General features: G+C 57.4%; 100 protein-coding genes (1 of these 100 running past the window's edge). 44 read left to right on the top strand and 56 right to left on the bottom strand.

The genetic code is table 11. The annotated features are described in order from the left end of the window. Both FWJ25_RS13325 and FWJ25_RS13320 read left to right on the top strand, forming a co-directional pair. Positions 1 to 32, top strand: the 3' end of a protein-coding gene (locus FWJ25_RS13325) for a LysR family transcriptional regulator (RefSeq protein WP_149600751.1). Its footprint begins 934 nt before the window's first position; 32 of the gene's 966 nt are visible here — the last part of the coding sequence; its start codon lies beyond the left edge, outside the window; its stop codon occupies positions 30 to 32. Positions 33 to 116: 84 nt separating this feature from the next. Next, complete coding sequence (locus FWJ25_RS13320) at positions 117 to 428, top strand: hypothetical protein (protein WP_149600750.1); 312 nt, start codon at positions 117 to 119, stop codon at positions 426 to 428. On the opposite strand, the gene FWJ25_RS13315 is transcribed toward FWJ25_RS13320, so the two are convergent. Beyond that, positions 422 to 1,438: a lipase secretion chaperone gene (locus tag FWJ25_RS13315; RefSeq protein WP_149600749.1), complete on the bottom strand. Its 1,017-nt coding sequence runs from the start codon at positions 1,436 to 1,438 to the stop codon at positions 422 to 424. The genes FWJ25_RS13320 and FWJ25_RS13315 overlap by 7 nt on opposite strands. 56 nt (positions 1,439 to 1,494) lie before the next feature. Beyond that, positions 1,495 to 2,460, bottom strand: coding sequence for a lipase family alpha/beta hydrolase (locus FWJ25_RS13310; RefSeq protein ID WP_149600748.1), 966 nt, complete (start codon positions 2,458 to 2,460; stop codon positions 1,495 to 1,497). A gap of 254 nt (positions 2,461 to 2,714) precedes the next feature. On the opposite strand from FWJ25_RS13310, the gene FWJ25_RS13305 reads away from it, so the two are divergent. Then, entirely contained in the window at positions 2,715 to 3,548 is an 834-nt protein-coding gene (locus tag FWJ25_RS13305; RefSeq protein WP_188093629.1) for a helix-turn-helix domain-containing protein, read from the top strand. Positions 3,549 to 3,556: 8 nt separating this feature from the next. Here the strand turns inward: FWJ25_RS13305 and FWJ25_RS13300 are convergent, their stop codons facing one another. Both FWJ25_RS13300 and FWJ25_RS13295 read right to left on the bottom strand, forming a co-directional pair. Continuing rightward, positions 3,557 to 6,058 (bottom strand): acyl-CoA dehydrogenase, encoded by a 2,502-nt coding sequence (locus FWJ25_RS13300; RefSeq protein WP_149600746.1) that lies wholly within the window; start codon positions 6,056 to 6,058, stop codon positions 3,557 to 3,559. Positions 6,059 to 6,176: 118 nt separating this feature from the next. Beyond that, complete coding sequence (locus tag FWJ25_RS13295; RefSeq protein WP_149600745.1) at positions 6,177 to 7,067, bottom strand: prenyltransferase; 891 nt, start codon at positions 7,065 to 7,067, stop codon at positions 6,177 to 6,179. Positions 7,068 to 7,177: 110 nt separating this feature from the next. Between FWJ25_RS13295 and FWJ25_RS13290 the strand changes: the two genes are divergently transcribed. After that, positions 7,178 to 8,368, top strand: coding sequence for a MalY/PatB family protein (locus FWJ25_RS13290; RefSeq protein WP_149600744.1), 1,191 nt, complete (start codon positions 7,178 to 7,180; stop codon positions 8,366 to 8,368). A gap of 2 nt (positions 8,369 to 8,370) precedes the next feature. Here FWJ25_RS13290 and FWJ25_RS13285 read toward each other — a convergent pair whose 3' ends face one another. From FWJ25_RS13285 to FWJ25_RS13265, 5 genes are all read right to left on the bottom strand, one after another. Continuing rightward, positions 8,371 to 9,315, bottom strand: coding sequence for a DMT family transporter (locus FWJ25_RS13285; protein ID WP_149600743.1), 945 nt, complete (start codon positions 9,313 to 9,315; stop codon positions 8,371 to 8,373). A 45-nt stretch (positions 9,316 to 9,360) separates the two neighbouring features. Next, positions 9,361 to 10,803 (bottom strand): succinylglutamate desuccinylase/aspartoacylase family protein, encoded by a 1,443-nt coding sequence (locus FWJ25_RS13280; protein ID WP_438616568.1) that lies wholly within the window; start codon positions 10,801 to 10,803, stop codon positions 9,361 to 9,363. 148 nt (positions 10,804 to 10,951) lie between these two features. Continuing rightward, complete coding sequence (locus FWJ25_RS13275) at positions 10,952 to 12,379, bottom strand: efflux transporter outer membrane subunit (protein WP_149600742.1); 1,428 nt, start codon at positions 12,377 to 12,379, stop codon at positions 10,952 to 10,954. Next, positions 12,376 to 15,531, bottom strand: coding sequence for an efflux RND transporter permease subunit (locus FWJ25_RS13270; protein WP_149600741.1), 3,156 nt, complete (start codon positions 15,529 to 15,531; stop codon positions 12,376 to 12,378). Before FWJ25_RS13270 ends, FWJ25_RS13275 begins: the two co-directional genes overlap by 4 nt. A gap of 5 nt (positions 15,532 to 15,536) precedes the next feature. Then, positions 15,537 to 16,721 carry an efflux RND transporter periplasmic adaptor subunit gene (locus tag FWJ25_RS13265; RefSeq protein WP_149600740.1) on the bottom strand — a complete coding sequence of 395 codons (1,185 nt, stop codon included), beginning with the start codon at positions 16,719 to 16,721 and terminating at the stop codon, positions 15,537 to 15,539. A 156-nt stretch (positions 16,722 to 16,877) separates the two neighbouring features. Here FWJ25_RS13265 and FWJ25_RS13260 point away from each other — a divergent pair, with 156 nt between their 5' ends. Continuing rightward, the gene (locus FWJ25_RS13260; RefSeq protein WP_149600739.1) at positions 16,878 to 17,525 is read left to right on the top strand and encodes a TetR family transcriptional regulator; all 648 of its coding nucleotides are present in this window, start codon (positions 16,878 to 16,880) and stop codon (positions 17,523 to 17,525) included. Here the strand turns inward: FWJ25_RS13260 and FWJ25_RS13255 are convergent. After that, on the bottom strand, positions 17,522 to 19,159 hold the full coding sequence (locus tag FWJ25_RS13255) for an MBL fold metallo-hydrolase (RefSeq protein WP_149600738.1): 1,638 nt from the start codon (positions 19,157 to 19,159) through the stop codon (positions 17,522 to 17,524). The two genes, FWJ25_RS13260 and FWJ25_RS13255, sit on opposite strands and share 4 nt — an antisense overlap. A gap of 288 nt (positions 19,160 to 19,447) precedes the next feature. Here FWJ25_RS13255 and FWJ25_RS13250 point away from each other — a divergent pair, with 288 nt between their 5' ends. Beyond that, positions 19,448 to 19,873 carry a thioesterase family protein gene (locus FWJ25_RS13250; protein WP_149600737.1) on the top strand — a complete coding sequence of 142 codons (426 nt, stop codon included), beginning with the start codon at positions 19,448 to 19,450 and terminating at the stop codon, positions 19,871 to 19,873. Here the strand turns inward: FWJ25_RS13250 and FWJ25_RS13245 are convergent. The 5 genes from FWJ25_RS13245 to FWJ25_RS13225 form a co-directional block, all read right to left on the bottom strand. Next, positions 19,859 to 21,148 carry an MATE family efflux transporter gene (locus tag FWJ25_RS13245; protein WP_188093632.1) on the bottom strand — a complete coding sequence of 430 codons (1,290 nt, stop codon included), beginning with the start codon at positions 21,146 to 21,148 and terminating at the stop codon, positions 19,859 to 19,861. The two genes, FWJ25_RS13250 and FWJ25_RS13245, sit on opposite strands and share 15 nt — an antisense overlap. Before the next feature lie 212 nt (positions 21,149 to 21,360). Next, entirely contained in the window at positions 21,361 to 21,858 is a 498-nt protein-coding gene (gene tpx / locus FWJ25_RS13240) for a thiol peroxidase (protein ID WP_149600736.1), read from the bottom strand. 121 nt (positions 21,859 to 21,979) lie between these two features. After that, positions 21,980 to 23,200: a Bcr/CflA family multidrug efflux MFS transporter gene (locus FWJ25_RS13235; protein WP_149600857.1), complete on the bottom strand. Its 1,221-nt coding sequence runs from the start codon at positions 23,198 to 23,200 to the stop codon at positions 21,980 to 21,982. A gap of 228 nt (positions 23,201 to 23,428) precedes the next feature. Then, positions 23,429 to 24,340 carry a LysR family transcriptional regulator gene (locus FWJ25_RS13230; RefSeq protein WP_149600735.1) on the bottom strand — a complete coding sequence of 304 codons (912 nt, stop codon included), beginning with the start codon at positions 24,338 to 24,340 and terminating at the stop codon, positions 23,429 to 23,431. A 207-nt stretch (positions 24,341 to 24,547) separates the two neighbouring features. Beyond that, on the bottom strand, positions 24,548 to 25,699 hold the full coding sequence (locus tag FWJ25_RS13225) for an alpha/beta fold hydrolase (protein ID WP_149600734.1): 1,152 nt from the start codon (positions 25,697 to 25,699) through the stop codon (positions 24,548 to 24,550). Positions 25,700 to 25,895: 196 nt separating this feature from the next. Between FWJ25_RS13225 and yihG the strand changes: the two genes are divergently transcribed. After that, positions 25,896 to 26,798: a 1-acylglycerol-3-phosphate O-acyltransferase, YihG family gene (yihG, locus tag FWJ25_RS13220; protein WP_149600733.1), complete on the top strand. Its 903-nt coding sequence runs from the start codon at positions 25,896 to 25,898 to the stop codon at positions 26,796 to 26,798. Positions 26,799 to 26,803: 5 nt separating this feature from the next. Here yihG and FWJ25_RS13215 read toward each other — a convergent pair whose 3' ends face one another. From FWJ25_RS13215 to folE, 15 genes are all read right to left on the bottom strand, one after another. Next, positions 26,804 to 27,901 (bottom strand): S41 family peptidase, encoded by a 1,098-nt coding sequence (locus tag FWJ25_RS13215; RefSeq protein ID WP_149600732.1) that lies wholly within the window; start codon positions 27,899 to 27,901, stop codon positions 26,804 to 26,806. 44 nt (positions 27,902 to 27,945) lie between these two features. Then, positions 27,946 to 28,764 (bottom strand): hypothetical protein, encoded by an 819-nt coding sequence (locus tag FWJ25_RS13210; protein ID WP_149600731.1) that lies wholly within the window; start codon positions 28,762 to 28,764, stop codon positions 27,946 to 27,948. After that, positions 28,764 to 29,222, bottom strand: a complete 459-nt coding sequence (locus FWJ25_RS13205; RefSeq protein WP_149600730.1) for a YcfL family putative periplasmic lipoprotein — start codon at positions 29,220 to 29,222, stop codon at positions 28,764 to 28,766. The genes FWJ25_RS13210 and FWJ25_RS13205 overlap by 1 nt, the downstream gene beginning before the upstream one ends. Continuing rightward, entirely contained in the window at positions 29,219 to 30,463 is a 1,245-nt protein-coding gene (locus FWJ25_RS13200; protein ID WP_149600856.1) for a COG3014 family protein, read from the bottom strand. The genes FWJ25_RS13205 and FWJ25_RS13200 overlap by 4 nt, the downstream gene beginning before the upstream one ends. Beyond that, positions 30,447 to 31,088 (bottom strand): LpoB-related protein, encoded by a 642-nt coding sequence (locus tag FWJ25_RS13195; RefSeq protein ID WP_149600729.1) that lies wholly within the window; start codon positions 31,086 to 31,088, stop codon positions 30,447 to 30,449. Before FWJ25_RS13195 ends, FWJ25_RS13200 begins: the two co-directional genes overlap by 17 nt. A 20-nt stretch (positions 31,089 to 31,108) precedes the next feature. Continuing rightward, positions 31,109 to 32,710 (bottom strand): carboxyl-terminal protease-like protein, encoded by a 1,602-nt coding sequence (locus tag FWJ25_RS13190; RefSeq protein ID WP_149600728.1) that lies wholly within the window; start codon positions 32,708 to 32,710, stop codon positions 31,109 to 31,111. Positions 32,711 to 32,981: 271 nt separating this feature from the next. After that, positions 32,982 to 34,940, bottom strand: coding sequence for a ribonuclease R family protein (locus tag FWJ25_RS13185; protein WP_149600727.1), 1,959 nt, complete (start codon positions 34,938 to 34,940; stop codon positions 32,982 to 32,984). 71 nt (positions 34,941 to 35,011) lie between these two features. Further along, entirely contained in the window at positions 35,012 to 36,727 is a 1,716-nt protein-coding gene (locus FWJ25_RS13180; RefSeq protein WP_149600726.1) for a sensor domain-containing diguanylate cyclase, read from the bottom strand. A gap of 160 nt (positions 36,728 to 36,887) precedes the next feature. Continuing rightward, positions 36,888 to 37,337 carry a DUF411 domain-containing protein gene (locus tag FWJ25_RS13175; RefSeq protein WP_149600725.1) on the bottom strand — a complete coding sequence of 150 codons (450 nt, stop codon included), beginning with the start codon at positions 37,335 to 37,337 and terminating at the stop codon, positions 36,888 to 36,890. Positions 37,338 to 37,457: 120 nt separating this feature from the next. Beyond that, positions 37,458 to 40,055: a heavy metal translocating P-type ATPase gene (locus FWJ25_RS13170; RefSeq protein WP_149600724.1), complete on the bottom strand. Its 2,598-nt coding sequence runs from the start codon at positions 40,053 to 40,055 to the stop codon at positions 37,458 to 37,460. A gap of 3 nt (positions 40,056 to 40,058) precedes the next feature. After that, positions 40,059 to 40,493 (bottom strand): MerR family transcriptional regulator, encoded by a 435-nt coding sequence (locus tag FWJ25_RS13165; RefSeq protein WP_149600723.1) that lies wholly within the window; start codon positions 40,491 to 40,493, stop codon positions 40,059 to 40,061. Between the two features lie 289 nt (positions 40,494 to 40,782). Beyond that, positions 40,783 to 41,097 carry a hypothetical protein gene (locus tag FWJ25_RS13160; protein ID WP_149600722.1) on the bottom strand — a complete coding sequence of 105 codons (315 nt, stop codon included), beginning with the start codon at positions 41,095 to 41,097 and terminating at the stop codon, positions 40,783 to 40,785. A gap of 60 nt (positions 41,098 to 41,157) precedes the next feature. Next, positions 41,158 to 43,419 (bottom strand): putative bifunctional diguanylate cyclase/phosphodiesterase, encoded by a 2,262-nt coding sequence (locus FWJ25_RS13155; protein ID WP_149600721.1) that lies wholly within the window; start codon positions 43,417 to 43,419, stop codon positions 41,158 to 41,160. A gap of 96 nt (positions 43,420 to 43,515) precedes the next feature. After that, a complete protein-coding gene (locus tag FWJ25_RS13150) occupies positions 43,516 to 43,953 on the bottom strand; it encodes a CoA-binding protein (protein WP_149600720.1) in 438 nt (145 codons plus the stop codon). Between the two features lie 20 nt (positions 43,954 to 43,973). Further along, positions 43,974 to 44,543 carry a GTP cyclohydrolase I FolE gene (gene folE, locus FWJ25_RS13145; RefSeq protein ID WP_149600719.1) on the bottom strand — a complete coding sequence of 190 codons (570 nt, stop codon included), beginning with the start codon at positions 44,541 to 44,543 and terminating at the stop codon, positions 43,974 to 43,976. A 194-nt stretch (positions 44,544 to 44,737) separates the two neighbouring features. Between folE and FWJ25_RS13140 the strand changes: the two genes are divergently transcribed. After that, complete coding sequence (locus FWJ25_RS13140) at positions 44,738 to 45,661, top strand: alpha/beta fold hydrolase (protein ID WP_149600718.1); 924 nt, start codon at positions 44,738 to 44,740, stop codon at positions 45,659 to 45,661. Between the two features lie 46 nt (positions 45,662 to 45,707). On the opposite strand, the gene FWJ25_RS13135 is transcribed toward FWJ25_RS13140, so the two are convergent. Next, positions 45,708 to 46,769 (bottom strand): GGDEF domain-containing protein, encoded by a 1,062-nt coding sequence (locus FWJ25_RS13135; RefSeq protein WP_149600717.1) that lies wholly within the window; start codon positions 46,767 to 46,769, stop codon positions 45,708 to 45,710. 206 nt (positions 46,770 to 46,975) lie between these two features. Here FWJ25_RS13135 and FWJ25_RS13130 point away from each other — a divergent pair, with 206 nt between their 5' ends. Beyond that, positions 46,976 to 48,058: a patatin-like phospholipase family protein gene (locus FWJ25_RS13130; RefSeq protein WP_149600716.1), complete on the top strand. Its 1,083-nt coding sequence runs from the start codon at positions 46,976 to 46,978 to the stop codon at positions 48,056 to 48,058. Positions 48,059 to 48,099: 41 nt separating this feature from the next. On the opposite strand, the gene FWJ25_RS13125 is transcribed toward FWJ25_RS13130, so the two are convergent. The 12 genes from FWJ25_RS13125 to pilG all read right to left on the bottom strand — a co-directional run bounded on the left by FWJ25_RS13125 (position 48,100) and on the right by pilG (position 64,897). Continuing rightward, positions 48,100 to 49,092, bottom strand: a complete 993-nt coding sequence (locus FWJ25_RS13125) for a PAS domain-containing protein (protein WP_149600715.1) — start codon at positions 49,090 to 49,092, stop codon at positions 48,100 to 48,102. Positions 49,093 to 49,167: 75 nt separating this feature from the next. After that, positions 49,168 to 49,980, bottom strand: coding sequence for a zinc ABC transporter permease subunit ZnuB (gene znuB / locus FWJ25_RS13120; RefSeq protein WP_149600714.1), 813 nt, complete (start codon positions 49,978 to 49,980; stop codon positions 49,168 to 49,170). Next, positions 49,967 to 50,743: a zinc ABC transporter ATP-binding protein ZnuC gene (znuC, locus tag FWJ25_RS13115; RefSeq protein ID WP_149600713.1), complete on the bottom strand. Its 777-nt coding sequence runs from the start codon at positions 50,741 to 50,743 to the stop codon at positions 49,967 to 49,969. The genes znuB and znuC overlap by 14 nt, the downstream gene beginning before the upstream one ends. Continuing rightward, the gene (locus FWJ25_RS13110) at positions 50,736 to 51,227 is read right to left on the bottom strand and encodes a Fur family transcriptional regulator (protein WP_149600712.1); all 492 of its coding nucleotides are present in this window, start codon (positions 51,225 to 51,227) and stop codon (positions 50,736 to 50,738) included. The genes znuC and FWJ25_RS13110 overlap by 8 nt, the downstream gene beginning before the upstream one ends. Before the next feature lie 69 nt (positions 51,228 to 51,296). Next, positions 51,297 to 51,758: a chemotaxis protein CheW gene (locus tag FWJ25_RS13105; RefSeq protein ID WP_149600711.1), complete on the bottom strand. Its 462-nt coding sequence runs from the start codon at positions 51,756 to 51,758 to the stop codon at positions 51,297 to 51,299. A gap of 11 nt (positions 51,759 to 51,769) precedes the next feature. Beyond that, a complete protein-coding gene (locus FWJ25_RS13100) occupies positions 51,770 to 52,822 on the bottom strand; it encodes a chemotaxis protein CheB (protein WP_149600710.1) in 1,053 nt (350 codons plus the stop codon). Further along, entirely contained in the window at positions 52,822 to 60,435 is a 7,614-nt protein-coding gene (locus FWJ25_RS13095) for an Hpt domain-containing protein (protein WP_149600709.1), read from the bottom strand. Before FWJ25_RS13095 ends, FWJ25_RS13100 begins: the two co-directional genes overlap by 1 nt. Positions 60,436 to 60,446: 11 nt before the next feature. Beyond that, positions 60,447 to 61,346, bottom strand: a complete 900-nt coding sequence (locus FWJ25_RS13090; RefSeq protein WP_149600708.1) for a CheR family methyltransferase — start codon at positions 61,344 to 61,346, stop codon at positions 60,447 to 60,449. 27 nt (positions 61,347 to 61,373) lie between these two features. Further along, a complete protein-coding gene (locus FWJ25_RS13085) occupies positions 61,374 to 63,449 on the bottom strand; it encodes a methyl-accepting chemotaxis protein (protein WP_149600707.1) in 2,076 nt (691 codons plus the stop codon). 94 nt (positions 63,450 to 63,543) lie between these two features. Next, positions 63,544 to 64,089, bottom strand: a complete 546-nt coding sequence (locus tag FWJ25_RS13080) for a chemotaxis protein CheW (RefSeq protein ID WP_149600706.1) — start codon at positions 64,087 to 64,089, stop codon at positions 63,544 to 63,546. 20 nt (positions 64,090 to 64,109) lie between these two features. Continuing rightward, complete coding sequence (pilH, locus tag FWJ25_RS13075; protein ID WP_104321266.1) at positions 64,110 to 64,472, bottom strand: twitching motility response regulator PilH; 363 nt, start codon at positions 64,470 to 64,472, stop codon at positions 64,110 to 64,112. Between the two features lie 32 nt (positions 64,473 to 64,504). After that, positions 64,505 to 64,897 carry a twitching motility response regulator PilG gene (gene pilG, locus FWJ25_RS13070; protein WP_008175635.1) on the bottom strand — a complete coding sequence of 131 codons (393 nt, stop codon included), beginning with the start codon at positions 64,895 to 64,897 and terminating at the stop codon, positions 64,505 to 64,507. 295 nt (positions 64,898 to 65,192) lie between these two features. On the opposite strand from pilG, the gene gshB reads away from it, so the two are divergent. The 8 genes from gshB (at position 65,193) to FWJ25_RS13030 (ending at position 72,191) form a co-directional block, all read left to right on the top strand. Beyond that, complete coding sequence (gene gshB / locus FWJ25_RS13065) at positions 65,193 to 66,167, top strand: glutathione synthase (RefSeq protein ID WP_149600705.1); 975 nt, start codon at positions 65,193 to 65,195, stop codon at positions 66,165 to 66,167. A 19-nt stretch (positions 66,168 to 66,186) separates the two neighbouring features. Further along, positions 66,187 to 67,053, top strand: a complete 867-nt coding sequence (locus FWJ25_RS13060; RefSeq protein ID WP_149600704.1) for an energy transducer TonB — start codon at positions 66,187 to 66,189, stop codon at positions 67,051 to 67,053. Further along, positions 67,050 to 67,616, top strand: a complete 567-nt coding sequence (locus FWJ25_RS13055) for a YqgE/AlgH family protein (RefSeq protein ID WP_149600703.1) — start codon at positions 67,050 to 67,052, stop codon at positions 67,614 to 67,616. Before FWJ25_RS13060 ends, FWJ25_RS13055 begins: the two co-directional genes overlap by 4 nt. Continuing rightward, positions 67,609 to 68,031: a Holliday junction resolvase RuvX gene (gene ruvX, locus FWJ25_RS13050; RefSeq protein ID WP_149600702.1), complete on the top strand. Its 423-nt coding sequence runs from the start codon at positions 67,609 to 67,611 to the stop codon at positions 68,029 to 68,031. Before FWJ25_RS13055 ends, ruvX begins: the two co-directional genes overlap by 8 nt. A 45-nt stretch (positions 68,032 to 68,076) precedes the next feature. Continuing rightward, entirely contained in the window at positions 68,077 to 68,583 is a 507-nt protein-coding gene (gene pyrR / locus FWJ25_RS13045; RefSeq protein WP_149600701.1) for a bifunctional pyr operon transcriptional regulator/uracil phosphoribosyltransferase PyrR, read from the top strand. A 54-nt stretch (positions 68,584 to 68,637) separates the two neighbouring features. Beyond that, a complete protein-coding gene (locus FWJ25_RS13040; RefSeq protein WP_149600700.1) occupies positions 68,638 to 69,651 on the top strand; it encodes an aspartate carbamoyltransferase catalytic subunit in 1,014 nt (337 codons plus the stop codon). Beyond that, a complete protein-coding gene (locus FWJ25_RS13035; RefSeq protein WP_149600699.1) occupies positions 69,648 to 70,955 on the top strand; it encodes a dihydroorotase in 1,308 nt (435 codons plus the stop codon). The genes FWJ25_RS13040 and FWJ25_RS13035 overlap by 4 nt, the downstream gene beginning before the upstream one ends. A 210-nt stretch (positions 70,956 to 71,165) precedes the next feature. Then, entirely contained in the window at positions 71,166 to 72,191 is a 1,026-nt protein-coding gene (locus tag FWJ25_RS13030; RefSeq protein ID WP_149600698.1) for a putative solute-binding protein, read from the top strand. 52 nt (positions 72,192 to 72,243) lie between these two features. Here FWJ25_RS13030 and FWJ25_RS13025 read toward each other — a convergent pair whose 3' ends face one another. Continuing rightward, complete coding sequence (locus FWJ25_RS13025; protein WP_149600697.1) at positions 72,244 to 72,516, bottom strand: HU family DNA-binding protein; 273 nt, start codon at positions 72,514 to 72,516, stop codon at positions 72,244 to 72,246. 249 nt (positions 72,517 to 72,765) lie between these two features. On the opposite strand from FWJ25_RS13025, the gene FWJ25_RS13020 reads away from it, so the two are divergent. Together FWJ25_RS13020 and FWJ25_RS13015 are read left to right on the top strand one after the other, a co-directional pair. Further along, positions 72,766 to 73,830, top strand: a complete 1,065-nt coding sequence (locus FWJ25_RS13020) for a hypothetical protein (RefSeq protein WP_149600696.1) — start codon at positions 72,766 to 72,768, stop codon at positions 73,828 to 73,830. Between the two features lie 26 nt (positions 73,831 to 73,856). Further along, entirely contained in the window at positions 73,857 to 75,920 is a 2,064-nt protein-coding gene (locus FWJ25_RS13015; RefSeq protein WP_149600695.1) for a TRAP transporter large permease subunit, read from the top strand. Between the two features lie 10 nt (positions 75,921 to 75,930). On the opposite strand, the gene FWJ25_RS13010 is transcribed toward FWJ25_RS13015, so the two are convergent. From FWJ25_RS13010 to mutM, 7 genes are all read right to left on the bottom strand, one after another. After that, the gene (locus tag FWJ25_RS13010; protein ID WP_149600694.1) at positions 75,931 to 76,209 is read right to left on the bottom strand and encodes a hypothetical protein; all 279 of its coding nucleotides are present in this window, start codon (positions 76,207 to 76,209) and stop codon (positions 75,931 to 75,933) included. A 118-nt stretch (positions 76,210 to 76,327) separates the two neighbouring features. After that, entirely contained in the window at positions 76,328 to 77,863 is a 1,536-nt protein-coding gene (locus FWJ25_RS13005; protein WP_149600693.1) for a phosphoenolpyruvate carboxykinase, read from the bottom strand. Between the two features lie 170 nt (positions 77,864 to 78,033). Next, positions 78,034 to 78,888, bottom strand: a complete 855-nt coding sequence (hslO, locus tag FWJ25_RS13000; RefSeq protein ID WP_149600692.1) for an Hsp33 family molecular chaperone HslO — start codon at positions 78,886 to 78,888, stop codon at positions 78,034 to 78,036. A gap of 71 nt (positions 78,889 to 78,959) precedes the next feature. Continuing rightward, on the bottom strand, positions 78,960 to 79,367 hold the full coding sequence (gene hslR, locus FWJ25_RS12995; protein ID WP_149600691.1) for a ribosome-associated heat shock protein Hsp15: 408 nt from the start codon (positions 79,365 to 79,367) through the stop codon (positions 78,960 to 78,962). A gap of 41 nt (positions 79,368 to 79,408) precedes the next feature. Then, complete coding sequence (gene yrfG / locus FWJ25_RS12990; protein WP_149600690.1) at positions 79,409 to 80,098, bottom strand: GMP/IMP nucleotidase; 690 nt, start codon at positions 80,096 to 80,098, stop codon at positions 79,409 to 79,411. A gap of 89 nt (positions 80,099 to 80,187) precedes the next feature. Beyond that, on the bottom strand, positions 80,188 to 80,520 hold the full coding sequence (locus tag FWJ25_RS12985; RefSeq protein WP_149600689.1) for a hypothetical protein: 333 nt from the start codon (positions 80,518 to 80,520) through the stop codon (positions 80,188 to 80,190). A 130-nt stretch (positions 80,521 to 80,650) separates the two neighbouring features. After that, a complete protein-coding gene (gene mutM / locus FWJ25_RS12980) occupies positions 80,651 to 81,463 on the bottom strand; it encodes a bifunctional DNA-formamidopyrimidine glycosylase/DNA-(apurinic or apyrimidinic site) lyase (protein ID WP_149600688.1) in 813 nt (270 codons plus the stop codon). 206 nt (positions 81,464 to 81,669) lie between these two features. Here mutM and FWJ25_RS12975 point away from each other — a divergent pair, with 206 nt between their 5' ends. Beyond that, the gene (locus tag FWJ25_RS12975; protein ID WP_149600687.1) at positions 81,670 to 82,848 is read left to right on the top strand and encodes a DesA family fatty acid desaturase; all 1,179 of its coding nucleotides are present in this window, start codon (positions 81,670 to 81,672) and stop codon (positions 82,846 to 82,848) included. Between the two features lie 65 nt (positions 82,849 to 82,913). On the opposite strand, the gene rsmD is transcribed toward FWJ25_RS12975, so the two are convergent. After that, positions 82,914 to 83,540: a 16S rRNA (guanine(966)-N(2))-methyltransferase RsmD gene (gene rsmD, locus FWJ25_RS12970; protein WP_149600686.1), complete on the bottom strand. Its 627-nt coding sequence runs from the start codon at positions 83,538 to 83,540 to the stop codon at positions 82,914 to 82,916. A gap of 159 nt (positions 83,541 to 83,699) precedes the next feature. Between rsmD and ftsY the strand changes: the two genes are divergently transcribed. The 8 genes from ftsY to FWJ25_RS12930 all read left to right on the top strand — a co-directional run bounded on the left by ftsY (position 83,700) and on the right by FWJ25_RS12930 (position 91,775). Next, a complete protein-coding gene (gene ftsY, locus FWJ25_RS12965) occupies positions 83,700 to 84,938 on the top strand; it encodes a signal recognition particle-docking protein FtsY (protein ID WP_149600685.1) in 1,239 nt (412 codons plus the stop codon). A gap of 30 nt (positions 84,939 to 84,968) precedes the next feature. Beyond that, entirely contained in the window at positions 84,969 to 85,646 is a 678-nt protein-coding gene (ftsE, locus tag FWJ25_RS12960) for a cell division ATP-binding protein FtsE (RefSeq protein WP_149600684.1), read from the top strand. Beyond that, positions 85,647 to 86,669: a permease-like cell division protein FtsX gene (ftsX, locus tag FWJ25_RS12955; protein WP_149600683.1), complete on the top strand. Its 1,023-nt coding sequence runs from the start codon at positions 85,647 to 85,649 to the stop codon at positions 86,667 to 86,669. Positions 86,670 to 86,869: 200 nt separating this feature from the next. Beyond that, positions 86,870 to 87,730 (top strand): RNA polymerase sigma factor RpoH, encoded by an 861-nt coding sequence (gene rpoH / locus FWJ25_RS12950; protein ID WP_149600682.1) that lies wholly within the window; start codon positions 86,870 to 86,872, stop codon positions 87,728 to 87,730. Between the two features lie 99 nt (positions 87,731 to 87,829). Beyond that, positions 87,830 to 88,741 carry an NAD(P)-dependent oxidoreductase gene (locus FWJ25_RS12945; RefSeq protein WP_149600681.1) on the top strand — a complete coding sequence of 304 codons (912 nt, stop codon included), beginning with the start codon at positions 87,830 to 87,832 and terminating at the stop codon, positions 88,739 to 88,741. A 3-nt stretch (positions 88,742 to 88,744) separates the two neighbouring features. Continuing rightward, complete coding sequence (gene hyi / locus FWJ25_RS12940; protein ID WP_149600680.1) at positions 88,745 to 89,524, top strand: hydroxypyruvate isomerase; 780 nt, start codon at positions 88,745 to 88,747, stop codon at positions 89,522 to 89,524. 102 nt (positions 89,525 to 89,626) lie between these two features. Further along, positions 89,627 to 90,307, top strand: coding sequence for a winged helix-turn-helix domain-containing protein (locus FWJ25_RS12935; protein WP_149600679.1), 681 nt, complete (start codon positions 89,627 to 89,629; stop codon positions 90,305 to 90,307). Continuing rightward, a complete protein-coding gene (locus FWJ25_RS12930; protein WP_149600678.1) occupies positions 90,294 to 91,775 on the top strand; it encodes a sensor histidine kinase in 1,482 nt (493 codons plus the stop codon). The genes FWJ25_RS12935 and FWJ25_RS12930 overlap by 14 nt, the downstream gene beginning before the upstream one ends. Positions 91,776 to 91,780: 5 nt before the next feature. Here FWJ25_RS12930 and FWJ25_RS12925 read toward each other — a convergent pair whose 3' ends face one another. Further along, entirely contained in the window at positions 91,781 to 92,062 is a 282-nt protein-coding gene (locus FWJ25_RS12925; RefSeq protein WP_149600677.1) for a hypothetical protein, read from the bottom strand. A gap of 279 nt (positions 92,063 to 92,341) precedes the next feature. After that, positions 92,342 to 92,821, bottom strand: a complete 480-nt coding sequence (gene greB, locus FWJ25_RS12920) for a transcription elongation factor GreB (protein WP_149600676.1) — start codon at positions 92,819 to 92,821, stop codon at positions 92,342 to 92,344. A 233-nt stretch (positions 92,822 to 93,054) separates the two neighbouring features. Between greB and FWJ25_RS12915 the strand changes: the two genes are divergently transcribed. After that, a complete protein-coding gene (locus tag FWJ25_RS12915) occupies positions 93,055 to 93,522 on the top strand; it encodes a hypothetical protein (RefSeq protein ID WP_246166823.1) in 468 nt (155 codons plus the stop codon). Between the two features lie 13 nt (positions 93,523 to 93,535). Here the strand turns inward: FWJ25_RS12915 and FWJ25_RS12910 are convergent, their stop codons facing one another. Together FWJ25_RS12910 and FWJ25_RS12905 are read right to left on the bottom strand one after the other, a co-directional pair. Further along, positions 93,536 to 93,847, bottom strand: a complete 312-nt coding sequence (locus tag FWJ25_RS12910) for a site-specific integrase (protein ID WP_149600675.1) — start codon at positions 93,845 to 93,847, stop codon at positions 93,536 to 93,538. A gap of 131 nt (positions 93,848 to 93,978) precedes the next feature. Continuing rightward, positions 93,979 to 94,239, bottom strand: coding sequence for an acyl-CoA-binding protein (locus tag FWJ25_RS12905; RefSeq protein WP_149600674.1), 261 nt, complete (start codon positions 94,237 to 94,239; stop codon positions 93,979 to 93,981). Positions 94,240 to 94,532: 293 nt separating this feature from the next. Between FWJ25_RS12905 and tssB the strand changes: the two genes are divergently transcribed. The 15 genes from tssB to tssI form a co-directional block, all read left to right on the top strand. Further along, entirely contained in the window at positions 94,533 to 95,027 is a 495-nt protein-coding gene (tssB, locus tag FWJ25_RS12900; RefSeq protein WP_149600673.1) for a type VI secretion system contractile sheath small subunit, read from the top strand. A 66-nt stretch (positions 95,028 to 95,093) separates the two neighbouring features. Continuing rightward, positions 95,094 to 96,596: a type VI secretion system contractile sheath large subunit gene (gene tssC / locus FWJ25_RS12895; protein ID WP_149600672.1), complete on the top strand. Its 1,503-nt coding sequence runs from the start codon at positions 95,094 to 95,096 to the stop codon at positions 96,594 to 96,596. Positions 96,597 to 96,599: 3 nt separating this feature from the next. After that, positions 96,600 to 97,028 (top strand): type VI secretion system baseplate subunit TssE, encoded by a 429-nt coding sequence (gene tssE, locus FWJ25_RS12890; protein WP_149600671.1) that lies wholly within the window; start codon positions 96,600 to 96,602, stop codon positions 97,026 to 97,028. Positions 97,029 to 97,283: 255 nt separating this feature from the next. Beyond that, positions 97,284 to 99,056: a type VI secretion system baseplate subunit TssF gene (gene tssF / locus FWJ25_RS12885; RefSeq protein WP_149600670.1), complete on the top strand. Its 1,773-nt coding sequence runs from the start codon at positions 97,284 to 97,286 to the stop codon at positions 99,054 to 99,056. After that, positions 99,020 to 100,036, top strand: a complete 1,017-nt coding sequence (tssG, locus tag FWJ25_RS12880) for a type VI secretion system baseplate subunit TssG (RefSeq protein ID WP_149600669.1) — start codon at positions 99,020 to 99,022, stop codon at positions 100,034 to 100,036. The genes tssF and tssG overlap by 37 nt, the downstream gene beginning before the upstream one ends. Positions 100,037 to 100,063: 27 nt before the next feature. Beyond that, complete coding sequence (gene tagH / locus FWJ25_RS12875; protein ID WP_149600668.1) at positions 100,064 to 101,233, top strand: type VI secretion system-associated FHA domain protein TagH; 1,170 nt, start codon at positions 100,064 to 100,066, stop codon at positions 101,231 to 101,233. Beyond that, entirely contained in the window at positions 101,230 to 101,763 is a 534-nt protein-coding gene (tssJ, locus tag FWJ25_RS12870; RefSeq protein WP_149600667.1) for a type VI secretion system lipoprotein TssJ, read from the top strand. The genes tagH and tssJ overlap by 4 nt, the downstream gene beginning before the upstream one ends. Then, complete coding sequence (tssK, locus tag FWJ25_RS12865; protein ID WP_149600666.1) at positions 101,763 to 103,097, top strand: type VI secretion system baseplate subunit TssK; 1,335 nt, start codon at positions 101,763 to 101,765, stop codon at positions 103,095 to 103,097. The genes tssJ and tssK overlap by 1 nt, the downstream gene beginning before the upstream one ends. 3 nt (positions 103,098 to 103,100) lie before the next feature. Continuing rightward, complete coding sequence (gene icmH, locus FWJ25_RS12860) at positions 103,101 to 103,910, top strand: type IVB secretion system protein IcmH/DotU (protein WP_149600665.1); 810 nt, start codon at positions 103,101 to 103,103, stop codon at positions 103,908 to 103,910. Positions 103,911 to 103,921: 11 nt separating this feature from the next. Beyond that, the gene (tssH, locus tag FWJ25_RS12855) at positions 103,922 to 106,510 is read left to right on the top strand and encodes a type VI secretion system ATPase TssH (RefSeq protein ID WP_149600664.1); all 2,589 of its coding nucleotides are present in this window, start codon (positions 103,922 to 103,924) and stop codon (positions 106,508 to 106,510) included. 54 nt (positions 106,511 to 106,564) lie between these two features. After that, complete coding sequence (locus FWJ25_RS12850) at positions 106,565 to 108,130, top strand: sigma-54 interaction domain-containing protein (RefSeq protein WP_149600854.1); 1,566 nt, start codon at positions 106,565 to 106,567, stop codon at positions 108,128 to 108,130. 38 nt (positions 108,131 to 108,168) lie between these two features. Beyond that, positions 108,169 to 108,750 (top strand): type VI secretion system-associated protein VasI, encoded by a 582-nt coding sequence (vasI, locus tag FWJ25_RS12845; protein ID WP_246166821.1) that lies wholly within the window; start codon positions 108,169 to 108,171, stop codon positions 108,748 to 108,750. Between the two features lie 25 nt (positions 108,751 to 108,775). After that, positions 108,776 to 110,209, top strand: a complete 1,434-nt coding sequence (gene tssA, locus FWJ25_RS12840; RefSeq protein WP_149600663.1) for a type VI secretion system protein TssA — start codon at positions 108,776 to 108,778, stop codon at positions 110,207 to 110,209. Positions 110,210 to 110,237: 28 nt separating this feature from the next. Continuing rightward, positions 110,238 to 113,834 (top strand): type VI secretion system membrane subunit TssM, encoded by a 3,597-nt coding sequence (gene tssM, locus FWJ25_RS12835; RefSeq protein WP_149600662.1) that lies wholly within the window; start codon positions 110,238 to 110,240, stop codon positions 113,832 to 113,834. A gap of 74 nt (positions 113,835 to 113,908) precedes the next feature. Further along, positions 113,909 to 115,343 (top strand): type VI secretion system tip protein TssI/VgrG (gene tssI / locus FWJ25_RS12830; protein WP_149600661.1); only part of this gene is annotated, 1,435 nt, incomplete at its 3' end.

The raw sequence follows: 115,343 nt of genomic DNA, 5'->3' as shown, positions 1-115,343 counted from the left end.
CGGGTGACCCGGCAGGCACGGACGGTGTCTGACGGAATGGTAAGGAACGGTTCAGGCCCGGTGAGCGTGAGAATGGTAATCTGATCATACATTCTGAACGTTCTGAAGGGTTCGATATGAAGCTGTTGTTGAAATCCATTCTTCTTGTCGTCGCCATTGCGCCGGTGTCTGTGCTGGCCTCTCCGCCTCATAGTAATGGGTTGCCGCCGGGGCTACAGAAAAAAGTGGAGCGTGGTGAGTCATTACCACCAGGCTGGCAAAAAAAGCTCGACTACCGTCGTGGTGACTATCTGGACCGCGACCTTTACCGTTACGGTCGGGTTTACGATATTGATGATCGTCGCCAGCGCATCGAAATCGAAGACAAGGTGTACACGGTGATCAAGGATACCCGTGAGATTGTGGATATTCTTAACGGCCGCTACTGATCCAGTGTTTCCAGTGCCCGGACTCTGAGTTGCTCCGGGCCGTTGAATAGCCGGTTGCGCAGTGACTCTGTTGCCTTGTCACGGTCCGTCGGACTGAGCCCGGATTGCTGAATGCGGGCTTTGTCGTGGTTGTATTGGCTCAGCCGGTCCTGCCAGAGCTTCTGTTGCTCATCCAGAACGGCCAGGCGGGTAGCGGCGGTTTCACCCAGAGCACCGGCTCTGAGTTGGTAGAGTTCAGTCTTTGATGCGCCAGTCCTTTTCAGTACGTCGGTTTGCTGATACAGGTCTGCGTTAATGGTTGCGCGCGTTCTTGCGCGTTGCACGTTCTCCGGCAGTTGCTGCTCCAGAATCTGCAGTTGGCGTTTTTTCTCGTCCGGATCAAACAACGTATTCTGTTCGATTTCCAGTCGGGCCAGCGTGAAATCGTCCAGCTGTTGGTCTCTGCCAAAAAAAGCCGCACTTTCTGCCGCCCCGAAGTAGTCCTGTCGCAGGGCATCAAGCCCGGCCTGCCTCTGCCGGAGCGCGGCCACATCAAAACCATCCATGGTGACGCCACCTGGCAGGCGTTCCTGTAATTCTCCCACGGCCATGCGGTAATCCACATAGCGCTCCAGAAGCGCCAGTGCCTGTGCTTCTGCCGGTTCAGCAAGTCGGGTGTTGAGGGCCGACTGTATGCGCTGGAGAACCAGACCCAGCGGCTCCCTGTCCAGGTTTGCCAAGTGGAAGTCAAACAGTCTCCGAAGTTCCGGAGTGGGTAGCAGATTGCCGTATTCGTCGGTAGCGAGGCGTGAGTCAGGCTCCAGTCCCTGCAGTTCGGAAGGCAGTGGTGGCAGGGGAGCAGATAAGGCTATGGGGGCGGTTGCCGGTGTGCCGGAACCGGATGTTGTGGCTGGCTGGCCTGGTTGTTCGTTTTTCACACCGGTGGTTGTAGGTGTTGTCTGCGTTGAGTGAATGATCAGGCCGCTGGCCAGGATCAGGATGGTGATGAGAAACCCGGTATTTCGGACCATGTCTGGCTCCGTAGCTACTCCGGCTGATGCATGGGCACCAGCCGGAATGGGGTGAATCAGAGCCCCGCGTTTTTCAGGCGGTTCGCATGGTTGCGCATCAGGGTCAGGGGAGAGGTTTCGAACAGGGAAACCAGACCAAGGACCTGATTGTTCACATCCAGATGATTCATGAAGTAATCGTCGCGAATAACCCTGCCGAAGTGGCTGGAACAGCGACCGGTCACGCCGTCATTGGCGCCGGGAATCGCAAGGCTTGTGATGCCGAAGAGCGCATCGGAAATGTCGACGCCCGTAGTGAACTGGGCGGTGCCGCTCCAGGAGTAGAGTCGGATGGTGTTGCCATCGATGGTGATCTGGGATGGACCCTCGCCGCAGTGCGTGGCTGGCATGCCAGCAGGGAAAAGAGCGTTGAAGGCGGCGGAGCCGGGAGCGTTGAACTCAGCCAGCATGGCGTTGATGTCGGATGAATCCGCCGTGTTGTCAGACAGCAGGTTCACCAGATTCCCCACCGCATTCGCCAGTGCCTCGAAGCCGACTCCGGTCAGGCTGCCTTCCGGGGCAACGCCGGTCACGATGTCGGCCAGTTGCGAGCCTCTGTGAGGTGTATGAAGTGTGGTGACCGAGGCAACAAGATCCGGGCGAACATTCATGACATAGCGGGAGGTTATACCGCCCTGGCTGTGTCCGATCAGGTTGAACCTGGTGATGCTGCCTCCGGAGGCAGCGCGGATGGCATCCAACTGCTCGATCAGCCGTTCACCCCGTCGGGCAGAGCTATCGAAGGCGTTGATTTTAGGAATGAAAACCCGCGCCCCTTCGTCTTCCAGAGCGCCGGGAATCCGGTACCAGTAATCCACACCCGCAATGGTGTCGAAGGCAAAAATCCCGGGTACGAGAACGATGGGATAGCGGGTTGCGGCTTCATCGCTGGAGCCCCAGAGCCAGTCAAAAAGCCCGGCATGGGCAGGGAAGGTAAAACTGCAGGCGAGCGCTACCAGTGCGCCCTTGAGCCACGATTTCATAGGTTTGTCCTTTTATCTTTGTTATGGGAATGACGTCGTCAGAACGGCAGGCTCAATCTACGCCGGGAATCCACCATGGCGCTTGTAAGAACTGACGAGAAGTGGGGAAAGGATCAAAATTCCATAAACTGATCACGAAACGGACAATTGGTCGGGGTGGTTCGGACCGGATTTACCTAGAATCAGCTCAACCAGTCAAAAAATAAGAAGCCGGCGGGCGGGATTGCCCAGCCAGGCAAGGAATGCGTGTACCGATGGAAGCTGAGCGATCAAATCTCCTGTACCTGTGGCCACGGCGAACCCTGTTTGTAGGCTGTGTTGCACAGCCAATACAGTTCAGTCAGGCCGCAGCCTCTTTGGTGTTTGGTGTGCATGCGCCGCTCACTGTCCGGGTACCGGGCCATGATGCCAGGCAGTGGCATTCGTTGTTACTTGCTCCCGGCGCAAAGGTCGCCATAGAACCCTCCGGCCAGTTAGTGGCCGCGTGTTATCTGGATGCGCTGGGTCAGGATTACCGCCTGCTTTCGGCACGGATGCGTCCGCTGATTCCAGGTGTTCACGGCGCCGTACCCGGGGAACACGGGTTCCGACAATGGCTGGCGGATTTACATCAGTCTCCACTACGTCCGGCTGACGTCTACAGTGAACTGGAAGCCCATATCAACCCGGCGGCAGACGATTATCCAATGGCGGATCCGCGAATCGAAAAGGTCGTGGAGAGGATTCGGCAGGAGGTCTCACGCAATGTGTCTGTGGAGACTCTGGCCGGGGAGGTGAACCTGTCGGTGTCACGGCTGGTGGAGCTGTTTCGTGGGCAGGTAGGGGTACCCATCCGTCGTTACCGGCAATGGCATCGCCTGTTTGTCACGTTTACCGGTGTAAACAAAGGCGAGACGCTGACAGAAGCGGCTATTGCGGCCGGTTTCACCGATTCGGCGCATTTCTCTCATACCTTCCGGATGACGCTGGGTATGAAGCCTTCGGATATCCTCGCCATGCTGTCTGGACGCCTGTTTGTGGACATCCACCAAAGCCATACCCCGGCGAGGTCGGGGTATGGCCCTGCTGGTATCCCGTGCGCTTTCTAGCGAGTGTTTCAGTCCCTCGGAGGGCGCTCGACCACTTTGCGTTTTCCTTTGGCACAGCGGGACAGAGCCTTCAGGCCTTCACCCTCGAAAGCATCCACCCGAATCACGTCGTACAGCGCTGTCAGAGCCTCCAGTAGCTTGTCGCACTCATCGGCTTTTACGATGCCTTGTGCGCAGGCCCAGTCCACCAGTTCCTTGCGCTGATGCCCCATCAGCAGGGCAATGCCGTCGAGTTCGTCCTCATCCCGGTTTCGGATGGCTTCGTGCAGCCGGCTTCGCATGTCTGCGGTTTCGTTAGCCAGTTTGTAGGCGTTCAGTACCCTGCCCAGCGGATCGTCCGGATCCATGGTGCTGAAGGCGCCACGGCTTATGCGGTGGCGCAACGGGGTGTCCTTGACGATGGTGCTGGCCACCTCGGCTCCCAGCCGATCGTCCGGGCCGTTCAGGCCGATGGCTCCCAGCGGGAAGGCCAATAACCGCAGAGGCCAGCGGAGGGCGGGTACCGGGAAATTGATGATGGCTTCTCGCATGGAATCCTGAAGATCCCGCAGGCAGGTTTGCAGGGACCATTCCACCAGTGGACGTTGATCATCCGGATAGCCCTCTTCATGCCATTGCTTGATCACCGCTGTAGCGTAGTAGAGCTGGGTGAGACAGTCGGCCATCCGGCCAGAGAGCCGCTGCCGGGCCTTGAGGCCGCCTCCAACGGAGAGCAGGGTAACGTCGGTCATCAGGGCGAAGGCTGCCGAGAAACGGGCGAGCTGGCGGTAGTGACGCTTTATGTTGCCTTGCCTGGGAACGGATTCAATAACACCGCCGCTGAGCGCCAGCAGGAAAGCGCGCAAGGCGTTGCGGGTGGTGTGGGCCAGGTGGCTGTAGAAAATGCCATCGAACTTCCGCACCGCCTGGCTCTCATCCTCCATACCGGCGGCTTCGATTTCCTCAACGATGAACGGATGGCAGCGGATGGCGCCCTGTCCGAAGATCATCAGGCTTCGGGTCAGGATGTTGGCGCCTTCGACGGTGATACCGATAGGGACTGCCTGATAAGCCCGCGCCAGGAAGTTGCGTGGGCCGGTTATGACACCTCGTCCGGCAACTACGTCCATGGCGTGGTTGATCACTTCCCGCATCAGATCGGTGTTGCGGTACTTGAGCACCGCAGACGGTACCGAGGGCCGTACGCCCCGATCCAGCATTCCCGAGGTCAGCAGGCGTGCGGCATCCATCATGTAGGTATAGCCGGCGATAGGTTCGAGGGCTTCCTGGACGCCTTCGAACTGGCTGATGGAACGGCCAAACTGTTCTCGGGTGTAGGCATAGGAACCGGTGGCCAGGCTTGCCACTTTACCCGCACCGGTGCCCAGTGCCGGAAGGGAGATGGAACGGCCGATAGACAGGCATTCTAGAAGCATGGTCCAGCCCTTACCCAGCATATCCTGGCCGCCGATGACCTGATCCATCGGAATGAACACCTCGGTACCCCAGGTCGGGCCATTCATGAACACGGTATTCATTGGCAGGTGCCGGGCTCCGGCGTTCACGCCCTCGGTTTCACGCGGAACCAGTACACAGGTCACTCCGACGTCGTCCTGCCCACCGAGAAGCTTGTCAGGGTCGTAAACCTTGATGGCCAGACCGATCAAGGTAGCAACCGGGGCCAGCGTGATGTAGCGTTTGTTCCAGGTAACCTTGAGGCCAAGGACTTCCTTGCCTTCCCATTCGCCCTTGCAGACGATGCCTTTATCCGGGATGGCGCCGGCGTCTGAGCCGGCGACTGGCGAGGTCAGGGCGAAGCAGGGGATTTCTTCGCCATTGGCGAGTCGCGGCAGGTAATGCTGTTTCTGTTCAACGCTACCGTAGTGCATCAGCAGTTCGCCCGGGCCAAGGGAATTGGGCACCATGACGGTCACGGCTGCGGATACGCTGCGGGTGGAAATCTTCATCACAATTTCGGAGTGGGCGGTGTTTGAGAAGCCCATACCGCCATTCTCTTTCGGGATCACCAGTCCGAAAAAGCCGTTTTCCCGAATGAATTTCCAGACTTTATCCGGAAGATCATAGTGCTCATGGGTGATTTTCCAGTCGTCCAGCATCTTGCAAAGCTTTTCCACCGGGCCATCAAGGAAGGCCTGCTCCTCGCTGCTCAGGTGGGCGGGCCGGGCGTCCAGCAATTTGTTCCACTTTGGCTTGCCGGAGAAGAGTTCGCCGTCCCAGTCCACCGAGCCGGATTTCAGCGCTTCGGACTCTGTATCTGACAGCTTGGGTAGTCTGCTGCGAACCCAGCCAAGCAGTGGCCGGCTCAGCTTATTAAGGCGGAGATCGCCGGGGAGAACCAGAATCAGTGCGAGGGCCAGCAGGATGCCGCCAAACAGAATGCTGGCGAGGTGCCATTCATCCTGAAATAGCCCCACAACCGTGGCTATGGCCATGATCGCGGCAGCAGTGGAGCCTCCAATACCTAGATAGATCAGCACAAGGGCGCTGATCACCAAGAGCAGAACACTCATGGGCAGACCTCCATATCGTGAATGAAATCAACCAGATTCGTTTTTAACCATCGGTCAAATTTCGTTCAGTTGCAAGGGCGCAGGAGGTGATGTTCACGGCATTGTGGGCCCCATGAGACTAAAGGCTGATGCCGGTCACCAATAACGCCAGGGTGCTCAGCAGAACCGCTACGTTGGTGCCGAGTATCGGGTTCAGGCATTCTGGTTGCTCAAGCACCGACGGCAGTTTTCTGCTTATCCACAGTGCGGCGGGCAACGGGATCAGCGCCAGTGCAGACCAGGCTGGCAGCCACTGTGCGAGGGCACCCATTCCGATCAGGGCGAAACTTCCCAACAGCATAGCCGCTACCAGTCGAGCGGCAGCCGGTTTACCCCGGGTAATAACCAGATGTCGCCGGCCAACCTCCCGGTCTGCTTCGGCATCCGGGATCTGGTTGATCAACAGCAGTTCGCTCACCAGCAGCAGGCTGATCACTGATGCGGTGATGGCGCTGGCATCCAGGCTCGCCCCGAGAGCGACCAGAGTACCCAGCACCATCACCGGCCCAAACCCCATGCCGGGAGCCAGCAGGCAGAGTAGCGGAGAGCGGGTGATCCAGCGTGTATAGGTCAACACGAGCAATACGCCCGCCACGCCAAGAACCAGCATGGGAAGGCCCCGTTGCCAGAGAAAGTAGATGCCAATGGCAACCACGAGCCCGAGGGTACTGATGGCGGCCATCAACACGCCACGGGCTGCACTAGGCGCCTCTGGCAGAGCTCCGCTGCCACCTGAAAAGGGCGTGCGCCGGGTGATCATATCCAAGCCGGAAACGAAATCTTCGTACTCGTTGAACAGATTGACCGCGGCATGGGCCAGCAGTGCACCAATAAGTGCCAGTAGCGTGTCGAGAATGGCAGGGGCTACGCCCTGTCGCCAGGCCAGGGCGACGCCCAGCCCTGCACATAATGGCGCGAGGATCAGAAAGTTAGGGCGGAAGGCCCGTACTACGGCGGCTGTTTCAGGCATCGGGTTCCCTTCACATTCCTTGGCGGGGAGATAACAGGTAAGAAGATCAACTGGATAGCATTTATAATAGCCGAACCGATTTTATCCAGGCAGTTATTCCGGGGTGTTTTGTGTCTGTGCCATTTGATGAATCTGTTAATCGCATCAATACCTGTTCCGTGAAGTATGACGTACGCAAGGCGGTCTTCGGACGCGACGATGTGATCCCCGTATGGGTCGCTGATATGGACTTCCCGGCGCCGGAAGCCGTCACTCAGGCGCTGATGGAGCGGGCCGCTCACCCGGTGTACGGTTACACGATTTTTCCCGACAGCCTCTATCAGGCGATGATCGACTGGTATCGAAGCCGTCATGGCTGGACCATCGAGCGGGATTGGATACTGATGGCGCCGGGTGTTGTGCCTTCATTACATGCCGCTTGTATGGCCTACGCCGAGGCGGGTGAAGGCGTGATTATCCAACCACCGGTCTACCCTCCGTTTTTCAGTTCTGTGAATCTGAGTGGACGCAAGGTGATCGAAACCCCCCTGATCCGGGAAGACGACGGTGGTTCCGGGCGTTATCGGATGGATCTTGAACATCTGGAAGCCTGTGCTGCCAGGCCGGATGCCCGAATCCTGATGCTGTGCTCTCCCCACAACCCCGTTGGACGTGTATGGAGCAGCGAGGAACTGCAGTCGGTTCTGGATATCGCCCGACGTCACGGGCTGGTAGTGATTTCAGACGAAATTCATTGCGACCTCGGGTATGCCGATAGCCACCGTCATTCGGTGCTGGCGACACTGGCTGACGCGGATGACGCCCTGGTAACGGCTGTAGCGCCGAGCAAGACCTTCAACATGCCCGGGCTTGGGCTCTCAGCGTTGGTCATTCCTGATCCGGCCCGCCGTAAAGCGATGAAATCTGTGTTTGAGTCCATGCACCTTCCCCAGTGCAACCCATTCAGCATTGCCGGGTTTGAAGCGGGGTACCGCCATGGTGCTCCCTGGCTGGACGAGTTGATGATTTACCTGCAGAACAACCGGGATTTCGTTGTCGACTGGATAACTCGGCGGATCCCCGGCATCCGGACCACTGCCCCGGAGGGAACCTACCTGATGTGGCTCGACTGCCGGGGTCTGGGGCTGGACGATACTGAGCTCAAACGGTTTTTCGTCCATGATGCCGGAGTTGGCATGAACCCCGGCGTATCGTTCGGGGCGGAGGGCCGGGGGTTCATGCGCCTGAATATCGGTTGCCCGCGAAGCCGCCTGGAGGAGGTACTCGAACGCATCGAAGCTGCGGTCAAAGCCCGGGGCTGAACTCAGTCAGTTTGGAGATAGCCCGGCGTGGGGCGACCAGCCCGGGTGGCGAGCAACAAACCGGTGAGAATGAGCAATCCGCCGATCACATGGAACAGTCCGATCCTTTCTCCCAGGAAGGCCCAGGCCAGAACTGATGCAAACACTGGTGTCAGATAGATAAAGATGGCTGCTTTTGACGGGCCGACCTTGAGCACACCGTGGTTCCAGAAGGCGTAGGCGAGCAGTCCCGGGAACAAACCGAAATAGATCAGTGGTATTGCTGTACTCCGGGACAGTTCAAAACCGCCACTGAAGAACAGGAAGTCCGTCAGGTAGAACGGCAGTACGACCACCGTGCCGAGCAGGATCTGGGCGGTCAGGAAGGTCAAGGGCGGCAGAGGAACGGCCTGCCTTCGCAGCAGTACCGAGAACAGTCCCCAGCTGAACACCGCCGCCACCATGATCAGGTCCCCCGGCTGGGCCTGCAACCCCGTAATAACTGAAAGGTCTCCCCTCGCGACAACGGTGACGATGCCAAGCAGGGCCAGCCCAATGCCGATGATCTGTAGCGGCCGGGTACGATCACCCAGCAGCAGCCAGGCAAGCAACGCCACAAAGATGGGAATGGTCGAGTTAATCAGTGCGATGTTGGTGGCGGTGGTTGTGGTTGCGGCGATGTAGAGCAGCGAGTTGAACGCACCGACGCTTAGAGTCGCCAGGGCCAGCATGGATCCCAGATGTTGGCGAATGGTATGGCGATGGCGCCAGACACCGGGCAACCCGAAAGGCAGTATAACGGCCAGGGCTATGATCCAACGCCAGAAAGACATGGCTAGCGGCGGAATGCTGTCCACGGTTCCCCGGGCGACAACGGCATTACCGGCCCAGAACAGTGGGGTCAGGACCAGACCAATGTAAGCCAGGCCCGGAATTTTAGCGAGGAAACCAGAGTTTTCGGAAGACACGCATACTCCTGTGGCGCTGCAGCCCCATGGGAAATGCGTAGCATACTACTCTCCGGGCACTTCTGCCTCTGTACCAATGTGGTAGGCTGCAAAGCCTGCCATGACAACCTGGTCCACCGCCATTCCGATGATCCTGCCGTCGCTGCTGGAGCGGATCGGGTATTGGGCGTTGGTAATGGGGTCCGCTACGTAGCCGAGGATTTCCCCTTTCGACACCCGGTCGCCCAGATCAATCGAACTGAACAGGATGCCGCCGTATTCTGCCCGCACCCAGGCTGAATCGTAGTACACGGGTTCCGGGTCGCCCCAGACAAACATGCGCGAAATCATCCCCTGTTTTTCCATCAGGCTGTTGAGGCTGTTTACCCCGGCGTCGATCTGGTGTTCCTGAATCCGGTGCGACTCACCGGCTTCCAGCGTGACCGTGGTGATCCCGGCATCCACTGCAGCGTTGCGCAACATGCCGGGCGAGCCGGTACTGTGAACAACGGCCATGCGGTCAAAGCCACGGGTGAATTCGGCTACCGCGGGGTTATTCATGTCGGCGCGTAACTGGGGTAGGTTGGTACGTTTGAGTGAGCCGGTATGGATATCCACCAGCATGTCGCAGTGTTTAATGATGTTTTCAAACAGTGAGTAGGCAATTCGATCCGCCAGGCTGCCGTTCTCGCTGCCCGGGAAGTGGCGGTTCAGGTCCCTGCGATCTGGCAGGTAGCGGCTTGCCTGCTGGAAGCCCGGCAGGTTAACGATGGGAATGCCGACAACGCGGCCGGAAAGCTTTTCGGGATCCAGGTCATACATGGTCCGGCGGATGATTTCGATGCCATTGAGTTCGTCACCGTGGACAGCGCCTGTCAGGCACAGAGTCGGGCCGGCGTTGGCGCCATTCACCACCAGCACGGGGGTCGGCTGGGACAGGCCGGCAATCTGGATGCCGGGCGACCAGGCCAGCCTCGTCGAGGTGCCGGGGAGCACTTCATTGCCCAGCAGGGTCAGGCTGGTGGCCGGTTCCTGCACCGCTTCCTCTGGCGCTTCGGGATCAACTTCAGGAACGGGTTCCAGTTCTGACTGACCAGTGAGGTCTTCCCCGGTCACCATGTCGGGTGTGGCTGGCGCAGCAACCTGGGGTTCCGGAGCCGGAGGTGGTGCAACTTCCTTCAGATCAATATTGGGGGCAACTTTCTTGGCGGGATTGTCTGGTGTATCCGTACCACGGCTGCTCGCTGGTCGTTCGAGCTCTGGCTCAGGTTCGGCGGTGCTGCCGGCTGACGGGGCCTTGCGGGGCTCAGATTGCTCGATGTCTTCTACGCTTTCATCTTCGGCGAGTTCGGCAACGATCACGCTTCCGGTTTTGCTTTTTGCAACTGGGGCAGGTTCCTGGCTTTCGGTTGTTTGTGCCATTCCTGGCAGGCTGAAGAACAGCGCGCCGGAAATCAGGCAGTAAAACAGAGGGAAGGGGATCGATTTTCGAATCCGTAGGGAAAGCATAAGGCCTCGCGGTTGGTCAGACTGCGCTCAAGGATAGTGGCCCCGGGGCTGTCATGAATACCGCTGTGACAAAGTTTTAATGCCATTTTCATAATGGCGCGCACGGTACCTGGCATTTGCCAGGCACCGTGCGGCCAGAACAGGCAGATTATGTAGAAGAGGCGGACGGCTCTTCCGGGGAGGTCTGCGGTGCTTTTTCCCCGCCACCGAGGGAGCGGTACAACGTGATCCGGTTGGTCAGTTTCAACCGTTTCACTTCCACCAGAGACTGTCGAGCGGTAAGTAGCTCACGGCGGGCATCCAAAACAGCGAGGTAATCGTCGGCACCGTTTTCGTACCGCACTTCAGCCAGGGTCAGGCTGCGCTCCGCGGCCTTGACCAGAGCTGCCTGGGCATCTTCCTGCTCTTTCAGGTAGGAGCGTGCAGCGAGGGCATCGGCGACCTCCTGGAATGCGGTCTGAACGGTTTTCTCGTAGCTGACCACGGATTTTTCCGTGCGGATTTCAGCAACATCCAGATTGGCGCGCAAACGTCCGGCGTTGAAGATCGGAATATTCACGCTTGGTGCAAACGACCAGGCTCCGGAGCCACCCTCAAACAGGCCGGAAAGGTCCGAGCTGGCTGTTCCGGCGGAGCCGGTAAGGGTAATGGACGGGAAGAACGCCGCCCGAGCTGCCCCGATATTGGCGTTGGCCGCCTTCAGTGTGTGTTCGGCCTGGCGGATATCCGGGCGCAGGGTCAGCACCGATGCGTCCAGGCTTTCCGGCACATCGGCGAGGAAAGCTATCGCAGGGTCAATGACATTGCTCTCACCCAGTTCGGGCACCGGGCCGCCGACCAGTACTGACAGGGCATTGAGGTCCTGGGATACCTGTTGGCGGAATTGTGCGCGGTTGGCCCGTGCCGATTCCAGAGCAATTTCTGCCTGCCGGACAGACAGCTCTGCGCTGAGTCCGGCGTCGTAGCGGCGTTGCACCAGATCCACGGAGGATTGCTGAGAGGCAACCGTCTCTTCGCTGATTTTCAGCTTCTGCCGGTCAGACAGTAAAGTCAGGTAGGCATTGGCCACTTCTGAAATCAGGGTAATGCGGGTGCTGCGGACAGCTTCTTCGGTCCCCAGGTAGGTCTCCAGTGCGGATTCGCTAAGGCTGCGAACCCGGCCGAAGAGGTCCAGTTCATACGCTGCGACACCCAGCCCTACGCTGTACTGGCCGCTGACGTTGCTGCTGCCGGTACTGCTCAGGTCTGCAGGCAGTCGCTGGCGTGTGCCGTCAGCACTGGCACTGATCTCCGGGTAGAGGCCGGAGCGTTCAATGCCGTAGAGCGCCTGAGCTTCTTTCACATCAAGCAGAGCAAGCTCGAGATCCCGGTTATTGTCCAGGGCCTGCTCCACCAGTGCTTTCAGTTGTGGGTCGGTGAACAGGCTTTGCCAGTCCGGTAGCGCCAGTTCTCCGGTTGCTGTATCGGCTGAGCCGATGACCGCAGGCACCGGGCTTTCCGGTGCCTCGTATTCAGGAATCATGGAGCAGCCGCCCAGGGTCAGGGCGACGGCCAGCGATGTAATCAGTGGCTTCACGAATTTGCCTCCCGGGTTTCCAGAACCGATTCGGATTCCGCTTTTGAGCCAGTCAGCGGAACACCGGAGATCCGGCGCACCAGTACGTAGAACAATGGGATAAAGAAGATGGCCAGCGCTGTTGCTGCGACCACGCCACCGAACACCCCGGTACCGATGGCATTGCGGGCACCAGAGCCTGCGCCGGTGCTGAGCATCAGCGGTGTGACACCAAGGCCGAAGGCCAGTGATGTCATCAGGATCGGGCGCAGTCGCATGCGTGTTGCTTCCAGAGTTGCCCGCAGCAGGCCGCGGCCTTTCTCTTCGAGTTCCTTGGCGAATTCCGCAATCAGGATGGCGTTCTTGGCCGAAAGACCGATGGTCGTCAGCAGGCCGACCTGGAAGAACACGTCGTTGGACAGTTCCCGGAACGTGGCCGCCAACACGGCACCAATGATGCCCAGTGGTACAACCATCATCACCGCAAACGGAATCGACCAGCTCTCGTACAGTGCCGCCAGACACAGGAACACCACGATCAGTGACAGGGCATAGAGGGCCGGAGCCTGGCTACCAGCCTGCTTCTCCTGATAGGACAGGCCTGTCCATTCAAAGCCGAAGCCTCCGGGCAGCTCACTGGCCAGTTGCTCCATGGCGGCCATGGCATCACCGGTGCTGTAACCCGGGGCGGCGTTGCCCTGGATGTTCATGGAAGACACCCCGTTGTAGCGCTGCAACTGCTGCGGTCCGTGGCTCCACTCGCCCTCGGAAAAACTGGCAAAGGGAACCATTTCGCTGGCACCGTTGCGGACATACCAGTTGTTGATGTCGTCCGGCAGCATCCGGAAGGGCGCATCGGCCTGCACATAGACCCGCTTGATCCGGCCATTGTCGGTGAAGTCGTTGACGTAGCTGGAGCCCCAGGCTACCGACATGGTGGTGTTGATGTCGGCCAGCGATACACCCATGGCCCGGGCTTTCTGACGATCCACATCCAGATGATACTGAGGCGCGTCTGGCAGGCCGCTGAATCGGACCTGGCTCAGGGCTGGATGCTGGTTGGCCTGGGCGATCAGCGTATTCAGGGCCTCTACTGTGGCTTCATGGCCCATGCCTCCACGATCCTGAAGCTGGAAGTTGAAGCCGCTGGCGACACCCAGCGCTGGAATCGACGGCGGGTTCAGTGCAAAGATCACCGCTTCACGCACCTGGGAGAATGTTCCCATGGCGCGGCCGATAATGGCATTGACGCCGTTGCGCTCAAGATCCCGTTCGCTCCAGTCCTTCAGGCGAACAAACGCGATGCCGGAGTTTTGGCCTCGCCCCGAGAAGCTGAAACCTGCGACCGAGAACATGGATTCAACCGCTTCGGCTTCATCCACCAGGAAGTGGTGTTCCATCTTTTTCAGCACTTCAATGGTCTGTGCCTGGGTGGAACCTACCGGCAACTGGACCTGTGCCAGCAGGATGCCCTGGTCCTCATCCGGAAGGAAAGCAGACGGCAAACGCATGAAGCTGAAGGCCAGTGCGCCAACGACGGCGACGTAGATCAGCATGTAGCGTCCCCAGCGGCCGATGATTTTTTCGACGCGGCCGGTATAGCGCCCCGTGGCCTTCTCGAAACTGCGGTTGAACCAGCCGAAGAAACCGCCTTTGGTATGGTGATCCCCTTTGTGGGGCTTCAGCATGGTGGCACACAGGGCCGGGGTCAGGATCAGCGCCACCAGCACGGACAGCACCATAGCGGAGACGATGGTGATAGAGAACTGGCGGTAGATAGCGCCGGTTGAGCCGGGGAAGAAGGCCATCGGTACGAATACAGCGGATAGAACCAGGGCGATACCTACCAGCGCCCCGGTGATCTGCCCCATGGATTTGCGAGTGGCTTCCACGGGCCCCAGCCCCTCTTCGGCCATCACCCGCTCGACGTTTTCTACCACCACGATGGCATCATCTACCAAAAGACCGATGGCGAGCACCATGCCGAACATGGTCAGCGTGTTCACTGAAAATCCGAACGCGAACAGCACTCCGAAAGTACCCAAAAGAACCACTGGTACGGCAATGGTCGGGATCAGTGTTGCCCGGAAGTTCTGCAGGAACAGGTACATCACCAGGAAGACCAGGACGATACCTTCAAACAGCGTTTTGACCACCTCCATGATGGAAATTTCCACAAACGGCGTGGTGTCGTATGGATAATCGACTTCCATGCTTTCCGGGAAATAAGCGCTCAGTTCAGCAATGCGAGCCCGTACCCGTTCTGCGGTATCCAGAGCGTTGGCTCCGGACGCCAGGTTGATCCCCAGACCGGCCGCAACCTGGCCGTTGAAACGACCCTGGATGGCATACTGTTCAGAACCCAGCTCGATGCGGGCGACGTCGCTAAGCTGGACCTCGGAGCCGTCCGCAGTGACCTTAAGCAGGATTTCGCCAAACTCTTCCGGTGTCTCGAGTAGGGTTTGGACCACGATAGAGGCCGTCAACTGCTGTTCTTCGATCGATGGCGTGCCACCGAGTTGCCCGCCGGCAACCTGGTTGTTCTGGACTTCGATCGCTGAGGTGACATCGGCAGGTGTCAGGCTGAACTCGTTAAGCTTGTTGGGGTCCAGCCAGACCCGCATGGAGTACTGGGAGCCAAACAACTGAACCTGGCCCACGCCCTGAACCCGGGCAATCGGGTCCTTGATGTTGGCGCCCACGTAATCCGCAATATCCGCGCGGGTCATGCTGTCATCGTTGGATGTGAAGGCCAGTACCATCAGGAAGGTGTCTGAGGATTTGGTGACCTGAACACCCTGCTGTTGCACCACCTGCGGCAAGCGGGGGGTGGCCAGCTGAAGCTTGTTCTGCACCTGAACCTGGGCGATGTCCGGATCGGTCTCCGCCGCAAAGGTCAGGGTAATCTGTACGTTCCCGGAGGAATCGCTGGTTGATCCCATATACAGCAGGTTGTCGATGCCGTTCATTTCCTGCTCGATAACCTGAGTGACCGAGTCCTCAACGGCTTCTGCCGATGCACCGGGATAGGTCGCAGAAATAGTGACCTCCGGGGGCGCAACGGTTGGATATTGCTCTACAGGCAGGCTGTAGATCGCGAGCCCACCGGCCATCATCATGATGATGGCGATGACCCACGCAAAAATTGGTCGATCAATAAAGAAACGTGCCATGGGTATCAGCCCCGGGAGTCAGTGTCTTGGGTGTTGGTGTTAGCGGTTTCGCTGGCGATATCCACAGGAGTGACCAGCGCGCCGGGGCGTATCTTCTGCAGTCCGTCTACGATCAGTCGGTCACCTGCGTCCAGGCCAGAGCGGATCAGCCACTGGTTACCAATGGCCTTCTCGGTTTCCACCTGGCGTTTCTCCACGGTGTTACCTTCACCAATCACCATAGCCACTGCCTGACCATTCGGTTCGCGGCTGACAGCCTTCTGGGGAACCAGAACCGCGTTGCTGCGCTCAGCCTGCGGAAGTTGAGCGCGCACGAACATGCCCGGTAGAAGTGCCTGCTCCGGGTTCGGGAACAAGGCTCTCAGGGTGACCGAGCCAGTGGTTTCATCAACTGCGTACTCTGAGAACTGAAGTGTGCCTTCGTGGGGATAATCGCTGTTGTTTTCCCGCACCAGTCGCACCGGAGCCTTGTCATCTCCCAGGGTTTCCAGCTGTCCGCTGGCAAGGGCATCGCGAAGCTGCTGCAGCTCGCCGTAGGACTGGGTCAGGTCAACGTAGATTGGGTCCAGCTGACGAATGGTAACCAGAGCAGAGGACTGATTTGCGGTAACCAGTGCACCGGCGGTGACACTTGAACGGCTGATGCGACCGCTGATCGGAGCCTCAATGCGGGTGTAGTCAAGATTGATCCGTGCGGTATCGAGCGCAGCTTCAGCGGCAGCTACCTGGGCGCTGGAGGCGTTGAAAGTGGCTCGGGCCTGATCCAGCTCCTGCTGGCTGACTGCGCCGGTCTTGATCAGTTTCTCATAACGATTGGCGGTAAGTTCAGCCGATTCCCGGTTTGCCTTGGCATTCGCCAGGTCGGCCCTGGCACTGGCAAGTGCTGCCCGGTAAAGCTTGTCGTCGATCTGATACAGGGCCTGGCCGGCTTCAACGGTTTCGCCTTCGTCAAACAGGCGTTCTTTGATGAGCCCCGTGATCTGGGGCCGTACTTCGGCAATCTGGTAAGGGGTGGTGCGGCCGGGCAACTCATTCACCAGGGTAAATGGCTTCTCCTCAACCACAACATAGCCGACGTGTGTTGGCGGAGGTGTTGCTGCTGCCTGGGCAGAAGCCTGCTGTTCACCGCACGCGGACAGCAGAAACGATGTGATCAGCAATAAAAGTACGGATTGCGTAGAATGGCGCATGTTTACCTCAACGGAACTGAGTGACCGGGCATGAGAATTGAGAGGCCTCAACCGGACGGATACAGGGCATGTCAGTGAAACTACGATGATACATACATACACGAATGTATGTATAGTGACAAATACTATGTTTGCAGAACTTTTACAGGAGCGGTCATGGCTCGGCGTACGAAAGAAGATGCCCAGAAGACCCGGGAGCTGTTGATTGAAGCAGCGGAAAACGTGTTCTTCGAGAAGGGGGTTTCCAAAGCCTCGTTGAACGACATTGCGGTTGCCGCAGGCGTTACCCGGGGTGCAATTTACTGGCACTTCAAAAACAAACACGATGTGTTTGAAGCCATGATTGAACGCCTGAAAACGCCACTGGAAATGTTACATGACGCGATCGAGCACCCGGACGAGCCTGATCCGCTCGGGCGTTTCCGGGAGCTGATTATCTATCTGACCCAACAGATCTCCCGGGACCCCAGGCGCCGCCGGGTTTATGAAATCATGTTCCTGAAATGTGAACTGACGGAGCAGAATGAACCGCTGGGTAGCAAACACCGTCAGGCCTTTCTGGATGGAACGGTACGGATTCGGAAGGCGCTGGAAAGCGCACTGAAACGAGGTCAGTTGCCTGCTGATATCAATATCGAGCAGGCTATCGTACAACTGCATGTACAACTGACAGGCTTGATTTATATGTGGCTGCTGCTTCCCGGCTCCTTTGATTTTGAGCGGGAAGCGGAGCACATCATCGACACCTATTTCTACGCCCTGCAACACTGCTTTGGCGCGGATGGACTGACCTGCGGCGGCTAACCGGCATCGGTGATACTCCAGACTTCATCCCCGAGCCGGGCCCTGCCATCCTGTTCCAGCTTCAGCAGGTGCGCCAGAGCAGACCGGGCGGCCAGGCCATGCAGCGCGGGCGGTACGTCATCATAGGCTGCTGCCGTAACCTCCTTCAGAGTGCCCGGTGAGCATTTCTTCAGGGCTTTAACGACCTTGTGTTCCCGCGCGAGCCGGTGCGTGATCAGATGATCAATGGCAGATTCCGGCCGGCCCATCAGGAAGCCGTGGGCTGGGGCAATATAGCGCATTGGTTCGGCGAGCAGCCCGTAAAGAGACTCCAGGTATGCCTTCATATCACCGTCTGGCGGGTTAATGACAACGGTTGACCCCTGCATGACGTGATCCCCGGAAAACAGCAGTGCCTGATCGGTCAGCAGGAAGCAGATGTGGTTGCTTGCATGACCGGGCGTGTGGATCGCCTTGAGCTCTCCAGCCTCCGTATTGATGACCTCTCCATCCGACGGCTGATGATCCGGGGTAAAGCCTGAATCCTGCGAAGGTCCCTCGGGCGCAGGCAAACCAACCAGCTTGCAGGCTGTCTCACGCTGCAGAGGCTTGGCGCCGGGAGAGTGATCCCGGTGAGTATGGGTGACCAGAACCTGATCAATTTTCCCGCCAGTTATTTCAAGAATCCGCTGGATATGCGCCGGGTCATCCGGGCCTGGGTCAATAACCGTAAACCGTTCGTGGCCGAGGATATAGGTATTGGTGCCGGGCCCGGTCATAACGCCCGGATTGGGGGCAGTGAGCCGGATAACCCTGGCTGCAACTTCCACCGCTGTTCCGGCAACGATCTCGGCATGGGCCAGCCCTTCACCCTCAGGGTCCAGCTTGGCGACTTCGTCATAGGCTGGAGAGCCGGGTTCCAGCATGACCGGTTTGCCTTTCCTGAGCGCTGGCCACTCCTTGTCGGGTACTGCCTCCGGCGGATTGGCATGGGCATAGCGCATGAGTTCATCCGTGCTGGAGAAACTGCTCAGAACCCGGAGAGTCTTGATCGTTGGCCGCCCGAACAACCGTCGCCCGGAACGATGATCCTCCAGCGCCTGAGCGGGATTGATCCAGACATGATCGATGGTCTCGTTGCCATCATGGCTGGCAACCTGGCCTTCCGGTGCTGTGGCGACAAAGAATCGTGTATCAAACCGGCGTGGAGGCCCCGGAGGGGTGGTCCAGTGGCTCAGATAGGCCAGCCGGTCGAGAGGAATCGACAACCCGTGTCGCTGGCACACCTGGGCTAAAGATAACTCGCCCCGAAACACAGAGTCCCGATCAGTATGGACGCCATGGCTGGCACCAACAGCCTTTCCCTGCGCATCAACAGCCAGAAGAATGCCGGCTTCCTCAAAGCATTCCCGAACGGCAGCCAACATAAAATCAGCCCCGCCCTCATCCAGGCTCATGGTCCGACTGATCTGTTGTTCATCCAGCCCCAGAACGTGCTCCCGCGCCGCCGATTCACTCTGATCCACCGCGCCACCGGGAAACACAAAATAACCAGGCATGAACACCGCCTCCCAGGTGCGTTGCAGCAACAACACCTCGATTCCAGCGTTGGTATCCCGGACTAATATCAGAGTGGCAGCAGGGCGAATATCCATAGTGTTCCCGATCTTTTAATTATGTTTGGTCTGTCAGGTGCGCGAAAAAAGCCGGATCGGGGCCGCTGAACAGGTTATTCAAAACTGTGCGGAGCCATGGATGGCGGAGCGCAAGCGCCACAGGGACGTGCTTGAGCGGGTTTTGAATAACCTGTTCAGTGGCCCAAACGCCAGAAGTTGTTGCGCAAGGGTCCAATAAGCAAGATAACTTAATTCACCGCAGGATGAACAGCAAAACCCAAAAGCGTATGATTCAACCCTAATCAGAACCTCACACAGGACTCCCAAGTGGCCAGAATCAAACTCGCCTTCCCTGACGACGCCTTCAGCTTTACCACAGACATGCCTGTCCGAATCACCGATATCAACGGTGCCAACCACTTGGGCAACGATGCTCTGATCTCTATGTTGTCCGAGGCCAGAGCCCAGTTTCTGGTGCACTTCGGCGTTCAGGAAGCCGATGAAGATCACGTGGGAATTATCGTCACTGACCTGGCAACCATGTACCAGTCGGAATCCTTCTTTCCGGAAATGCTGCGCTTCGAAGTAGGTTTGATGGATTTCAATAAATACGGCGGTGACTTTGTGTTCCGGGTAACCAAAGCAACAAGTGGACAGCCAGTCGCATTGGCCAAATACGGATTTGTGTTCTTCAACTACCAGCGTAAAGAAGTCGTGCCCATGTCGGAAGCCTTCCGTTCACGCTTCAGCTGAAACCGAATCGTTGCGCAGTTTGGCCATACCGGCGCGGTAGAAACTGTAAGCCATCATACCGGCCAGCAGATTCCCGATCAGAGCGCCGGTCATCAGCCCGGTCAATTCACCAAACTGGGAGCCCAACCAGAGCAGGGGCAGGTAGCAGGCAAACAGCCGCAAGGTTGATACAAGCAGAGCCCGCATGGCCAGCCCGAGTGCGTTACAGATAGATACCATCAGCATGCACACGCCCAGGCCGCTGTAGCTCAGGGGCACGCGGACCAGATAATCTCCGAGTACTTCCTGAACATACTGATCGCTGGAAAACAGATCGGAAACCATACCGGACGCGGCGAGCCATATAATCCCGATAGCCAGCTGCCAGCCCACCACGAAACGCACGGCAATCCGCACCAGTTGGCGAATCTGCTCAATCTCTCCCGCGCCCCGTAACCGTCCGATCATCGGTGGCATCGACATGGTGAGCGCCAGCACGACAACAATCGAGAAGAACTCAAGACGGGTTCCAAGTCCCCAGGCCGCAACCGCGGCTGAGCCGAACCCTGCTACCAGAGCCGTTGCCAGCATCGCAGAAAGCGGTGGCATCAACTGACTGACCATCGCCGGGGCCATAATGCCGCCAAGCTGTCGCAGGGTCTGGAACAGCTGGAGATTGCCCAGATCGAAACGCAACCAATGGCGGCGAAGGAGAGTGGGGTAAACCACCAGGGCTCCAATGCTGAAGGCGGTTAACGTGGCCCAGGCAGCACCGGGAAGGCCCCAGTCGAACACGAAGATGTAGAGAGGATCCAGGGCGATATTGAGCAGACTGGTAGCGATCATCATGTAGCCGGGGACTTTGGTGTCGCCATTTGAACGGCAAATACTGTACCCGAAATACACCATCGCCCCGGCCCAGGCGGATAACAGCCAGACCCCCCAGTAACCATGGATGGTCGGCCGCAGCGCCTCGCTGGCCCCGAGCAGATCAAGAATCAGATCCTGAAGTAGCCAGACGGACAGGCAGAGCAGGGCTGCCAGAGAAGCGCCGGTCGTGATGACCAACCCTCCAAGACGGCGTGCGCGCATCTCGTCGTTCTGCCCCAGTGTGCGGGAAATGATGGCGGTAGTGGCGATACCAAGGCCAACGTACATCCCGCTGACCAGTTGCTGTATGGGTACGGTAAAGCCCAGTGCAGCCAGAGGATCCCGGCCCAGTTGACCAACAAAGACGGAATCGGTCAGTTGGAAGGTCATCAGTGAGAGCACACCGAACAGCATAGGCCAGGTCATAGAGTAGAGCTGGCGGGGGAGGCTGGTGGCGTTTGTAGGGGGGCTCACGGGGTGATGTCCGGTTCCGGTTGAATCTGGGTTGGGAAGTCTAACACCCATTCGTGCGGGGCTGGCATTGCCATCCATGGCAATGCACAGTCTGTGAGGGCTGATTCGTACGGCTGACACCGGGCATCGGGATTGTCTGCCCGGGAAAGCGGGTAGTCGTCTACTTAGAGAGCCTTCAGCGCAGCGTCGTAATCCGGCTCTTCTTTGATCTCGCTGACCAACTGGCTGTATAGAACCTTGTTGTCTTCGTCCAGAACCACGACTGCACGGGCGCAGAGTCCGGCCAGCGGACCGTCCTGAATGGCGACGCCGTAGTCCTGCTGGAAGCTGTAGTTACGGAAGGTGGACAGTGTTTCCACGTTTTCCAGACCTTCTGCACCACAGAAACGGGAGGATGCGAATGGCAGATCCGCGGAGACCACCAGAACAACGGTGTTATCCAGGCTGCTGGCCTTTTCGTTGAACTTTCGGGTAGAGGCCGCACACACGCCGGTGTCGATGCTGGGGATGATGTTCAGGATCTTGCGCTTGCCTGCCCAGTTGTCGAGTTTGACTTCTTCCAGACCGCTGCTGGTCAGGGTGAAGGGCGCGGCGTTGTCGCCAGCTTCAGGAAAGTTGCCACTCAGTTCAATGGGTTCGCCGCCGAGGGTTACCTTGCTCATATCAATACTCCTTGGTGTTGGGTAGGTTGGGCCCGGGTATTGGGATCTACTCTGTTTAGTCCAATTTGGACTATCTTGCATCCTAACCACCACTCAAGGAAAGCCCACCAACGGCCAATATCTACTGGGCCGAAGCGCTTTCAGGCTCAAAGCCCGGAGCCGGATTGCTCTGGACCACCAGCAGATAAGCGGCGAGGGCCAGCCCTGCGCTGCCGCAGATCACGAGGGCCATCACCAGCGAGGTACCATCGTGAAGGTGCCCGACGAGCGCGCCAGCAATCGCGGCAATGGCCATTTGTGCAAACCCGAACAGGGCAGAGGCAGAGCCAGCCATGCGAGGGAAGTTGGCCAGCGCGCCAGCCATGGTCTGGGGTAACACCATCCCGGTGCCCGCCATGAAAATGGCTTGCGGAATGATGACCGCCCATGGGCTGTAGACGTTAGCCATCGCCAGTCCGGCCATGATCACGCCACCCGCAACCGCAACCAGAAGACCTCTGACGAGAATCTGATCCGGCAGTAACTTGCTGCTTAGACGCACGGCCGTCATATTTCCGGAAACATAGCCAACCACGATACCAGCGAAATACAGTCCGAAGTGTTCGGGTTTTACCTCAAGAAAGTCGATCAGAACAAACGATGAGCCGGACAGGAAAGCAAACAGGCCGGAGAAAATCAGGGCGTTGGTCAGGGTATAGCCGAGGAACGTCACGTCGGTGGCTATGTGCCGGTAATTCCGCATGAGGTTGCATAGCTTAAGGGGCTGACGATATTCCGGGCGCATGGGTTCCGGCATGCCGATCGCTACAACAACTGCCATCAACAGTGCATACACGGCCAGTGTTGTGAAAATGGAAGACCAACCGAAACTGGTAACCAGAAAGCCGCCAATAGTTGGTGCAACTGCTGGTGCAAGGGCCATCATGCTTGCAAGGATAGCCAGGATTTTTGCCGCTTCCCGTGGGGTATAGATATCCCGGATAGCGGCCCGGCCAAGCACGGGGCCGGCAGATCCACCCAATGCTTGCAGGAACCGGCAGGCCATAAGGGTTTCGATATTCGTGGCAAGTGCGCAGCCAACACTGGCGATGGCGAAGAGGATCATGCCGCAGATCATGATGGGCTTACGCCCAAAGCGATCTGCCAATGGGCCATAGGCCAGCTGGGCAATGGCAAAGCCTGCCATGTACAGGCTAAGCGTCAGTTGTACCTTGTCTGTTCCTGTGCCGAATTCAGAACCAATCTGGGGCAACGCTGGCAGGTACATATCCGTCGCAAGCGGACCCAAAGCCACGGCGGCGGCGAGTAGAACGGTTGTCCAGATGCTGGTGAGTGCGAGCATTCGATGTCCATACCTTACATTGGGGGTAGGCGGGAGTGGGGTGCGCTTTCCAAAACCCGCTCCTGGCGGCACATCCATGTGGCGCTTGAGCTCCGCCATCCATGGCTCCGCACAGTTTTGGAAAGCGCACCCCACTCCCGCCTTCTGGCTGAAGGAGTGAGTCTAGGGAGTGTTCAGGAAGAAAATAACGGTGCTTCGCTAATACAACGTATGAATGAAACTAATTGATTAGCCGGGAAGCTTATTCATCGTGGCCGCAACGGCATTAACCTGATTGCGAAGCCAGCGATGCGCGGGGTCATTCTGATTGCGGCGGTGCCACAGCATCAGCAGGGTAAAAGGCTTGTAGTCGAACGGCAGCGGCACCGACGGAAAGTCTCGAAGTAAGTGCTTGCTCATCAGTTGCGGTGCCGTCGCCAGCATGTCCGTGCCGCGAAGAAATTCAGGAATACCGGAAAAGTTCGAGACCGTAACAGCACTTCGGCGAGAGACGCCACGCGCAGAAAGAGACGTCTCGAAAGCGGGCTTCTCGCCCGAGGCAAACAAAACGGAAATGTGATCTGCCTGCAGGTACTCTGCGAGATCACGGGGTGGTCCCCGCCGTTCTGGATCGTAAAACACGGCCATATGATCGGCCATCAAACCCCGTTGCATGATATCCGTGGCTTCCGGTGCGTGGGGCGAAATAATCAGGTCGCAGGCATCCTTCCTCAGCATGTCGGCCGTTGGAATTCCTGATGGCATAACCTGAAGGCTTATCCCCGGTGCTTCCCGACGCAGGGTTTTAGACAGACCCGGGAGCAGCAAGTCCCGCTGGTAATCATTCGCTGCGATGGTAAACGAGAACTCGGCAGACGAAGGGCTGAATGGCGGGCCCTTCGAGAGGGATTGAAGGTCATCCAGAATCTGCCGGATATGAGGCCCCGCCTGAACAGCATACTGTGTGGGGACGATCCCCCTGCCGGACTTCACAAACAGAGGATCACCAAGGCTCTTCCGCAGCCGCTCCAGTGTATGGCTCACGGCAGACTGGGTAACACCGAGGCGCTCTGCAGCGCGGGAAACACTGCCTTCGTCCAGTACGGCGAGGAAGGTGCTCAGAGCACGAAAGTCCAGATTCAATATATCAACGGGGTTCATGGGTTGCAGTGTAACTGGACTGTCTGGGTGTAGCCAGAACCGGGATTTGTTAGGTCGAAGGCTGTGGCGAGGTTATCGGAGGCGAGTGTGGGGAATGGCGTGCCAAAACTGTGCGGAGCCAGGGATGGCGGAGCTCAAGCGTCACATGGACGTGCTTGAGCGGGTTTTGGCACGCCATTCCCCACACTTGCCGGCATACACCAATAACTAGTCAGACCGCTCAGCCAGCCACTCCGCCATCTCCAGCCAGCTTTCCTTCGGCGCCTTGCTGCCCGCCAGAATCCCCATGTGGCCGCCGGGAATTACCCGGAACGTTTTATCGCTGGAGCTGACATGATCCATCACCCGCTTGGCGGCACCTGGTGTGACCATGGTGTCCTCCTTGCCGGCCACTGCCAGTAAGTTGGCACTTACATTCTCAAGGCGGGCAACGTCATCACCAATCTGGATCTCGCCTTGGGAAAGCTGATTATCGATCCACACACGAACCACCGTATCCTGAATGATACCGCCGGGGTAGGCGACCATCCGGTCAAGGAACGCCGACGTTGTGGCATGGTTGGTGACAAACTCCCGATCACCCAGGCGCACAATCAGTTCCCAGTAGCCCATCACACTGCCGATAGGATTAGTGAGCTTGAAACCGATGGTATTGGCCCAGCCCGGGGTATGGAACCACTGGGGTTTTACGTTGTGGATACGAAAGCCCGTCCGGTTGCGCACCACCTCGGCTGCTCCCGAAATACGCCGGTACATCCAGCCCATAAACCCGGAGGCATGACTGTCGATGGGCGAACCCAGAACGATGGCATTGCGGACATGCTGATCCTGACTGAGGGCCGAATAAAACAGGGTGAACATCCCGCCCATGCTCCATCCATGCAGAGACAACTCCTGCTCGCCACTGTGCTCTCGCACCCGGTTCAGGTAAGCCGGCAATAATTCAGCGGCGTAGGTGTGCATGTTGTAGTGGGTGTGCTCGCGCCCCGGTACGCCCCAGTCAATCAGATAGACCTCGAAACCCTTGGCCCGCAGGAAACGCACCAGGCTGCGTTGCGGAAACAGGTCATAGATCAGCATGTTCACTGCCAAGGGCGGGATGATGACGACCGGTGTCCGGTGAGTTTGGCGTTCTACAGCGATAACCTCGTCACCCAGCTGGATGGAGTCCTCTCCCAGCGGCGGGTAGTAGCGGAGGCTGACCAGACCGTCGCTGTGCAGCGTTTCGAATGGTGTCTGACCTGCCTGAACAAGGCTGGCCGCGCGGAATACCCGGTCGAACGCATTGCCTGCATAACGTGCCGTTTGACGGGTCAGGCCAGAGGCTTTGCTGGCGGCTGTTTTGATTAGATTTGGCATCGGGCGGCCCTTGGTGCGTTATCCCAGAGTGTGAGCATGATCAGTCGGTGCAACACTAACCTACGGGGCCAGGCAGGCCTATGGCAAAACCGTCCAGGGAGGCAGGCATAATAGTCATATCCGGCCACTGCCCATTGTCGAAAACGGCTGTTATTATGGCTCGCCTCAGGAGTAAACAACCAACAACAGGAATATCATGCTCAGCTTCCTTCCAGCTCCCGTTATCGGCGTCCTAAATTCGGTTCTGCTGGGTATCAACACCCTTTTCTGGTGTCTGCTTCTCTACATTCCGGCGGTGTTGAAGCTGATTATTCCGGTTAAGGGATTCCGGGTGCTGTGCACCCGCCTGATTATCTGGATTGCCGAAGCCTGGGTGGCAGGAAACGTTGGCTGGATGACACTGACACACGGCACCCGCTGGCAGGTGGATGGTGCCGACCAGCTCAAGCGTGAAAGCTGGTACCTGGTGTTAAGCAACCACCAGAGCTGGGTGGATATTGTGGCGATGCAGCGGGTGTTCAACCGTAGGGCGCCGTTCCTGAAGTTTTTCCTGAAACAGCAACTGATCTGGGTGCCGGTCATTGGGCTGGCGTGGTGGGGGCTGGATTTTCCATTCATGAAACGCTACACCCGGGAATACCTGATCAAACACCCGGAAAAGCGTGGCGAGGACCTGAAATCCACCCAGAAAGCCTGCGAAAAGTTCCGCTACACGCCTGTGAGCGTGATGAACTTTGTAGAAGGTACACGCTTTACCCAGAGCAAGCACGACAAGCAGAAATCACCTTATCAGCATCTTCTGCTGCCAAAGGCGGGCGGCGTTGGCTTTGTGCTGGATGCGATGAGTGATTCCATCGAAACTCTGGTAGATGTCACCATAGCCTATCCGAATGGCGCACCGACCTTCTGGGATTTCCTCTGTGGCCGGGTGCTGGAGATTCACCTGGATATTCGCACTTCCAAAATCCCCGCCCACCTCAAAGGCCATGACTATTCCAGCGATGGAGAACATCGCAGGAACGTAAAGGACTGGCTGGCGGGGTTGTGGCAGGACAAGGACGCGCGGCTGGAGCAGATGCTGGACAGCCGCGACGAGTGACCGACCTATCGCGCTGCAGCGAAGGCCGCAGCGAATTCGGGATAGATCTGGCTGGTGGCGTTTACCACATCACCGAAGTTCGGATCGGTACCGTGCTCGGCTTTCAGATACTGGGCCATGTCTGCCAGGGAGCGAAAACTCATGTCAGAGGTTGAGCGTACGTAGTCCCAACCGCCGATGCTTTCGATGGCGGTACTGCGACCGATATCTTTTCCGACAGACGAACCAACGAAACCACCCAGCAGGCTCCCGAAGGGCACAGATTCCAGAGCCTTGTTAGCCGCGTAGGCACCTGCCGCTGCGCCAACCACGCTGCCGGCGGTCGCGCCAATGTTGGCATTCAGGGCCTTGTTGACCCACTCGGCTGTAACCCGATCGCTGGTATAGGGGCTCATGTACTGCCCGGAGTTGTCCCGGATCACCAGGCTTTTGCGGGCTTCTTGCTCTGCTTTCTGCTGACGCTCCTGCATCACGGCGGTTAGCAATTCCATGTCGCTCTGTTTGCCCAGAGATCGGGTAAGAGTAATCGTCTTTGGCGTCGCGCTGTCAGGACTTTGAACGGTAAGCTGAACCTCGGTTCCAGGTTCACCCCGGATAAGCCATGTTGCCTGATTCAGGTTGAGAGTGCTTAAGCTGACATCCTGGCTATCGGGCGTTGGTTTCACTGACAGTACCTGGTCGCCGATGGTTAATTCCCCGTTCTCATTGGCACTGCCACCGGGAGCAATCCAGAAGATAAAGATCCCGGAGTCAGTTTGTTCCATAGACGCGCCAATGAGCCCGTTTCCGGGGTGATCGGCTTTCGGGATCGGATGACTGGATACGCTGCTCGGGTAGGACGAGCCGTCGATGTCCGCACACCACCAGGTGTAGTTGAAGGTTTCTGGTTCTCGGGTCACTGCAGACGATTGTGGATAAATCCGGATGATTTCGCCGTTACGATCCTGTCTGGCGCAGTCGGTGTATCCGGCATAAAACCTCTGGCCGGCATTCATCTGAGCTGGATCTGAAGGTATGGGTATGGATGATGAACTGGCGCAGCCGACGAGTGACGCAGCCAAGGGGGCCAGGATCAGGATAGATCTGGGGTTCAGTGCCTTCAAAACAGAATTCTCCTCAAAATGGGCTGCGAAAAAAGGCCGCTGTGTCAGCGGCCCAGTTTCGCGATAGTCTGCAGTGCCAGTTCCTGGCCGATTTCGTCCAGGGTGACCGTCTGCTCAACCTTCTGAAATCCGTGATCGGTGGCTTTCCACTGGTGGGACTTGTCCTTTTCCGGTGGTACGCCGTTGGAACTCAGCATGGCTCGGATAGCGCCATCGCGGACGTCCAGCACTTCAATTTCGAACTTGTCGTGGGCCAGCTTGCGGAAGACCAGTAGCATGTCTGCGTGTTCGCCCAGGGCTCTCATTTCCAGGCGACGCTGGTCCGGTGACAGGCGGGAGAAGTCTCCGGTTTCCAGTGCGTTGTCGGTAATCCGCATAATGGCGTCTCGATCTACCACGGTCACACCGGCATCGTTCAACTGACTGACCAGACCACTTTGCAGCTCAAACGCAGGGCCTGCCGGAGCAGAGCGACGGTTTGAGCGATATTCACCTTGGGCAGCGACCTGTCCCTGACCATCAAGGTTAACCTTGCCATCTGGCACTTCGCCCTTCAGGGAGCCCCGGGCAGAGACAACACCTCGGGTGTTGCTGCTCCAGTCGCTGACCTGATCGTCAAAGCTGCGGTTCCAGAACACGGCAACCCTTGGTGTTTCACTGCCAAAGGCAGCGCGGAATCGCTTGATGATGCTGTCCGCACTTTCCTGACGCTGTGGAGCGTTACGATCGTTGATCAGATCATCGTCGGTCAGCGGCTTCTGGGCGGGTGCCATCATGGGAGCAGCTTCGTGAGTCTGGCTGGCTGCCAGGCTCAGGCCGGGTGCCAGCAGCGGCACGCAGAGTGCCAGGGCCAGTCGTTTCATCAGTTCAGCTCCCGGATTTCCACTCTGTACTGCAGAGGCTGCGTGGAGGTGGACAGTTCACGGTAGGTCGATATGCTGTTTGCCGGTATCGTGCTGCGCTGCCACGTAGGTTTGACGTCGGCCGGGACACCGTCCTGATCGAAGAACTGCGTTCGTGCCTCGATTCGATAGTCGTAATCGGTGTGGTTGCGCAGAACCGCATAAACTTCGGTTGTACCTGTCGCGGTGGGCCGTTGGCCGTGCTGAACCAGTGACAGACGGTAGCGCTCCTTATCACCGAAGATGCCTCCGTCCCAGGAACGACTGAGGTTGTAGTCGGTGAAAACCACGGAATTCATGGTGACCGGTGCAGTGCGTTCTGTCAGTTTTGTGCTGTCCGCCGACCGGTAGGGGGCGCAGCCTGCAACAAGGCTGGCTCCAATGGCCAGGGCAGTCAGGGATTTCAGAATACGGGTCATTGGCTTCCTCCTGGAGTCGGGCGACGGGAAGTGGCAAATGCCAGGCCGGCGCCGCGACCATCAAATTTGAACTCGGTACTGTCCGTGAGACCGGGCACCGGCCGGCCGTTTTCGTCGAGGAACCGGATGGTGACCGGGTCCCCTGCAGTGGCCGTCACCGGCATCAGATGGATAGTGTCTGGCAGGCCGTGCCAGTAGCGGATATCGGCACGGGTGTTGGCAGAAGCCGACATGCCGTCTGCCGCTACGCTGATCAGGCTGATGGCGGCAAAGCCAGCGGCGGCGGCACCACCGGCAGCTGCACTGAACCCGGCCAGGGTACTGTTCTGACTGACGTTGCTCAGGGTCGAGCCGACGGCGCGGGTGTTTTCCTTGTACTGGATCTGGCCCTCAACAATGCGATCGATTGCCCGGCCGCCACGAGTAGACGCCTGGAAGAAGATGTCTTCCATTGGATAGACCGGGGACCATTCTTCACCGTTGCGGTACTCGGCTCCGACATCCCGGAAATTCTTGCCCCGGCGATAGACCAGTTGGTAGTGGCCAACACCATCGCCAAGCTTGCGGGGTGAGTTACCGGTTTCGACCAGGAGCAGAGCATTGTCGCTGGCGTCCGGGATGGGGGCATCCGGGCGGTAGAGTTTCAGCTCTTCGAAGTGCTCTTTGGCGAGCTGGTCGCTACCCATCTGCATGGCGGACCAGCCGGCGAGGTAAAGTAACAACGCGAAATCGGTGCTGTTCTGTTCTTCTTCGGCGAAAGCATCCTGAAGCAGTCCTGCCAGGAAGCTGGCCCGGGCATTGCCGTAGTCGCCTTCTTCAAGGTAGATCAGCCCGAGGTAGAGATAGACCATCGAGCGCTCGTAGGGTTCGCCCTTGAAGTCCTTCTCGGCTTCTTCGTACCAGATACTGCGGGCCTTGCGGGCCGCATCGTTATCGGCGTAGACGTTCTCGATCTCCAGCCTTGCCTGAGTCAGGGTATTCTTGGCTTCCTGGTGATAACCGGCGCGATAGGCCTTTACCCCGATCTCCATGAGGTTCAGAACCTTGTTACGCTGGCCTTCCTCGAACAGGTTCTGGAAATCGGTTTTCAGAACGTCGGGTTTACCGCTGACCAGCGACTGTTCTGCCGGTGCCAGGTCGGCCCGGTCATAGACCTTCGGGCCGGTGGCACAACCAGCCAGGGTGCCGGCGATCAGCGTCGCCAGCACCGGCTTCATCATTCCCTTATCGGTAGACCACATTATCACGGGCTGCTTTCCTCATTTCGTAAAGTCCGCTCCACACGATGGTGCCCAGCTCGAGATCTACCATTTCGAAGGTTATCTGGCTGTAACGGGACTGGGTGCCGGTATTGCGGTCGATGGCATCGAGAGAGGAAATGCGGCCGCCAAGACGGAAGTCTGCGCCAGCCTGGGCAGCCGTCTGGCGGATCGTACCGCCGTCAACTGCGCCATCACGTTTCAGGTCACGTTCTTTCTGGACCATGTCGGAGAAATGGCGACCGACGAAAATCATGCGGCCATTGGCGGCACGGTTCAGTTCGATTCGCAGACGGTCGGTGAGCATGTTGGTGTTGATCACTGACGTGCTTTCGTTCTTGATGTATTCGTTGTCGATAATGATGCGAGGCGACGTCGAACGGCCAGTCAGCATAGGATTGGCCAGCATGTCTCGCATCATCTGATCGGTCATTGCCACCACGTCCTGGCTTTCGATGCCCACGCCGCCCACAGCACCCGTTGTGGAGACGTCTTCATAGACGCTGGGCTTGCCTTTGATGTTCTCGTTTGGGGTGGCACAGCCAGACAGTACCAGGGCGGTCGCAGCCGCAGCGCAGACTGATGTTAGTGCATTCTTCTTGAACATGTGTTTCTCCGTTATTCGTCTCAGTAGGCTTGCGCGAGGGCGTCGGCCAGCTCAGGGTAAATTTGAGAGGCGGCATTCATCGCATCCGTGAAATTCTGGGTATCGCTGTACTTGAAGCGCAGGTAGCGAACCATGGACTGCAAGTCATCAAAGCTACGGTCAGAACTGCCTTCGATCGCTTCCCAGCCACCAGAGGCGCTGATAGCGGTCTGGCGACCAACCTGGTTGCCGATTTCTGAACCGATGGCACCGCCAAGGAAACTGCCTACGAACGGTACTTGTTCAAGGGCTTTCTGCCCTACATAAGCACCCGCTGCTGCGCCGAGGCCGGAGCCGGCGGTCGCACCAATGTTGGCGTTGATAGCAGAGTTGACCCATTCGGCCAGAACGTCATCGCTGGTATACGGGCTCATGTATTGCCCACGGTTGTCCTTACGCACCAGCTGCTCGATCAGCTCTTCCTCGGTAGGAATGTAGATATTGCCATTCTCGTCCCTCAGAGTGCCAGTTTTTGCGGCAATAAGAAGTTCCCGGGACGGTTTGCGGTTGTCCATCTGGCGAACAATGTTCTCAGGCAGGCCTCCAGCTCTGAGCTGCTCGCGATGAGCGTCGGTAAACTCCGGGTAGTAAGGCACCCAACCACGATTTTCTTCGTAGTAGGACATCGTATGTACCTCACCCCGTGCCAGGTCCGCACTGTAGGTAGCGATCTTGGCTTGTTCCAGTTCATCGTCAGACGGGTAGGCGTTGAGCATGTCCACCAGCAGTTCGTCTTCGGTGGAGCCGCTGTCGAGCGCCTGCTTGAGATCCAGACCAGTCAGACCAGAAGGCCCGATCAGCCAGGCCTGATGCTGCTCGGCAAGGAGGTCTACATAGCCAGGGATACCCGTGTTTCTCAGGTGGTAGGCGAGGGCGTCGGTTTCCGGGGCCAGTTCCACGAGCTGCAGGGTGGCGTAGGGTCGATAGACGGACAGGGAGTCCGAGCCTCGCAAATACTGGGCGATCTGTTCCGGAGATGACAGATCAAGCTGATCAAAACGGGATTTCTGGGCAAGTACGGTATTGATCACCTGGGCATGATGGGCATCGTTCGCTGCGATGCGGGCTTTCTCGATTTCATCACTGCCGCTTTGAGGTGCTGTCATATTCATATTCCCCATGGTGCCGAGAAACAGCAGGGGGGTTGGGAAATACAGGGAAAAATAGCCGTCTACGGTGTAGTCGACGGTGGATTCCAGCAGAACCTGATCGTTCCAGGTCAGGCTCATGGTGTCTTCGTAGATCCATTCATCGTGGCCCGGAATGAGGCTCAGGGTCACAATGTAGCCAATAAGGCTGAGCGCATTCATGTTGGTGTCAACATGCTCTACGGTGTGTCGGACCTCAATCTTGGGAAGGTCACCCGAATCCGCGTTCAGCCACTGGGCAACGTCTTTGTCATCGACCTGGAAGGGGACAACGATCTGGTCGGCCTGTGCTGTTTCGTAAGCTGCGATACTGGAGGTATCAAATCTGTGCACCTGGCAACCGGAAAGAATCAGCGCACTGGTGATGGCAGCGGCTGAAAGCTTTGCCCGGGATCCAAGGCAGCGGGTGGCGGCGTTCTGAGCTGGTGAGCGCATAGACTACTCCGAAAATTGAAGACCGTGATGCAGTCCCCAAAACCGGAGACCCATTTGTTAATGGGCGAATATATAAATAATTATTAATAAAAGAGATACACCCCATTTGGGGGTGTGTCTCTGAAACGCCTTGATTAAAGGCAGGAAATTCGGATTTGTTACAAATTAACCGAATGAAATCTAAGAACAAAAAGTTAGAAAACGCACTTATGTAACCGCATGAAAAACATTGCAAAATATTGTTGGCCCAGCATAGCTGGGCCCGAATTGACTAGTCCGTGGTTTCCACTAGCTGGAAGTTGATCTGCCGGCGTTCTTCATCCACACCGGCAAAAGTGACCTTTACTGGCTGATCCAGCTGGAAGATACGGCCATTTTTGTTGTGGATAAGGCGCAGGGTGACCGGATCAAAGCTGTACTTGCCTTCCAGCCCCTTACAGCTGACAAAACCCTCCAGACCGTTGATATCCAGACGCACAAAAAAGCCTGATGGTACGGTGCGGCTGATAAATCCGGCCATGGGCTCCTCGCCCAGAGTTTTTGCAAAGTCACTCTTGAGCCATGCTTCGAGGCTGGCGGCGGCCTGCCGGGCACGAATCTGGGCATTCTGGAGTGCTTCCAGTTGCTCGCTGTTCAGGGCCTTCATGGGAACGTCCCAGAGCGCAGCCTTGATCAACCGGTGCACGTAGAAATCCGAGAACTTGCGCAGCGGAGAAGTGAATGTGGTGTAGGCATCCAGTCCCATACCCTGGTGTGGCGCCGCTTCAAAGCCCAGTTCGGCCCGGGCCAGCTGGCGGGAGATGATGGATTTGACCGGCACTTCGGCGTCCAGCTCATCAGCCTGTTTCATCAGCTGTTTGAAACCTTCGGCACTGTTTGCATCCACCTCGGACAGGTGCGGTGCATGGCTGGCCAGCAGAGCGCGGATGTTGTCCACACGATCATCGCGCAGGCCGGGGTGTTGAATGAACAGCCCGGAATCCACCTTGCTTCTGAGGAAATCGGCAGCGCAACGGTTGGCCGCGACCATGCATTCTTCTACCAGACGATGGGCCTCATTCTGGGCGGCAGGCTCAATGGCCCGAATGCGTTTGTTTTCGTCCAGCCGCAACCGGAATTCCGGCCGGTCCATGCTGAGCAGAGCGTGTTCAGCACGCCATTTACGCAGCGCGGTTGCTGCCTGGTGGAGCTGGTCCAGGCTGTTGGCGACGACTTCCGGAAGGGCACCGGTTTCTTCGTCTTCCCGGCCTTCAATCAGGTTGGAGACCAGCTCATAGCTGAGCTTGCCCTGGGAACGGATAACCGCCTGATGGAAACTGTAGTCGCCAAGGCTGCCATCGTTGTTGACCTGAAGGTCACATACCAGCGCGAGTCGCTTTACGTCCGGCATCAGTGAACACAGGCGTGTGCTGATGCTATCCGGCAACATGGGCAGCGGCTCGCCCGGGAAGTAGATAGCAGTAGCCCGATTGAAAGCTTCCTGTTCGGCAGCACTGCCCGGCTCAATCACCGAGGCCGGGTCAGCGATGGCAATCGACAGGGTCCAGCCAGTGGCATTCGGCTCGGCGAACAGGGCATCATCCATGTCCTGAGTGCCCGGGCTGTCGATGGTAACGAAGGGCTGTGAGGTCCGGTCTTCCCGATCTGTCGATCGTGCCTCGATGTCACTCTCGCCCAGAGAGTCCGCCTGCTTCTGCACGGCATCCGGCCAGCTGTCTGCCAGGTCGAACGTTGCGAGGGTCATAGCGCGTTCAATGCCTGGCTCCCCGGTTTTGCCGAGTACCCTAAGCACTTTCGCCTGGCCTTTGCCGTCCTTGAACGGATGGCGGTGAATCTGGCAGTAGATATAGTCATCCTGCCCGGCGCCCAGACGTTCTTTGGGAGGAATGAAAATCCAGCGGTTGATGCCCGGAGTCTCGGGTACCACAAAGTGACCTTTACCCTTGATCAGATACCGGCCGACAAAGGTTGTCAGGTGCGTTTCCAGGAGCTCGTCCACGATGCCCTGGGTCTTGCCCTTGTCCACCTCTTGTTCGGTAACGTTGACCCGGTCGCCCGGGAGCACTTTCTGCATCTCCTCGGGGGGCAGGAATACATCCCTTCCCTCATCGAGGGCGACGAACCCGAAGCGGCCATTGGTGGCTTTAACGGTGCCGGGGAAAACCACTTTGTTATCTTTGATATCGGATTTCAGCTGGCGCAACTGGCTGAGAGCGTCGGCGTTGAGCATGAAGTAACCTGGTTGGTAAAAATGGATGTTGGGGCGGAGTATAGCGGTTATGGCTGTGTGAGTCAGACCCGTTACAGTGGGTTAATCTCTTCGCCTTCCGTCGTGTTTATACACACCCGGTTGCGGCCATTGCGCTTAGCGTCATACAGAGCACTGTCTGCATGGTGGAGTATGGAGTCACTGGTTTCGCCAGCTTCCGCCAGATAGGCTCCGACGCTGACGGTGACCGGAGTTCCACTGCGCTCGCTTTCTCTTTCCACCATTTGGCGGATGCGATGGGCAATATCCGCCAGGGTGTCCGGATCACAGGGGGACAGAATAACGACGAATTCATCGCCTCCCCATCGTCCGGGGTGATCGTAGGGGCGTACTCCCGCCTTTAGCCAGAGCGCGACCCGGCAGAGAATCTGGTCACCAATCTGGTGGCCCTGTTGATCGTTGATTGACTTGAAGTGATCGACATCGATCCAGATCACGCCAAACCGGCTTCCCTGACGTCGCGCCCGCTGGATTTCCTCTTCCATGGTTTCATCCAGGCCACGGCGGTTTTTCAGGCTGGTCAGGGGGTCGATACGTGCCAGGCGGTTGAGCTCATCGGTACGTTGGGCCACCTTGTCTTCCAGCTCGCGTGTGGTGTTGCCCAGTGCATCTACCATCTGTTCGAAGTGGTGTGAAAGCCGGCCAATTTCATTATCGGGCTTATCTAGGCGTGGCAATTCAAAACTGCCGCCCCGGACCTCCTCCACAGCCTTCTCAAGCGTGGTGATCGGTTTGAGTATCTTGGACTGGATGATGGTGTGGAACAGCACGAGCGTGAGAATCAGTGCGGCCAGGAACACGCCCAGCAAAGGCCAGAGATAGCTGTTGGGCAGTAGTGTGTTGAGATCCAGCAGGGTGATCTCGAACCAGCCAATGGTGGGCAGGTAGGCAACGCCAGCGAGTTGTTTCTGGCCATCGACCATGACAAAACCACTTTCCACCTCGCCGGCCTGATCGCGCTTTTTCAGCAGTTGCAGCATGCCCAGTATTTTCTGTTTGTCTTCAGTTTCGTCAAACAGCAGGTCGACGGTATTCTTCTGGCCTTCAGGTTTAACTAAGCTGGCGAAATCGATGTAGTTGCGATCACGATAGAGCTGGATGGCGCCATTGTAGTCAACGAACAGGGTTGTGATGCCGTCCTGGCCGATGTCTACAATGTCCTGGAGGAAACTGTCGAGGTTCAGACCTGTACCTACGAGTCCGACAGCCTCGCCGTTGGCATTTCTCATCACGACGTCGATCCACAGTTTGGTGACGCCAAGCTCAACGTCTGGATTGACGTTCAGGTGAAAGTCGCGGTTTTCCTCGATCAGTTGGTAGAACCAGGCGTTGTCCGGGTTATCGGGCTCGAGGACATAACGGAACTGATTGTCGGCAAACTCGTTAGCGGCGTTGTTGTAGTAGTAATGGCCATTCTTGCGGAGCGCGACAAAGTAGCTGTTGTCCCGGAAGTTATCCCGGAAACTCTCCATTTGCCTGATCGCTTCGGCCGCCAAGGTGTCGTTGTCCGGGGTCTGGGCCCAACTGATGAGGGCCTGGGAGTTGGCCATCTGCTTGGCGAGACCGATCTCCCGTTCAAGAGATTGCAGCAGCCGGGCGCTGTCATAGCGGACCTGTATCTCGGCGACCTGCTGGCCCCAGCGTTCGATAATGTCTTCGGACAGTGCCTGATAGGCCAGCCATGACGCCAGGGATGCGACGATCATCAGCGTGGCGGCAAGGCCGATGATGCGGGTTTTCAAACTCAAGGGGCGGTCCTGTCAGGTATTTGCATTAACTAATGACAATGATAGAACAGGACAGAGGTGGATTGTAGAGAAAATGGACAGTCTGACTAAAAGTTGGCACTGCCTGGAAAGCGGGCATCAACGGATGGAGGACGGTCGTTGATGCCGCAAACACAGAGTCTCAGTTGTATTCTGAGAACACCCGGGTTTGTCCCTGGTGGTTAAACATCAGAACCTGATAATGATCCTTTCGGTTACCGATCTCCATGCCCGGTGACCCCATCGGCATCCCCGGAACAGACAGTCCCCGTGCATCGGGAGCCTCGGCTACCAGCCGCTGGATATCGGCTGCCGGTACGTGACCCTCAATCACATAGTCGCCAATGAACGCTGTATGGCAGCTGGCGAGCGCGGGTGTCAGTCCGGCATCCATCTTGATCGGATTGAGGTTCTGGGTTTCGGTGACTTCCACGTCAAAACCGTTGTCTTCCAGGTGCTTGACCCAGTCTTTACAACACCCGCAGGTTGGTGATTTGTAGACATGAATGCTCTGGGCAGCGGTTGCCGCCATCAGCGGCGTGGTGAATCCGATAGCACCGGTCAGGGCCATGGCCAGCGTGACTTTTCTCATGGTTGATACCTCAGTGATGATGTTCATGTGAATCGTTGTTGCCAGAGCCGGATAACCAGAACCACCAGACGATGGCTGCAATCAGGGCGATACCTCCAGCGTTGACCAGTAATGTTTCCATCAGTTCCGCTCCTGTCGTGGGGTGTTTGTTTCAGGTTGGCTGGTCCTGAACAACCGTAGCCGGTTGGCGTTGGTAACGACGGTGACCGATGACAGTGACATGGCTGCTCCAGCCAGTATCGGACTCATCAGAATGCCCCATAAAGGGTAAAGCACGCCGGCTGCCACTGGTATACCCAGGGAGTTGTATATGAAGGCACCGAACAGGTTCTGGTGAATGTTTTTTACCGTGGCCCGGGAAATCTCTATGGCATCCGGAACCCCGTGAAGGGAGCCGCGCATCAGGGTAATAGCGGCGCTCTCTATGGCAATGTCTGTACCGGTTCCGATGGCAAAGCCCACGTCGGAGGCTGCCAGAGCCGGGGCATCGTTAATGCCATCACCGACCATGGCGACGGTGTATCCCTTGCGGCGCATGTCGCTGACCACCTCGGCTTTATCCTCAGGCAGTACTTCGGCCCGGTAATCGTCGATGCCAGCTTTGGTGGCAATGGCCCTGGCGGTAGCGTCGACGTCGCCGGTTACCATCATCACCTTGATCCCGGCTTTGTGCAGGCGCTCAATCGCTGCCTTGGAGTCGGGCTTGATCGCATCGGCGACGCCGATCACCCCGATTACCTCGTTATCTGCAGCGAGAAACAAAGGAGTCCCGGCTTCGTCGGTAATCGTTGTTGCGGCATTCGACAGAGACGCCAGGTCTAACCCCTCATGTTCCAGCCAGCGCCGGTTGCCCAGGCGAATCGTCCGACCCTCATGTGCACCGGTTACCCCCTTGCCATTGAGCACTTCGAACCCGGTTACCTTTTCAGGTGCGACTTTGATGTCTTTCGCTTTGGCCAGTATGGCTTCTGCCAATGGGTGTTCGGAATGTTGTTCCAGACCGGCGGCGAGAGCGAGTAGTTGGCGTTCGTCACCGTTGACAGCGTGCATCCGGGTGACCGCTGGATGGCCCTCGGTGATGGTTCCGGTCTTGTCGAGAATGACCAGATCCAGCTTTCCGGCCGTCTGCAGAGCATCCCCTTGACGGATCAGGGCACCATATTCCGCCGCCTTACCAACACCGACCATGACGGACATGGGCGTAGCCAGGCCAAGGGCACAGGGGCAGGCAATAATCAGAACGGTGGTCGCTGCGACCATCATGTGAACGATCGCGGGATCCGGCCCGACGTTGTACCAGACCAGGGCTGAAATCACCGCAATGATCATGACCGTGGGTACAAAGACCGATGAAATTTTGTCCGCAAGGCGTCCGATGGCCGGTTTGGAGCCCTGGGCTTTTTTCACCAACCTGATAATCTGGGCGAGGGCGGTTTCACTGCCCACCCGGGTAGCCCTGTAGATAATCGAACCGTGAGCATTCAGAGTACCGGCAGAGACTTCATCGCCTTCTTTTTTGCTGACTGGCATGGGTTCGCCGGTCAACATGCTCTCATCGATCCGGGTATTGCCCTCGCTGATGACGCCGTCCACAGGAATCTTCTCACCGGGCCGGACGCGAACCTGATCCCCTTTGCGAACATCCTCTACCGGAATGTCGTATTCCTCGCCATCCCGGATCACCCGGGCAGTCTTGGCCCGAAGATCCAACAGACGGCGAACCGCTTCCGATGTCTTGCCCTTGGCGCGCAACTCAAGCGCCTGGCCCAGGTTAATCAGGCCGATGATCATCGCCGAGGCCTCAAAATACACGTGTCGGGCCATCTCGGGCAGTAGCTCTGGCACACTGGCAACCACGATGGAGTACAACCAGGCCGTGCCGGTGCCCAGGGCAATCAGGGTATCCATGTTGGCATTGTGGTGCCGGAACGCCTTGGCAGCACCAATATAGAAATGACCGCCGGTCAGGGCCATCACCAGGAATGTGATACCCCCCAGCGTCAGCCATGTTCCCTGATTTGCCTCGGTCACCATCATCGAGCTGGACAACAGACCCCAGGCCATCAGACCCACCCCCAGAGACAGGCTCACCGCCATCTTGATCAGCAGGGATTTATAGAGTTTCCGATCCTCCGCTTGCTTGCGCTCATCTGCCTCATCGGCATTCTCGATCACAGTGGCGCCGTAGCCGGAGCTTTCGATGGCCCTGACCACTGCCGCGGGATCCACATTCCCGGACGCTGTAGCCGTGTTGTCGGCCAGGTTCATGTGAGCGTGGGTGACACCAGCGACTGACAGGATCGCTTTTTCAATGGTATTTACACAGGACGCACAGGTAGCACCGGTCACTGAAAGATTGATCTGGTCTCCCTCTGGCGAGCTGGGTACGGCCTCGGGCTCAGGGTTGCTTCCGTGCTCGTGGATTGCGTCGCTTTGATGCGGTTTACTGGCCGAATCTTTGGAGGAACAGCAGCCCGACGGTTTTTCGGTAAATTCCTCCAGGCGCTCAGCAGGATAACCCGCCTCAGTGACACGGCGAGCCGCGTCCTCAAGATCAAGACCTTCCGGGAGGGCAACGGTCTGCTTCTCGAGGTCTACCGCAACCAGTTCGGTATCGCCGGTCAGCGGCTCCAGTGCATGACGAATCTTCTTTGCACACCCCTGGCAACTCGCTCCGGAAATGGAGAGGGCCGGGTGCAATTCGGCAACTTCAGTCATCGGTTATTCCCCTTTCCCATTAGTGGGTGTTGTGGGTTCGTCCCAGTGTTCGATCAACCGGCAGATTGTGTGTCCGTCCGGAGTACCGTCTGGCATGTCTTGCCAGGCACTCAGGGCGTTCTTCATTCGTTCTCGAAGTTGCTGCAACTCGGAAATCTCCCGCTCTACCTCGGCCAGCCGCGTCTCGAAGACCTCCCGAACCATCGGGCAAGGTGAGTGGTGCTCATCGGCTTCGCCCAGAATGTTCCGGATCTCCGGTAGCGAAAAACCAAGCTGACGGGCCTTGCGGGCAAAGCGCAAGCGCCGCAGATCGTCCGCACCGTATTGCTGGTAGTTGTTGTCAGGATTGCGCGTTGGCTTTAAAAGCCCCTCACGGGTGTAGAACCGGACCGTATCCGGGTTGACCCCCGCGGCGTTGGCAATGTCTTTTACTTTCATCAGACAACCCTCTTGCAGATAACATTCATACAGATCATCGCCTTCGCCCTTGAAACACGACCAGACATAGCAGGCAACGCCGGTGTTTCGCAGCGTTGGTCATATCAGTGCTTTCGAAAATGCTCGGAGCCATGGATGGCGTAGAGCAAGCGTACAGGGACGTATTCACAGCGGTTTTCGAAAGAACTGATATGACCAATGCGACCTGCACCGGATGCTTATCAGATAGGAGTTAGACTAAAACCTGTGAGCAACTCACAGGTCAAAGGTTTTTTTCAGGAAGGAAAAATCAGCGTTGTCTGGCGCGAAGAAACGTACCGCAGGTTTTGCACTGATCCGGGGCCATCAGCTTTGCCTGCCAGCCGATCTTGTGCCCGCAGGCCGGGCACTTGAGCCGGAGTTGCAGAACAATGATCGGTGCCACCAGGGCCGCGATCAGAATGCCCAATGAGCTCCAACTGTCTCCGCTGGAGAGTCCCAGCTGGCTGCTGAACACCAGAACAACCACCATGGCGGGGAAAGCAAACAAAAAATAATTGCGATTCCAGCGCTCCCAGCGCCGAAGTTGAGCATCCTGTTCCGGAGTCAGGTATTTACTTGCCATGGCAAAACGTTTCCAGGAGAAGTGTTCCGATGATGGAGTTAGCGTGGCGCATGGGCATATTCAGTTCACCGCATTGGCTGGCAGCAGCAGGCCCTTTTCCAGGGCCATTTCCAGATCTTCCGATGGCAGCGGACGGCTGATCAGATAACCCTGGATCAGATTGCAGCCATGGCTCTTCAGGAAGCGGAGCTGGTCTTCAGTTTCAACGCCCTCTGCCACCACATGAATGCCGAGGTTATGGGCCAGATTGATGACGGCACGGGTAATCACAGCGTCATCGTGGCGCTCCGTGACATCAGTAATGAATGAACGGTCGATCTTCAGGAGATCAACGGGAAAGTCTCTCAGGTAACCGAGGGAAGAATAACCCACTCCGAAATCGTCTATGGCCAGATGAACACCCAGCTGACGGAGCCGGGACAGCTGATTCAGGTTGTGCTCAATGTTCTGGATGAAAATCTCCTCGGTCAGCTCCACCTCCAGACGGTTTGCCGGCACGCCCTCCGCCTTCAGTGTGTCACGGATATGATCCACCAGATTTTCGTCGTCCAGCTCGCGGCCAGACAGGTTTACCGCAATGCGCAGGTTTTCATAGGGAGTGTCTTTCCAGCGGGCCAGTTGCTGGCATGCGGCCATCACTACCCAGCGACCAATGTCGTTAATGCGGCCGCTTTCTTCTGCGAGGGGGATGAATTCTGCGGGAGACAGCAGGCCCCTGCGTGGGTGTTGCCAGCGAATCAGTGCCTCAACACTATTGATTTCCGAACTCTGCAGATCCAGCTGAGGCTGGAAGAACAGGACGAATTCATCGTTGGCCAGAGCCTGGCTGAGGTCCTTATCCAGCTCCAGGCGCATCATCTCGCGATCCTGCATACCCTCCGTGTAGAACTGATAGCTGTTACGACCCTGCTCCTTGGCGCGGTAAAGGGCGACATCGGCATTCCGGAGCAGGGTGTCGGCGTCCAGGCCGCTTTGGGGGTACACCGCGACACCTATTGATGCCGTTACCTGATGCTCGTCCCCCTGAATCCGGAAGGGCGGTTCAAAGCACTGTTTGATCTGGCCCAGTAAATGAATGACATCATCAATTTCATCTACCTGCTGCTGGCAGATCATGAATTCATCGCCGCCGGAGTAGGCTACCAGGGCCTGTTCACTGCTCAGGCGATTCAGGCGATCCGCCACCTTGATCAGGAGTTCATCGCCAAACTGGTGCCCGAGAGAATCGTTAAGCATCTGGAACCGATCCAGATCCAGCAGGATAAGCGCCACCTGCCGCATCTGACGGTCTGCAATGTTGAGGGTGTGGGACAGGTCTTCCATGAAAAAACGTCGATTGGCGAGGCCGGTAAGAGTGTCTGTGGACTCAAGGCGTGCCAGATCCTGCTGGACCGCGTGACGCTGATCAATTTCCCTATCCAGCTGCCGGCGGGTTTTGAGCAGGGCGCGGTTACGTTTCAGAATGAGCTGGACCAACAGGGTTGTCAGGCTGGTGAGAAGCCCGATAAAGACCAGGGAGGCGAATGTGATACTGGGCCAGTAGCTGCGTTGTTTATCGAGCCATTCCTGGGTAGGCTGCAGAGCGATGGACCAGTTCAGGGTCGGTAGCTCAACGGACTCCGTGTGGGAAAACCCGGTATTGGTAGCACCAGAGTTATGAAGCTGGTAACTGAGGCTGCCGTTATTGAGAATATTGATCTGAAAATGCTGCTGAACCCGCTCTGTCAGCAGCAAGTGGGCCAGGGTCTCCATCCTGAACACGCCGGCTATAAAACCGTTGTTGGCAACCCCTGTACCCACCGGAGCATAGATGACCAGCCCCTTACCACCCTGTTTTAAATCAATAACCCCGGAAATGTCGTAGCTGCCGGACGCCCTGGCCTGTTCGAGAGCCTGGCGGCGTCGTTCCGAGAAGGCGACGTTAAACCCGATGACGTTTTCGTTGCCATGGGACAGCGGTTCCAGCCAGCGGATGATGAAATTGCGATCCACCCATTCAATAGCCTGATAAACCCCGAAATCCTCCAGATAGTGGCGGGCATCCCGGCGCCAGGTGGCTTCGGCTGTATCCGGTGAGACATCCAGGCGGTGGGCCATGCGGGCGATGGCGGTGGCATGAACGGTGAATTCGCGCTCCAGAATGTTGGCCATGGCCACCGTCTCGTTGACGAGGTTGGCCTGAATCAGTTGATTGTCACGTTGGATAAGGCCGTGACGGAGGCCTACTGCAAACGCGAGGAAAAGCAGGAAAATAATCGCCGGGAACGCCGGATTAAGGAGTCCTTTTTCTATAATTCTTGTGGACGTTTGTGGTTTTCCCACGATCTACCCCGGGGTCGGTTGCGCATGAAATGGCTGTCTACAAATCCGCACTGATTATGAAGCATGTTTGCCGGTAGTGACCATACCGGTACCAGTTCATCCCTTACCAGTGGGAGACTGAATGCCCAGTCTCGGGATTTCCTGCTTCGGGCACCGATCCATTACCACGGAAAGCCCTGCCGCTTCGGCTCTTGCGGCTCCGGCTTCATTGATGACGCCGATCTGCATCCAGACAACGGGAATGGCCATTTCAATAGCCTCGTTGATAATGTCGTCTGTGCGTTCCGGAGCCACGAAAAGCTCTGCCATATCCACCGCTTCGGGCAGTTCCTTCAGGCTGCTGTAGACGGTTTCGCCCAGCAACTCTTTACCAGCAAGGCGGGGATTGACCGGGATAACCCGGTAACCCCGGTGCTGCATGTATTCCATGACCTCATGAGACGGCCGGTTGGGCTTCTCGCTGGCGCCGACGAGGGCGATGGTCCGGATGCGTTCGAGAACGCTGCGAATCTGATCGGGTGAGTTGCTAACCATGGTGCGCTTTTCCCGTTGCGTTAACGGTTGCTGCCGATGAGGTTCAAGAACTCGGACCTCGTGGCCTGGGATTTGCGGAACTGGCCGAGCATCATGGAGGTCTTCATGCGGGAATTCTGTTTCTCCACACCTCGCATCATCATGCACATGTGCTGGGCTTCGATCACCACGGCCACACCCTTGGCGTTAGTGACACTTTCGACGGCTTCGGCAATCTGTCGGGTCAGATTTTCCTGGATCTGCAGCCGGCGGGCATACATATCAACGATGCGGGCAAACTTTGAGAGGCCGAGGACCTTGCCTTGCGGCAGGTAGGCTATGTGGCATTTGCCGATGAATGGCAGCATATGATGCTCGCACATGCTGTATAACTCGATGTCCTGCACCACAACCATCTCGTCCATGGCAGATTCAAACACTGCGTTGTTGACCAGATCGTTAAGGTTCTGCTGGTAGCCTCTGGTGAGGAACTGCATGGCTTTGGCCGCGCGCTTGGGCGTGTCCTGAAGACCTTCACGGCTGGTGTCTTCTCCAAGCCCGTTTATGATTGCCTTAAAGTGGCTTGCCAGGTCGTCGAGGGGGGTGGTCATAGTCTGTCCCGATTGAAAGTGTTTCTCAAAGGCCAAAGCTTAAGGCAATTTGCCCGTCATCTCTATGCCTTAGGGTGGTAAAGCTGGAAAACAGCGCCAGTATTCTCGTGTCGGTTTACCCAGTCGTGGTGGCTATGGAAGGCAGCCCGTTATTGTTTTACAGTCTGGTAAGTGAAAATCGCCGGGGAAACAACATGGAACAGGTGATTGCCAATGCCGGGAGCATAGCTTCTGGCGCACGGGAATCGGATACCCTTGAAGGCTGGCAGCATGGAGGCAAGTGGTTCTGCTATGGTGACCATGCCATTTTCAGTCGCATGGCCGGGCAGGGCGAACCACTGGTTCTGATTCACGGCTTCCCGACGGCAAGTTGGGACTGGAGCCGTGTCTGGCCAATGCTGACCCAACAGCACAACGTGCTAACGCTGGATATGTTGGGATTCGGGTTTTCTGACAAGCCCACCGACTACGTCTATAGCATTGAAGATCAGGCCGACCTGTTTCAGGGATGGCTCGAAGGGCTGGGGCTGTCGTCGGTGCATTTTCTGGTTCATGATTACGGCTGCAGCGTCGTCCAGGAGCTGCTGGCTCGGGAGCAGGAAGGCGCGCTTCCGTTTCGTATAGGCAGCGTCTGCTTCCTTAACGGCGCCCTGTTTCCCGAAGTCCACAGCCCATTGCTGATCCAGAAGCTTCTGAGCAGTCCCATGGGGGGATTGATCAGCCGAGGGCTGACCCGCCGCTCTTTCGAACGCAATTTCCGTCGCCTGTTCGGTAGCCAGAACCCGCCAGACCGCAAGGATCTGGACGACTTCTGGTACCTGCTGACCTACAACAACGGCCGGGGGATCCTGCACCGGCTGATTCATTTCATGGAAGAACGTCGATGTCATCGCCATCGCTGGGTTGGCGCCGTGCAGCGGGCCCGACAACCGATGCGGTTGATCTCCGGGACCGCAGATCCGGTATCCGGGGCGGCCATGAGCAGGCGTTATCGGGAATTGGTGGAAAACGCTGATGTGGTCAGCCTCAGGAATGTGGGGCATTACCCCCACTTTGAATGTCCGTGGGATGTGTTCAGCGCCTATCGGGATTTCCGCAAGCGAATAATCCGGCCATAGCCGCAGGCGGCAGCGATGGCAGAAAGCCCCATGTCCCCTGTGGTGCCTAGCCTGCAGCAGGGTCCGCGATGGGGCCCTGATTGCTGATTGTGCGTGGCTTCATGGCGTTGACTACCTGATTGCGGCCGCGGGACTTGGCTTCGTAGAGGGCGTGATCTGCCCGGTTGAGCCAGACTGACCAGGTTTCTCCCTGGCTGACCTCGGCAACGCTGGCGCTGGCGGTGAGCTTGATATTGTTCAGGAAGGGCCGTGAGCTGATGCTGGTAAGCAACTGGTCGGCCAGTGTATCCGCATCTTTCTGACGGGTTTCAGGCAATACGATCATGAACTCCTCTCCGCCAATGCGGAAGAGCTGGTCACTTTCCCGCAGGCGTTTACGAATCCGGTTGGTCATCTCTTTGAGCACCTTGTCGCCAGCCAGGTGCCCCCACTGATCGTTGATGGCCTTGAAGAAATCCAGATCCAGGAGGATCAGGCTGGAAACCCGTTCGTAGCGTTCACGCATCTGGATCTGACTGTTCAGGATATCGGCCAGTTGGGAGCGGTTCAGACAGCCGGTGAGTGGATCCGTTGTCGCCAGCCGTGTCAGCTCCCCCTGGAGCCTGCCAACCAGCCAGGCGAAGATCATGGCGAACAGGCAGGTGAGTCCCAAAGAGAAGGTTATGCGCCAGAAGTCCGGCTCGGGGAACTTGAAAAACGACACGGCAGACATCGTGGCGACGAAAATAATGTTGCTCGCAATGGCTTCTCGTAACGGCAGCAGAAAGAAAACGGCCGCTGCCGCCGGATAAGACCAGTAAAGGCCGACATGTCCGTTGATTGCGGTGGAATACACGGCGGAGATCGCTGCCAGCAGGGGAAATAGCCGGCCGCGCAGAAAATAGGTGTTGCGATAGCGCAGAAATGCGATGACCAATAGCGCATTGACGCAGAAAAGAATCAGGAAGGACGAGAGCAACAGATGGTCCTGACGCCACTGCACCAGAATCAGGGGGGCAACGGCGATGAACGCCCAGAAGTGCAAGTGGTAAACCAACTGCCGTTTGAAACCAAGAACGGCGAGGGTTGGCGTGGTGGCCAGGGAATCTGGTGAAGGAAAAACAGTCACAGCGAACTCCTGCTGCCTTAGGGGTCTCAGTCGTTGTTTCCGTTCCGACTTTTCGGTTCTAGTATGGCACGCACAGTAATGAAGCGCACCGATTTACTAATAACCTCGATTAGTTTTGTGCAGTTGGTTGTCCTGGCGCGCTTGGTTACACTCCTGCGGGGTTTGTGACAGGGAATCACACCAGAATCTGAAACAGGAAACGCACTATGACCGCAATCCATACCCGAGCACCGGCATTGACCATCCGCGCTGGCCGACGGGCCATGCAGAGACTCAGAGACAAAGCACTGACAGCGGGTGATGTGCACGTAATCCCCGGCGCTGCGGGTGGCCCCAAGGCATTGGGGATCAGCGGTCTCGACAAGGCGATTTTCGGTGACTGGTTGCCGACGACTCCACAGGCACGAGCTTTGATCGGGTCATCCATCGGCAGCTGGCGGTTTGCCGCGATAAGCTCTTCCGATGATCCGAAGTCGCAACTGTCCAAGCTGGCAGAGCTCTACACCTCCCAGCGTTTCTCGAAAGGCGTGAGCCCGGCAGAAGTGTCTCGAAAAAGTGTGCTGTTTCTGGAAGAGCTGCTTGGTGGGCGGGAAGATTATCTGCTCAATCACCCCTGGTACCGCCTGAATATTGTCGTGGTTCGCAGCCTGGGTTTGCTGGAGCATGATACCCGTGGGCGCCTGGGATTGGGCTTGATGAATGCCATCAGTGCCAACATGGTTAGTCGCCGGCATCTGGGGCGCTTCATGGAGCGCGGTATCATCCACGACAGTCGTCTGAAAGCTCCGGTATCCAGCCTGCTTGATTTTCCCAGCCACGAAGTCGCGTTGACGCGGGAAAACCTCCTGCCGGCATTGCTCGCTTCCGCTTCCATTCCGTTGGTGATGTCTGGTGTGCGAAATATTCCTGGGGCTCCGGAGGGTGTCTACCGGGATGGCGGCCTGCTGGATTACCACCTGGACTTGCCTTATGAGCAGCCCGGTATTGTGCTTTATCCTCACTTTACTGACCGTGTCGTCCCCGGCTGGTTCGATAAAACCCTGCCATGGCGTCGAGGCGATGCAACACGGTTGCAGGATGTGCTTCTGATCGCACCCTCGAAGGAGTATCTCCAGAGCCTGCCGGATCAGAAACTGCCTGACCGGAAAGACTTTGAAAAGTACGTGGGTGATGACGACGGGCGTGAACGCAGCTGGCGAAAGGCCATTGCCGAGAGCGACCGACTGGGTGACGAGTTTATGGAGCTGGTGGGAACCGGGCGCCTGGCCGACGTTATCCAGCCACTTTAAGATGGTTGGCGATTTCCTGCCTCAGGACTTTTCAGGGCTCTTCAGGATAAGGGCAGAGCACTGAGGCGGTAGCCGATCAGACCGTGGAGGGGGTCCTGGCGGGCGAGGATCCGGAGAATAACGGGAGTCGTTCGGTCTTCATGGTCATGTTTCAGGGACAGGTCAATCCGTGCCATGGTTCCGTCCGTTCTGGCGGAGTCCAGAGCTCTCAGGTAGTTCTCCCGGTATTCCGTTCCAATCAGTTCCAGGAAGGCCTGCCCCGACAGATCCGATGGTGCGCGACCAATCAGGTTGGCTACCTGAGCTGAGATGTAGCCAATACACCCGTCCTTATCAAGCTCACAGGTGATGGCTCCGGACAAAGCGACAAGATCGCGGCTGCGTTCCTCGCTGTCATTCAGTGCCTGGCGCAGGACGGCTTTCTCGACCTGCAGATTGGTTACCTGGGCGCGGGCACTGGATTCCTTCCCGGCCAGGGTGGCCAGAACGATGGATTGGCGATGAAGCCGTCGGCACAGCAGGACGGCCAGCAGAGTAGCGAAGCCGGAGATGATCAGTCCGCCTGTCCAGACCATGGCTTTCGCCTGGGTGGCTTTCCGGTCCAGTATGGCGGGGTCTGGAACGGTAGTCAGCATCCAGTTGAGTGTGCCACCGGGGCTGATCTCGGTGCGCAAGGCGCGAGTGGGGTCGATATGGCCATTGGTCCTGACCTGGAACAGTGGCTGTTTGCTGTGGCGTTCCAGCGTGTCAATCCGTAATCCAAGGCTCGGAGGCAGCACCTCTGAAAAAAGAGCCTGAAGCCATTCGGTAGTATTTGCTGGTGGCATCTGAGCCGGTGTGCGTGCCAGGAGCAGGTTGACCAGGGTCTGGTGCTGGTAGTGGTACCTGGCCTCGGCGAGGTCCCTGGCCTTTTTCGATTCAACAGAGGCCATCAAAACCGTGGCAATCAGGCCGGCCAGCAGAATAGTAGCCGGTATCCAGAGGCCGGGCCAAAGCCTCGGCCTCCTGGTCAGTCGAAGTAGCGAGCTGTCCATACGCGGTGTCCCGGGAAGTGGCGTAATTACACTGTAGCCCAGGCTGAGAGGTGTGGGAAATGGCGGTCTTGCTTCTCAGGTCTGCTGCTGAGGGGTGCCGCCGTATATCAGCAGGAAGGTTGCAAAGGCCGTAACCACCACCGATGGGCCCGCCGGCGTATCCAGATACCAGGACAGACTGAGCCCGCCTGTTACAGCGATGAAGCCGAAAATGACCGCAAGGCCTGCCATCTGTTCCGGATTTCTGGCCAGGCGACGGGCGGTGGCTGCCGGGATGATCAGCAGAGCGGTGATCAGCAGGACTCCGACGATTTTCATTGCAACGGCGATCACCAGCGAAAACATCAACACCAGAACCAGGCGCAGACGCTCCACCTGAACTCCTTCAACCCTTGCCAGCTCGGAGTGGATGGTGCTCATTAGCAGACCTCTCCAGAGGGAAACAAGCAGTAACAGGATCAGTGCTGCTCCTCCATAGATCCACAGCAGGTCAGCCCGGCTCATCGCCAGCAAATCCCCGAACAGCAAGCCAGTCAGGTCAACCCGTACATCCGGCATGAAGCTCAGGGTCACCAGACCAATGGCGAGGGCGCTGTGGGCGAGAATCCCAAGAAGGGTATCCGTGGCCAGGGTTCGGGTTCTCGAGAAAAAGACGAGGACCACCGCCAGAACAACGCAGGTGAGAATCACGCCTACGTTCAGAGGTACTTGAATGAGGAAGCTCAGGGCGATACCCAGCAGGGCGGAATGTGCCAGCGTGTCTCCGAAGTAGGCCATGCGCCGCCACACCACAAAACAGCCCAGCGGGCCTGCGACCAGAGCAACTCCGAGACCACCGATCAGCGCCCGCCAGAAAAAGTCATCGAGAAGGCTGTCAATGATGGGCATGATCGCACTCCCCGTGGCTTCCTGCGGTGCCGCTGACCACATCGCCGTGCAGATCGTGGCGGTGGTTGTGGTGGTGATGGTACACAGCTACCGACTCGGCCACCTGATGGCCGAAGGTTTCAATAAACGCAGGGTCGTGAGAAATATCCGCCGGATGGCCACTGCAGCAGATGTGCTGGTTCAGGCAGATCACCTTGTCTGTTGCTGCCATCACCAGGTGCAGATCGTGGGAGATCATGATAACACCGCAATTGAGCTCGTCCCGCAGTTGCCGGATCAGCTCATAGAGTGAAGCCTGGCCATTGATATCCACGCCCTGGGCGGGCTCGTCCAGTACCAGCAGGTCGGGCTTGCGGGCCAGAGCGCGGGCCAGCAGCAACCGCTGTTTTTCGCCCCCGGACAGGTGATGCACCGATGCCTTTAGCAGGTGCTTGACGCCTGTCCGATCCAGCGCAGCTTCGCATTCTCCTGCCGATCGGCCACTGAGTTGCATAAATCGCTCGACGCTGAGGGGCAGTGTGGATTCCAGGGTCAGATGTTGCGGAACATAGCCAATCACCAGGCTCCGATTCAGGCTGACTTTGCCGGACGTCGGCTTCTGAATACCCAGGACCGCTTTGATCAGGGTCGTCTTGCCCGCACCGTTTGGTCCGATAATGGTAATGATATCGCCCCGATGAACGCTCAGATTCACATGATCGACCGCAGGCCGGTCGTCAAAGGCAACGGTCAGGTTTTCCAGTGATACCAGCGGTTCACTCATCGACGTGCTCCAGCTGGCAGCTTGGGCACAAACCGGCTATTTCCAGCGTTACATCGCTGACCTTGAAATTCTCGGCCCCGGCGGCTTGCCGAACGGACTCCGATACAGCCGGTGCCGTCATTTCCAGCACATTTCCACAGGCCCGGCAGATCAGGAACATACCGGTATGATGCTCGCCAGCATGGGTACAGCCGATAAAAGCGTTGAGTGATGCGATCCGATGGACCAGCCCGTGTTGCTGCAGAAAATCAAGCGCACGGTACACCGTTGGAGGGGCCGCGTTGTGCCCGTCTTCGGTGAGCTGGGCCAGAACATCGTAGGCACCAAGAGGCTTGTGAGATTGCCAGATCAGTTCGAGCACCCGTTCTCGGGTGGGAGTCAGACGGGCGTTCTGCCGTTGGCAGATCTCTCTGGCATCGGCCAGGGCCTGGTTGACGCAGGCTTCATGGTTATGAGGGCGATAGGGTAGAGCGCTGGCAGACATGATAAGGACCCCGCAAGTTTTGCAACATTATAACAGTTGCGGGAGCCCATACCAGATCCGAATGCAGAATCAGTGGCGGGATTGCAGCGCGAGGCCTTCGAGATATTCGAGGTTGGGAATCCAGGCCTGTTCGCCGTCGACTTCAACCTGCATCAGGTCCGCCGGACCGGTGCTGCCTTCCAACTGGCGGATCTGTTCCTTGCTCAGGCGGGTCTGGCTGGGAATGCCCTGAGTAACCAGGGCCATGAACGGAACGCTCTGGTGATGTTCGCCAATGGTGTTCAGCACCACAATTCTGCCCCGGTTATCACCGGGGACTGTCAGCATGTCACCGTTGGCTGCGTCGTAGGAAATGACCGGAAGCTCCAGCCCCCGCCAGTTCAGGTAGCCAACAAGCCAGTCAGGGGTATTGGTACCGGCATCCGAGCCGGCATAATCCACCACCTCCGCGAGGGTAACGTTGGGTAGCAGCAGTTGCCGTCCGCTCATGGGAATGAGTACACAGGAGAGGGTTTGGCTGTTGTCATTCATCGCTTGTTTCCTCAGGCGGAATCCCGTTTCTGCCTGCCTTTCAGCAAGCAGGATGCTTCAATGGTTTTAATCAGTTCCCGGGCGAGCTCCTCGGGAGTGCCGGTAAAGGTGCTGCAACCGGTTGCAGCAACGGAATCAGGCATTGAGCTGTTGCCACAGCTTTTGCTTTCCTGAACCCAGATCCGGCTGCCATAGGCTCTCAGCATCGGGGCAGCGATGGCGCCGTCGTTGCCCATACCGGAGAACAGGATAGCATGGCAGTGCGAGCCATAATGATCAGCCACATTGAGCAGAACCTGATCAATAGATGGTCCGTAGGGGCCAGGCCAGGGTGTATCCAGTTCCATCAGCTTTCCGGTGCTGTCAAAGCGCCATTCGTGATCGACCGGAATCAGCACAACGTCGCCATTGCGGATTCGATCGCCTTCCTCGGCCTGCTTCAGCTTGTAGTGCGCATGCCGGCCGAGCACTCGCGTCAGGACATCGGTAAAGTTGTCGTCAATGTGCTGGGCATAGACAAAGCCCACCGGAAGATCGGGTGGCAAGTGATCCAGGAACGCCTTGACGGCTGCCGGGCCGCCCAGAGAGGCGCCAAGAATCCAGATTTCATCAGCCACCGAGCCCGCGCTGGCCGGAGTAATCCACTGCGGCAGGCTGGGTGGACTGGCGCTCTCGGGGAGCTGTGTTTCAAGTTGCTCAAGGGTGTCCCGTGAGTCCAGTTGTTCCAGTTCACCGAGTTCCTGTTCGAGCTTGTCCTGAAGACGTCTTTCCCACCGTACATAGGCCTTACTGCCAGGCTTGGGCGCCTGATCAAGGCCAAAAAGTACAGGTGCTTCAGTGTTGTCCAGCAGGTGATCGAACAGGGTCGGATGATCAGCCTCGTCTTCCAGAGTTACCAGCCAGAGTCCCGCATCGGGAAAGGTCGGGTAATCGAGCAGGCGTTCCGGGTCTCCGGCGAAAGAGACTTCCAGGCCCAGCCTGACGGTTGCTTCCTGCAGCCGATGACGCTGCAGGATGACATCCGAGATAATTCCGACTCCGGGCCGGCCCTGCTGGCCGGCCACTAGCGGTTCCTGGTCAGCCGTTCGATGGTCTCAAGCAGCTCGGTTTCCTGGAACGGTTTGCCGAGATACTCGTTGACCCCGATCGCCATGGCGCGTTCCCGGTGTTTTTCCCCGGTCCGCGAGGTGATCATGCAGATCGGGGTATCCCGCAGGTTGTCGTCGTGGCGCACGAAACTTGCCACCTCGAAACCGTCCATCCTCGGCATTTCGATATCCAGAAGAATGATATCCGGCTTGTGATCCTGAAGCTGCGCGACAGCGTCGAGACCATCTTTCGCTGTGATAACCTCCATGCCGTTCCGCTCGAGCAGACGGGAGGTTACCTTGCGAACCGTTACCGAATCGTCCACCACCATGACGGTAGTGATCTGTTCCTCGTAGCGGGCGGCCTCTCTGGACTTCTCGAGGTCTGCGGCGCGCTGGCGCTCGGACAGAATATCGGAACGAATCATCGCCGGGAGGTCGAGAATCACCACTACGTTACCGTCACCGAGGATGGTTGCCCCGGACACGCCCCGGACCGAGTTGAACTGGGGTCCAAGGGATTTTACGACGATTTCCCGGCTGCCCATCAGGTTGTCCACCTGCAGTGCCATGGGCTGCTCGGCGCCGCGAACCAGAATAACTGGCAGAGGCAGAGCCTGGCCTTGCAGTTTCGGCTGATGGTCGCTGTTCAGCAGGCTGCCCAGATACTGCAGGCGATATTCCTGGCCAGCGTATTCATACAGCGGAGCCTCTGGCTTGTAATACTCCTCCAGCTCAAAGGTACTGACCCGCACGATACCCTCGATGGTATTCAGAGGAATGGCGTAGAAATCTTCGCCAGTGGACACCATCAAGGCCCGGTTGACCGACACGGTAAACGGCAGGCGCACGGTGAAGGTGGACCCACGGCCCGGGGCAGAATCGATATCCAGGCTGCCGCCGAGCTGTTTGATTTCGCTGGCTACGACATCCATGCCTACACCACGGCCGGAAATCTGGGTGACTTGCTGGGCGGTGGAGAAGCCCGGCTGGAGGATGAACTGAAGAACTTCCCGTTCGGTCAGATCCTCGTTTTCGCCCATCAGGCCCTGACGAACAGCTTTGTCACGGATGACCTGGGCAGGGATGCCCTTTCCGTCATCCATCATCCGCAGTACCACATCGCCACCTTCGCGGGTCAGCGACAGGACGACTTCGCCAGTCTCGGGCTTGCCAGCATTGCGGCGGGCTTCAGGTGTCTCGATACCGTGATCGAGGGCGTTGCGAAGCATGTGTTCCAGTGGCGCAATCATCCGCTCAAGGATGTTGCGGTCCATTTCGCCTTCCGCGTTACGGACGTCGAAATCGACCTTTTTGCCCAGTTCCCCGCTGATCTGGCGCACGATACGGCGTAGTCGCGGCACCATGGAGGCAAATGGAATCATGCGGGTCTTCATCAGACCCTCTTGCAGTTCGGTATTGATCCGGGACTGCTGGACCAGCAAGGTCTCTGTATCCCGTACCCGGTCTGCCAAGGTTTCGCGCAGATCTGCAAGGTCAGAAGACGATTCGGTCAGAGCTCGGGACAGCTGCTGGATCGACGAGTAACGGTCCATTTCCAGCGGATCGAAGTCCTCGGTGTAGTCTGGCCCGTGTTCTTTCTCGGCACTGAACAGGATCTGGGCTTCGGTTTCGATGTCCATGCGCCGCAGCTGTTCCCGCAGACGCTCAATGGTTGCGGCCATTTCGTCCAGGGTGTGGCCGAAGTCACTTGTCTGCTGTTCAAGGCGGCCACGGGTGATACTGGTTTCACCGGCCAGGTTAACCAGCTCGTCTAGCAGTGGTGCGGATACCCGGATGGTTTCCTGCGGGCCGCGCTGGTTCTCTGTGGCTTTACGGGCCTTTGGCGGAGTTTTACCCGGTGCTGGTTTAGTCTCTGCCGTCTTGGGTTGTTCTGCCGGTTGAGCAGGTACCTGCGGTGTAATGGCCGGGGCTCCCGATACTTCCGGTTCTCTGGTCCCAGGCGCAGGAACAACGTTCGTTGCCGGCGTGGGCTCAACGGCGGGAGAGTCGGCTTCAGCGCTTTGGCGGATGCCAGCGACCAGGGCGATGATGGCGTCGTGGTCGCTGGTAATCTGCTGCCACTGCTCTTCGCCCGGCGCGTTGCCGCCCAGATCGATCAGGCAGGTCTCGAAGGCGTGGGCCTTATCGCCAAGCTCTGACAGCTGTGCCAGCCGGGCACCGCCTTTAAGGGTATGCAGGGCCCGTTGAGCTTCCTGGTTGAAACCGTGGTTGGTCGGTTCCTTGCGCCAGTCATCAAGAAGCTGCTCAAGCTGGTCCATAATTTCACCAGCTTCTTCGAGGAAGATCTCGAGAACTTCCGGATCAACGGGTTCCGCTATGATTTCCTCGGCGGTGCTCTCAACAGTTTCTGCTTCTGTTGAATCAGCGGTGTCGTGTGCCTGATTAAGCGCGCCGATCAGTTCTGGCGCGCCGGAAGGTTTCTGGCCAGCTTCCAGGCTGGTCAGCATTCCGTTGAGTGTCGAGTGTGCCTGTTCACTGAGCGCCAGCAATGTCTGCTGGTTATTGCCACCACTAATCAGGGAATCCAGAGCATCAGACCAGGCTTCCGCCAGGTCGGCGATGGGGTCGACGTCGGAGAGACGAGCGCCACCCTTGAGCGTATGCAGTTCCTGCTGCAGCTGGGTGATTCCGGTAAGTGCTGACGGTTCTTCTTTCCACTGGGTCAGGTTTTCTCCAATGGCATCGTGAATCTCCATGGCTTCATCGAGGAAGATTCCGATCAGGTCGTCGTCGGCGGCAGACAGCGATTCATCCGCGGCTGTCAGATCCGCTTCCGGTAGCGATAGCGGTTCCGAAATCGGCGGTTCCGGAGGCAGTTCCTCCGGTTCCTGAACATTCATGTCCACCGATACTGGTGCAGGGGATTCTCCGCGGAGAATGGCCTCTACCCGGGTGACCAGTTCGTCTGCAGGTGGGCAGGGTTTCTGGGTTGCAACCTGTTCCACCATAATGGCCAGGCGGTCGTGGCAGGCGAACAGGAGGTCGTTCATGTCGTCGGTGGCCTCAAGCTGCCCTTCAGCGACTTTCTCGAACAGATCCTCCAGTACGTGAGTCAGGTCACCAATAGCCTCGACACCCGCCATGCGCGCACCACCCTTGAGGGTGTGCACTTCGCGCTGTAGTTCTGCGGCCACGCTACGATTCGTCGGGTCTTCGCTCCAGGTATGCAGGGCGCTGCCCGTGGAGTTGACCAGATCGTAGGCCTCTTCTAGGAAAATGCCGACCAGCTCCGGATCCAGGTGCGACAGGTCCGTGGCGGCCAGTTGCCCTGATGTCTGCATTTCTTCGCTGTCGTCGACCTCGGCCGTCTCGGGCAGTGGCGGTAGCTCGTCACTATCCGGTTCTTCCGGCTGGCTTGGGCTGACGTCGGTGACGGGGCGGGTACCCGTCGCGTTCGCGATATAGGAGCGGATTTCAACAATCAGATCCGGTGCCGGGCGAGGTGTTTCCGAGGTTTCCAGCGCCTCGACCATGCCGGATAGTCGATCATGGCAGCGGAACAGCAGATCAGACAGTTCCTCGTTGATGGACAGTCGTTGTTCGGTGAGCCCTTCAAACAGGTTTTCCAGTTCGTGGGACAGATCGCCGATTGCCGGGATATCCGCCAGGCGGGCACCACCTTTCAGAGTATGGAGATCCCGTTGCAGCAGCCGAAGAATGTCGAGGTTTTGAGTATTGTCACTCCAGCTTTGCAATGCTTCAGCGCTGCTGTCGATCAGGTCACGGGCTTCTTCCAGGAAGATCTCCGCCAGTTCCTGATCAAGCTCCTCATCGGACTCTGACGTCTCCGGGAGTGGCGGCTGCTCAGACAGGCCCTCCTCAGAGACCGGCCCTTCGAGATCGTCCAGATCGAAGCTCAGATCTATCTCTTCCAGGTCTCCGGTGAATTCCTGTTCAAACGGTGTTGGCTCTGCAACGTCTTCCACGAACGCTTCGTTTGACTGATTGAGCGCTTCCAGGTTGGCCAGTAGTTCGTCATCGGACTGGGTAGAAAGGCCGGCTGCAACCTGATCCATCATATTGATCAGTTGCTCATGGGCAGCGCGAACAGTATCGAAGAAACTCTCGTCGGGGACCTCACTCTGCCCGGCTGCAACATTGTAGGTTTCCTGCAGCGCACTGGAGAGTGTGGCGACATCCGTCAGGCCGGCGTTGTTGGCTCCAATGGTCAGTTGCTCAAGTTCAACGCGCAGCTGGTTCAGAGCGCCAGTTTCCTGTGGGCTTTCTGCCCATTGATCCAGAATCCTGTCGGCATCGAGAACGATGTCCAGACCTTCATTCAGGAACAGCTGAACCAGCTGTGAGGATTCCTGTTGTTGTGGTTCGTCGGCGCTGTCTTCCCGTTGGCTACGGAGAGTGTCGTTGGCAATTCGCTCCAGGCGTGCCAGATAGCTTTCGGTTCCGGCCAGGGCTTCCTGTGGTGTACTCCGCAACTGGGACAGGCCATTGGTCAGGAAGTGACAGGCATTATCAAGCAGTTCAAGTACTTCCCGGTCGGCACGTTTGTTCTGCGCCCGGGACTCTTTTACGAATCGCTCTAGAGGTGTGATCACCGCCGCAATCGGCTCAATACCGGCAGTGTGGGCACTTCCCTTGAGCGTGTGCAACGCCCGGGATAGTTCGTCGGTGTAGGCAACGGTCGCCTTGTCACCGGCATTGGCCAGATAGGTCTTCAGCGTCTGCAGATGGGTCTCGGCCTCGCTCTCAAAAATATCGAGCAGGACCGGGTCGACTCCCGAGTCTTCGTCGTAGCTAACGGATTCGTCCAGGTCAAAGTCCGGCTCAGCTTCTGCCGAGGGCATGGCGCTGGTGTCCGGGATGTCACCATTGGCCAGGGCGTTCGCACGGGCCTCCAGCGCGGATGTGTCCACGGAGGCAGGGCGCTGTTTCTCAAAATCGTCGACCAGCCCGGGAAGAACGGTGGTCACGTTTTCCAGCAGCGTGGCGATGTCATCGTTCATGAAGACGCTGCCGTCGATCACCCGGTTCAGCATGTTCTCGACGGACCAGGCCAGTTCCCCGATGACCAACGCACCAACCATGCGGCCACTGCCTTTGAGTGTGTGGTACGCACGCCGAACTTCGGACAGTGCGGTCCGGTCATCGTGTTGGCGCAGCAGCATGGGGAGGTATTCGCGGATGGTCTCCAGAACCTCGCCAGCTTCCTCAACAAAGATTTCAAGAATTTCGTCGTCAATCAGGTCATCGTCGCTGCTTTCGAAACCGGGTACCTGTGTCGGGGCGGCTTCGCGCGGCGGTTCAGCAACAGCTTGCTCCGGCTCTGCCGGGGTTTCGGCGACCGGTTCAATCGGAGCTTCCGGGGTTGCCGCAGATTCCGCTGGCGCTTCGCTTTCTGCACGACGGGTAGTTGCCAGGGTCTCTGCCCGTTCGATCAACCCGCTCACGTCACCGTTCGCCTGGCCTTGGCGGAAATCTGAGATCAGGGACGGAATGTGGGCAATAGCGTCGTCCACCAGAGTGAACATATCGTCGGTCGGTCTGACCGTCTGATCAATCACCCGGTTAAGCAGGTTTTCGATGGACCAGGCCAGTTCCCCGATGCTGCTGGCGCCCACCAGACGCCCACTGCCTTTCAGGGTATGGAATGCACGGCGGACTTCAGTCAGGGCCTCACGGTCTTCGTGCTCCTGGCGAAGGCGGGGATAGAACTCGTTGATGGTTTCGAGAACTTCTTCCGCTTCTTCTATAAAGATGCCAAGGATTTCGTCGTCGAGCAGGTCGTCGTCGCTGTCGTGTTCTTGCACTGGCTCCGGTTCAGGTTCGGCTGCCGCTACAGCTTCCCCAACAATGGGGAGTTCCTCGACGGAAGGTTCTTCTGCGGCTTCCTGCCAGGTAGGCTCCTGGCCAACCGGGAAGCCCAGGCTGGCGAGGCTTTCTTCTGCAACCCGGAGAATGCTGTCGTTGTCGCTGATGCCTTCGGCCAGGCGCTCCAGATAGTATTCAATGCTGGTTACGGCGTCGGCCAGGGTGTCCAGTTGTTTCCAGTCTGGAACCTGTTTACCACTGAGCAATACATCGGAGATGTATCGTTCGGCGGAGGCAAGCATAGTAGCGACTTGATCAAGGGGGATCAGACTCAGGCCGCCACGAATGCTGTGGAGCAGGCCTGGTACGTGTTCAATTTCGCGGACGTCCCACTGGGATGCGATGAAGTTGACGATGGAGGACTTGACCTGTTCCAGGGTATTTCTGGATTCCCTGAGCAGCGCACTGCTGGCTTCACCCAGTTCCCGCGACCCGAGGTTGATCGGCTCCGCACTGTCATCGGAATTCTGTTCGTCACTCTGGCCGTCGCTGTCAAGGCCGGCAAGACTGGCCTCGACGTAGAGCAGGGCGCCAGCGATATCCATCAGGGTGCCATCGTCCACGGGGTCGGCCTGCTCGCCAATTCTCTGCACAAGTTCAATCTGTTCGGTGACGACCTTGCGGGGAATGCCCAGGCTGATGACTGCAAGGGTATTGGCGACCTGACGCATACCCGGCAGCAGATCCAGCAGTTCATCGTTCTGGCGTAGTTCGGAACGGACAAACAGATCCAGCTGGTCTTTCAGTTTGGCGAGTTCTTCGTTCAGGGCGCTGACCACTGAATGAATGGCCTCACGGCCCGGACCGGAAACCCGTGTGCGGGCAGCATCGACATCATCTTCTGAAGGCAACGCGTCGTTCAGATGATAGGCGTCGCGCAGTGCTGTTACCTGTTGAGTGTTCAGGTCATGGGCACGGGCTACGTAATACAGAAGATGCTTCAGCAGGGCTTCAGGTGCTGGCTGCTGCAGAATGTCTGCATGTTCATCGCTGAGTCGGCGGATTTCGCTGTCCAGCTCCCGCAGCAGGGACTTGACGGCAGCATTGATCGGGTTGACCCGGGCCTGCAGGGTTTCCACAAATGCCCCGGCGGCTTTCCAGAGTTCACCCCGGGGTGTTTGCTGGCACATACGGACCAGACGCAGGATGACTTTCTGAAGATAATCGTAATGGGCATCCAGATCTTCCTCGCGAATAATGCCGGCGAGTGCAAACTGGTACATCTGGCGGAGTTTGCGGATGTGTCCGAGGACTTTGGGGTCGTGCAGACGCTGGGATACCTTGCCACTGACACTGATCCGGGAAGGGCTCAGGTTCGGCTTGAACAAGGAGGTGTCAGACAGCAGAGACTCGCCACGGGCTGCGCGCAGGTCGTTCAGAAGTGGCAACAGTACAAGGGGAAAATCGTCGCGGCTGCTGGCCAGGTGTTCCAGATATTGCGGCAACTGCAGGATAGCCTGCATCAACACTTCGACAGCTTCGTCGATGTTGGTTACGGTCTCGTTCAGAATCGCCTGGGTGAGTTTCTCCATCTCTTCGGTGAGCAGGGCCGCACCATAGAGTTCGACCATCTGCAGGGTGCCGTGCACCTGATGGAGATAATTCAGGCAGAAGCGCAGGCGCGCAGTGTCGTCACGGTTCTCGACATACGCTTCCAGTGCATGCTGACCTTGTGTCAGCGTGTCCTGTATTTCGCCCCGAACCCAGTCGAGTGCGATGCTGTCATGGTGATTGCCCATAACCACTCCGGTTATTCTTCGTCAGTCTGGCGTTTAATCCACGCCAGTACATGTTCCGAGGGTACCTTCTGAAGACCAGAAGGCTGCCAGTCGGTCAGCTCTCCCTGGCCCAGCACCAGTAATCCCCCGGGCGCCAGCCGCTCTGCAAGTCGCCTGACAATTTCCCGCCTGCGCCAGCGACGGAAATAGATCAGCAGATTCTGGCAGAAGATAATGTTCATCCCGTGCATGGGGGCTCTATCCAGATCGAGTACATTCAGACTGGTAAAGCACACCCTCTCCCGGATGCTACTTACAATTTCGACGGTATTCCGTTCGGCCGGGCGGAAATACCGGTATTTCATGTCTTCGTCCATTCCCAGCAGTTTGCGGGGATTGAACTGGCCTATCCGGGCTTTTTCGATGGCAGGTTTGCTGATGTCCGAACCGGTAACGCCAAACAGTGGCTGAAGCTTCAACTGGGTCATACACTCGTTGAGTACCATCGCCAACGTGTAAGGCTCTTCTCCGGTGGAACAGCCAACGCTCCAGGCTTCCAGGGGGCGCTTGCGCAACTGCTCCCTGGGGCGGGTCAGAACAAAATCCGACACCATACGAAAGGCATCCGGGTCCCGGTAAAACCGGGTTTCCTGAACGGTCAGGCGGTCGACCAGTGTTGACCACTCCTGAATCGCGTCAGGGCCGGATACGATTTGCTCGTAATAGGCCTGGTAGCTGCTGCAGCCGATTTCCCGCATCCGGATCCCAAGGTTGGTTTCCAGGAAAGAGCGTCGTTCCACCGGCAGGGTTATGCCAGTGCGGTGCTCCAGCAGGGTTTGCCACTGGTTGAACTGCGCTTCGTCCATATCGGGGAGTCGGCGCAGCGACCAGACGGCATCGGCAGGTGACAGTTTTTTATGCATCTGAGCCATAAACCGTCAGCAGCCCGGGGCCGGAATTCAGCCCACCACCGGTACGTCGGTGTCTTCCTCTTCCTCCTGGTCAACCACATCCTCTTCCGGCAGGGTAAAGCCGGCAACGGAAGACCGGAGCTCGGACGCCATTTCGGCCAGGTTACCGATAGACTTCGCGGTTGCGTTAGTACCGGAGGAAGTCTGGGAAGTGATTTCCTGGATAACGTTCATGGTGTTGGAAATGTGTGCCGCAGACGACGACTGCTGACGCGCTGCGTTGGAGATGTTCTGGATCAGTTCCGCAAGGCTCATGGATACGTTCTCGATTTCCTCGAGCGCGATACCTGCGTCCTGGGCCAATCGTGCACCACGGACCACCTCGGCGGTGGTGTGTTCCATCGAAATTACCGCTTCGTTGGTATCCGACTGGATCGTCTTAACCAGCGCTTCAATCTGCTTGGTCGCGGCAGAAGAACGTTCCGCGAGGCGCTGAACTTCGTCCGCAACCACCGCGAAGCCTCGGCCTGCATCACCGGCCATGGAGGCCTGGATCGCAGCGTTCAGAGACAGGATGTTGGTCTGGTCGGCAATGTCGTTGATCAGGGATACGATGTCACCGATTTCCTGGGAAGATTCACCCAGTCGCTTGATCCGTTTGGAGGTTTCCTGAATCTGCTCCCGGATGTTGTCCATGCCGCGGATGGTGTTCTGTACCACTTCCGCACCTTTCTTCGCGATCGCAACCGACCGCTCCGCAACCGCAGAGGATTCGGCAGCGTTGGAAGATACCTGATCGATGGACACGGCCATCTCGTTAACCGCGGCGGATGCCCCGGCAATTTCCTGGGCCTGGTGCTCGGAAGCATCTGCAAGGTGCATCGCAGTTGACTGGGTTTCCTGGGCGGCGCCCGCAACCCGTACTGCGGTGCCACGAATTGCCTGTACCAGCCCGCGCATCTGGTCGATCGCGTAGTTGATGGAGTCAGCGATGGCACCGGTAAAGTCTTCGGTTACCGTGGCCTCGGTTGTCAGGTCACCATCCGCGAGGTCGGCGAGTTCGTCCAGTAGTCGCAGGATCGCGTTCTGGTTCTGCTCGTTCTGTTCCTGAGTGGTCGACAGGCGTTCCTGGGCTTCGCGATAGAGGGCAAGACCGATGAACACAACGATTGCGACCATGGCCGCCAGGAGGATGAAGGCCAGTGTCGGGCTGATCAGACGCGAGCCGGACTGGCCGCGGAATTGGTCAGCCAGCACAGACAGTTCGGACAGCAGGATCTCGGAATTCTGGAAGATGTCGCTGGCTGCAGTACGAACCTTGAAGAGGTCGGGAGAGGCTTCAAGGATCGCGTCAACGTTCTGGGATACGAACTCGAAAAGTTCAGAAACGGCTTCCAGTCCGTAAATCGCGTCTTCGTCGTTCACCCGGGAAATGCCCATGGCCGGGTTACCGTTCAGCTGCCCGTCCAGTACGCGGCCGAAGAGGCTGGCATCTCGACCGAAACGGTCAGCGGCAATAACCGCATCTTCATCACCAGACAGTACGTTGTTGACCGAGCGTACAATCCGCTCTGCCAGCAGGGACTGACGCTGAGCCAGTGCGATTTGCTCTGCCGGCGCGCCGTTGTCCAACAGGATCTGTACGATGTCATCGTACTCCACCTGCAACTGCGGGATGGTTTCGTTGAGGGTCCGGGCTACTTCGTGCAGGCCAAGCACCGCATCCTGGGTTGAAAGGATGCTGTCGGCGTTTTCGCGAACGGTGTTCCAGTTGGTCTGTACGCCGCTCTGTTGTGCCATTTCACTGGCCGGAAGGCCGGTTTCCGGGTTGCCTTCGGTGACGTTGGTCCAGAGTTGCTGGAACTGGTCCCGTGAACTCCGGAGCTGGTTGAAGGCTTCAGCGGTACCGCCAGCGGCCTCGGTGGCGTTTTTCGCGATGGCCTGGGAGAGTACTCTCAGTTCCGCAGTGTTGGCGATATATTCCTGGTCGTTCTGGCTGTCCTTGTTAATGATGAACAGTACCGCAACGAGCAGGACGGTGAGTGCAATCAGTGCTGCGATCAGGCCGGCAACGAGTTTGTTGCCTCCCTGTCCCGCACCGAGTCTTCCGGCTCTGTTTTTCATTTTCTGGCTCCCGGCCTTTCCATTAAATTGGCAAGTTTGTTATCCACGACTGCAGGCAATCAAAGCGTGAGCATGTTGCCTGAGCCGACCCCTCTTACCACTGCGCTACGTCAAGAAAGCGCTCGTCGTCGACCAGGTCCACGGCGGAGAAAACTTTCCAGACTTCTTCATTTCGTTCGTACTCGCCCGTAACGAACGGACGAACGCTTTCGGGAACACCTCCGGGTGCTGCCCTGAAACTGTCTGTTGCGAAGTACTGCATGCCCAGAACGTTGTCGACAACCAGTCCGCTGAAGATGTCGCCCTGCTCGACCACCAGTACCCGACGTTCACGCTGACTCCGTGACGAGCGCGGAATGTCAAAAAAACCGGCAAGGTCTACCAGTGGGAGGAGGCGCCCACGAACATTGGCTGCACCCAGGAGGAAGGTTTTGACTCCGGGGATGTGAGTGAAGCGGGGGACATGGAGGATCTCGGTGATTTCGCCCATGGGGGCCACGTAGCGCTCACCTGCCAGAACAAACCCGATTCCGTTCCAGAGTTCGACGGCTTCCTGTTGCTCTGGCAGGCCAGCTGCCATGGACCGGCTGCGCTGGGCGATATCCGTCAGAACGGCAAAAGGGGCGGTCTGGGCGGACATGCTTACTCCACAGTTGTTGATCAGGCAATCAGACTGTTGATTGTTTTGATCAGATCATCTTCGTTAACCGGCTTTACCAGATAACCCTTGGCGCCCTGCCGAGTACCCCATACCCGGTCAGTTTCCTGATCCTTGGTAGTGACGATGATGACAGGGATAGACGCGGTTTCCGGAGCACGGGTCAGTTGGCGGGTGGCCTGAAAACCGTTCAGGCCGGGCATGACGACGTCCATCAATACCAGATCCGGAGTTTCCGCACGGGCTTTGGCAACTCCGTCGGCGCCGTTGTCGGCTGTTAGCACCTCATGCTGGTGCTTTTCCAGAATGGTGGAGATTTTCTTCACCTCGGTAGGGGAATCGTCAACGATAAGAATGCGAGCCATGTTTTCCTCGATGGTTCTTTATTTCAGCAGGTTTACTGTTCCGCCTGGGGGACGTACTGGCGGATGGTATTAAGCAGCTCATCCTTACTGAACGGTTTGGTCAGGTATTGGTCCGAGCCAACAATGCGGCCCTTGGCCTTGTCGAACAGGCCGTCCTTACTGGAGAGCATGATCACCGGCGTCTTTTTGAAAGAGGAATTGTTCTTGATCAGTGCGCAGGTCTGGTAGCCATCCAGTCGTGGCATCATGATATCAACAAAAATGATGTCAGGCTGGGAATCGGCAATTTTTGCCAGAGCGTCAAAGCCGTCGGTTGCGGTGATGACCTCACAGCCAACCTTTTTCAGAAGCGTTTCTGCGGTACGACGAATGGTTTTGCTGTCGTCGATCACCATGATCTTCAGATTTTCGAAGTTGTCATCCATTGTCCAACTGCCTTGCGCTCAGCGATGTCATTTTTCAAACGGGGGTTTTTAGCATAAACGTTAAGGTTCTTCTATAAACCCCGCCCATTTATAGATTATCAATGGCTCGATAAAAAGTATTACTTTGTGACCAAATGTACTTTCGGTTGCAGCGTCACGTAATTGGCTGAGGATTTCTGCGGATGCATTCGCAGCTCGGGTACAATAACATTCACCGTCTCAGCATAGCACTTATTGTCCGGCCTGCTCTGCAGACCGGTTCGTGTTTTTCAAACTTGGGAGCTCAAGAGACACTATGACAGTCCGACTCGGGATCGTGATGGATCCGATTGAGAATATCCACTTCAAGAAGGACAGTTCCCTGGCGATGCTTCTGGCGGCGCAGAAGCGCGGTTGGGAGATCGAATACATGGAACAGCAGGACCTTTACCTGGATGGCGGCAGGGCCATGGCCCACACCCGCACGCTGACCGTTCACATGGATCCGGATAACTGGTTCAGTTATGGGCCGGAGCAGGATCGGGCTTTGGGAGATCTGGATGTCATCCTGATGCGCAAAGATCCCCCGGTGGATCGCGAGTTCCTGATGGCGACCTACATATTGGAGGCGGCAGAACAACAGGGCGCCCTGGTGGTGAACCCTGCGGCAACGCTTCGTGACTGTAACGAAAAGCTGTTTGCGACCCAGTTTGAGGATCTCACGCCGCCACTTCTGGTGAGCCGCTCCTCGAAGCGCTTCCGCGAGTTTTACGCCAAACACGGTGACATTATCATGAAGCCGGTTGATGGTATGGGCGGACATTCGATCTTCCGGGTACGTGAAAACGACTTCAACCTGGGCGTTATTATCGAAACCCTGACCAACTACGGTCAGCATCAGGCCATGGCCCAGAAGTTCATCCCCGAAATCACCGATGGCGACAAACGCATCCTGCTGATCGATGGTGAGCCGGTTCCTTACGCCCTTGCGCGGATTCCTTCCCAGGGAGAAAATCGCGGCAACCTTGCAGCCGGAGGGCGGGGTGAAGCGAGGGAGTTAACCGAAAGGGATCGCGAAATCTGTGCCCGGGTGGCGCCGGTTATCAAGGAAAAAGGGCTGATGTTTGTAGGTCTGGATGTCATCGGAGACTATCTGACCGAAATCAACGTCACCAGTCCTACCTGTATCCGGGAAATCGACGCAGCCTACGGTATCGACATTGCGGGTATGCTGATGGATGCAATTGCCAAGCGCCTGGAAACCCCACCGGGGCTTGAGGAAAGGGCTTAACAGGTAACCAGGATCAGGAATGGCAGTACAGGTAAGCGACTTCGACCGATTTTCCTTCACTCTGTTCATGGCGTTGGCTGTGCACGCTGTTCTGGTGCTGGGTATTACCTTTTCACCGGAATCACCGCGGTCATCCGCCCAGACCATGGAGATTACCCTGTCGCAGTTTGATGACGAGGTTGCTCCGGACAAAGCGGATTTCCTGGCCCAGACCAATCAGCAGGGTAGTGGTATCGAGAATGAGGCGCGGGAGCTGACGTCGCCGCAACCTGCCGAAGTCAATCAGGCGCAGGCAGCCCAGGTACAAACAGAGGCACCGTCGCAGACCCGGCCCCAGCCGCGGCAGGAGCGACAGGTTGTCCAGACAGAAGGCCGGTCGAACCGTCAGGTAGAGGCACCGGCAGATCGAAGTGATCCGGTTGAAGAACCGCTTCCTGTCCGCAAAAAGAAAAGCCTGATGGAGCGCAGCCTGGAGATTGCGAGCCTTGAGGCTCGCTTCGATGCCCAGCAACAGGCCTATGCCCGCAAGCCCCGGGTCATGCGGGTGACGGCAGCTTCCACCCTGAAGTCTTCCAATGCCTGGTACGTGCAGAACTGGGTCACCAAGGTTACTCGTGTCGGGAACATCAACTATCCCACCGAGGCGCGCCGTGCCGGACTTTACGGTACCCTCAGAATGCTGGTTTCCCTGAAGAAAGATGGCACAATCAAGGAAGTGGCGATCCTGCAGTCTTCGGGCAGTACGGTTCTGGATGATGCCGCGATCCGGATTGTCCGGATGGCATCACCGTTCTCGCCTTTCCCGGAGGAGATGCGGAAAAGTGTGGATGAACTGGAAATTATTAGAACCTGGTCATTCCAGCAAAGGGGGCTGACGTCCGGATGACAGCAACCAAACACTCTCCCAACAGTCTTCGGCACCATTTTCTGGTGGCGTCTCCCTGGCTTGCCGATCCCCGTTTCCATGGCGCTGTCATTTATCTGTGTGAGCACTCGGATGAGGGTGCACTGGGTCTGATGGTCAATCACCCCCTCGATATCCACTTGGGGGAGATTCTGGAACAGCTCGACATGCACGGTGGTGAACTCGATTTGCCGGTGTTCAGTGGCGGGCCGGTGCAACCCGAGCGCGGTTTTGTGCTGCACCCACCGGGCACGGAGTGGCAGAGTACCGCCGGAGTGGCCGACGATGTTTTGCTGACCACATCACGGGATATTCTTGCGGCGATCGGGCGCGATGAAGGGCCGTCGGAATTTCTCGTGGCGCTTGGTTACTCTGGCTGGGGGGAAGGTCAGCTTGAGGAAGAGTTGGGCAGCAACTCCTGGCTCACCTGTCCGGCAACAACGGACATTCTGTTCAGAACGCCCGTCGAGAAACGCTATCAGGCGGTTCTCGGGCTTATAGGCGTTGATATTAACCAGCTGAGCGAGTCCATCGGCCATGCCTGAGGTTGGCCATCGCCGGGTAATGGCGTTTGATTTTGGCACCCGCCGGATTGGTGTGGCGGTCGGGCAGGAAATGCTTGGTTCGGGACAGCCTGTGGCGATGATCCCGGCCCGGGATGGTATTCCCGACTGGACCCGGATCGAGAAACTGATTGCAGAGTGGGCGCCGGACCTGGTGGTGGTGGGTCTGCCCCTGAACATGGACGATACCGAGAATGAAATGTGTGCCCGGGCCCGTAAATTCGGCAACCGGATACACGGCCGCTACCATGTTCCCGTGGAAATGGTCGATGAACGCCTGACCAGCTTTGAGGCGAAGGGGGACGTAATGTCCGAGGGCGGGAGTCGTGACTATGGGCGCCATGGGGTTGATGACCGGGCCGCTGTTCTGATTCTGGAAACCTTTTTCGGCCTGTAGGGCCCGGTGCCGGCTTACGCCGGCTCCTGAATTTAGAGAGGGTATATGACCGCACAGCTAGAAATTAACCAGCTGTTGGATGAGCTGGAAGCCGGGCTACGCCGGGTACTTGAAGAACGGGGTGTGGAGTCTCCGGTGGTGGTTGGGATTCGTACCGGGGGCGTTTGGCTGGCGGACGTGCTCAGCAAACGACTGGGCGTGGGTGAGCCGTTTGGGGAACTCGACATCTCTTTCTACCGTGATGATTTCAGCCGGATTGGTCTTAATCCTACGGTTAAACCGTCAAGCCTGCCATTTGACACAGAAGGCAGGGATATCATTCTGATTGATGATGTCATTATGAGTGGCCGAACAATCCGCGCCGCGATGAATGAAATCTTCGATTATGGCCGTCCTGCCAGTATCATACTCGCCACCCTGATTGATCTGGGGGCCAGAGAACTGCCGATCCAGCCGGATGTTGCCGGCAAGACAGTGGCGCTGGCGGCCAACCAGCGGGTCAAGCTGCGTGGCCCGGACCCGTTGCGCATAGAGCTGCAGGAAACCGCATAACAAGCCAGCATCCCCAGGCTGATACCACACCGAAGCACAGTAAACAGGCGACCCATGACCGCAAATGATCCCTCCCCGAACCACTTGCAGCTGACCCGGGATGGTCAGTTGCGGCATTTCCTCACTCTGGATGGCCTGGACAGGGCTCTGTTGACGGATATCCTCGATACCGCTGATTCATTTATCGAAGTGGGTGAACGTACCATCAAAAAAGTTCCGCTGCTGCGGGGGCGCACAGTGGTTAACCTGTTCTTCGAGTCCAGCACCCGCACCCGAAGCACCTTCGAACTGGCGGCAAAAAGACTGTCCGCGGATGTACTGAACCTCGACATCAGCACCTCGGCAACCTCCAAGGGCGAGTCCCTGTCGGACACCCTCCTCAATCTCGAGGCCATGGCCAGCGACATGTTTGTTGTACGCCATTCCCAGAGCGGTGCGCCGCACTTTATTGCCGAAAGCGTGACTCCGGGTGTTGCCATTATCAATGCGGGTGATGGTCGCCACGCTCACCCGACCCAGGCCATGCTCGACATGCTGACTATTCGCCAGCATAAAGGCCGTTTCGAGGGCCTGAAAGTGGCCATCGTTGGTGATGTCCTGCATTCACGGGTTGCCCGTTCCCAGATCCGTGCACTGAATGAGTTGGGTGCTGCCGAGGTCAGGATCATTGCGCCCGGAACCCTGCTGCCCCGGGACGTCGAAAGCCTGGGGTGTAAGGTGGAATACGATATGAGCCGGGGCATGAAAGATCTGGATGTAGTGATCATGCTGCGCCTTCAGAAGGAACGCATGGAAGGGGCCTTGCTGCCCAGTGAGAGGGAATTCTATCGGCTCTACGGCCTGAATCAGGAGAAACTCGCACTGGCCCACCCGGAATGTATCGTGATGCACCCCGGGCCGATCAACCGGGGCGTTGAAATCGAATCCGCAGTGGCGGATGGTCCGCAATCGGTCATTCTCAACCAGGTAACCAATGGGATCGCGATCCGTATGGCAGTGATGTCCATGGCTATGGGTGGCCAGATCGCAGAACGTCAACAGAAGTCGAGTGAGAGGGCCCAGGCATGAGTGTGACAGAGACAACCGTTGGGCCGGTCATGAAGCTCGTCGGGGGGCGATTGCTGGATGGCAACGGCGTTGATAGTTCTGGTACGAGTTTGTTGATCCGGGGCGGCAAAATCGCCGCAATCGGAGAGGCGGCGGACAAGGCTGAAGCGGATGACGTGATTCAGGTTGACGGTTGCGTGATCACTCCGGGATTCGTGGATCTCTGCTGTAATCTCCGGGAGCCGGGCAATGGTCAGAAAGGAAACATTGAATCAGAAACCCGCGCGGCGGCGCATGGAGGTTTCACCACGGTGTGTGCGTCCCCGGAAACGTCACCGGTTAACGACTCCGGTGCTGTTACACATCTGATTCGGGACGTTGCGGCCAGCCGTTCTCCTGTCCGGGTGTTGCCGGTGGGTGCGGTGACCCGCGGGCTCGAAGGTGATCTGCTCAGTGACATGGCCGGCCTCGCCAACGCTGGCTGTGTCGCCGTAGGCAATGGCTCCAGGGCGGTTAAAAATGCCCGTATCCTGCGCCGTTGTATGGCCTATGCCCAGACCTTTGGGCTGACGGTGATGTTCAGCCCGGAGAACCAGTCGCTGGCCGCAGACGGCTATGCCCATGATGGATTGGTGACTTCCCGGCTCGGCTTGTTAGGTATCCCGGAAGTGGCGGAAACTGCCGCAGTGATGGAAATGCTGCTGCTGGCGGAAGAAACCGGTGTACGGCTGCACCTGAGTCAGCTTTCCTGTGCCCGCAGTGTGGATATGGTGGCGAACGCCCGTCAGCGAGGCATCGCAGTCACCGCAGACGTTGCGATGCACCAGCTGGTGTTCACTGAGGATTCGATTGCCGGTTTTGACAGCCGTTTCCACGTGCGCCCGCCGCTGCGTGCCGAAGCTGACCGGGTGGCGTTGCTGGCGGGTGTCCGCGAGGGTGTGATCGATGCTATTGTCAGCCAGCATCAGCCCCACGATACTGCAGCCAAGCAGGCACCTTTCGGTGCTACCGAACCCGGACTGTCGAGCATTGAGAGCGTGTTGTCTCTTGGCCTTGAGCTGGTTGAGCGCGCTGAGCTGTCCTTGCAGCAACTGATCGGCGCACTAACGAGTGGCCCGGCAGCGATTATCGGCAGGGAATCTGCCCTGGCAGGCGGTGCGGCCGCTGATCTCTGCATTTTCGATATGCAACAGCGCTGGACTCCCGGGCCGGAAACCCTGATATCGGCAGGGCATCATGCACCGGTTGTCGGGCGATCCCTGCCAGGGGTGGTTCGGATGACTCTGGTCGATGGCTGTAAAGCCTGGACCTCAACCGCAGGCTGATCCGGCCTGCGGGGAAAATGCGGCAGGGGTTTCACCGCCTCTGTCGACATCATCACAGAATTTCCTGTATTGCTGAAAAAACCTTGATGACAGGCACCTGTGCCAACGTATTCTTGTCGGGACCGACATACGGTCGGACAAGAAAACCAGGGTACTGCTGGCGATCATTGGACGAGCCAGGCCCGACAATAATAATTCAGGAGTCATCCCGTGAATTCAGCAACCTTCCCGCAACGGGTGGCCTTGGCGGCTGCTCTTTGTGCCAGTCTTCTACTTCCATCTCTGGGACACGCCCAGGCGAAGGCCGAACCGCTCGAACGCAGTTTCTGCGTCTTCGACCCTGTCGGTGCCAACGGGCCGTTGTTCGCCATTACCAAGACGTTTCAGCCCGTTGCCCTCAAGCGCGGAATCCGGCTTGATCTGCGAGCCTACACGGACGAGAAAGTAGCCGCGGAAGACTTCAAGGCAGGCCAGTGCGATGCCGTCTTGCTCACCGGTACCCGTGCCCGGGAATTCAATCGCTTCACCGGAAGCCTTGAAGCCATGGGGGCGGTGCCGGGTGAAGAAGAAATGCGGTTGCTGTACAACACTCTGAGCCAGCCCAAGGCACGTCCATTTCTGATCGATGGCCCCTACGAAGTGGCTGGTGTGTTCCCGGCAGGTGCCATTTACCTGCACACCCGTGACCGCTCCATCGACTCGGTAGAAAAACTGCAGGGCAAGCGTATTGCCACCCTTGATTACGATGAAGCCTCAGTGCGAATGGTGCGGCACGTTGGTGCCTCAGTGGTCGGTTCAAACTCCGCCAATTTTGCCGGTAAGTTCAATAATGGCAGTGTCGATCTCGCCTATGCGCCGGCGGTGGCTTATCAGCCCCTGGAACTCTACAAGGGGGTGACGCCCAACGGGGCGGTGGTGCGGTATGCGCTGGCCTATATGAACTTCCAGGTCATTATTCACCGCGACCGGTTTCCGGAAGAAGCCGGACAGATGGTCCGGGATGAATCGATCAAACGGATTGATGAAGCCTACGGCATCATTGCCGAGGCGGAGCAGGGGATTCCTGAAGAGGTCTGGATGAGTCTGCCTCAGGAAGACACTGCCGAATACGACAAGATGCTCCAGAAGGTGCGTCTGTCGTTGCTGGATGATGGTGTGTATGACGAGCGGGCAATCAAACTGATGAAGGCCATCAGGTGTCGTGTGGATGCGACCCGTTCCGAGTGCGCGTCCTGACCGCGAAGGAGCTATCTGAACGGGCCCGCGAATGCGGGCCCTGGCGGAGCTGTTAGCCGATTTGATCCTTGAGTGCTTTGCCGGGTTTGAATCCGACGGTGCTGCTGGCAGGAATCTGGATGGTTGCCCCGGTTTGAGGGTTGCGACCGTTCCTCGCCTCCCGTTTGCGGATATTGAAAGTCCCGAATCCAATCAGGGTGACGTCTTCGCCACGGGAGGCAGCCGCGGAAATCTGGTCAGTAAAAGCGGTAATGACCTCGCTGGCCTTTTCCCGGGTCATTCCGGTCTGGTCAGCAATCGCTGCGGCGAGTTCAGGTTTGCGCATCGGATACTCCTTTTTATTCCTGTTATTGGGCACTGAAGTGCAGGCCGCTGCCCCGATAAGGCGCGGTTGCTCCATCTATAGTGGCTTCCGGAGCATTCTGCAATAGTCGGAGCGGGCCGGATCTGTGTTTGCAGGCGTCATTTGCGGTGCCTGTCTCATAAAAACAGTAGCTTGTGGGCCATAATTCCTGCCTGGTTACGGTTTGTAACAAACAACGAGTGATAACAAAAAACAGAAGGTGGCAGCGCCATGACTGACTTTTCCATTTCTTCCCCGGCGAGACGCTGTGCAGCTCCAAATGTGAAAGGGCTGTTCGCGGCCCTTGTGGCCGGTGCCATGCTGAGCGGTTGTGGCGTGGTCAATCACATGGTGTACAAGACCACCGGCGACGTCATGCAGGGCTTTTCCCGTAACCATACCGTGCCCTATTTGATGGAAAGCCGCGATCTGGCAATGGGGTGTTCCATGAGTGAAGCGACAGCGCCATTGCTGATGTCGTTCGGGCGAGTGACCTCTGAACCTGACCAACTTGCCGTGATGTTGTATCTCTCAGCTGGAAGTTGCGCTGAAGAGCAGGCCCGTGAGCATGAATTGGCGGCTCTGGCTGCAATGAACGCCATGAACGCGGAAGGTGCAGAAGATGCGATGATTCGGCAGAAGCGCGCCTATGTTCTGGCTTCTGAGCGCTATTACAAAGCCTGGCAACACCACAACGCCCATTACGGTGAGCCGGGTACTGGTGAATGTCCGGATTTCGATGATGATATGGACGAATTCATCTATCTGGCAGGACTGTTGTCTGGCCTTCAGGCGCTCAATGGTCAGATCCAGTCCACGTCCTCCATTGGCGTTCCTGCAAACATAGGTTCCATTGTCGCCCGCGCGACCGGCTGTCTTGAGAATGACAAGTGGTGGGGGGCTCCAATGGCACTCCGGGCAACAGTTTGGGCCATGATTCCCGGTGCCCAGCCGCAGGGTGAAGACGCTTTTGAACGATTGTCGATTGCTGACACTCAGGGCGAGGATGCGGGCGTTCGGCTGCCCCATGTCTTCCATGCCATCGCGGCAGTAAACAAGGGGGATCAACACCTGGTCAAAGAGGTGATCCGTGAGCATGCCCGTTCGCTTGAGGAAGATCCGGCGAGTGAGGAGTGGCAGTTTGTGGATGCTATGGCCAGCAACATGCTACTCGCAATTTCTGACCGCCTCTGGGTTGAGAATACCGGGCACAGGACTCCGATGGGGCAGTTCGGATCCTTCTGGGATGATGAGCAGGAAGCCGTTGAAACCATGGATCTGGATGATCTTCTGTAATCCTCTTCGTCCCAGAGTGTGTTGATATGTCCAAGGGTGTTAGTCGTCGTAGTGGGTTGGAATGGTTCTCGTCTTTGCCAGCCTGTTTGCTGTTGTTGGCGGTCGTGGTTTTTTCCACCAGCAGTGATATTCATAACCAGATGCTTCGGGGTGGAGAGCAGCTGTGGAATGGCTATTACAAACTCCGGATGGATCCGGTACCGCCGACCTGTGACCCTGACCGGAATATTGACGCCGCCGTAGCACGGGAATTGGCCCAGAGCGCCGATGAGGATGATCCCATGGCTGCTCTGTTGGGGGCTGAGGAAAAGGACCCGGCAGACGTCCGCCTCGCTATCGAACGGTCGGTGAGAGATTGCAGGGACGCGCACGCGAGTTACTCCACGCTGAAAGACCAGATGACCCCCGGAGTGAAAGCCTATCGGGCTGTAGAGCTTTTTGTCGCCGACCTGATTGCCTTTGGCCTTGAGTCGCAGCGCTATATCCTGGTGATCCTGGTCATGCTCTGCGCGGTCACCGCGACCCTGACCCGCCACCATATCGCCATGCGGGCAATGGAAACCCGACTGGACCACACGGTCTCGCTGACCTTGCAGACCATTGCCAATGCGATGTTGTTGGGCTCCAGTGTCATCTTCCGGCAGTCCAGTCTCGGTGCAGAGACCTCAATATCGGCAGACGAGCTACTGCTCCACAATTTCTGGATAACAGGGTTTGCCTGCCTCACCCTGGCTTCACTCTACCGGCTGTTTCGGGTTCCCGCAGGTCTGGGGGAAGGCGGGAGTCTCAACAAGGCGTTCCTGGCGGTTCCCCTCTATACCGTTATGTGTCTGATCTCCGGCACCTATTTTGCCGTAATCGGGCACTCGTCCGGGATTGGTATCTATCTCGGCAAGATGATGGAGCTTGCCGACATGTTTCTCAATGTGGGCCTGTATGTCTGGGTTGGCATGATGCTCAAGCAGACCCGTCTTGCGACTCTTGTTTTCAATGTGTTCCGGCCCTGGCGGATGCCGCCGGAGTTGTTGGCGGTTGTGGCGGTGCTTGTGGCCGCCATTCCGACAGCGTACACCGGTGCATCGGGTATTTTCGTGATCGCAGCGGGAGCGGTAATTTACAGTGAGCTTCGGGCAGCAGGTGCCCGTCGCCAACTGGCTCTTGCGGCAACGGCGATGTCGGGCTCGCTCGGGGTAGTGTTGCGGCCCTGCCTGCTGGTGGTGGTGATTGCCTATCTGAACCGCGAGGTTACGACTGATGAGCTGTTTGGTTGGGGTGTCTGGGTGTTTGTGCTTACGGCCAGCCTCTTCGCAGTGATTGCCGTCTCGGTGAACCGGCAGAGCCGCTTCGATCTTGCACCGTCTTCGGTTGCGTTTCCGGAGATGATTCAGGCGTTCAGGCCGCTGATTCCCTATGTCCTGGTCATCGCTGCGGTGGTTCTCTTTTATCGCTATGCTCTCGATGTGCAGATGGATGAATTTTCTGCACCGAGATTGCTGCCTGTGATTATGCTGGCTGTGCTTGTCTATGAGCACCTCAGCCTCAGGAGCCGGCGTGGCAGGACCTCTGGCGAGCTCAATCACCAGGGGCTGGAGCGGAGCCTCAGGGGCGCGACCAATGACACAACGGCCGAGATTGGCGCGTTGCTTCTGTTGTTGGGGTTGTCGGTCAGTATCGGCGGTGTGATTGAGCGCTCCCATATCATGCAGAGTTTTCCGCAGGCGTTCGACAGCGCCTGGTCGGCGATGGCGTTGATGGTGGTGATTCTGGTGATTCTGGGCATGATCATGGATGCCTTTGGTGCGGTCATCCTGGTGACGGCAACCGTGGCCAGCATTGCCTACGCCAGTGGTATTCATCCGGTGCATTTCTGGATGGTCACCCTGGTTGCTTTCGAGCTGGGTTACCTGAGTCCGCCGGTGGCGCTGAACCATCTGTTGACCCGCCAGGTGGTCGGAGAGGCTGAAATTCATGCCGCCCAGCAGGAAGGCGGCACTTTCTATCAGCGCCACGAACGGATCATCATGCCCCTGATTACCATGGGTATCGCCTTGTTGCTGGTTTCGTTCGTGCCGCTGTTTTTCTATGGGTGACCCACTACCGTTACCGGTTTCCCCACATCTTTGAAACCGCGACGTCGGAACCGAGCGTGCCAGCAATCAGTGATACACCACCTATTCCGAGGAAGGCCAGAACCGGGATCAGTGCCCCGAGTTGTTCGGTGAATAACAGGGCTGCCAGGGATAGTGCGGAGAGAAACAGGAACAGTGAACCAACCACATTGAGGATAGTCCGATGGGATGGTTTGTAGCTGGGGCCAACCTCGCCTGATTCCAGAGGGGTGAGTATGGGGCTGAACAATTTTCTGAGTGTTTGCTTCATCTTTAGCCTGTCATCAAATAGATCGTCTTGGTTTAACACCAATACGGGTTTGAAGGCAAATTGCAGGTATAAAAAAAGCGCCGTGCTTTCGCAGGGCGCTTTTTGAGTACCTGATGCCTTAGCTCAGTTTGGGGCCAGCCTCAACGATGGCATCGGAGACGTCAAACTTCTTGAAGTTCTCCACGAACTGGGCAATCAGTTCCTGTGCCTTGCCGTCGTAGTAGTCACCGCTGACCCAGGTGTTACGAGGGTTTAGCAGTTGGCTGTCTACACCCGGTACGTGCTTGGGCACGTCGACGTTCAGGGCGTCCAGGTGCTCGACTTCAGCATCGTCCAGATCACCATTTTGAATGGCGGCGATGATGGCGCGAGTGGTCGGAATGCTGAAACGGTTGCCTTCGCCGTATGGGCCGCCAGTCCAGCCAGTGTTGACCAGGAAGACCTTGCTGCCGAACTCGTCCATACGCTTCATCAACAGCTCAGCGTAAACGCCTGCTGGACGCGGGAAGAATGGAGCGCCAAAGCAGGTGGAGAAGGTGGACTTCAGTTTGGAAGAAGAGCCCATCTCGGTGGAGCCAACCAGAGCGGTGTAGCCACTAAGGAAGTGATAGGCCGCTGCTTCACGGTTCAGGATGGAAACCGGAGGCAGGACGCCAGTCATGTCACAGGTCAGGAAGACGATGTGGGACGGCTCGCCAGCACGGTTCTCCAGAACGCGTTTCTCAACGTGCTCCAGCGGGTAGGCACAACGGGAGTTTTCGGTGAGGGAAACATCGGTGTAGTCAGGTACGCGGGTTTCCGGATCTACCATCACGTTTTCGACGATGGCGCCGAAACGGATCGCGTCCCAGATGATCGGTTCGTTCTTCTGGGACAGGTCGATGCACTTGGCGTAACAGCCGCCTTCAATGTTGAAGACAGTACCGGTGCCCCAACCATGCTCGTCGTCACCAATCAGGTAGCGATGCGGGTCAGCGGAGAGGGTGGTTTTACCAGTGCCGGACAGGCCGAAGAACAGAGTAGTCTGGCCGTCTTCGCCGACGTTTGCGGAGCAGTGCATCGGCAGCACGTCTTTTTCCGGCAGCAGGAAGTTCTGTACGGAGAACATGGCCTTTTTCATTTCGCCGGCGTAGTGCATGCCAGCCAGCAGTACCTTGCGCTTGGCAAAGTTGATCATCACGCAGCCGTCGCTGTTGGTACCGTCACGCTCGGGTACACACTCGAAGTTGGCTGCGTTGAGGATCTGCCATTCCTGCTTGTCGGCAGGATTGTAGCTGTCAGGGCGGATAAACAGGTTGCGGCCGAACAGGTTCTGCCAGGCGGTTTCGGTAACCATCTTCACCGGCAGATAGTGCTCGGGGTCGGAGCCAACGTGAACATGAGATACGAACTGGTCTTTCTCGGCGATATAGGCTTCAACGCGATCCCAGAGGGCGTCGAACTTGTCGGCGTCGAACGGGCGGTTGATCGGCCCCCAATGGATATCGTCAGCAGTGCTGGGTTCTTCGATGATGAAACGGTCCATCGGAGAACGGCCTGTACGCTTGCCGGTTTTAACCACCAGCGAACCGTTGGATGCCAGCTCGCCTTCATTGCGTTCCAGCGCCAGTTCGACCAGTCTTGCTGTACTCAGATCATTAAAAGTGTTGCTCACTTCGACCTCGCCCTCGGGATGTCTACGTGATTGCCCGATCCGCTCTGAAAATTGGCGGATTTGTGAGCAATCGGATCAATTCAGGCGCGCTATTATGCCAGAGACGCCACTAAAAAACGACCGCCCTGAAAGCCGCACCATGACGGGCTTCAGGGCGAATCACGTGCGGCCTAGTGTAACGTATGGCCGGTGAAAAGGTGATCAATATCATTCCTATCGAAACGATAGTGTGTGTGACAGAACTGGCAGTCCATATCGATGGTTCCCTGCTCGTCGAGAATGCTGTAACACTCATCTCTGCCAATGGCTTCGAGCGCGCCAAGGGTTCTTTCCTTTGAACAGCTGCACCGAAATGCCACCGGCTCGGCGTCGAACAACCTCACGGTTTCTTCGTGGAACAGACGATGAAGAACGGTTTCGCTGTCGAGTTCCAGCATCTCGTCTGACTTCACTGTGCGTGCCAGGTGGTTGACCCTTTCCCACAGTTCATTGTCTTCGTCGCTTGAGCCCGGAAGGCGCTGCAGGAGCAGTCCGGCGGCGCCTTGCTCGTTGGCAAAGAGCAGCAAGCTGGTGGCAATCTGTTCGGAGCGGTCGAAGTATTCCTCAAGGCAGGCTGCAAGGGTCTCCTCTTCCCGGGGTACGACGCCCTGATAGCGGCTGCCCTTGTCTGGAGTGATGGTGATTGCCATGCGCCCTTCGCCCAGCAGGCTGTGAAAATCCTGCTCGGTCATAGCGTGCTCGTCAAAACGTGCCAGGCCCCGGATATAACGGTCGTGGCTGCATTCTGCCATCAGCGTCCGCAGAGGGCCTTCGCCCTGGGCCTGGAGGGACAGTGTGCCCTCGAACTTCAGAGTGCTGCTCATCAGCACACTGGCAACCAAAGCCTCTCCCAGCAAGCCGCGAATGGAGTCGGGGTAGGGCGCCTGGGCAGTAATTTCCTGATAACTTTCGTTCAGTTGGACCCAGGCTCCTCGGACTTGGCTGTCCTCGAATATGAAGCGCTGAAACTGGTCTCGGGATGCCATGTGTGTCTCCTGGTATGTCGAGCAATTCGGTTTGTCGGCCTTGGGGCCGGTAATCAGGTGGGGCGGCAGAGTCAGATGTTGTTCTGCTCGCGGAACCTCTGGATATCGCGGCGATCTTTCTTGGATGGGCGTCGGGCCGGAGGGAGCTGGGCTGCCTGCATGGTTTTGCGTTGCCAGGCCAAATCCTCCCGCTTTTTCACGCTGTCCTCGGTTTCGTGGTAGAGCTTCTGGGCTTCCGGTGCACCTCGGCGGCGGTCGCTGATGTCGTCAATGATCACTACCTTTTCCTGCCATCCCAGTCTCAGTGTCAGCCGGGCGCCAGCTTCGACGGCTCTGCCAGGTTTGCAGCGCTGGTTGTTGTAGTGAACCTTGCCTCCTTCGATGGCTTCCTTGGCCAGGGAGCGGGTCTTGTAGAACCGGGCCGCCCAGAGCCATTTGTCGAGCCTTACCTTGTGTTCGTCAGCGGTGGATGCCGTCATGTCTCCTCACCTGATGAGCGTATGTGTCGATTATAGCGCGCTCATTGGCCTGATGGCAGGGGCCGGCGCAGGCGAAGATCCGGGATGATCTCATCAAAGTGGTGTATGCCCGGTATATCGGGGTGATGGTCCCGCGTTGCCTGCTGGCTGTCAGGCGCAAGAATGGCGAGACACTGGCTGATGCCGGCATCCCGTGCGCTTTCAAGAACCGAGAAGCTGTCGTCTACCATCAGGGTGGTGCTGGCGTTATATGGGGCAAGTTGGTGAAGATCCTGCCAGAACCCTGGATTCTCCTTGGCTTTGCCCAGTTGATGGCTGGATACGATATCGTCTACCCGTTGATTCAGTCCGGTGCGTTCCAGTTTGAGGCGCAGAGGATCCGGGTGGCAGTTGGTGACAATAACGGATCGGAGCCCTGAAGCACGCAGTGCATCGAGAAACTCGGTGACATGGGGTCTGTAGCCGATCCGGTCGCCGACTTCAGCCTTGAGTCCGGTGATGTCCAGCGCCAGACGCTCGCTCCAGTAATCGGTGCAATACCAGTTCAGGGAACCGTGTTCGGCCATGATCATCGGTACCACGTGATCCCGGGCTTCTTCGGGCGAGAGGTTGTAGTGATCGGCGTAACGCCTGGGCAGGTGTTCGAGCCAGAAGTGGGTGTCGAAGTGCAGATCGAGCAGGGTTCCATCCATGTCGAGGAATACTGTCTCAAGCGCGGACCAGTTCACCATAAAACAAAACAGCCTGAAGGAAATTTCCTTCAGGCTGCCTCAGACGCCCGGCCTTGGCAAGCCGGGAAACTACGGACGGAGTTTGGTGTTTACTCTTCCGTCTGCTCGACAGTGTCTTGCTTGCGGCCGCTGCGTGTGCAGCCCAGGCAGCGAACGAAGGTGGCTTCGGCTGGCCCAACAACGAGGGTTTTGCCCGCTTCAGCAGCGTTTCCGCCCAGCAGGGAGAACGGCAGTGACACGATATAAACCGCAGTGCCCACGATGGTGGTAGCGAGAAGAACCGGGCGGGCGAACAGTGCATCGCCAGTCATCGCCAGCGCGGTTGGTTCTTCTTCAATGGTGTTGGCATAACCGATGGACGAGAACGCGAGCAGGCACGCAGTAAGGGTGGCCATCAGCGTGCGGGAAATCTTGCGGGTCATTGTACTCTCTCCTGAACAATCATTCTGCCCTGTAAACGCAGTGCAGGGGCATAAATCCTCTGTTAACTATGAATCATATTTGCGCAATTTCAAACGATTTTTCGTTGCAAAATGTGCGCTGTCACAGACTTTACCGTTGGCAACGGGAGCAATAGACGGTTGAGCGGCCGTTCATCCGGATTTCCTTGAGGTCGGTTTCGCATTCGGGACAAGGCTGCCCGGCGCGTCCGTAGACCAGCAGTGACTGGGCAAAGTAGCCAGGTTTGCCATCGCTGTTCACGAAATCCCGTAACGTTGTGCCGCCCATCAGTATCGCGGCGCTCAGGGTTTCCTTGATCGCTTCCGCCAGGAGGTGGTAGCGGTCCTGGCTGATCCGCCCGGCTTTGCGTTTGGGATGGATGCCCGCTTTGAACAGAGCTTCATTGGCGTAAATGTTGCCGACGCCGACCACCACATGATTGTCCATGATGAAGGACTTTATCGGCGTCTGCTTGCTTCTCGATCGCTGAAACAGCATGCGCCCGTTGAACTCGTCAGACAGAGGTTCCGGGCCCAGTTCCCGGATCAGGGGGTAATCGCCGATATTGTCCGCCCAGAGCCAGCAACCGAACCGGCGGGGATCATTGAAGCGCAGGATGACCCCGGATTGTAAAGTAAGTTCGACATGATCATGCAGGGCGGCTGGTGCCTGGTCAGTGATCACTCGCAAACTGCCTGACATACCCAGGTGAACGATCACTGTACCGGCGTCCAGGGTCAGAAACAGGTACTTGGCCCGTCGCTCCACCGACCGGATAATCTGGCCTTCGAGCCGTGTCGGAAGATCGTCCGGAACGGGCCACCGTAAACGGGGATTACGCACGACGACCCGGTTGATGGTCTGGCCTTCACAGTGCGGGGCAATCCCGCGTCGGGTCGTTTCGACTTCGGGTAATTCAGGCACTCAGGGGGTCTCCGTGCATGGGTAACTGTCGGAAATGTGGCCGGATATGACCAGTAAGTTGCGGTTAAGTGTAATCAGTAACAATTTTGCAGCCAAATGCTGTTGTTGCGGCGAACAGGTGTACGCTAAAGTTGCAGAACTGATTTGTTACCCTTCTGAACCGTTCGGAGGGATGCAAGTCTCTGCCTGGATTTTGAGGAATTGATATGTGGTTTAACGGTCTTCTCGACCTTTCGGTGATGCAGCTGATACTGGTTGCGCTGGGTATGACCCACGTCACCATCGTCAGCGTTACGCTCTACCTTCACCGTCATTCGGCTCACAATGCTCTGGACCTGCATCCGGTTCTCAGGCATTTCTTCCGCTTCTGGCTCTGGCTGACGACAGCCCAGAATACCAAGGAGTGGACGGCCATCCATCGTAAACACCACGCCAAATGTGAAACCGAGGAAGATCCCCATAGCCCGGTGGTGCTTGGTATTCGCAAGGTCGTGTTGCAGGGAGCTGAGCTATACGCGGAGGCTGCGACCCCGGAAACACTGGAACGCTACGGCCAGCGTACCCCGGAAGACTGGATCGAGCGCAAGCTTTATACGCCCCACAAAGCGCTTGGAATTGCTCTGATGGCTGTGCTTGATCTGGCGCTGTTCGGTGTGAACGGCATCTGGATCTGGGCGGTGCAGATGATGTGGATACCGGTCTGGGCGGCTGGCGTTGTTAATGGAATCGGCCACTGGTTCGGATACCGTAATTTCGAGTGTGCTGACAATGCCCGGAATATTTCGCCGCTGGGTATCCTGATCGGCGGAGAAGAGTTGCACAACAATCATCATACCTATCCCAATTCCGCCAAACTGTCCCGTCGCTGGTACGAGGTGGATATCGGTTGGGGCTATATTCGCTTGTTTCAGTTGTTCGGGTTGGCAAAACCGAAAGGCTATCGGCCGATTGCACACTTTGTGCCTGGGAAGCAGGACATGGATGTGGAAACCGTGCAGGCGATTGCCAATAACCGGTTCGACATCATGCGCCAGTATCGCAAGCGGGTCATGGAGCCAGTGTTGCGTCAGCAGCGTCACCTGATGGATGAGGAAGTTCGGCCCCGTTACCGCAAGGTTAAACAGTTGCTGTCTCGCGAGATCAGTCTGATCAAGCCGACAGAAAAGGAAACCCTGGAGGCTCTGCTGGAGCGGAATGCCATTCTTCGCCAGATCTACGACAAGAGTCACGAACTACAGGCGCTGTGGCGCCAGCGCGGACTGAAGCCCCAGGAAAAACTGCATGCTCTTAAGGAGTGGTGCAAGGAAGCGGAAGCCAGCGGCATCCGCTACCTGGAAGAATTTGCCGACCATTTGCGGGCCCACTCCCTGCGCCCCGGGCTTTGAACTGAGCTGCGCTAACGACGATCGCAGTCACGTTGAGTTCCGAAAACCCCGCTGAGGCGGGGTTTTTAGTCGTCTTTGTCGAGCCTGAACAGGGAATAGGTCACCTGCCCGGCTGATTTCTGGCGATGCAGATGCCAACTGACGGGTGTTGGCGGCGTACTCAGTTCGCTCTCGTGCTCCACGTAAACCCAGCCGCCGGGTTTTACCCAGCCCTGCTCGTCCAGTAGCGGAAACAGTCGCTCCAGCCAGCCCTGTCGGAAAGGTGGGTCCATAAACACGATATCAAACGGTGATCGTGTGCGCTCAGTGAGGTAGCTGTCGACGCCTGTACAGATCACCTCTCCGGCACTGGACTTCAAAAGCCTGAGATTGGCTCTTAATGCCTGGGCCAGGGCAGGGGTATGGTCGATCAGGGTCGCGTGGGCCGCACCGCGGGAAAGGGCTTCCAGTCCCAATGCCCCCGAGCCGGCAAACAGATCAAGGCAGTCGCTGCCGGCGATGTGGAAATTGAGCCAGTTGAACAGTGTTTCCCGGGTTCGGGCGGGTGTCGGCCGGACGCCGCCCGCATCAGGAAAACGGAGCTTACGGCTGCGCCAGTCGCCGCCGATGATGCGTAACTCTCCGTCCCCGCCTGCGGGCCGGGGGGTAGGCTTGCCAGCCGACTGTCGGGTGGCGGATTTGCGGCGGCTCATAGAGTTGGCTCCTGGAATGCTAGGCTGTTCTTTAACGGGAATGAATGTTACTGGAAACGACGCCGGTGTGATAACTGGCAGAACCCTCACTTCGCCCGGACAGTCTGCTAGAATGTGCGCCTTATTTGTCCCGCCCAATCAGACTGATGGTATGACTTTATGACCGCAGAGTGGATTTCAATCGGCCTACTGGCCCTTCTCGTGCTCGCATTTGTTCTGGATATCGCCGGTAACCGGAGTCGTGCACCCCGACCGGAGCCTGTGCCCCAGCGCAAACCAGAAGTGGCTAGCGGTCCCAAACCTGTCGCTGAACCAGAGAAAAAGGCGGCACCTGAACCTGCGGTGGCAAAGCCGGAACCGGTTTCCGAACAAAGGCCTGAGCCGATTGAAGAGCCAAAGCCTGCTGCTGAAGCACAACCGGAAGCGGTCCCCGAAGAAGTTCCCGAGCCGGTTGTTGAGCCTGAACCTGCCGCGGAACCCCAGCTCAGCGTTTTCGAGCGTATCAAACAGGGGCTGGGCAAAACCCGGGCGAGCCTGACCGGCGGGCTTGCGGATATGTTCTCCGTGGGCAAGAAAATTGATGAAGATCTTCTCGAAGAGATTGAAACCACCCTGCTGATGGCCGATGTGGGGGTTACCGCGACGTCTGAAATTATTGAATCGCTGACTGACAAGCTTGAGCGCAATCAGTTGAAAGATGGTGAAGCCTTGCGTAATGCTCTGCGCGACGAACTTCATGGGTTACTGGCGGGCGTCACCAAACCCTTGCAGGTTGATGCAGGTAAGTCACCGTATGTCATCCTGATGGTCGGGGTGAATGGTGTGGGTAAAACCACCACCATCGGCAAGCTGACCAAAAAGTTTCAGAGCGAAGGCAAGTCCGTCATGTTGGCGGCCGGGGACACGTTCCGGGCAGCGGCTGTGGAACAGTTGCAGGTCTGGGGTGAGCGTAACGGCGTGCCCGTCATTGCCCAGCATACAGGGGCAGACAGCGCCTCTGTGATTTTCGACGCAATCCAGTCTGCCAAATCCCGCGGGGCCGATGTGGTTATTGCCGATACAGCTGGTCGTCTGCAGAACAAAGACAACCTGATGAATGAGCTCGAAAAGGTTGTCCGGGTTATGAAAAAACTCGATGAGTCTGCGCCCCACGAAGTCATGTTGGTGCTGGATGCAGGCACCGGGCAGAATGCCCTGAGCCAGGCCCAGGTGTTCCAGCAGGCGGTAGGCGTCAGCGGCATTACATTAACGAAACTGGACGGTACTGCCAAAGGCGGTATCGTGTTTGCCATTGCCCGTCAGTTGCAGTTGCCCATTCGCTTTATTGGCGTCGGGGAGCAGGTTGATGACCTGCGCAGCTTTGATGCTGAAACGTTTGTTGACGCGCTGTTTGACTAATTCACCGGCTGCCCGGAACTGTTGTAAACCATGATCGAGTTTCGCCAGGTCACCAAACGATATGACAGTGATCACACGGCACTGCGCCAGGTTAACTTTGCCCTGGATCGCGGTGAGCTGGCGTTTCTCACGGGCCACTCCGGGGCCGGCAAGAGCACGCTGTTGAAACTGGTCATGGTGATGGAGCGCCCCAGTGCTGGCGAGGTGGTAGTCGGTGGCCAGTTGCTGAACCGTCTCCCTCGTCGCCAGATTCCCTACATCCGCCGCCATATCGGCGTTGTCTTCCAGAATCACCAGCTACTGTTTGACCGCACGGTTTTTGACAACGTTGCCATGCCACTTGAGGTGACCGGAGCGTCGCCGTCGGATATCGGCCGGCGAGTGCGGGCAGCACTGGATAAAGTCGGCCTGCTCAGCAAGGAAAAGATGAACCCGATGCAGCTCTCAGGTGGTGAGCAGCAGCGAGTGGGCATTGCCCGGGCTGTGGTGAACAAGCCGCCGCTGCTGTTGGCGGATGAGCCCACGGGCAACCTCGATCCAGAACTGTCAGCCGACATCATGAATCTTTTCGGTCAGTTCAGTCAGGTCGGTGTCACGGTTTTGATCGCAACCCACGATATTGCGCTGGTAAATGAGATGAATCGTCGCACCCTGACGCTTGATCACGGCCGCCTGGTGGCTGGCGGTTCACCGCTGATGGGGGTGTGAGTGGCTACTGACTCACGGCGGAAGCCGGAATCTCCAAAGGGGTCGAAGCCGGTCGGCCGGCAAGGCGCCAAACAGGCGCAATCGCCTTGGCGGCAGCAGGCTGACAGTTATCTGGGTCATCACCGGAAGGTGGCGAAGGATAGTGCCCAACGATTGTGGCGAACGCCCGTTGCCAGTCTGATGACCTGGATGGTTATGGGGGTGGCCCTGGCGCTTCCGGTGGCATTGTTGCTGGTGCTTATGAGCCTGGAAGGCGTCAGCGCCGGATGGGAAAGTGGTGCACGGGTGACGGCGTACCTGAAATTGGACGTCGGTGTTGATGAGGCCCGTGGCCTTTTGCAGGAAATCGAATCCGACAGCCGGATCTCCGAAGTAGAGCTGGTGGAGCGGGATCAGGCGTTGGCTGAATTCAGGATTTCGTCAGGACTGGATGAAGCGCTGGATTTCCTTCAGGAAAACCCTCTGCCCCATACATTGTTGATTACGCCGGAAGACAGCGCACGCACGGAAGCCGGTGTTGAGGGTTTGGTGCGATACATTCAGAAAATGGATTCTGTCGAACGGGTTCAAGTGGATCTGGGCTGGTTGCAGCGACTGAACGCCATAACCGAAATGCTCTCCCGGGCGGTCTGGGCGCTGTCTGTCCTGCTGGCAGCCGCGGTTGTCCTGGTTATTGGCAATACCGTCCGATTGGCCATTGAGAACCGCAGGGACGAGATCCTGGTGGCAAAGCTGGTTGGCGGTACCGATTCGTTTGTCCGTCGGCCCTTTTTGTATACCGGGGCCTGGTTCGGCTTGGGTGGCGGTGTGGTGGCGTTTATCCTTCTGGAACTGTCGTTGTGGTGGCTGAACGGTCCGATTGAACGGCTGGCCGGGCTCTACCGCAGTGACTTTTCGCTCGCGGGGCTGAGTTTTGATGGCGCGTTTGCGTTGATTATTGTGGCCATGGTGTTAGGCTGGCTTGGCGCCTGGGTTGCGGTGAAGCGTCATATGGACGACATCGACCCGGGCGAAATTGCCTGAGGATGGGCGTGATTGCGGGAAAACCGTATTGAAGTCTGCGCCGGGTTCGTCTTATTTTTTGGTGGCAAGTTTGATTAAAGTGAATTTCTCAAGAAGTTGATTTTTAACGGTTTACTTGGGAATTCGGGAACTTTTCAGGTTCTTGGCGGTCTAACTTTTAATTGCTATAGTTTATGGCTGTCAGGTTCGGAGGTAACTGCATGGGTACGAGTTTACAACTGATTGACAGGCTGGTTCCGGGCGCCAATCTTGAGGCCTATATCCAGGCTGCGAGTCGCATTCCGGTACTTACTGTGGATGAAGAGCGTGCGTTGGCGGAGCGCCTCCATTACGAAGGCGATGTTGAAGCTGCACGTCAATTGGTTCTGTCTCACCTGCGCTTTGTGGTTCATATCGCGCGTAGCTATTCCGGTTACGGCCTGTCCCAGGCGGACCTGATTCAGGAAGGCAATGTGGGGCTGATGAAAGCGGTCAAACGCTTTAATCCCGAGTATGGCGTTCGGTTGGTGTCCTTTGCCGTGCACTGGATCAAGGCTGAAATCCATGAGTTCATCCTGCGCAACTGGCGTATCGTGAAAGTGGCCACGACCAAGGCCCAGCGCAAACTCTTCTTCAACCTTCGCAGTCAGAAGAAGAGATTGGCGTGGCTCAGTCATGATGAAGTGAACGCAGTAGCGGCTGACTTGGGTGTAGAACCCCGGGTGGTTCGGGAAATGGAAGGCCGTCTGGCTTCCCAGGACACGGCGTTCGATGGCCCTATGGACGATGACGACGACAACGCCTATCAGGCCCCGGCTTACTATCTGGAAGACCGCCGCAATGATCCTGCGATCCAGTTGGAGAACGCGGACTGGACCGAGGATTCCAATGGCCGTTTGATGGAAGCTATGAGCAATCTGGATGAGCGTAGCCAGGATATCCTGCGTGAACGCTGGCTGTCGGACAGCAAGTCCACCTTGCATGAGCTGGCGGACAAATACGGGGTGTCTGCGGAGCGGATTCGCCAGCTGGAAAAGAATGCCATGAAGAAAATCCGTAATCAGATGACCGAAGCGGCCTGATCAGCGGAATTTGAATCTTTGGCAAACGCCACCACCGAGAGGTTGGTGGCGTTTTTGTTTGTATAATGCTCCCAATCTGAATCACAGGGCTGAATAACAATGACTTCTACGCTTCCCCGCATCGCTTTTCTCGGCATTGGGCTGATGGGGACCCCCATGACCCGCAATCTGTTGGATGCTGGCTTCCCCATGACGCTATGGAACCGCACTCGGAGCAAATGCGAGACGTTTGCCGGAGAAGTGACGATCGCCGATACCCCAGCGGATGCCGTTGCCGACGCAGATGTCGTGATCACCATGCTGGAAAACAGTCAGGTGGTGGAAGACGTGATGATAGGGCAGTCCGCGATGAATTCGCTGAAAGCTGGTGCCCTGGTGATCGATATGAGCTCGGTGCAGCCTTCGGTGGCACGCAGGCATGCGGAACTGGCCGAAAAGCGTGGGGCCGGCTATGTGGATGCACCGGTTTCCGGAGGCACCGTTGGTGCGGCTGAGGCTCGTCTGAGCATAATGGCGGGTGGCTCTGAAACCGATGTTGAGCGGGCGCGCCCGGTGTTCGATGCACTGGGAAAGTGTACTCGCATTGGCCCGGTCGGAGCAGGGCAACTGGCAAAATTGGCTAACCAGGCCATTGTCGGCATTACCATCGGAGCGGTATCAGAGGCCCTGCTCCTGGCTGCCAAGGGCGGAGCCGATCCCGCAGCAGTACGGGAAGCGCTGATGGGGGGCTTTGCCAGTAGCCGGATACTGGAGCTGCATGGGCAGCGTATGATTGACCGGGAATTTGCTCCCGGTGCGCCGGCCCGTATCCAGCTTAAAGACATGCGGATGATTCTGGACGAGGCCCGGGCGGAAGGACTGACACTGCCTCTGGCCCAGCAGACCCACAACGGATACCTTTCGTTGATTGCTAATGGCCACAGCGATGTGGATCACAGCGGCCTTTTGCTGGAACTGGAACATATGAACGGTACACTGATGGGATCACTGGGTCGCGGCCCGAAGGAGTAAGCCATGCCACGTTTTGCAGCCAATCTGTCCATGTTGTTCACCGAGGTGGACTTTCTGGAGCGGTTTAGCCGCGCCCATGCCGCCGGGTTTGAAGGCGTTGAATATCTTTTCCCCTATGATTACCCCGTCGCGCAGTTGCGCCAGACTCTTGATGACAACCAGCTGACTCAGGTGCTCTTCAATTTGCCTCCAGGGGACTGGGACGCCGGTGAACGTGGTATCGCCTGCCTGCCGGATCGCATTGAAGAGTTCAAAGCCGGGGTGGACAAGGCCATTGAATATGCTCGCGAGCTGGGCTGTACCCAGGTGAACTGCCTCGCCGGATTGCGCCCGCCAACGCTGGATGAAGACGAAGCCTGGCAGACGCTGGTGTCGAATGTCAGCTATGCTGCAGAAAAGCTGGCAGCCGAAGGTATTACGCTTTGCCTGGAAGCAATCAACTCCCGGGTGGATATGCCGGGCTTCATGCTCGATACCTCAGGCCGCGTGCTGGCGCTGATCGAAGAAGTGGATGCCGACAATGTGAAGCTCCAGTATGACCTCTATCACATGCAGATCATGGAAGGTGACCTGATTCGCTCTATGGAGTGTCTGAAGCCCTGGATCAGCCACATCCAGTTTGCGGATAACCCGGGACGGCACCAGCCGGGCACGGGCGAGATTAACTTTTCGAATGTTTTCTCTGCCATCGACCGGATGGGTTATGAAGGCTGGGTCAGTGCGGAATACAGGCCGTCCGGGGACACGCTGGATAGTCTGGGTTGGTTTTCTGGTCAGAAGTGACCGTCGCTTTAGGCGACACCCTCTTACAAGATCGTAACTGGCCGGCTATGGGAGTTCTTCGTACCCTTGATGTTAATGAAACGCTAATCGGGAGGAACGCCGGTGAAAGCACTGGTAATCGAAGACGATCAGGATGTAGCCAATTATCTGGTAAAGGGGCTCAAAGAGTCTGACTTCGTTGTGGATCATGCCGCCGAGGGTAAGGAAGGCATGATGATGGCAGCCAGTGAGGAATACGACATCATGATCGTGGACCGAATGCTGCCGGGCATGGATGGACTGTCCATCATCAAAACGGTACGGGCAACAGGCAATCAGGTGCCGGTCCTGATTCTGAGTGCACTGGGTGATGTGGACGACCGTGTTGAGGGCCTTCGGGGTGGTGGAGACGACTACCTGACCAAGCCGTTCTCGTTTACCGAATTGCTGGCTCGTATTGAGTCGCTGGTTCGTCGCAACCGCCAGGCGGCGGAAACGGAAACCGTATTGCGAGTGGCCGACCTGGAAATGGATCTGCTGGCGCGTACCGTCAAGCGGGCTGGTAAAAACATTGATGTCCAGCCGAGAGAGTTCAGGCTGCTGGAATATCTGATGCGCAATGCCGGCCAGGTGGTGACCCGGACCATGTTGTTGGAGAAGGTCTGGGACTATCACTTCGATCCCCAGACCAACGTGATCGACGTTCACATCAGCCGCCTGCGGGCGAAGATCGACAAAGAGTTCGAGACACCCTTGCTGCAAACCATCCGGGGTGCAGGATACATGTTACGTGAAACTGCTTAGCCAGCTCAGGACATCGTCCTTCCAGCTTGCCCTGCTGTACATGGTGGTGTTTGCCACCTCGGTATTTCTGTTACTGGCCTTTATATACTGGCGTACAGCAGGTTTCATGGCTGCCCAGACCGATGAAACCATCGAGGCGGAGATCGCTGGTCTGGCGGAGCAGTATCGGGGCCGTGGCGTAAACGGCCTGATCACCATCATCCGGGAACGTGTAGCCCGGGACCCCAACGCAAAATCCATTTATTTGCTCACCACTGATGACTTCCTGAAGCTGGCCGGAAATATTGAAAGCTGGCCAGAAGGCACGCGGTCCGAGAGTGGCTGGATCAACTTCACACTGGACGAGACGGTAGGCTGGACCGGTGCCAAGCGCCTCGCCCGGGGGCGGATCTTTGAAGTGCAGGGTGGTTTGCGGCTATTGGTGGGCAGGGATGTTGATGAACTGACCAACCTCAAAAGGGTCATCGAAACCGCCATCAACTGGGGAATGGGGATAACCCTGGCCCTCGCGTTGCTGGGTGGCTTTATGATGAGTCGCAGCACCACCCGGCGTATTGAAGTCATCAACAATACCTCCCGCCGTATCATGAACGGGCATCTCTCCTTGCGAATTCCGACCCGCGGCACCGATGATGATTTTGACCAGCTGGCGGAAAACCTGAATCAGATGCTCGACCGGATCGTCTACCTGATGGAGGGTATACGACACGTCTCGGATAATATTGCCCATGACCTGAGAACGCCTCTGACCCGTCTCCGGAACCAGCTTGAGAACACCCTGATGGCCGTCGATAACGATGAAGCCCGGGAACAGGCGGGGCGAGCCGTGGCAGAAGCGGATCAGTTGCTGGCCACCTTTAACGCGCTGCTGCGCATTGCCCGCCTGGAAACCCGTGGTAACACGGCAGATATGAAGCCGGTTGCCCTGGATGAGCTGGTGACGGATGCCTGTGAACTCTATGAGGCCCTGGCGGAGGACAAGGAGCAGACGTTCCAGCAATCGCTCTCTCCGGGGGTGATGATTGAAGGCGATCGGGATCTGCTGTTCCAGATGGTGAGTAACCTCATAGACAATGCCATCAAGTACACACCCGAGCATGGTGCTCTCTGCGTCAAGGTGCGCAAGGAAGGGGCGGATGCCATCTTTGAAGTGAGTGACAGCGGGATTGGCGTGCCGGATGAAGAAAAGGAGCAGGTTTTCCAGCGATTCTATCGGGTTGGTAAAAGCCGCTCATTGCCGGGGAACGGATTGGGTCTGAGTCTGGTTAGCGCTGTAGCCGAAATTCACAAAGGCCGGATTGTGCTCAGTGATACCCAGGAAGGTGAAGAGTTGCCAGGGCTGACGGTGTCTGTCTTTATGCCTGCCTTCAATGGTGTCGGCAAGAAAATAAAAACAACCCTACCGGAACCGGCTGCTGGCCAGGAGGCGGGAGAATCCCGGAATCCACCTGAAACCAGCAATTCCTGAACGGCTTACTGGCTGGCGCGGAACCGGTTTACACGGGCCAGCACAGGGCTGATAACCGCATCGGCCCTGCTCTCCACAAACTGCACTACGTGTTCAAGTTGAGAACGGCGACGATCCACCTTGGCCTGGATGCTGTCCCATTCTCCCTCCAGGTGTTTCTGTTCTGCCATGAGAAAAGCCGCAATATTGTGGCGGTTTACCTTGCCGGTGATGCCAAACTGGTCGAGGCGATAACCTAGGTTATCCACGCCTTGAAGCGCGATGTTGATCAGTTTCTGTGTATTCATTAAGCACTCTCCGTGAATGGGTAGGGTATTGGAATCTTCCCTCAAAACTACTGGCAGTCACTAGAGTGTTCAACCTAATTCCAGTCGGTGAGAGAGCAATGAAAGCCTGACCAAAAGGTAATTCGCAGGCCACTCCCGTGTAACCAGAGATATGGAGAATGGGCAGTGTAGTAAAGGAAGTTGGCAGCAAAGGCTGCTTGCTTCTCCCTCCAGCACAGCGCTAGCCTTGCCCCGTTTTTACGGGGTTTTTTTATGTCAGGATGCCGATGGGGTGAACCATCATGATGAAGGCTGGTAGCGGATCTCATCGATCACCCAGAGTTTCTCGGATTCCGGTGTTCTGACCAGGATTTCGTCATCCACGGACTTCCCCAGGCAGGCTCGGGCAACGGGGGCATTGATCGACACATAATCCCTGGCGCCATAGATCTCGTCGGTACCCACGATACGGAACAACATGCGATTGTCGTCATCGTCAACAAGGGTCACCCAGGCGCCAAAAAATGCCTTTCCTTCCTGAACCGGGTTGTAGTCCACAACACGGAGTTTGGATAGCCGATTCCTGAGGTACCGTACCCGTCGGTCGATCTCCCGCAGGCGCTTCTTGTTGTATTGATAGTCCGCATTCTCCGAACGGTCCCCGAGACTGGCTGCCCACTGAACTTTTTTGGTGGTCTCAGGCCGTTCCTTTCGCCACAGATCATCCAGCTCCTGCTTCAGTGCTTCGTAGCCTTCTCGGGTGATAACGTTGGTATCCATGGGGACCTCTGATCTGTATGCCGGGCGGCGGTGTATACCGTAAAAACATCATACTGCACAAATGGATATGGAGAGAACGGTCGCGATGGCTCGGGTGTTTCTGCAGACTGAGAGGGTCACCCTGACGACCAGTGACAGCCGTCACAGAACCGTCGATTTTATGGGCAAACTGTCGTATCCGGCGATAAACTGATCAAAAAATGTCAGGTAGGCTTGGTTTGGGCAGGGTGTTGATGATGGTTAGCAGTTCAGGTTTTTCTGCAAAAGAATGCTTTTTCTCCCGCTCCGTTGTGGCGTTGTTGGTGACGTCGGTATGGGGAAGTGCGCCGGTATTGGCTGAAGGTGCGGAACATAATGCCGGGGACGCGTTTGGGTATCAGGAGCGTTCCACCATTGAAAACATCCCCTTCCAGTCTGTCGAAGAAGAGGCTCTGGCAAATACCGTGATTGAAGGTGGGCTTGCCGCACCGGCTGCCGGGGTACCAACCTCGCCCACAGGTGACGATGACTTTTACCTGGATCCTCTGGCGTTGCAGCCAGGAGACAGCCGAACTGATCTGGGGCGCTCGGAAGTTCCGGCGGAGTTTCGTTTCAGCAATCCGAAGTCAATCCCCGGGCAGTCCCACAGCAACAATTACGTGATACGCCCGCCCGAGAACCGCAATTACGATGCGCTGAACATCAACATGACGGAACGCTGAGTGGTCGTCGACCTCAGGCAGCAGCAGGACCGTTCAGCGAGGTTTTCCCCAACACATCTTCATAGAAAAACACCAGTGCCTGATTCGCCTGATTCAGCCGTGCCCGTGATACCCGGATGCGGTCGCTGAGGTAGGCGAGGAACTGCTGGCGGTCTTCGCTGGCCAGGGATTCAGGGTCTTTCATGTCGTGGAACAGCACGAAACGGGTAATCCAGTGCAGATAATTCTGCTCCGCCCGTTGGTTGAGCTGTTGATTACGGATGGCAACTCTGACGCGGCCAATCAGGCCTGGCTGGGATTGTTCCAGCGCCTCAGTAATGTCCATTGAAATACTCGCGGTATGAATTTTTGTTGTTATCTTGGTGGCATATTATGACAAATTGTTGAATGCCGCAAAACTTTGCCGAAACTGCATAGGCAGGAGACCCCGGTCATGGGAACCGGGGCCGGAAGGACTTACTTCAGGGATTCAAGCTTGTCGATATAGCGTTGCATGGCGGTGTCGCTGTCTGTGCCCTTGAGCTTTTCCCAGGCGTCATACTTTGCACGGCCAACAAAATCCATCATGCCGGGGCGCTTGCCGGACACATCGCCGTCAGTCGCCTGCTTGTATAGCGCGTAGAACTCAAGCTTCAACTCGTTGGACGGTTTGAAGTCCCCTTCGGCGGTCTGAATATAGTTGACCGCTTCGTCAAACCGGGCTTTCAGGTCACTCATTGTGCTCTCCTTGGTATGTGCCTTGGTATTGGTCATTTATCCTGCAATTATGGTGGCGAGTATAGCCGCCGTCTGCGTGGCCGTCATTGACTGAACCGTCCTTGGGGCCAGTAAGAAACGACAGAACGGCACTGTTTGGCAAAAGCTTGCCTCTACGCACAATCCGAGATTTTGCTGGCCAGTTTTTGCTTGAGAATGCCAAACGAGGGGTGTAGAGTTTTGCGCGTTGCGTGCCAGGACGGTGCGTACAAGGGATTGAACAACTGCAAATGATTTGCACAGGGAGCAAGCGCATGTCTTCTAAAGACGGTTCCGTCGCGCCTAAAGAGCGCATCAATATCAAGTATGTCCCCGCCACAGGTGATCAGCAAGCTGAAGCCGAGCTGCCGCTGAAAATGTTCGTTGTTGGTGATTTTAAGGGACACGCCGAAGAAACCCCCATCGAAGACCGCAAGGCCATTTCTGTCGATAAGAACAACTTCCGTTCTGTCATGAAGGAAGCCGGCCTGAGCCTTACCACGACAGTCTCCAACAAGCTGGAAGAGGGCGCTGACGACTTGCCGGTGAATCTTGAAATCCAGTCCCTGGATGATTTTTCACCGGACAGTGTTGCCCGCCAGGTCCCCGAACTGAAGAAGCTGATTGAGCTGCGCGAAGCTCTGGTTGCGCTTAAGGGACCGCTGGGTAACGTGCCTTCGTTCCGTTCCAAGCTACAGGCGTTGCTGGATAACGACGAAGCCCGGGACAAGCTGCTGGCTGAACTGGAACTGGCCACAGACAGCGAATAATCCGAATCCGCCGCCTGGGAGCGGTGTTCAACATCGAAGATCAATAACGTACTGAAGGGATGTGGTATGTCTGATACTGCTGTGCAGCAATCTGCTGCCTCCGAATCCGTGGGTGATGCTATCCAGTCAGGAGCCGAGGGCTCCCTGCTTGACCAGGTTATGGCCAACAGCCGGATGGCGCCTGCGGATGAAGGATATGATGTGGCCCGAAAGGGCGTGGCGACATTCATCGCCAACTTGCTGAAGAGCGATGAGAAGGGACAGCCGGTCAACAAGGCGCTGGTTGACCAGATGGTGGTGGAGCTGGATCGCAAGATCAGCGCCCAGATGGATGAAATTCTGCACGCACCGGAGTTGCAGGAACTGGAGTCGTCCTGGCGGGGCCTGAAGCTCATGGTCGATCGCACAGACTTCCGTGAGAACATCAAGGTGGATATTCTGCACGCCACCAAAACGGAGCTACTGGAAGACTTCGAATTTGCACCGGACGTAACCCAGACGGGTTTCTACCGGCATATCTACTCCACGGAGTACGGCCAGTTTGGCGGTGAACCGGTCGGTGCGGTTGTCGGCAACTACGCTTTCACGCCTTCAACTCCGGATATGAAACTGCTGCAGTATGTGTCGTCCGTAGGCGCTATGGCTCATGCACCGTTTCTCTCCTCGGTAGCGCCTTCGTTTTTCGGGGTCGACAGCTATCAGGAACTGCCTGCGATCAAAGAGCTCAAAGCGGTTTTCGAAGGCCCGAAATACGCCAAGTGGCGTGCGCTCCGTGAATCTGAAGATGCCCGTTACCTGGGCCTGACCTCGCCGCGTTTCCTGCTCCGTGTGCCATACGATCCCACGGAAAATCCGGTTCGCAGCTTCAGCTATAAAGAAGACGTATCCGCCGACCACGAGCATTATCTGTGGGGCAATACCGCCTATTTGCTGGCAACCCGACTGACCGAGAGTTTCGCTAAATACCGATGGTGCCCGAACATCATTGGTCCCCAGAGCGGCGGTGCGGTCGAAGACCTTCCGGTGCATGTGTTCGAGTCTTTTGGTCAGCTGGAATCAAAAATCCCGACCGAGGTTCTGATCACCGATCGTCGCGAGTACGAGATGGCTGATGAGGGCTTTATCGCCCTGACGATGCGAAAAGGCAGCGATAACGCGGCGTTTTTCTCGGCCAACTCGGTCCAGAAACCCCGGCAGTTCCCGAACACCAAGGAAGGCAAGGAAGCGGAAACCAACTACAAGTTGGGCACCCAACTGCCGTACATGATGATCGTGAACCGCCTGGCTCACTACATCAAAGTGCTTCAGCGCGAGCAGATTGGCTCCTGGAAGGAGCGCCAGGATCTGGAGCGGGAGCTGAACACCTGGATTCGCCAATACGTTGCCGATCAGGAAAACCCGCCAGCGGATGTCCGCAGCCGACGTCCGTTGCGTGCAGCTCAGGTGACGGTGTCCGATGTTGAAGGCGATCCGGGCTGGTATCAGGTTTCACTCGCTGTTCGCCCCCATTTCAAATACATGGGTGCCAACTTCGAGCTGTCGTTGGTAGGTCGTCTGGACAAGGACTAACCGGTGTTTGGCGATGACACGCTGAACCGGGGCGGCAGCCTGTTTGAACGCCTGGAACAGGCTGCCGAACCTGTAGGCCAGAGCATGGGGGACACGCCCCATGTGGTCGAGTCCATCAAACGACATCTGGTTCGTTTGCTGAACGCCCATCCGGGTAACAGTGCCAGCGTGCCCGGCCTGGGGTTGCTGGATTTCAATGATGCAACTCTGGGTACCCATGACCTGAGCATTCAGATCCGGTCGGCGATCCGTAAGTGCATTGAGGACTATGAGCCTCGGGTGAGTCGGGTGGATGTCGTTGCTTTGCCCCAGGGGCCTGACCCTCTGCAGCTGCGGTTTCAGGTGACGGTCTATCTCAGGGTCCGATCAGACGACGACAAGACGACCATTGATTTGTTATTGGATGACAAGCGCTACTACCGGGTGATGTAACGCCGCAGTAGCTAAAGACAAGGATGAGAGCGGTAGCCGGACAGGCTCCCAAAAGTGTGCGGAGCCATGGATGGCTGAGCCCAAGCGCCCCAGGGATGGGCTTGAGCGTCTTTTGGGAGCCTGCCCGGATACTGCTCGGAGTCAAAGGGGATGACGACACTTTTCTTCTGGGAAAAACAACTCGCTGCGCTCAGACATTTTTTTCCCGCCAGAAAAGCGTCCTCATCCCCTTTAATCAGGCATTGGTGTTGTTCCATGAAGTTGAATCGGTTTTACAGGGATGAGTTGAGCTTTCTGCGATTGCAGGGGCGGGAGTTTGCGGAGGCGCATCCGCAGCTTACCCGGTTCCTGTCGGAGCAAAGCACAGATCCGGATGTGGAAAGATTGTTGGAAGGCTTCGCTTTTCTGACAGGTAAGCTCCGGGAAAAAGTTGAGGATGAATTTCCCGAGCTGACCCATTCCTTGCTGAACATGCTCTGGCCGAACTATCTGAGGCCGGTTCCCAGTTGCACCATCATGAAGTTTGATCCGCAGCTGCACACCATCAGCGAGCGTCAGCGGGTGGATCGACACACCGAGATCAAGAGCCGTCCGGTGGGAGACAGCACCAGACAGACTCAATGCCGTTTCCGGACCTGCCGGGTGGTGGATGTGTTCCCTGTCAGTGTGGCCGATGCCTATGCGGAGCATTCCAGGGAAGTCTCCTCGGTCAGCGTGGATCTTGCACTGCATACGGACCAACCATTGAACGCTCTGGGTCTGGATAGTCTTCGCTTTTATCTGGGTGGTGACGACTACACAGCGGAAACGCTGTATCTCTGGCTCAATCACTACCTCACCGGTATCGAGCTCATGGTTGGTGATTCAACCTATCGACTGCCGGCTTCGTCGTTGCGGCCGGTAGGCTTTGCCAGTGATGAGGCATTGTTGCCATATCCGAAGAATGCTTATCCCGGATACCGGATTTTGCAGGAGTACCTGAGCTTTCCCGAGACATTCCGCTTTATTGATGTTGTCGGGCTGGGAACACGGCTACCGGCGATTCAGGCCGATGAACTGAGTGTGCGTTTCCACTTCAGCCGGATTCTTCCGCCGGAAGCCAAAGTACGAAAGGAGAGCTTGCAGCTTTACTGTACCCCCGCGGTGAATCTGTTCAGCCACGAAGGCGAACCGGTGGATCTGAACGGGCGTCAGACAGAGTACCGTATTTCACCCTCAAGCAGGTCCCCCGATCACTTCGAAGTATTCAGTGTCGAGCAGGTGGAAGGCTGGCTGGAAGGTCGCTCGGGGCGGGGGGAACCAAGAATCTACACGCCGTTCGAGAGCTTTCAGCATGAAGTGGAACGGGACCGTGGGCGGACCGCACTGTATTACCGGACCCGGGTTCGTGAAAGTGTACGGGGCGACGGCTTTGACCATTACATGGCGTTTGTCCGCGGCGATGAAAGTGAGTGCCTGAACAGGCAGGAAGCGGTTTCCCTGACCCTGATTTGCACCAACCGGCAGTTGCCGCATCAGCTGGCGGTCGGCGAAATATCGATGGCGACAGAAACCACGCCTTCGTTCGCGTCGTTCAGCAACATCACCCGGCCGACCGCAACATTGCGGCCCACGCTGGATGGCAGCCTGCTGTGGACGCTGATATCGAACCTGTCCCTCAACTATCTGTCAATGCTGGATGTGGATGCCCTGCGTACCGTGCTGAGGGTTTATGACTTCCGGGCACTGGTGGACCGGCAGGCAGAGCGGATATCGCAAAAACGACTGGCGGGTATCTCCGGTATCACCACACGGCCGGTAGACAGAATGGTTCGAGGACTGCCCGTGCGGGGGATCGCTTCGGAACTGACGCTGGACGAGAGTGGATTTGCGTCGGAAGGAGATCTTTACCTGTTTGGCACGGTGCTTAGTCAGTTTTTCGCACTCTACGCGAGCATCAATGCGTTTCACCAACTGGATGTGGTGAATACAGAAAACCAGGAACGGTATACATGGACGTTACAGCAAGGTCAGCAGCCGCTGATGTAGCCGGGCTGCAACCCGTTCTGGGTAATGCGCGGCGATACAGCTTCTTTCAGTTGGTGGACCTGATCCATCGTCACCATGGCGATGATCTGGAGCAGGGTGGCGGTGATCTCGCCCGTCAGGAGCGTATCCGCTTCTCGGCCTCAGCGGGGCTGGGTTTCCCCGGAAGCGATGTGGTGTCGGCCCTCTCTCCGGAACATGAACACGCGCCGTATCAGATGGAGGTAAGTTTCCTGGGCCTGCACGGTTCGCAGTCCCCTCTACCTGGCTATTACCTGGAGGATCTGGCCTGGGAAGCGGGGCAGAATCTCGGTGTGCGGCGGCACTTTCTGGATTTCTTTAATCATCGTCTGGTTACCCTGTTTCATCGTGCGTGGCGCAAGTACCGGTATTACGTCCGTTTTCAACCCGGTGCTTCGGACGGCTTTTCTGACCTGATTTTTGCCCTGGTCGGTCTGGGCGATGCCCGGTTGCGGGAAACTACACCGGTGAACTGGTCAAAGATGCTTGCCTATGCAGGGTTAATGGCCGGCCGGAGCCGTTCCCCGGATGTTGTGAGCGGCATGGTCGCGCACTGCTTCGACCTTGAAGATGTGAGTATTGAGCAGTGGGTGTTGCGCAAGGTCGGGATTGATTCGTCCCAGCAAACCCGGCTGGGCAGCCGCAATGCAACGCTTGGGCAGGACACTCTAGTGGGTTCGCAGGTTCGGGACCGCAGCGGTAAGTTCATCCTGCGTATCCGAAACCTGAGTCGCCAGCGTTTTGCCGATTTTCTGCCGAACGGACGGGAGCACAAGCGGTTGCTGAAACTGGTGGAGTTCACCACCCGTGAACAGCTGGCCTATGACCTTGAGTTACAGATGCGGCCCCGTGACATCCGGCCGATGCAGTTGGGCGAGGATGTCCGGCTGGGATGGAACTCATTTGTGACACCGGAACGGGCCCGAGAGCGTCCGGCGGTGCGGATCCAGATACGCCGGTAGCCAAGCCGGAGAACAGGGAAGTTGACTATGGAAAGGCATCCAGCAGTAATTTTGAAACTGACGGTCACCAATCCGACAGCCATGGGTGGTGGCGCCGCAGTCGAGTACTGTTTCGACGCGGCCGGCGGATCCATTGGCACGGCCGCCAATGATACCTGGCAGCTGTCATCCCATCGCACCGGTGCGGTGCCCGGGCATGCCGAGGTGCGGTTGGTAGAAGGCGACTTCTGCCTGATTGATCGCAGCGGCCGTACTTATATCAACAGTGCCAGCCAGCCAGTCGGCCGTGGCCGTCGGGCGAGGCTGAATCACGGCGACACGCTGGCGATAGGTCGTTACCAGATTCGTGCAGAACTGACCGGGTCGGCATCCGGCCAGCTGTACGATGATGTTCCTCCGGACGATGACCGCCTGATTAATGGGCAGATGGATGAGTTGGCCCGGGCGCGGGTGCGGGATGCCGTGCCGGGTGGCTGCGAACCGTTGGAAGGCATCGGCGAGGTAACGCCGGAACCTGACAGCGATGATCCGATGACATTGTGGCCCGAAGGCGCCATTCCCTTAGAGAAGCCCGGAACCTATAGCGCACGAGAGGAAAAAAGTCGTCAGTACATCAGTGCAGCACCGTTGATACAGGGCATGGATTGTGACCTGGAGGTTGCTGACAGCAACGATATGCTGCTGTTCCTGGTAGAAGCCGGACAGACGCTCAAAGCCGTCATTGACGGGCTGAGTGAAATGCACCGGGATGAAGACAAACACCACCGGGCATTGCGGACCCGACTGCAGCCCATCGAGGATAACCCCCTGCGCCTCGGTGACTCCTATGAGGAGACGGTTCAGACCCTGTTTGCCGGTCAGCGAAGCCCTGTACATCTGTCTGCCCCCGCCGCCGTAAGGGAAAGTCTGGAAAGCCTCGATCTGCATCAGCAAGCGACCCGGGTTGCCATCAGCGAAGCGCTTGATGCGATTCTGCATGCCTTTTCACCAGAGGCCCTGCTACGCCGGTTTCATGGCTATCGCCGGGGCCTGAGGCAGAGCGAGGACGAGGGGCGCTGGGCGTGGGATATGTACCAGCACTATTACCGGGAGCTGAGTTCCAGCCGTCAACAGGGGTTTGAACGGCTGTTTCAGGAAGTCTTCGATCAGGCTTATGACCAACATTTACGCCAACTACAGAGGGAGAATCTGAAGTGAAGACCTGCAAATGGAGCTTGCTGGCCATCGTATTTGTGCTTGCGGGATGCAGCACGCCATACAACGCGGTGACCAAAACCGCCAAGGTGCTGTGGGATCCGGATATTCCGGTGGGCTATCCGGAGGATCTGCCCAGCAGGGTGGATCTGACCATGGTGGCAGAGCCAGATGTGAATCCCAACGAGGCGCTGGCGCCTACACCTATCGCCTTCCAGATCATTGAAATGCGGGACAGCTCACTGCTGATGGCGGGTGATTTCGATTCGCTGCTCAATGACGTCGAAGATTCCCTGGGGCAGAACTATGTGGACCACAGCGACTACTCGCTGGTGCCCGGCCAGTTCAAATTTGTGGAACCGTTTGAAATCAGTGACGACACCCGCTTCATCGGGATTATTGCTTTTTACGCCTATCCCAACCTGTCCCAGTGGAAAAAGGTGGTGAAGGTGGACCCCATCGGGGGCCGTTACCATCTGCTGGTCAACCTGCGTGAGCGGGAAGTTCAACTCAGACGTTCGGATGAATCCTGATGGCTGTCAGTAACCGTGTAGTCTGGAGTGATGGGTTGTTCATCAAGCCCCAGCACTTCCAGCAGCAGCAACGATACCTCGAACACCAGATCAATGAACGGGTCCTGGCGGTGTCGGATTACCTCTATGGCTTCAGTGACCTGGAACTGAATGCGGAATATCTGAGTTTCGGAAGGGTGGGGCTGGTCCGGGGCGCCGGGCTGTTTCCGGATGGCACCCGATTCAACCTGCCGATTGATGATGTCATGCCGGAGCCGCTGGAAATCAGCGATGCCTCTGTGGCAAATCAGGTGGTCTACCTGGCGTTGCCCCTGGGCAGTGACAGCCTGGCAGAAGTGGAGTGGCCAGAGGCAGCGGTAACCGGGCGGTTCAAAGCCCAGAGTGCGGAAGTCAGGGATTTGCACTCGATCGATGGTGATGCCCACAGCATTGATGTTGCCCAGGTCGCACCAAAACTGATGCTCGAGCAGGAAGACCGCAGTGCCTACGCCGCCCTGGCGATAGGCCGGATTCTGGAAAAACGCCCGGACGGCAGTCTGGTGATGGACCCAAACTTCATGCCCACCATGCTCAGTGTGCGGGCAGCTCCGAGGCTGCAGCGCTTTGTCGGTGAGATGGCCGGATTGATGAGGGAACGGGCCCGTAACCTGGCCGAGAGAGTCGGTGCACCGGGCCAGACAGGGGTGGCTGAAGTATCGGACTTCATGTTGTTGCAGACCCTCAATCGCTGCCATCCCCGGTTTATGCATCTGGCCCGTTTGCGTCAGTTACACCCGGAGCGACTGTTTGAAGCATTGCTTGAGCTTTGCGGTGAACTGGTGACCTTTACGGATGAAACCCGCCTGCCTCAGGAATACACCGCCTATGACCATGATCTTCCGGAAGCCTGCTTCAGTCCGCTGATGCAGGTGCTGCGGCAGTCCCTGAGCACAGTGCTTGAGCCTAGGGCTCTGGCCATCCAGCTCCAGCAACGCCAGTACGGTCTGACGGTTGCTCCGGTTCAGGACAGCCAGTTGCTGACCGGGGCCGAGTTCATTCTGGCGGTGAAAGCGGATATACCGCTGGACGACATTCGCAAGCAGTTCACCCAGCAGTGCAAGGTGGCCTCCGTCGAGAAAATCCGTGATCTCATCAGCCTCCAGTTGCCGGGCATTCCACTTACCGCCTTGCCGGTGGCACCGAGGCAGTTGCCATACCATGCCGGGTTCGTTTACTTCCGGCTGGATGATCAGAGCCAGGCCTGGCAGATGCTGGATAACGCCAGCGGTTTTGCTTTCCACGTGGCTGGAAGCTTCCCGGGTATGGAAATGCAATTCTGGGCAATCAGGAGCTAAAGCATGTCTGATGCAGGGGTAATGGATCTGCCCGACAGAGCCGGTTTCAGTGAGTTGCTGTTTGACGACCGGGGAGGGCGCGCTTCCGTAGGCGACTCAAGTTTCGATAATGACCAGTTCCAGCTACGCGGCCTGGAAGACAATCGTTTGATAGATGCTGCTACACCTTTGCTTGGGCTGGTCATCCGGGTTCGGCGGCTGGCTAATTTTGGTGATGTGGAACGTCTTTATCAGCAGGTGGTGGACGACATCGCCGCGATCGACCGGGAGCTGATTGAGCAGGGCTATGAGCGTCCGAGCGTTGTGGCCTATCGCTATGTGCTTTGCGCCTTTATTGACGAGGCTGTTCTTGGCACCGACTGGGGTGCCCACAGTGTCTGGTCCCAACATTCCTTGTTGTCCCGTTTCCATAACGAGACCTGGGGTGGTGAGAAGGTGTTTGCCATCCTGGCCCGGATGGAGAAGGAAGCTGAGCGCTATAGGGACATGCTGGCATTTATCTATTTGTGTCTCTCCCTCGGCTTTGAGGGCCGCTACAAGGTGATGGAAAACGGCCGTGAGGAATACGACCAGATTGTCCGTGGCCTGTACGAAATACTGCATGGTCCGGACGGAGATGGAGAAATCCGGGCGCTGCCGGATGCCCTGCAAAATGTAACGCCAGCCCGCAACCGCCTGCGACGTGGTTTTCCTATGTGGGGCATGGCCGGGCTTTTTGTGCTGGCGATGGGGGGGATATTTACCCTCTACCGCGTGGCACTGGATGAACGCATCAGGGATGTACTCAGCGTTCTCGAACAATTACCGAAATAAGGATATCAACAGTGATTCGGGTTGAATTACCGGCGCTCATAGGGCGCCTGAACGAAATCTGCCGCCAGGGAATGGAATCCTCAGCGGCTCTGTGTATCAGTCGTCAGGGGGCGGAAATTACGCCTGCACACCTGCTGTTCAAACTGCTGGAAACCCCGTTTTCCGATGTCCGCCAGATCCTTGAACGCACGGATCTGAACCCACAGGAAATTCAGACACTGGTAGGGGAAAGTCTGAATGGCGAACGTCAGACTGCAGAGCCTTATCCTTCATTCTCCCCTTTGCTGATCGAGCTGCTCCAGGATGCCTGGTTGCTGGCTTCTACGGAGCTGGGGCACCCGCAGTTGCGGTCCGGTGCGATATTCCTTGCGTTGCTGATGAACGCTGAACGCTACCTGATGCCGACTGTTTGTCAGGCATTGAGTGAAATCAACCGCGAACAGCTTCGGCGCCAGTATGAACGTTTTACCGAAGGTTCTTCCGAGCGCCTGGAAATGGATGCCGAAGCGGGACAACGGACGGAGGCTCCGGTGGATATGGATCCTCTGCAGCGTTACGCCACGGATTTTACCCGCCTGGCGAAGGATCAGAAGCTGGACCCCGTGGTGTGCCGGGATCCCGAAATCGACCAGATGATCGACATCCTTTGCCGTCGCCGAAAGAACAACCCTATCGTGGTGGGTGATGCCGGGGTTGGGAAAAGTGCGGTGGTTGAAGGTCTTGCCCTGCGTATCGTGAAAGGCGATGTGCCGGAACGCCTGCGCAATGTGGAACTCTGGACGCTGGATATGGGGGCGCTGCAGGCTGGTGCTTCGGTTAAAGGTGAGTTTGAAAAACGGCTCAAAGGGGTGATTGAAGCCGTCAAAGGGTCAGCTACCCCCATCATTCTGTTCATTGATGAAGCTCATACCCTGATCGGCGCGGGTAACAGCGAAGGTGGCTCAGATGCTGCCAATCTACTCAAACCGGCCCTGGCGCGGGGAGAACTGCGAACTATTGCGGCTACCACCTGGCGTGAGTATAAGAAGTACTTCGAGAAAGATCCTGCCTTGAGTCGCCGGTTCCAGCCGGTGGCACTTGATGAACCTACGCCGGGGGAAGCAGTTCATATCCTCAGAGGCCTGCGGGGTGTCTACGAGAAGTCTCACCATGTCCTGATTGCCGACAGTGCACTGAAGGCGGCTTCTGAAATGTCCGCCCGGTATCTGTCGGGCCGGCAACTGCCGGATAAGGCAATCGATGTGCTCGACACCGCCTGCGCCCGCGTCAGTCTGAACCTCAGCACGCCTCCGCGCAGGCTCAGCCATGTGCGTAGCGAAATCCATCAGCTGTCTATGGAGCAGGAGCTGAATCATCGGGAACGGACGCTGGGTCTGGCAGTTGATGGTGAGCGGGAAGCCGAGCTGGACAACCTCATCGCTGATCTGGAGCGGGAAGCGGCAGGGCTGGAACTCTGTTGGAACGACCAGCGTGAACTGGTGGCCAGGCTAATTGAGATCCGGCAAGGCCTGCTGGACGGAGACGAAGCTACACCCGATCTGACCAGCCAGGCCGCGGCGGTAGAACAGGAACTGGCGGCGTTGCAGGCAGACGAACCTCTGGTTCATGCCCGGGTGGATGCGCGCCAGGTTGCGGAGGTGATTGCCGATTGGACCGGGGTTCCGGTTAATCGCATGACCACCGATGAGCTGGAAAAAATCACCCACCTGCCCATGTACCTCCAGACGCATATCAAGGGCCAGGACACTGCTATCAACTGTCTGCATCAGCATCTGCTGACGGCCCGGGCAGATTTGCGTCGTCCGGGCCGGCCCATGGGCGCCTTTTTGTTGGTGGGGCCAAGCGGCGTAGGTAAAACCGAAACCGTGGTGCAACTGGCGGAACTGTTGTATGGCGGTCGCCAGTTCCTGACCACCATCAATATGTCTGAATACCAGGAAAAGCACACAGTATCCCGGCTGATCGGATCACCCCCCGGTTATGTCGGGTTCGGTGAGGGCGGCATCCTCACCGAGGCCATCCGGCAAAAGCCCTATTCCGTAGTGTTGCTGGACGAAGTGGAAAAGGCGCACCCGGAAGTGCTGAACCTCTTCTATCAGGCGTTCGATAAAGGCGAGCTAGCTGATGGAGAGGGTCGCCTGATTGATTGTAAGAACGTGGTGTTTTTCCTGACCTCGAACCTGGGCTATCAGGCCATCGTCGATCATGCCGAGCAACCGGATAAGATCGAAGCAGCGCTTTACCCTGAACTCTCGCATTTCTTTAAACCGGCGCTGCTTGCCCGGATGGAAGTCGTACCGTACTTGCCGCTCGCAGACGAAACCCTGAGCCGGATTATCGGCGACAAACTCGAACGCCTGGCGGCCCAGATCCGCGAGCGTTACCAGACCGACGTGGTTCTTGAGCAAGGCCTGGTGGAAGCCATCCGCTCGCGTGCACACAGAAGCGAAAATGGCGCGCGAATGCTCGAATCGATCATTGAAGGGGAATTGCTGCCACCGGTGTCGCAGGCGTTGTTGGAGAAACTGGCAGCGAAAGAACCTGTGGAAAAAGTGACGCTGTCTGTCGATAGCAATCGATTTGCCGGAACGGTTGTTTAATTGCGCACGCGGCCAGCGCGATCTGATTTGAAAGGGACTGAAAAAATGGGACGGATGCAGATGGAACTGCACACCGGCATAGAGCTGGCAGTGGCCATGGTGCGGCAACAAACATTGCCTGCGTTGCTGAAAACTGCGACGGAGCAACTTGAGAAGGCCTTCTGGCTGACCCGCTGCTGGGCATTGGAGCTGGACCTGAGCGGGCGGCTGCTGCATTGCAGTGAACTGGCTGAGCAGGGTGAGTTTGATTGCAGTGATTTCAGTCATCCATTCAGCCATATCTTGCAGACCGGCCGGTCCCGGGAACTGTCCAGGGCAGCAAGCTATCGCCTTGACCATGCAGGTTTCCAGGCCATGTTTGATGCCAGTGATCGTCCCCGGTCACTGTGGCTTGAGCCACTTAAAGGTATAGGTGGGCGCACCCTTGGCATTCTGGTGATGTGCAGGGACGGGGCAGACTGGGAAGGTATTGTCGCGCAGCCTCTTTATCAGGGACTCAAGGAACTGCTGACTCATCAATGGGTAGCTCAGTTGCAAAGCCGTGATGATGTCTGGCAACGGCGCATGCTTAAACGCTCCCTTGACCAGCTAAACGATACAGAAACCCTGCGTAAACGCAGCGAACAGCTCTCCCGGACACTGGTCGGCAATTCTCTAGCCATGACCCAGCTCCGTGCTCAGGTGGTTCGTGCAGCCGGCAGCCGGCTGTCGGTGCTGGTTCAAGGGGAAACCGGCTGCGGCAAGGATGTGGTGGCCCGAGGTATCCATGAACTGTCTGAACGCTCGGGAGGCCCCCTTGTGATCGTCAACTGTGCCGCAATCCCGGATACCCTGTTGGAGAGCGAGCTGTTCGGGCATACCCGAGGTGCTTTCTCCGGCGCAGATCAGAACAAGGAAGGCCTGCTGGCCCAGGCCAATGGCGGCACCCTTTTCCTGGATGAAATCGGTGACATGCCCATGGCCCTGCAATCCAAGCTGTTGCGGGTTCTGGAAAGTCGGCAGTTCCGACCGCTTGGGGCGAGGGAAGAGCAGCACTCGGATTTCAGGCTGGTTGCAGCAACACATCAACCTCTGAAGCAGAGCATCGAAGAGGGTACGTTCCGGCGTGACCTCTTTTATCGCCTCAGCCAGTTTCCGCTGCGAATTGTGCCATTGCGGGAACGCCCGGAAGATCTTGAGGCCCTGAGCCGGCACTTCATTCGCTTGTATACCGATCGGGAGGGCATGGGGCCTCAGGGTATCAGCAGCCATGCGCTGCACGCACTTGGCAGCTATGGGTTTCCCGGCAATGTGCGCGAGTTGCGCAACGTCATTGAGCTGGCTTGTTTGCAGACCCCGGTGGGGGATGACATCCAGCCGGAAACACTGAGGCTGGAAGATCCGTTCGGAAACACGTTTGCCGGATTTGCGGAGGAAGTAACGCCAGACACCCTCGATGGCGTACCGATGCCCAGCGACATACGGGATCTGAAAGCCGCTGCTCAGGCTTTTGAAGCCGCGGTTATCAGGGAACGTCTGCAGCAATACGGCGGCAACCGGGCCCAGGCTGCAGAGAGTCTCGGGTTACCTAAACGGACTCTGGCTCATAAGTGTCTCAAGTACCGGGTGGCAGAGTCATGATTGGCTTCCGGAAACTGATGTCCGTTCTGGTGCTAACGATGGCATGCAACCACTCGTTTGCCGGGCAGCTTGATGAGGCCAGATCCTGCGTGCAGCACCCGGAGAGGCTGGTGCGGCTGGCATGTTTTGATGAGGTATTCGGTACACCCTTTGCGGCTCAGCCGGCCGGGGCCGTAGTGATGGCGAGTCAACCGGAACGGTGGCGACAGGCCTTTGCCCAGGCCAGTGACACCGATACGGCCATTTACCGCGATACCGGGCGGGCAGCAGGATTATTGGTGACGGTTCCGGCATTGGGCGCTCGGCCCCCGCGACCTTTACTGGTGCTGCAGTGCAGTAACAACATTACAGAACTGTCTGTGATGCTGCCTGAAGTGTTGAGTGCGGAACGGGTTCGCATCGGGCTGGATGGAATGACAGAAACCAACTGGCGGGTACGTGATGATGGGTTTGTGGTCAGTGCAGGTCGCGGATTGCCCGCGATCCAGATCGTAAAAACCGTGCTGCCAGAGCGGGATATTCGCCTGGAGGCCAGTCTTCCGGAACTGAACGACCTGATGTTTGATCTGGAAGGCTTTGCTGACGCGATACGTCCTTTGCGAGAGGCATGCGGCTGGTGATGGTGCATCGGGAAAGGAGGTCAGGGTGCAGATCATAGAGCAACATCCCTATGTTGATCAGGTGCTGGATGCGTTAACCGGCGATAACGCGGTGGGCGAATCGCTGGCGGATGACGTAACGCTGGAGTTCCTGGAAGACGAAATCATGAAAGTGGGCTCCCTGGCCCACAACGATATCGACTGGGCGAAAGTGGAATCTGAGTCGCTCAAGCTGCTGACGGATCGAAGCAAGCATCTGAAAGTGCTTGGTTTCCTTCTGATGTCGCTGCAGCGAGGGGGCAGTGGTGAGCGTTTCGCGTTATCGCTTTATCTGATGAGCCGGGTACTGGACAGCTGGTGGTCAGAAGCCTGGCCCTATCCGGGGGGGAAGGGCGCGCGGGCCCGGAACATGATGTTCTCCCAGATGTTGCAGCGGGCGGAAAAAGGTCTTGTAGGGTTGGTGTTCGATGGTGGCGCCGGTGATGGTCGTGGCTACTGCCTCACGTTGCTCGAATCACTGATCCGTCAAGCCGGTGATCTGTCCTTGCCGGATGAGTCTCTGTTTGATCTGAAGCGGGGCATCGAGAAGTTGCCTTCTGCGGAGGAAAACAAAACGGCGGACAGGGCGCCTTCGCCGGAGCCTGCACCCGACGCCTCTGCACAGCCCCGGGTGGCAACGCCGGCGGCCTCTACTGCAACTCTGGGGGCTCTGACCCTGGACCCCGGAAATGAACGGGCAACCCGGCAAAGCCTGCTGAAAGTGGCGGAGATGCTGACAACCACCGAGCCCGGAAGCCCTTTGGGTTACCGGGTGCGACGTTACGCCATCTGGCTCGGGATCACGAGTACACCACCTACCCGGGATGGGCGCCGCACAGACCTTGCGGCAATCAGCGCAGACAGGGTGTCGGAGTACCGGGAAACTCTCGAGAAATCCCCGGATCTGGCTCTCTGGCAACGTATTGAACAGAGCCTGTCTGTCAGCCCTTTTTGGCTTGACGGTCACTGGCTCAGTGCCCGGGTGGCGGCCTCTCTCGGGTATGACGATTGTGCCGAAGCGGTCCGGGAGGGGCTTCGAGGATTGCTCGACCGGTTGCCGCAATTGTCGGACCTCACATTCAACAATGGAACACCGTTTCTCGGTGGTGAAACCGAAGAATGGTTGTGGGCCGCCGCCCCTGGTGGCAGTACTGGAGAGGTGGGAGCCAGCCCCTGGGAACGTGCCTACGAGCAAGCCCGGGAGCTGCTCTCGCAATCGTGTTTCAAGGATGCCATGAAGCTGATGGAAAGCGGGTTGACCGAAGCTCGTGAACCGCGGGACCGATTCTACTGGCGGTTATCGAATGCCCGACTGCTTAGAGAGGCCGGAATGTCCGCTCTGGCGGGACAGCAGATGGATGATTTGAGGCAGCAGGCTTCAGGCCGACTGCTTGAGGACTGGGAACCCGCGCTGATCAAACAGCTCGAACGCCTGGCCTGATGAACTGGTTAAAGGATTGATTTCAGGAATGGATACCATGTGGAGAAAAGCTTTACTCATTGGGCGCTGGCTACTTCCGTACCTTCGTAATGCGGCCCCGATCACCCTTACCCTGGGCGTGATCGTCTTGCTTGTCGCAACCTGGTGGCTGGGGCCTCGCTGGTCCATCAATGGTGAATATCCGCTGGTAGCCTGGCAGATGCGGGCATTGGTGACCCTGGCAGTGGTGCTTGTGGTGGTCATGCTCTGGGGCACGGTTCTCGCCCGTCGCCTTCGCAAGGTGAACCTCGAAAAAGCAGAACAGAAACGGGAACAGGAAGATCCCATTCTGCCGATGGAACGCAGGCAGCAGAGGCTCCTCAATCGGCAACTGGCGTCACTGAAAAGCAACCTGCCCGGTCGAAACGGCGTATACCGGTTGCCGTGGTATCTGATGATCGGTCTTGAAAATGCCGGCAAAACCAGCCTGATTCAACGGGCGGGCCAGACCTACACCCTGACGAATGTAACCCGGAATAACCGGGCAGATCGGAACCCGTTCGGTTTTGACTGGTGGATTGGCGATGACGGTGTCCTGATCGACCCGGACGGAGAGCTGCTGAGCCAGAGCCAGAGCCAGGGGCAGGGAGCCAGTGCGGAAGTTCAGCAACGTCTCTGGCAGCATTTCATGGCGTGGCTCGAGCAAAACCGGTCGCAGCGGCCGCTGAATGGTGTGGTGGTTGCGGTGGATCTGGCGGAGCTGAGCATGGCCAGTGACAATGAACGTCAGGCCCGGGCCCTGATACTTAGGACCCGCTTGCGGGAACTGATGGAGAACCTTGGTTCGCGACTGCCGGTATACATCAGCTTCACCAAAATGGATCTGCTCTATGGGTTCGAACCATTTGCGCGGTCCCTCAGCAAAGAAGAAAAAGAACAGGCATTGGGTTTTACCTTTCACATTGCCAATCCGACTGAACAGGATGACTGGCTGACTGAGTTTTCCGAACAGTTTGTGAAGCTGGTTGAAGACCTGGGGCACAGGCTGCCAGCCATACTGGCCAACATCCGGGATCAGGAAGAACGCTCGGCGGTTTATTCATTTACCCGACAAATGGCGGGACTCAAACCGGTGCTTGAGAAATATCTGGCAGATCTGCTGTCTGCCGATGCGTTTTCGACACCGGCAATGGTCCGCGGCACCTACTTCACCTCCGTCATACAGGAAGGCGTTCCGGAAGATGCCTTCGTATCGGCTGCGGCGGCGAATTATCAAATGACCGGCCCCATTCAGCCTGCCCAGCGTTCAGGCCGTTCTGTCAGTCTGTTTACCCGTGACCTGTTCCCCGAAATCATCTATCGGGAGGCGGGGCTTGCCGGGGACAACCGCAGAGTTGTCCGGGGGCGTCAGCGGCGAATGGCCATGGCGAGTGTGGTAGCGCTGTGTGCCGGTGCGGGTATGACGGCTGGATGGCAGCATTTCTTTATCCGCAATGCTGATGCGGCGACGGAAGTTGAAAGCCGGGTTCAGGCCTTTGTGGATAACTGGCAGCCGGTAGGGTTCGAACCGGACAGCAGCGGACGCAATTTGCTCCAGCCGCTGGATGAGTTACGTGAAGCAACGCTGGCGTTCGGTGATCACCATGATCAGTGGCCGGTCGTCAGTGATATGGGGCTGTACCAGGGGCACCGTGTTGGTCCCCGGGTGGAGGCGTCTTATCTGGATATGCTGGCCTACCAGTACCTTCCTGCTCTCATGTTTGGCGTGATGAGCGAGATGAGCAGGGCGCCGGATGGCAGCAATGAACGCCTGGAACATTTACGGGTGCTGCGCATGTTGTATGACGCCAGTGGCCGCCGGACGGATATTGTAAGCCATTACATGCGGGATTATTGGCAGGGGCTATTCCCCGGGCAGCGGCAGATTCAGCAGAAACTGATGGGGCATCTGGAATATGCCATGGCGCATACCGACCTTGCCGGTATGGCCCGCGATGGCGATAGCACGGCTGATATGGCACTGGCGCCTTTCCGGAGCAGTGTCCAGTGGGCCCAGCATGAGCTGGGACGAATGCCGACCCCGGAAAGGGTCTATCGTGATCTGGAAACCGAAGCGGCACAGGAATTCAGTACGCCGTTTGATCTGGCTCGGGCGTCCGGGCCGGCGTTCAATACCGCATTCCTGACTGTGGATAACTTTGGCGAACCCAGGGATCCGGCGTCATCGGAACCGGACCCGCTGGTTATTCCTGCTCTACTGACCCGGGAAGGACTGGATAAATGGTTCCTGCGCCAGTCCGGTTCTGTCACGGAACTCGCCCTTGTGGATGCCTGGGTATTGGGGCGTCGCGATGATGTGAACTTCAGTGAGGCGGATGAAGCGGAACTGAGGTCACACCTGCAAACCCTATACGCGGAGCACTATGTTGAGGCATGGCGGAAGTCGCTGAGTCATCTTGATATTCCAGGGTTTGACGATCTGAATCACGGCGTCAGAATTCTTGAAAGCTTTACCGGAGGGCATCAACCTCTGGCCCAGTTGCTGAGACGGGTCCGGGAAAACACCCATGTGGCTCCCTCGGCGGAGGGCGAGGCGGCCACGGCTCTGAACGTGCTGGAACAGTCCTCCCACTTCCGTATGCTGCAAGAGATCGAGCGCCAGTTTGCTGATCTCAACCAGCTGACACGGAAAGAGGGTGACCAGCCATCGGGGCTCGATCAGATCATGGTGGTGGTGGGTGATTTGCACCAGTACCTGAGAAATATCCAGGAATCGCCAGATACCGGGAAAGCAGCATTGGCGGCTGCCCGTGCCCGAATGGGGCTGCAAGGTGCCGATCCGATTTTCACTTTGCAACGCATGGCGGAAAACCAACCCGAACCGCTCAAGCGCATGCTCAACCGGCTGGCAGGCGAAAGCTGGCGGGTTATGCTGGATCAGGCCGTCGCGCAACTGGAAAGAGAGTGGTACCGGGAGGTTTATCAGCCGTTCCAGCAGAACCTGGCGCGGCATTATCCGTTCGATCCGGATGCCGGGCGCGATGTGGCCCTGCAGGACTTCGAACGATTCTTCGGGCCGGACGGAACACTGCAGTCTTTCTACAACAACAATCTCAAGTTGTTCCTGGAGGACCATCCGGAACAGGTGGGGGATGCCAAACGGGCAGGGCTTGTCCGGCGTGACGTTCTGGCGTCACTGAATCAGGCGGAACGTATTCGTACAGCATACTTCACACGCAGTGGTTCTCTGGATGTGGAGTTTGCCCTGGAACCGTTAAATTTGTCGGCTAACAAACGACGGAGTGTCGTGAACGTGGACGGTCAGTTGGTGGAATTCAGTCACGGCCCCCGCCAGAGTATTCCTCTGGTTTGGCCCAACACCCTGAGGGATTCGGTGGAAAGCCGGATTACGCTGGTGCCAACCGAGGTGAATCGCTCACCCCGGAGCCTGTCTGAGAGTGGCCCTTGGGCACTGTTCCGCTTGCTGGATAAGGCGGATATTACCGGTGTTAGCAACAGTGCGGTGGATGTGCGTTTCCAGGTGGACGATGGAGAAATGCGTTACCGACTGCATGCAGCAAGTAATACCAATCCGTTCACCCAGGAGCTGTTGGCGGGGTACCGCCTACCCCGTAGCTTGTATTAAACTAGGCAGCCATTCGGGGTGACAGGACGTCACCCCGGACACAGGAAATCCACGAATCTTCAGGGACCGAAGACATGCCCCAGGCAAGCGGACTGCAGTTCACCGCCCGTGTTGGTGAACTTCCCCCAGACTTATTCGCCGTGGTTGGCTTTGCGCTGACCGAAGGCCTTTCCGAACTCTTTCACGGCCGACTGMAACTGGCCAGTACGGATCCCGCTATCCAGCCCTCTGATGTGCTGGAACAACCTGTAAATCTGGTGGTGTGGCAGGACGGCATTCCCCTTCGTCGCTTCACCGGCGTGGTCAACGAATTCGCCCGGGGCGATACCGGCCACCGAAGAACCCGCTATGAACTGGTGATCCAACCTCCGCTGTGGCGCCTGGGCCTGATGCACAACAGCCGCATCTTCCAGACCCAAAACACCGACACCATCGTACGAACCCTGCTCGAAGAGCGGGGCATCGTGGACACCGTCTTTGACCTGAAGCGTTCCCCGGAGGAACGGGAATACTGCGTCCAGCACCGGGAGAGCGACCTGGATTTTATCAGCCGGCTGGCGGCGGAAGAAGGCTGGCACTATCGTTATCAGCACGGCAGCGTGGATGGCGAAACCCAGCCCGGCTTGATCRTCGCCGATCACCACGGCGATGCCCCCAGACTGGACAACGTGGCCTACAACGCCAAAGCCGGTGGTAGCACAAAGCAGCCCTGCGTATTTCGCTTTAGCTATCAGGAGCGAGTTAAAGCTTCCTCCGTCGCCATGAAGGACTACACCTTCAAAAATCCCGCCTACGCCCTGATGCATGAACAGGCCAGTGGCAACCTGAACCAGCGGGACGATTACCAACACTACGACTACCCGGGCCGCTTCAAGGCCGACGCCTCGGGCCAGCCCTTCACCCAGGCAAGGCTGGACGCCCTCAGAAACAACACCAGCACCGCCAACGGCGAAAGCAATCGACCGGACTTCACCGCCGGGGCGAAAGTGGAACTCACCGACCACGACACCGAGACCCTGAACCGGGAATGGCTGCTCACCGCCATCACCCACACCGGCAAACAGCCCCAGGCTTTGGAAGAAGAGGGTGGCAGCGAACCCACCACCTACCACAACGAATTCAGCGCCATCCCGGCAAACAAAACCTGGCGCCCCATCTGCGAACACCGTCCCCTGATGGACGGCCCCCAGATGGCCCTCGTGACCGGCCCGGAAGGGGAAGAAATCCACTGCGACCAGTACGGCCGTGTGAAAGTAAGGTTCCCGTGGGATCGATACTCGCTCAACGACGAACACAGCAGCGCCTGGCTGCGCGTAGCTCAGGGCTGGGCCGGAGGCCAGTACGGCTTCATGGCATTGCCGAGAATCGGCCACGAAGTGATTGTCTCCTTCCTGGATGGCGACCCGGACCAGCCGATCATCACCGGCCGGACCTACCACGCCACCAACACACCGCCGTACGCGCTGCCGGAACACAAAACCCGGACCACCCTGAAAACCCAGACCCACA

Origin of the sequence: Marinobacter salinexigens (assembly GCF_008370345.1) — a bacterium.
Lineage (GTDB): Bacteria > Pseudomonadota > Gammaproteobacteria > Pseudomonadales > Oleiphilaceae > Marinobacter > Marinobacter salinexigens.
Note: the sequence above shows the minus strand (reverse complement) of the source record. Positions and strands in the feature narration are given on the sequence as shown.

What these genes read in the sequence shown, in the direction of transcription:
- vasI (WP_246166821.1), top strand. Translation starts at nt 108,169, where the DNA reads ATGGCATGCAACCACTCGTTTGCCGGGCAGCTTGATGAGGCCAGATCC.
- rsmD (WP_149600686.1), bottom strand. Translation starts at nt 83,540, where the DNA reads ATGAGCCGCCGCAAATCCGCCACCCGACAGTCGGCTGGCAAGCCTACC.
- FWJ25_RS12850 (WP_149600854.1), top strand. Translation starts at nt 106,565, where the DNA reads ATGCAGATGGAACTGCACACCGGCATAGAGCTGGCAGTGGCCATGGTG.
- FWJ25_RS13260 (WP_149600739.1), top strand. Translation starts at nt 16,878, where the DNA reads ATGGCTCGGCGTACGAAAGAAGATGCCCAGAAGACCCGGGAGCTGTTG.
- yihG (WP_149600733.1), top strand. Translation starts at nt 25,896, where the DNA reads ATGCTCAGCTTCCTTCCAGCTCCCGTTATCGGCGTCCTAAATTCGGTT.
- ftsY (WP_149600685.1), top strand. Translation starts at nt 83,700, where the DNA reads ATGACCGCAGAGTGGATTTCAATCGGCCTACTGGCCCTTCTCGTGCTC.
- pilG (WP_008175635.1), bottom strand. Translation starts at nt 64,897, where the DNA reads ATGGATGACAACTTCGAAAATCTGAAGATCATGGTGATCGACGACAGC.
- FWJ25_RS13300 (WP_149600746.1), bottom strand. Translation starts at nt 6,058, where the DNA reads ATGAGTGTTCTGCTCTTGGTGATCAGCGCCCTTGTGCTGATCTATCTA.
- tssK (WP_149600666.1), top strand. Translation starts at nt 101,763, where the DNA reads ATGGCTGTCAGTAACCGTGTAGTCTGGAGTGATGGGTTGTTCATCAAG.
- FWJ25_RS13095 (WP_149600709.1), bottom strand. Translation starts at nt 60,435, where the DNA reads ATGGGCAATCACCATGACAGCATCGCACTCGACTGGGTTCGGGGCGAA.
- FWJ25_RS13195 (WP_149600729.1), bottom strand. Translation starts at nt 31,088, where the DNA reads ATGTTCAAGAAGAATGCACTAACATCAGTCTGCGCTGCGGCTGCGACC.
- znuC (WP_149600713.1), bottom strand. Translation starts at nt 50,743, where the DNA reads ATGAGTGAACCGCTGGTATCACTGGAAAACCTGACCGTTGCCTTTGAC.
- FWJ25_RS12985 (WP_149600689.1), bottom strand. Translation starts at nt 80,520, where the DNA reads ATGACCCGCAAGATTTCCCGCACGCTGATGGCCACCCTTACTGCGTGC.
- pilH (WP_104321266.1), bottom strand. Translation starts at nt 64,472, where the DNA reads ATGGCTCGCATTCTTATCGTTGACGATTCCCCTACCGAGGTGAAGAAA.
- folE (WP_149600719.1), bottom strand. Translation starts at nt 44,543, where the DNA reads ATGACCACCCCCCTCGACGACCTGGCAAGCCACTTTAAGGCAATCATA.
- hyi (WP_149600680.1), top strand. Translation starts at nt 88,745, where the DNA reads ATGCCACGTTTTGCAGCCAATCTGTCCATGTTGTTCACCGAGGTGGAC.
- tpx (WP_149600736.1), bottom strand. Translation starts at nt 21,858, where the DNA reads ATGAGCAAGGTAACCCTCGGCGGCGAACCCATTGAACTGAGTGGCAAC.
- FWJ25_RS13125 (WP_149600715.1), bottom strand. Translation starts at nt 49,092, where the DNA reads ATGGACAGCTCGCTACTTCGACTGACCAGGAGGCCGAGGCTTTGGCCC.
- rpoH (WP_149600682.1), top strand. Translation starts at nt 86,870, where the DNA reads ATGGGTACGAGTTTACAACTGATTGACAGGCTGGTTCCGGGCGCCAAT.
- FWJ25_RS13160 (WP_149600722.1), bottom strand. Translation starts at nt 41,097, where the DNA reads ATGGCAAGTAAATACCTGACTCCGGAACAGGATGCTCAACTTCGGCGC.
- FWJ25_RS13225 (WP_149600734.1), bottom strand. Translation starts at nt 25,699, where the DNA reads ATGCCAAATCTAATCAAAACAGCCGCCAGCAAAGCCTCTGGCCTGACC.
- FWJ25_RS13035 (WP_149600699.1), top strand. Translation starts at nt 69,648, where the DNA reads ATGAGTGTGACAGAGACAACCGTTGGGCCGGTCATGAAGCTCGTCGGG.
- FWJ25_RS13315 (WP_149600749.1), bottom strand. Translation starts at nt 1,438, where the DNA reads ATGGTCCGAAATACCGGGTTTCTCATCACCATCCTGATCCTGGCCAGC.
- yrfG (WP_149600690.1), bottom strand. Translation starts at nt 80,098, where the DNA reads ATGGTGAACTGGTCCGCGCTTGAGACAGTATTCCTCGACATGGATGGA.
- FWJ25_RS13280 (WP_438616568.1), bottom strand. Translation starts at nt 10,803, where the DNA reads ATGCTTTCCCTACGGATTCGAAAATCGATCCCCTTCCCTCTGTTTTAC.
- ftsE (WP_149600684.1), top strand. Translation starts at nt 84,969, where the DNA reads ATGATCGAGTTTCGCCAGGTCACCAAACGATATGACAGTGATCACACG.
- FWJ25_RS13060 (WP_149600704.1), top strand. Translation starts at nt 66,187, where the DNA reads ATGGCAGTACAGGTAAGCGACTTCGACCGATTTTCCTTCACTCTGTTC.
- FWJ25_RS13090 (WP_149600708.1), bottom strand. Translation starts at nt 61,346, where the DNA reads ATGGCTCAGATGCATAAAAAACTGTCACCTGCCGATGCCGTCTGGTCG.
- FWJ25_RS13200 (WP_149600856.1), bottom strand. Translation starts at nt 30,463, where the DNA reads ATGTGGTCTACCGATAAGGGAATGATGAAGCCGGTGCTGGCGACGCTG.
- FWJ25_RS13235 (WP_149600857.1), bottom strand. Translation starts at nt 23,200, where the DNA reads ATGCTCGCACTCACCAGCATCTGGACAACCGTTCTACTCGCCGCCGCC.
- FWJ25_RS13175 (WP_149600725.1), bottom strand. Translation starts at nt 37,337, where the DNA reads ATGAGAAAAGTCACGCTGGCCATGGCCCTGACCGGTGCTATCGGATTC.
- FWJ25_RS13130 (WP_149600716.1), top strand. Translation starts at nt 46,976, where the DNA reads ATGACCGCAATCCATACCCGAGCACCGGCATTGACCATCCGCGCTGGC.
- FWJ25_RS13230 (WP_149600735.1), bottom strand. Translation starts at nt 24,340, where the DNA reads ATGAACCCCGTTGATATATTGAATCTGGACTTTCGTGCTCTGAGCACC.
- znuB (WP_149600714.1), bottom strand. Translation starts at nt 49,980, where the DNA reads ATGCCCATCATTGACAGCCTTCTCGATGACTTTTTCTGGCGGGCGCTG.
- FWJ25_RS13140 (WP_149600718.1), top strand. Translation starts at nt 44,738, where the DNA reads ATGGAACAGGTGATTGCCAATGCCGGGAGCATAGCTTCTGGCGCACGG.
- FWJ25_RS12905 (WP_149600674.1), bottom strand. Translation starts at nt 94,239, where the DNA reads ATGAGTGACCTGAAAGCCCGGTTTGACGAAGCGGTCAACTATATTCAG.
- tssF (WP_149600670.1), top strand. Translation starts at nt 97,284, where the DNA reads ATGAAGTTGAATCGGTTTTACAGGGATGAGTTGAGCTTTCTGCGATTG.
- FWJ25_RS13165 (WP_149600723.1), bottom strand. Translation starts at nt 40,493, where the DNA reads ATGAAAGTAAAAGACATTGCCAACGCCGCGGGGGTCAACCCGGATACG.
- tssM (WP_149600662.1), top strand. Translation starts at nt 110,238, where the DNA reads ATGGATACCATGTGGAGAAAAGCTTTACTCATTGGGCGCTGGCTACTT.
- greB (WP_149600676.1), bottom strand. Translation starts at nt 92,821, where the DNA reads ATGGATACCAACGTTATCACCCGAGAAGGCTACGAAGCACTGAAGCAG.
- FWJ25_RS12925 (WP_149600677.1), bottom strand. Translation starts at nt 92,062, where the DNA reads ATGAATACACAGAAACTGATCAACATCGCGCTTCAAGGCGTGGATAAC.
- hslR (WP_149600691.1), bottom strand. Translation starts at nt 79,367, where the DNA reads ATGACGGCATCCACCGCTGACGAACACAAGGTAAGGCTCGACAAATGG.
- FWJ25_RS13210 (WP_149600731.1), bottom strand. Translation starts at nt 28,764, where the DNA reads ATGAAACGACTGGCCCTGGCACTCTGCGTGCCGCTGCTGGCACCCGGC.
- tssG (WP_149600669.1), top strand. Translation starts at nt 99,020, where the DNA reads ATGGACGTTACAGCAAGGTCAGCAGCCGCTGATGTAGCCGGGCTGCAA.
- FWJ25_RS13055 (WP_149600703.1), top strand. Translation starts at nt 67,050, where the DNA reads ATGACAGCAACCAAACACTCTCCCAACAGTCTTCGGCACCATTTTCTG.
- FWJ25_RS12975 (WP_149600687.1), top strand. Translation starts at nt 81,670, where the DNA reads ATGTGGTTTAACGGTCTTCTCGACCTTTCGGTGATGCAGCTGATACTG.
- FWJ25_RS13170 (WP_149600724.1), bottom strand. Translation starts at nt 40,055, where the DNA reads ATGACTGAAGTTGCCGAATTGCACCCGGCCCTCTCCATTTCCGGAGCG.
- FWJ25_RS13015 (WP_149600695.1), top strand. Translation starts at nt 73,857, where the DNA reads ATGTCCAAGGGTGTTAGTCGTCGTAGTGGGTTGGAATGGTTCTCGTCT.
- FWJ25_RS13255 (WP_149600738.1), bottom strand. Translation starts at nt 19,159, where the DNA reads ATGGATATTCGCCCTGCTGCCACTCTGATATTAGTCCGGGATACCAAC.
- FWJ25_RS13105 (WP_149600711.1), bottom strand. Translation starts at nt 51,758, where the DNA reads ATGAATGACAACAGCCAAACCCTCTCCTGTGTACTCATTCCCATGAGC.
- tssC (WP_149600672.1), top strand. Translation starts at nt 95,094, where the DNA reads ATGTCTGATACTGCTGTGCAGCAATCTGCTGCCTCCGAATCCGTGGGT.
- gshB (WP_149600705.1), top strand. Translation starts at nt 65,193, where the DNA reads ATGACAGTCCGACTCGGGATCGTGATGGATCCGATTGAGAATATCCAC.
- FWJ25_RS13150 (WP_149600720.1), bottom strand. Translation starts at nt 43,953, where the DNA reads ATGGTTAGCAACTCACCCGATCAGATTCGCAGCGTTCTCGAACGCATC.
- icmH (WP_149600665.1), top strand. Translation starts at nt 103,101, where the DNA reads ATGTCTGATGCAGGGGTAATGGATCTGCCCGACAGAGCCGGTTTCAGT.
- tssB (WP_149600673.1), top strand. Translation starts at nt 94,533, where the DNA reads ATGTCTTCTAAAGACGGTTCCGTCGCGCCTAAAGAGCGCATCAATATC.
- FWJ25_RS13185 (WP_149600727.1), bottom strand. Translation starts at nt 34,940, where the DNA reads ATGCTCAACGCCGACGCTCTCAGCCAGTTGCGCCAGCTGAAATCCGAT.
- ruvX (WP_149600702.1), top strand. Translation starts at nt 67,609, where the DNA reads ATGCCTGAGGTTGGCCATCGCCGGGTAATGGCGTTTGATTTTGGCACC.
- FWJ25_RS13310 (WP_149600748.1), bottom strand. Translation starts at nt 2,460, where the DNA reads ATGAAATCGTGGCTCAAGGGCGCACTGGTAGCGCTCGCCTGCAGTTTT.
- FWJ25_RS13085 (WP_149600707.1), bottom strand. Translation starts at nt 63,449, where the DNA reads ATGAAAAACAGAGCCGGAAGACTCGGTGCGGGACAGGGAGGCAACAAA.
- FWJ25_RS12915 (WP_246166823.1), top strand. Translation starts at nt 93,055, where the DNA reads ATGATGGTTAGCAGTTCAGGTTTTTCTGCAAAAGAATGCTTTTTCTCC.
- FWJ25_RS13080 (WP_149600706.1), bottom strand. Translation starts at nt 64,089, where the DNA reads ATGTCCGCCCAGACCGCCCCTTTTGCCGTTCTGACGGATATCGCCCAG.
- hslO (WP_149600692.1), bottom strand. Translation starts at nt 78,888, where the DNA reads ATGGCATCCCGAGACCAGTTTCAGCGCTTCATATTCGAGGACAGCCAA.
- FWJ25_RS13190 (WP_149600728.1), bottom strand. Translation starts at nt 32,710, where the DNA reads ATGCGCTCACCAGCTCAGAACGCCGCCACCCGCTGCCTTGGATCCCGG.
- FWJ25_RS13040 (WP_149600700.1), top strand. Translation starts at nt 68,638, where the DNA reads ATGACCGCAAATGATCCCTCCCCGAACCACTTGCAGCTGACCCGGGAT.
- FWJ25_RS13020 (WP_149600696.1), top strand. Translation starts at nt 72,766, where the DNA reads ATGACTGACTTTTCCATTTCTTCCCCGGCGAGACGCTGTGCAGCTCCA.
- FWJ25_RS13025 (WP_149600697.1), bottom strand. Translation starts at nt 72,516, where the DNA reads ATGCGCAAACCTGAACTCGCCGCAGCGATTGCTGACCAGACCGGAATG.
- FWJ25_RS13305 (WP_188093629.1), top strand. Translation starts at nt 2,715, where the DNA reads ATGGAAGCTGAGCGATCAAATCTCCTGTACCTGTGGCCACGGCGAACC.
- tagH (WP_149600668.1), top strand. Translation starts at nt 100,064, where the DNA reads ATGGAAAGGCATCCAGCAGTAATTTTGAAACTGACGGTCACCAATCCG.
- FWJ25_RS12945 (WP_149600681.1), top strand. Translation starts at nt 87,830, where the DNA reads ATGACTTCTACGCTTCCCCGCATCGCTTTTCTCGGCATTGGGCTGATG.
- FWJ25_RS13110 (WP_149600712.1), bottom strand. Translation starts at nt 51,227, where the DNA reads ATGTCTGCCAGCGCTCTACCCTATCGCCCTCATAACCATGAAGCCTGC.
- FWJ25_RS13320 (WP_149600750.1), top strand. Translation starts at nt 117, where the DNA reads ATGAAGCTGTTGTTGAAATCCATTCTTCTTGTCGTCGCCATTGCGCCG.
- FWJ25_RS13265 (WP_149600740.1), bottom strand. Translation starts at nt 16,721, where the DNA reads ATGCGCCATTCTACGCAATCCGTACTTTTATTGCTGATCACATCGTTT.
- FWJ25_RS12910 (WP_149600675.1), bottom strand. Translation starts at nt 93,847, where the DNA reads ATGGACATTACTGAGGCGCTGGAACAATCCCAGCCAGGCCTGATTGGC.
- FWJ25_RS13010 (WP_149600694.1), bottom strand. Translation starts at nt 76,209, where the DNA reads ATGAAGCAAACACTCAGAAAATTGTTCAGCCCCATACTCACCCCTCTG.
- FWJ25_RS13270 (WP_149600741.1), bottom strand. Translation starts at nt 15,531, where the DNA reads ATGGCACGTTTCTTTATTGATCGACCAATTTTTGCGTGGGTCATCGCC.
- FWJ25_RS13295 (WP_149600745.1), bottom strand. Translation starts at nt 7,067, where the DNA reads ATGCCTGAAACAGCCGCCGTAGTACGGGCCTTCCGCCCTAACTTTCTG.
- FWJ25_RS13205 (WP_149600730.1), bottom strand. Translation starts at nt 29,222, where the DNA reads ATGACCCGTATTCTGAAATCCCTGACTGCCCTGGCCATTGGAGCCAGC.
- FWJ25_RS13245 (WP_188093632.1), bottom strand. Translation starts at nt 21,148, where the DNA reads ATGACCTGGCCTATGCTGTTCGGTGTGCTCTCACTGATGACCTTCCAA.
- pyrR (WP_149600701.1), top strand. Translation starts at nt 68,077, where the DNA reads ATGACCGCACAGCTAGAAATTAACCAGCTGTTGGATGAGCTGGAAGCC.